101 protein-coding genes and 1 pseudogene (2 of these 102 only partly in view) are annotated in these 115,343 nt (G+C 64.9%); 51 read left to right on the top strand and 51 right to left on the bottom strand.

Going from position 1 to position 115,343, the window contains the following annotated elements:
* The 4 genes from A7X12_RS06480 to A7X12_RS06465 form a co-directional block, all read left to right on the top strand.
* Window positions 1-190, top strand: the final stretch of a protein-coding gene (locus A7X12_RS06480; RefSeq protein WP_064310831.1) for a head GIN domain-containing protein. The gene continues 536 nt to the left of window position 1, outside the view; 190 of the gene's 726 nt are visible here — the last part of the coding sequence; its start codon lies beyond the left edge, outside the window; it ends in the stop codon at window positions 188-190.
* 149 nt (window positions 191-339) lie between these two features.
* Complete coding sequence (locus A7X12_RS06475; RefSeq protein ID WP_157105513.1) at window positions 340-732, top strand: hypothetical protein; 393 nt, start codon at window positions 340-342, stop codon at window positions 730-732.
* A complete protein-coding gene (locus A7X12_RS06470; protein WP_064310899.1) occupies window positions 729-944 on the top strand; it encodes a helix-turn-helix transcriptional regulator in 216 nt (71 codons plus the stop codon). The genes A7X12_RS06475 and A7X12_RS06470 overlap by 4 nt, the downstream gene beginning before the upstream one ends.
* Before the next feature lie 4 nt (window positions 945-948).
* Window positions 949-1,257: a hypothetical protein gene (locus tag A7X12_RS06465; protein WP_064310829.1), complete on the top strand. Its 309-nt coding sequence runs from the start codon at window positions 949-951 to the stop codon at window positions 1,255-1,257.
* Between the two features lie 20 nt (window positions 1,258-1,277).
* On the opposite strand, the gene pdeM is transcribed toward A7X12_RS06465, so the two are convergent.
* Both pdeM and A7X12_RS06455 read right to left on the bottom strand, forming a co-directional pair.
* Complete coding sequence (pdeM, locus tag A7X12_RS06460; protein ID WP_064310828.1) at window positions 1,278-1,940, bottom strand: ligase-associated DNA damage response endonuclease PdeM; 663 nt, start codon at window positions 1,938-1,940, stop codon at window positions 1,278-1,280.
* 41 nt (window positions 1,941-1,981) lie between these two features.
* Window positions 1,982-3,388: a M20/M25/M40 family metallo-hydrolase gene (locus A7X12_RS06455; protein ID WP_064310827.1), complete on the bottom strand. Its 1,407-nt coding sequence runs from the start codon at window positions 3,386-3,388 to the stop codon at window positions 1,982-1,984.
* A gap of 124 nt (window positions 3,389-3,512) precedes the next feature.
* On the opposite strand from A7X12_RS06455, the gene A7X12_RS06450 reads away from it, so the two are divergent.
* From A7X12_RS06450 to A7X12_RS06440, 3 genes are read left to right on the top strand one after another with little or no spacing between them, the layout of a single operon-like run.
* On the top strand, window positions 3,513-5,099 hold the full coding sequence (locus A7X12_RS06450; RefSeq protein WP_064310826.1) for a toll/interleukin-1 receptor domain-containing protein: 1,587 nt from the start codon (window positions 3,513-3,515) through the stop codon (window positions 5,097-5,099).
* Entirely contained in the window at window positions 5,096-5,716 is a 621-nt protein-coding gene (locus A7X12_RS06445) for a nucleotide synthetase (protein ID WP_064310825.1), read from the top strand. The genes A7X12_RS06450 and A7X12_RS06445 overlap by 4 nt, the downstream gene beginning before the upstream one ends.
* Before the next feature lie 55 nt (window positions 5,717-5,771).
* On the top strand, window positions 5,772-7,346 hold the full coding sequence (locus tag A7X12_RS06440) for a tetratricopeptide repeat-containing protein (protein WP_157105512.1): 1,575 nt from the start codon (window positions 5,772-5,774) through the stop codon (window positions 7,344-7,346).
* Here the strand turns inward: A7X12_RS06440 and A7X12_RS06435 are convergent.
* Both A7X12_RS06435 and A7X12_RS06430 read right to left on the bottom strand, forming a co-directional pair.
* Complete coding sequence (locus tag A7X12_RS06435) at window positions 7,336-8,001, bottom strand: Crp/Fnr family transcriptional regulator (RefSeq protein ID WP_064310823.1); 666 nt, start codon at window positions 7,999-8,001, stop codon at window positions 7,336-7,338. The two genes, A7X12_RS06440 and A7X12_RS06435, sit on opposite strands and share 11 nt — an antisense overlap.
* A gap of 120 nt (window positions 8,002-8,121) precedes the next feature.
* Complete coding sequence (locus A7X12_RS06430) at window positions 8,122-10,740, bottom strand: sensor histidine kinase (RefSeq protein ID WP_064310822.1); 2,619 nt, start codon at window positions 10,738-10,740, stop codon at window positions 8,122-8,124.
* Window positions 10,741-10,992: 252 nt separating this feature from the next.
* On the opposite strand from A7X12_RS06430, the gene kdpF reads away from it, so the two are divergent.
* From kdpF to A7X12_RS06370, 12 genes are all read left to right on the top strand, one after another.
* Window positions 10,993-11,082, top strand: coding sequence for a K(+)-transporting ATPase subunit F (kdpF, locus tag A7X12_RS06425; protein ID WP_064310821.1), 90 nt, complete (start codon window positions 10,993-10,995; stop codon window positions 11,080-11,082).
* A gap of 10 nt (window positions 11,083-11,092) precedes the next feature.
* Window positions 11,093-12,796, top strand: a complete 1,704-nt coding sequence (gene kdpA, locus A7X12_RS06420; RefSeq protein ID WP_064310820.1) for a potassium-transporting ATPase subunit KdpA — start codon at window positions 11,093-11,095, stop codon at window positions 12,794-12,796.
* A 12-nt stretch (window positions 12,797-12,808) separates the two neighbouring features.
* Window positions 12,809-14,827 carry a potassium-transporting ATPase subunit KdpB gene (gene kdpB, locus A7X12_RS06415; RefSeq protein WP_064310819.1) on the top strand — a complete coding sequence of 673 codons (2,019 nt, stop codon included), beginning with the start codon at window positions 12,809-12,811 and terminating at the stop codon, window positions 14,825-14,827.
* A 14-nt stretch (window positions 14,828-14,841) separates the two neighbouring features.
* Window positions 14,842-15,666 (top strand): transporter, encoded by an 825-nt coding sequence (locus A7X12_RS06410; RefSeq protein ID WP_064310818.1) that lies wholly within the window; start codon window positions 14,842-14,844, stop codon window positions 15,664-15,666.
* 13 nt (window positions 15,667-15,679) lie between these two features.
* Complete coding sequence (gene kdpC / locus A7X12_RS06405) at window positions 15,680-16,252, top strand: potassium-transporting ATPase subunit KdpC (RefSeq protein WP_064310817.1); 573 nt, start codon at window positions 15,680-15,682, stop codon at window positions 16,250-16,252.
* 8 nt (window positions 16,253-16,260) lie between these two features.
* Window positions 16,261-16,947 (top strand): response regulator, encoded by a 687-nt coding sequence (locus A7X12_RS06400; protein WP_064310816.1) that lies wholly within the window; start codon window positions 16,261-16,263, stop codon window positions 16,945-16,947.
* A 394-nt stretch (window positions 16,948-17,341) separates the two neighbouring features.
* On the top strand, window positions 17,342-20,341 hold the full coding sequence (locus A7X12_RS06395; protein WP_232318384.1) for a TonB-dependent receptor: 3,000 nt from the start codon (window positions 17,342-17,344) through the stop codon (window positions 20,339-20,341).
* 74 nt (window positions 20,342-20,415) lie between these two features.
* Window positions 20,416-21,474 (top strand): glycoside hydrolase family 43 protein, encoded by a 1,059-nt coding sequence (locus tag A7X12_RS06390; protein WP_064310815.1) that lies wholly within the window; start codon window positions 20,416-20,418, stop codon window positions 21,472-21,474.
* Window positions 21,475-21,500: 26 nt separating this feature from the next.
* Window positions 21,501-23,837, top strand: a complete 2,337-nt coding sequence (locus A7X12_RS06385) for a GH92 family glycosyl hydrolase (protein WP_064310814.1) — start codon at window positions 21,501-21,503, stop codon at window positions 23,835-23,837.
* A gap of 17 nt (window positions 23,838-23,854) precedes the next feature.
* Window positions 23,855-25,291: a glycoside hydrolase family 125 protein gene (locus A7X12_RS06380; RefSeq protein ID WP_064310897.1), complete on the top strand. Its 1,437-nt coding sequence runs from the start codon at window positions 23,855-23,857 to the stop codon at window positions 25,289-25,291.
* Window positions 25,292-25,481: 190 nt separating this feature from the next.
* Window positions 25,482-27,803, top strand: a complete 2,322-nt coding sequence (locus A7X12_RS06375; RefSeq protein WP_064310896.1) for a GH92 family glycosyl hydrolase — start codon at window positions 25,482-25,484, stop codon at window positions 27,801-27,803.
* Between the two features lie 321 nt (window positions 27,804-28,124).
* Entirely contained in the window at window positions 28,125-31,139 is a 3,015-nt protein-coding gene (locus A7X12_RS06370; RefSeq protein WP_232318383.1) for a TonB-dependent receptor domain-containing protein, read from the top strand.
* A gap of 60 nt (window positions 31,140-31,199) precedes the next feature.
* On the opposite strand, the gene A7X12_RS06365 is transcribed toward A7X12_RS06370, so the two are convergent.
* Window positions 31,200-31,988 carry a DUF1826 domain-containing protein gene (locus tag A7X12_RS06365; protein WP_232318382.1) on the bottom strand — a complete coding sequence of 263 codons (789 nt, stop codon included), beginning with the start codon at window positions 31,986-31,988 and terminating at the stop codon, window positions 31,200-31,202.
* Window positions 31,989-32,037: 49 nt separating this feature from the next.
* Between A7X12_RS06365 and A7X12_RS06360 the strand changes: the two genes are divergently transcribed.
* A complete protein-coding gene (locus tag A7X12_RS06360) occupies window positions 32,038-32,535 on the top strand; it encodes a MerC domain-containing protein (protein WP_064310813.1) in 498 nt (165 codons plus the stop codon).
* Window positions 32,536-32,593: 58 nt separating this feature from the next.
* Window positions 32,594-34,243, top strand: a complete 1,650-nt coding sequence (acpA, locus tag A7X12_RS06355; protein WP_064310893.1) for an acid phosphatase — start codon at window positions 32,594-32,596, stop codon at window positions 34,241-34,243.
* A gap of 510 nt (window positions 34,244-34,753) precedes the next feature.
* Here acpA and A7X12_RS06350 read toward each other — a convergent pair.
* The 3 genes from A7X12_RS06350 to A7X12_RS25895 all read right to left on the bottom strand — a co-directional run bounded on the left by A7X12_RS06350 (window position 34,754) and on the right by A7X12_RS25895 (window position 36,841).
* Entirely contained in the window at window positions 34,754-36,058 is a 1,305-nt protein-coding gene (locus A7X12_RS06350) for a type II toxin-antitoxin system HipA family toxin (protein WP_064310812.1), read from the bottom strand.
* Window positions 36,058-36,303, bottom strand: coding sequence for a helix-turn-helix domain-containing protein (locus A7X12_RS06345; protein ID WP_064310811.1), 246 nt, complete (start codon window positions 36,301-36,303; stop codon window positions 36,058-36,060). The genes A7X12_RS06350 and A7X12_RS06345 overlap by 1 nt, the downstream gene beginning before the upstream one ends.
* 169 nt (window positions 36,304-36,472) lie before the next feature.
* Window positions 36,473-36,841 carry a transposase gene (locus A7X12_RS25895; RefSeq protein WP_198161938.1) on the bottom strand — a complete coding sequence of 123 codons (369 nt, stop codon included), beginning with the start codon at window positions 36,839-36,841 and terminating at the stop codon, window positions 36,473-36,475.
* A gap of 133 nt (window positions 36,842-36,974) precedes the next feature.
* Here A7X12_RS25895 and A7X12_RS06335 point away from each other — a divergent pair, with 133 nt between their 5' ends.
* From A7X12_RS06335 to A7X12_RS06315, 5 genes are all read left to right on the top strand, one after another.
* Window positions 36,975-37,361: a hypothetical protein gene (locus tag A7X12_RS06335; protein WP_157105510.1), complete on the top strand. Its 387-nt coding sequence runs from the start codon at window positions 36,975-36,977 to the stop codon at window positions 37,359-37,361.
* Window positions 37,362-37,935: 574 nt separating this feature from the next.
* Window positions 37,936-38,523 carry an RNA polymerase sigma factor gene (locus A7X12_RS06330; RefSeq protein WP_064310809.1) on the top strand — a complete coding sequence of 196 codons (588 nt, stop codon included), beginning with the start codon at window positions 37,936-37,938 and terminating at the stop codon, window positions 38,521-38,523.
* Window positions 38,523-39,518 carry a FecR family protein gene (locus A7X12_RS06325; RefSeq protein ID WP_064310808.1) on the top strand — a complete coding sequence of 332 codons (996 nt, stop codon included), beginning with the start codon at window positions 38,523-38,525 and terminating at the stop codon, window positions 39,516-39,518. The genes A7X12_RS06330 and A7X12_RS06325 overlap by 1 nt, the downstream gene beginning before the upstream one ends.
* Before the next feature lie 79 nt (window positions 39,519-39,597).
* Window positions 39,598-42,183, top strand: a complete 2,586-nt coding sequence (locus A7X12_RS06320; protein ID WP_157105509.1) for a TonB-dependent receptor domain-containing protein — start codon at window positions 39,598-39,600, stop codon at window positions 42,181-42,183.
* Window positions 42,177-44,318: an Atxe2 family lasso peptide isopeptidase gene (locus A7X12_RS06315; RefSeq protein ID WP_064310807.1), complete on the top strand. Its 2,142-nt coding sequence runs from the start codon at window positions 42,177-42,179 to the stop codon at window positions 44,316-44,318. The genes A7X12_RS06320 and A7X12_RS06315 overlap by 7 nt, the downstream gene beginning before the upstream one ends.
* On the opposite strand, the gene A7X12_RS06310 is transcribed toward A7X12_RS06315, so the two are convergent.
* Window positions 44,307-45,578: an asparagine synthase-related protein gene (locus A7X12_RS06310; protein WP_084445153.1), complete on the bottom strand. Its 1,272-nt coding sequence runs from the start codon at window positions 45,576-45,578 to the stop codon at window positions 44,307-44,309. The genes A7X12_RS06315 and A7X12_RS06310 overlap by 12 nt on opposite strands.
* A gap of 222 nt (window positions 45,579-45,800) precedes the next feature.
* Here A7X12_RS06310 and A7X12_RS06305 point away from each other — a divergent pair, with 222 nt between their 5' ends.
* From A7X12_RS06305 to A7X12_RS24965, 5 genes are all read left to right on the top strand, one after another.
* Window positions 45,801-46,235, top strand: coding sequence for a VirB8/TrbF family protein (locus A7X12_RS06305; RefSeq protein WP_084445168.1), 435 nt, complete (start codon window positions 45,801-45,803; stop codon window positions 46,233-46,235).
* On the top strand, window positions 46,232-47,092 hold the full coding sequence (trbG, locus tag A7X12_RS06300) for a P-type conjugative transfer protein TrbG (RefSeq protein ID WP_064310805.1): 861 nt from the start codon (window positions 46,232-46,234) through the stop codon (window positions 47,090-47,092). Before A7X12_RS06305 ends, trbG begins: the two co-directional genes overlap by 4 nt.
* Window positions 47,089-48,312, top strand: coding sequence for a TrbI/VirB10 family protein (locus A7X12_RS06295; protein ID WP_064310804.1), 1,224 nt, complete (start codon window positions 47,089-47,091; stop codon window positions 48,310-48,312). The genes trbG and A7X12_RS06295 overlap by 4 nt, the downstream gene beginning before the upstream one ends.
* Before the next feature lie 9 nt (window positions 48,313-48,321).
* Window positions 48,322-48,417 carry a DUF2274 domain-containing protein gene (locus A7X12_RS24970; protein WP_084445151.1) on the top strand — a complete coding sequence of 32 codons (96 nt, stop codon included), beginning with the start codon at window positions 48,322-48,324 and terminating at the stop codon, window positions 48,415-48,417.
* A gap of 71 nt (window positions 48,418-48,488) precedes the next feature.
* Window positions 48,489-48,707, top strand: a complete 219-nt coding sequence (locus A7X12_RS24965; protein WP_084445150.1) for a helix-turn-helix transcriptional regulator — start codon at window positions 48,489-48,491, stop codon at window positions 48,705-48,707.
* Between the two features lie 236 nt (window positions 48,708-48,943).
* On the opposite strand, the pseudogene A7X12_RS06290 reads toward A7X12_RS24965, so the two are convergent.
* Window positions 48,944-49,298 (bottom strand): annotated as a pseudogene (locus A7X12_RS06290) (transposase); the annotation flags it as partial.
* A 57-nt stretch (window positions 49,299-49,355) separates the two neighbouring features.
* Between A7X12_RS06290 and A7X12_RS25405 the strand changes: the two are divergent.
* From A7X12_RS25405 to A7X12_RS06250, 9 genes are all read left to right on the top strand, one after another.
* Window positions 49,356-49,595 carry a hypothetical protein gene (locus tag A7X12_RS25405; protein WP_157105508.1) on the top strand — a complete coding sequence of 80 codons (240 nt, stop codon included), beginning with the start codon at window positions 49,356-49,358 and terminating at the stop codon, window positions 49,593-49,595.
* 701 nt (window positions 49,596-50,296) lie between these two features.
* Window positions 50,297-52,540: a TonB-dependent receptor gene (locus tag A7X12_RS06285; protein WP_084445148.1), complete on the top strand. Its 2,244-nt coding sequence runs from the start codon at window positions 50,297-50,299 to the stop codon at window positions 52,538-52,540.
* Window positions 52,541-52,548: 8 nt separating this feature from the next.
* On the top strand, window positions 52,549-53,982 hold the full coding sequence (locus A7X12_RS06280; RefSeq protein WP_232318381.1) for a CaiB/BaiF CoA transferase family protein: 1,434 nt from the start codon (window positions 52,549-52,551) through the stop codon (window positions 53,980-53,982).
* 122 nt (window positions 53,983-54,104) lie between these two features.
* Entirely contained in the window at window positions 54,105-54,893 is a 789-nt protein-coding gene (locus tag A7X12_RS06275) for an SDR family oxidoreductase (protein ID WP_064310800.1), read from the top strand.
* A gap of 3 nt (window positions 54,894-54,896) precedes the next feature.
* Window positions 54,897-56,012, top strand: coding sequence for an acyl-CoA dehydrogenase family protein (locus tag A7X12_RS06270; protein ID WP_064310799.1), 1,116 nt, complete (start codon window positions 54,897-54,899; stop codon window positions 56,010-56,012).
* Entirely contained in the window at window positions 56,009-57,163 is a 1,155-nt protein-coding gene (locus A7X12_RS06265) for an acyl-CoA dehydrogenase family protein (protein ID WP_084445146.1), read from the top strand. The genes A7X12_RS06270 and A7X12_RS06265 overlap by 4 nt, the downstream gene beginning before the upstream one ends.
* A 91-nt stretch (window positions 57,164-57,254) precedes the next feature.
* Window positions 57,255-57,998 (top strand): enoyl-CoA hydratase/isomerase family protein, encoded by a 744-nt coding sequence (locus tag A7X12_RS06260; RefSeq protein ID WP_064310798.1) that lies wholly within the window; start codon window positions 57,255-57,257, stop codon window positions 57,996-57,998.
* Window positions 57,999-58,095: 97 nt separating this feature from the next.
* Window positions 58,096-59,082, top strand: coding sequence for an NAD(P)H-dependent flavin oxidoreductase (locus A7X12_RS06255; protein WP_064310797.1), 987 nt, complete (start codon window positions 58,096-58,098; stop codon window positions 59,080-59,082).
* Between the two features lie 91 nt (window positions 59,083-59,173).
* Window positions 59,174-60,223, top strand: coding sequence for an NAD(P)H-dependent amine dehydrogenase family protein (locus tag A7X12_RS06250; RefSeq protein WP_064310796.1), 1,050 nt, complete (start codon window positions 59,174-59,176; stop codon window positions 60,221-60,223).
* An 86-nt stretch (window positions 60,224-60,309) separates the two neighbouring features.
* Here the strand turns inward: A7X12_RS06250 and A7X12_RS06245 are convergent, their stop codons facing one another.
* Window positions 60,310-61,266: a phytanoyl-CoA dioxygenase family protein gene (locus A7X12_RS06245; protein WP_198161923.1), complete on the bottom strand. Its 957-nt coding sequence runs from the start codon at window positions 61,264-61,266 to the stop codon at window positions 60,310-60,312.
* Here A7X12_RS06245 and A7X12_RS06240 point away from each other — a divergent pair.
* A complete protein-coding gene (locus A7X12_RS06240) occupies window positions 61,265-61,738 on the top strand; it encodes a MarR family winged helix-turn-helix transcriptional regulator (RefSeq protein WP_064310794.1) in 474 nt (157 codons plus the stop codon). The genes A7X12_RS06245 and A7X12_RS06240 overlap by 2 nt on opposite strands.
* Window positions 61,739-61,876: 138 nt before the next feature.
* Here the strand turns inward: A7X12_RS06240 and A7X12_RS06235 are convergent, their stop codons facing one another.
* The 6 genes from A7X12_RS06235 to A7X12_RS06210 form a co-directional block, all read right to left on the bottom strand.
* The gene (locus A7X12_RS06235) at window positions 61,877-62,983 is read right to left on the bottom strand and encodes an amidohydrolase family protein (RefSeq protein WP_064310793.1); all 1,107 of its coding nucleotides are present in this window, start codon (window positions 62,981-62,983) and stop codon (window positions 61,877-61,879) included.
* A gap of 22 nt (window positions 62,984-63,005) precedes the next feature.
* Window positions 63,006-63,800, bottom strand: coding sequence for an enoyl-CoA hydratase/isomerase family protein (locus A7X12_RS06230; RefSeq protein WP_064310792.1), 795 nt, complete (start codon window positions 63,798-63,800; stop codon window positions 63,006-63,008).
* Between the two features lie 11 nt (window positions 63,801-63,811).
* Window positions 63,812-66,007: an acyl-CoA dehydrogenase gene (locus tag A7X12_RS06225; protein ID WP_064310791.1), complete on the bottom strand. Its 2,196-nt coding sequence runs from the start codon at window positions 66,005-66,007 to the stop codon at window positions 63,812-63,814.
* A gap of 129 nt (window positions 66,008-66,136) precedes the next feature.
* Window positions 66,137-67,150, bottom strand: a complete 1,014-nt coding sequence (locus A7X12_RS06220; RefSeq protein WP_064310790.1) for a DUF2889 domain-containing protein — start codon at window positions 67,148-67,150, stop codon at window positions 66,137-66,139.
* On the bottom strand, window positions 67,147-67,608 hold the full coding sequence (locus tag A7X12_RS06215) for an HIT family protein (RefSeq protein WP_064310789.1): 462 nt from the start codon (window positions 67,606-67,608) through the stop codon (window positions 67,147-67,149). The genes A7X12_RS06220 and A7X12_RS06215 overlap by 4 nt, the downstream gene beginning before the upstream one ends.
* 17 nt (window positions 67,609-67,625) lie before the next feature.
* Window positions 67,626-68,810: an acetyl-CoA C-acyltransferase gene (locus tag A7X12_RS06210; RefSeq protein WP_064310788.1), complete on the bottom strand. Its 1,185-nt coding sequence runs from the start codon at window positions 68,808-68,810 to the stop codon at window positions 67,626-67,628.
* Window positions 68,811-69,027: 217 nt separating this feature from the next.
* Between A7X12_RS06210 and A7X12_RS06205 the strand changes: the two genes are divergently transcribed.
* On the top strand, window positions 69,028-70,431 hold the full coding sequence (locus A7X12_RS06205) for an MFS transporter (RefSeq protein ID WP_198161921.1): 1,404 nt from the start codon (window positions 69,028-69,030) through the stop codon (window positions 70,429-70,431).
* Between the two features lie 35 nt (window positions 70,432-70,466).
* Here A7X12_RS06205 and A7X12_RS06200 read toward each other — a convergent pair whose 3' ends face one another.
* The 3 genes from A7X12_RS06200 to A7X12_RS06190 all read right to left on the bottom strand — a co-directional run bounded on the left by A7X12_RS06200 (window position 70,467) and on the right by A7X12_RS06190 (window position 72,990).
* A complete protein-coding gene (locus A7X12_RS06200; RefSeq protein ID WP_064310786.1) occupies window positions 70,467-70,919 on the bottom strand; it encodes a Zn-ribbon domain-containing OB-fold protein in 453 nt (150 codons plus the stop codon).
* A complete protein-coding gene (locus tag A7X12_RS06195) occupies window positions 70,919-72,136 on the bottom strand; it encodes a thiolase C-terminal domain-containing protein (RefSeq protein ID WP_064310785.1) in 1,218 nt (405 codons plus the stop codon). The genes A7X12_RS06200 and A7X12_RS06195 overlap by 1 nt, the downstream gene beginning before the upstream one ends.
* Before the next feature lie 170 nt (window positions 72,137-72,306).
* A complete protein-coding gene (locus tag A7X12_RS06190; RefSeq protein WP_064310784.1) occupies window positions 72,307-72,990 on the bottom strand; it encodes a TetR/AcrR family transcriptional regulator in 684 nt (227 codons plus the stop codon).
* Between the two features lie 197 nt (window positions 72,991-73,187).
* Here A7X12_RS06190 and A7X12_RS06185 point away from each other — a divergent pair, with 197 nt between their 5' ends.
* A complete protein-coding gene (locus tag A7X12_RS06185) occupies window positions 73,188-74,330 on the top strand; it encodes an epoxide hydrolase family protein (protein ID WP_064310783.1) in 1,143 nt (380 codons plus the stop codon).
* Between the two features lie 47 nt (window positions 74,331-74,377).
* On the top strand, window positions 74,378-75,259 hold the full coding sequence (locus tag A7X12_RS06180; protein ID WP_198161919.1) for a metal-dependent hydrolase: 882 nt from the start codon (window positions 74,378-74,380) through the stop codon (window positions 75,257-75,259).
* 55 nt (window positions 75,260-75,314) lie between these two features.
* Here A7X12_RS06180 and A7X12_RS06175 read toward each other — a convergent pair whose 3' ends face one another.
* The 7 genes from A7X12_RS06175 to A7X12_RS06145 all read right to left on the bottom strand — a co-directional run bounded on the left by A7X12_RS06175 (window position 75,315) and on the right by A7X12_RS06145 (window position 82,657).
* Window positions 75,315-75,914 carry a TetR/AcrR family transcriptional regulator gene (locus A7X12_RS06175; RefSeq protein ID WP_064310781.1) on the bottom strand — a complete coding sequence of 200 codons (600 nt, stop codon included), beginning with the start codon at window positions 75,912-75,914 and terminating at the stop codon, window positions 75,315-75,317.
* A 124-nt stretch (window positions 75,915-76,038) separates the two neighbouring features.
* Window positions 76,039-76,974, bottom strand: coding sequence for a flavin reductase (locus tag A7X12_RS06170; protein WP_064310890.1), 936 nt, complete (start codon window positions 76,972-76,974; stop codon window positions 76,039-76,041).
* A gap of 55 nt (window positions 76,975-77,029) precedes the next feature.
* Window positions 77,030-77,926 (bottom strand): crotonase/enoyl-CoA hydratase family protein, encoded by an 897-nt coding sequence (locus A7X12_RS06165; protein WP_064310780.1) that lies wholly within the window; start codon window positions 77,924-77,926, stop codon window positions 77,030-77,032.
* Between the two features lie 18 nt (window positions 77,927-77,944).
* Window positions 77,945-78,259 carry an NIPSNAP family protein gene (locus A7X12_RS06160; protein WP_064310779.1) on the bottom strand — a complete coding sequence of 105 codons (315 nt, stop codon included), beginning with the start codon at window positions 78,257-78,259 and terminating at the stop codon, window positions 77,945-77,947.
* Between the two features lies 1 nt (window position 78,260).
* Complete coding sequence (locus A7X12_RS06155) at window positions 78,261-79,088, bottom strand: enoyl-CoA hydratase (protein ID WP_064310778.1); 828 nt, start codon at window positions 79,086-79,088, stop codon at window positions 78,261-78,263.
* A gap of 166 nt (window positions 79,089-79,254) precedes the next feature.
* Complete coding sequence (locus A7X12_RS06150; RefSeq protein ID WP_064310777.1) at window positions 79,255-81,426, bottom strand: 3-hydroxyacyl-CoA dehydrogenase NAD-binding domain-containing protein; 2,172 nt, start codon at window positions 81,424-81,426, stop codon at window positions 79,255-79,257.
* A gap of 25 nt (window positions 81,427-81,451) precedes the next feature.
* Window positions 81,452-82,657, bottom strand: coding sequence for an acetyl-CoA C-acetyltransferase (locus A7X12_RS06145; protein WP_064310776.1), 1,206 nt, complete (start codon window positions 82,655-82,657; stop codon window positions 81,452-81,454).
* Between the two features lie 244 nt (window positions 82,658-82,901).
* Between A7X12_RS06145 and A7X12_RS06140 the strand changes: the two genes are divergently transcribed.
* Window positions 82,902-83,735: an SDR family oxidoreductase gene (locus tag A7X12_RS06140; RefSeq protein ID WP_084445137.1), complete on the top strand. Its 834-nt coding sequence runs from the start codon at window positions 82,902-82,904 to the stop codon at window positions 83,733-83,735.
* Window positions 83,736-83,807: 72 nt separating this feature from the next.
* Here A7X12_RS06140 and A7X12_RS06135 read toward each other — a convergent pair whose 3' ends face one another.
* The 3 genes from A7X12_RS06135 to A7X12_RS06130 all read right to left on the bottom strand — a co-directional run bounded on the left by A7X12_RS06135 (window position 83,808) and on the right by A7X12_RS06130 (window position 86,810).
* Window positions 83,808-85,277: an aldehyde dehydrogenase family protein gene (locus A7X12_RS06135; protein WP_064310775.1), complete on the bottom strand. Its 1,470-nt coding sequence runs from the start codon at window positions 85,275-85,277 to the stop codon at window positions 83,808-83,810.
* A 40-nt stretch (window positions 85,278-85,317) separates the two neighbouring features.
* A complete protein-coding gene (locus A7X12_RS26685; RefSeq protein ID WP_443029292.1) occupies window positions 85,318-85,485 on the bottom strand; it encodes a hypothetical protein in 168 nt (55 codons plus the stop codon).
* A 197-nt stretch (window positions 85,486-85,682) separates the two neighbouring features.
* Window positions 85,683-86,810, bottom strand: a complete 1,128-nt coding sequence (locus A7X12_RS06130; RefSeq protein WP_084445135.1) for a zinc-dependent alcohol dehydrogenase — start codon at window positions 86,808-86,810, stop codon at window positions 85,683-85,685.
* Between the two features lie 89 nt (window positions 86,811-86,899).
* Between A7X12_RS06130 and A7X12_RS06125 the strand changes: the two genes are divergently transcribed.
* Entirely contained in the window at window positions 86,900-88,000 is a 1,101-nt protein-coding gene (locus tag A7X12_RS06125; protein WP_064310773.1) for an NAD(P)H-dependent amine dehydrogenase family protein, read from the top strand.
* A 13-nt stretch (window positions 88,001-88,013) separates the two neighbouring features.
* Here the strand turns inward: A7X12_RS06125 and A7X12_RS06120 are convergent, their stop codons facing one another.
* Together A7X12_RS06120 and A7X12_RS06115 are read right to left on the bottom strand one after the other, a co-directional pair.
* The gene (locus A7X12_RS06120; RefSeq protein WP_064310772.1) at window positions 88,014-88,808 is read right to left on the bottom strand and encodes an SDR family NAD(P)-dependent oxidoreductase; all 795 of its coding nucleotides are present in this window, start codon (window positions 88,806-88,808) and stop codon (window positions 88,014-88,016) included.
* Window positions 88,809-88,857: 49 nt separating this feature from the next.
* Window positions 88,858-89,622, bottom strand: coding sequence for an SDR family NAD(P)-dependent oxidoreductase (locus A7X12_RS06115; RefSeq protein ID WP_064310771.1), 765 nt, complete (start codon window positions 89,620-89,622; stop codon window positions 88,858-88,860).
* Window positions 89,623-89,769: 147 nt separating this feature from the next.
* Here A7X12_RS06115 and A7X12_RS06110 point away from each other — a divergent pair, with 147 nt between their 5' ends.
* Window positions 89,770-91,410 (top strand): GMC family oxidoreductase, encoded by a 1,641-nt coding sequence (locus A7X12_RS06110; protein ID WP_332308519.1) that lies wholly within the window; start codon window positions 89,770-89,772, stop codon window positions 91,408-91,410.
* 74 nt (window positions 91,411-91,484) lie between these two features.
* Window positions 91,485-92,534: an NAD(P)H-dependent amine dehydrogenase family protein gene (locus A7X12_RS06105; protein WP_064310769.1), complete on the top strand. Its 1,050-nt coding sequence runs from the start codon at window positions 91,485-91,487 to the stop codon at window positions 92,532-92,534.
* 37 nt (window positions 92,535-92,571) lie between these two features.
* Here A7X12_RS06105 and A7X12_RS06100 read toward each other — a convergent pair whose 3' ends face one another.
* The 5 genes from A7X12_RS06100 to A7X12_RS06080 form a co-directional block, all read right to left on the bottom strand.
* A complete protein-coding gene (locus A7X12_RS06100) occupies window positions 92,572-93,387 on the bottom strand; it encodes an enoyl-CoA hydratase-related protein (protein ID WP_064310768.1) in 816 nt (271 codons plus the stop codon).
* Window positions 93,388-93,501: 114 nt separating this feature from the next.
* The gene (locus A7X12_RS06095) at window positions 93,502-94,809 is read right to left on the bottom strand and encodes a phenylacetate--CoA ligase family protein (RefSeq protein ID WP_064310767.1); all 1,308 of its coding nucleotides are present in this window, start codon (window positions 94,807-94,809) and stop codon (window positions 93,502-93,504) included.
* Window positions 94,810-94,849: 40 nt separating this feature from the next.
* Window positions 94,850-96,397 carry an AMP-binding protein gene (locus A7X12_RS06090; protein WP_064310766.1) on the bottom strand — a complete coding sequence of 516 codons (1,548 nt, stop codon included), beginning with the start codon at window positions 96,395-96,397 and terminating at the stop codon, window positions 94,850-94,852.
* 146 nt (window positions 96,398-96,543) lie between these two features.
* Window positions 96,544-97,212, bottom strand: a complete 669-nt coding sequence (locus tag A7X12_RS06085; protein ID WP_157105506.1) for a hypothetical protein — start codon at window positions 97,210-97,212, stop codon at window positions 96,544-96,546.
* A gap of 88 nt (window positions 97,213-97,300) precedes the next feature.
* Window positions 97,301-98,245: an amidohydrolase family protein gene (locus A7X12_RS06080; RefSeq protein ID WP_232318379.1), complete on the bottom strand. Its 945-nt coding sequence runs from the start codon at window positions 98,243-98,245 to the stop codon at window positions 97,301-97,303.
* A gap of 577 nt (window positions 98,246-98,822) precedes the next feature.
* Here A7X12_RS06080 and A7X12_RS06075 point away from each other — a divergent pair.
* Entirely contained in the window at window positions 98,823-100,370 is a 1,548-nt protein-coding gene (locus A7X12_RS06075) for a class I adenylate-forming enzyme family protein (RefSeq protein ID WP_198161915.1), read from the top strand.
* Window positions 100,371-100,465: 95 nt separating this feature from the next.
* On the opposite strand, the gene A7X12_RS06070 is transcribed toward A7X12_RS06075, so the two are convergent.
* The 3 genes from A7X12_RS06070 to A7X12_RS06060 all read right to left on the bottom strand — a co-directional run bounded on the left by A7X12_RS06070 (window position 100,466) and on the right by A7X12_RS06060 (window position 103,509).
* On the bottom strand, window positions 100,466-101,434 hold the full coding sequence (locus A7X12_RS06070; protein WP_064310762.1) for an acyl-CoA dehydrogenase family protein: 969 nt from the start codon (window positions 101,432-101,434) through the stop codon (window positions 100,466-100,468).
* Window positions 101,431-102,570, bottom strand: coding sequence for an acyl-CoA dehydrogenase family protein (locus tag A7X12_RS06065; protein WP_064310761.1), 1,140 nt, complete (start codon window positions 102,568-102,570; stop codon window positions 101,431-101,433). The genes A7X12_RS06070 and A7X12_RS06065 overlap by 4 nt, the downstream gene beginning before the upstream one ends.
* 132 nt (window positions 102,571-102,702) lie before the next feature.
* Window positions 102,703-103,509, bottom strand: coding sequence for an IclR family transcriptional regulator (locus A7X12_RS06060; RefSeq protein ID WP_084445133.1), 807 nt, complete (start codon window positions 103,507-103,509; stop codon window positions 102,703-102,705).
* Between the two features lie 102 nt (window positions 103,510-103,611).
* Here A7X12_RS06060 and ribB point away from each other — a divergent pair, with 102 nt between their 5' ends.
* Window positions 103,612-104,718: a 3,4-dihydroxy-2-butanone-4-phosphate synthase gene (ribB, locus tag A7X12_RS06055; RefSeq protein ID WP_157105505.1), complete on the top strand. Its 1,107-nt coding sequence runs from the start codon at window positions 103,612-103,614 to the stop codon at window positions 104,716-104,718.
* Window positions 104,719-104,820: 102 nt separating this feature from the next.
* Here ribB and A7X12_RS06050 read toward each other — a convergent pair whose 3' ends face one another.
* Window positions 104,821-105,627: a crotonase/enoyl-CoA hydratase family protein gene (locus A7X12_RS06050; RefSeq protein WP_064310888.1), complete on the bottom strand. Its 807-nt coding sequence runs from the start codon at window positions 105,625-105,627 to the stop codon at window positions 104,821-104,823.
* Between the two features lie 107 nt (window positions 105,628-105,734).
* Between A7X12_RS06050 and A7X12_RS06045 the strand changes: the two genes are divergently transcribed.
* Window positions 105,735-106,637, top strand: a complete 903-nt coding sequence (locus A7X12_RS06045) for an acyl-CoA thioesterase (RefSeq protein ID WP_064310758.1) — start codon at window positions 105,735-105,737, stop codon at window positions 106,635-106,637.
* A gap of 140 nt (window positions 106,638-106,777) precedes the next feature.
* Here the strand turns inward: A7X12_RS06045 and A7X12_RS06040 are convergent, their stop codons facing one another.
* From A7X12_RS06040 to A7X12_RS05995, 10 genes are all read right to left on the bottom strand, one after another.
* Window positions 106,778-108,016, bottom strand: a complete 1,239-nt coding sequence (locus A7X12_RS06040) for a cytochrome P450 (protein WP_064310757.1) — start codon at window positions 108,014-108,016, stop codon at window positions 106,778-106,780.
* 71 nt (window positions 108,017-108,087) lie between these two features.
* Entirely contained in the window at window positions 108,088-108,843 is a 756-nt protein-coding gene (locus A7X12_RS06035) for an SDR family NAD(P)-dependent oxidoreductase (RefSeq protein WP_064310756.1), read from the bottom strand.
* A 12-nt stretch (window positions 108,844-108,855) separates the two neighbouring features.
* Window positions 108,856-109,653 carry an enoyl-CoA hydratase/isomerase family protein gene (locus A7X12_RS06030; protein ID WP_064310755.1) on the bottom strand — a complete coding sequence of 266 codons (798 nt, stop codon included), beginning with the start codon at window positions 109,651-109,653 and terminating at the stop codon, window positions 108,856-108,858.
* 56 nt (window positions 109,654-109,709) lie between these two features.
* Window positions 109,710-110,480, bottom strand: a complete 771-nt coding sequence (locus A7X12_RS06025) for an enoyl-CoA hydratase/isomerase family protein (RefSeq protein WP_064310754.1) — start codon at window positions 110,478-110,480, stop codon at window positions 109,710-109,712.
* Window positions 110,481-110,491: 11 nt separating this feature from the next.
* Window positions 110,492-111,649 carry a thiolase gene (locus tag A7X12_RS06020; protein ID WP_064310753.1) on the bottom strand — a complete coding sequence of 386 codons (1,158 nt, stop codon included), beginning with the start codon at window positions 111,647-111,649 and terminating at the stop codon, window positions 110,492-110,494.
* Entirely contained in the window at window positions 111,646-112,023 is a 378-nt protein-coding gene (locus A7X12_RS06015) for a Zn-ribbon domain-containing OB-fold protein (RefSeq protein ID WP_064310752.1), read from the bottom strand. The genes A7X12_RS06020 and A7X12_RS06015 overlap by 4 nt, the downstream gene beginning before the upstream one ends.
* A 31-nt stretch (window positions 112,024-112,054) precedes the next feature.
* On the bottom strand, window positions 112,055-112,891 hold the full coding sequence (locus A7X12_RS06010; RefSeq protein WP_232318378.1) for a MaoC/PaaZ C-terminal domain-containing protein: 837 nt from the start codon (window positions 112,889-112,891) through the stop codon (window positions 112,055-112,057).
* Window positions 112,892-112,914: 23 nt separating this feature from the next.
* Window positions 112,915-114,174 carry a glycerol dehydrogenase gene (locus A7X12_RS06005; protein ID WP_084445131.1) on the bottom strand — a complete coding sequence of 420 codons (1,260 nt, stop codon included), beginning with the start codon at window positions 114,172-114,174 and terminating at the stop codon, window positions 112,915-112,917.
* The gene (locus A7X12_RS06000; RefSeq protein WP_064310750.1) at window positions 114,116-114,898 is read right to left on the bottom strand and encodes an enoyl-CoA hydratase/isomerase family protein; all 783 of its coding nucleotides are present in this window, start codon (window positions 114,896-114,898) and stop codon (window positions 114,116-114,118) included. Before A7X12_RS06000 ends, A7X12_RS06005 begins: the two co-directional genes overlap by 59 nt.
* Window positions 114,895-115,343 carry the 3' portion of an acetate--CoA ligase family protein gene (locus tag A7X12_RS05995; protein ID WP_064310749.1) on the bottom strand. Its footprint extends 1,699 nt past the window's final position, so the window shows 449 of its 2,148 coding nt (coding positions 1,700-2,148); its start codon lies beyond the right edge, outside the window; it ends in the stop codon at window positions 114,895-114,897. Before A7X12_RS05995 ends, A7X12_RS06000 begins: the two co-directional genes overlap by 4 nt.

Here is a 115,343-nt window from a genome sequence, read left to right as displayed (position 1 = left end):
GGGTGACCTGCGCGGGCAGCAGCTTACCGCCAAGCGCGCCGACGTGTCCGTCGCCGGTTCGGGCGATGTGCGTGCGAATGTCGCCGGACCTGCTTCGGTCTCGATGGTCGGCTCGGGCGACGTCGAACTGCGGGGCGGAGCGCAGTGCGAGGTGAGCAAGATTGGCTCCGGCGAGGCGAAGTGCTCGTGAGCGGTGGGGCGGCCTCGCCGGATCGACCATAGGCAGCGTTGGCCCGGTCCTGTCTGGCCCTTCGCCGCTCCGCCTGCCGTGCACGGCTGTAAAATACGTTTGACATTGCTGGGCCGGTGTACAACTCTTTTTACAGAAAGGAGGCGTCGATGGTGATTTCGGTACGACAGCGAAAAATCGGACGTGCGGCGCTTGGAATGGTGCTCGCCGGCATAGCGGGTGGCATCGTGATCGGGCTCGGCCCGCAATTTCTGGGCCTGGCCGTGTGCGCTATTCTGACGGTGACGGTTCTGACAGGTATATTCCTGGCGATGGTGCCGCGCTGGCGCATGCTGGATCACCTGCAGCAGGATAGCCGGTTGGCAAGCTGGTACTGGGGTGGCGGCTTTGGGGCTGCCTTGGGCCTGGTGCTGGCGATTCTTGCCGTCGGCGTGCGCAGTCCCCTGTTCCTGGGCGCAGCGCTCCTCTTCCTTCTCCAATTTGCCGGCTATTCGGTGGTGCGCCTTCGATGGTGGCTGGCGCATCGCGCGATCGCGGCATGAAGAACCGATTGCGCGAGGAGCGAACCGCGCGCGGATTGAGCCAGGGCGAGCTGGCGGAGCGCATGGACGTCTCCCGCCAGACCATCAATGCGGTCGAGGCGGCGAAATATGATCCCTCGCTTCCGCTTGCCTACAAGCTCGCGGCGTTCTTCGAGAGGAACGTGGAGTCCATCTTCCCCAATCCCTTTAAACCGGCAGGAGGCGAAGGGTAAAACCATGGCGCATCGCGGCTATATTCTCCTAGGCCTGTTGCTGGCGCTGGCCTTGTTCCTTGCCCTGCCTGCTCTGGTGGCGTGGTTTCGAAAACATCCCGAGCGCGGACTGATCTACAAGCTCGCGCCGCTGGCGGTGTTTTCGTTTCTTCTCTGGCTGGTCCTGGTCGCTTGGGCATGGACCGGCAAACGCAACGATGCAGTGCTCTCTCGCTATGTAGCGAAACTGCGGGAAAACAAGCGGTTGCCGCTGGTGATTGCGCTGCTGGTGGTGCTGGGCGTTGCAGGCAGCCTGCTGACCCTTTTGCGCTAGTTTCCGCGCGCGCCGCTGTCTCACGCCGCCAGCGGGAACCGCAGCAGCTTGTGTTCCGTCGCCACCAGCGCCTCCGCGCCCGGACCCACGGCGCGGACGATTTCCGGATGGCCTGCATCCAGCCCGCCGGTGAGCGCGCCGAAGGCCGGCAGGATCAGCTTGGTGCCGGTCGCCACGAAACAGCGTCGAGCAACGTGGCGGCCGCGCACCGTCAGGCGCAGCTTGGGGTGGAAATGGCCGGAAAGCTCCGGCCGTGCCTCGCCGGCCTCCGCCTCGTGGCGCAGCACCAGGCCGTCTACCGCGGCCTCCGCATGCACCATCCCGCCGCAGTGATCGACCAGTATGGAGTCGTGATTGCCGGTGATCCAGTGCCAGGCCAGCCCGCCGGTCAGCGCCGTCAGCATCGACCTGGCTTGCGTCGGCAGGCGCTCGCAGCCTTCGACGTCGTGGAAGCTGTCCCCCAGACACCACAGCTCCGCCGGGCATAGCCGCTCTACCAGCGCCGTCAGCGCGGACAGCGTCGCCAGCGTATCATAGGGCGGCAGCATCTGCCCACCGAGGGCGAACCAGCTCGCCTTTTCGAAATGCAAATCGGCGACGAGCAGCGCCCGCCGCGCCGGCCAGTAGAGCGCGCCCTCGGGCAGCGCGCGGAAATCATGGCCGGCGAACGAAAGGGGAACCATGGTCGTCCTATCCCGCTTCCGCTCGCCGGCGTCAACGGGTCTCAGGCGGCGACCGTCTCGGCGTTGGCGCGCACCGTCTCGCCCAGGGCCCCCAGGATGCGCACCCAGGAGCGGATGCCCTTGTGGAAGCTTTTCAGCTCGTACTTTTCGTTGGGCGAGTGGATATTGTCGTCGGGCAGCGCGAAGCCGACCATCACGCTGTCCATTCCCAGGATCGAGCGGATCGAGTTCACCACCGGGATCGAGCCGCCGCAGCCGAGCAGCGCCGACTTCCCCCATTCCGCATCGAGCGCGCCCTGCGTTGCCGCCAGCGGGCCGCTGTCGCTCGCCAGGCTGATAGCGAAGCTGCCGGGGCCGCGGGTGACGAACTCGGCCGAGCAATCCTCGGGCAGGCGGGTGCGGACATGGCTCTGGAACGCCTCCCACACCTGGTCCGGATCCTGGGTGCCGACCAGACGGAAGCTCACCTTGGCGTGCGCTTCGGCGGGGATCACCGTCTTGAACCCCTCGCCGGTATAGCCGCCCCACATGCCGTTGATCTCGGCGGTCGGGCGCGACCAGACCTGTTCGAGTACGGTCTTGCCCGTTTCCCCCGCCGGCACGCGCAGGCCGATCTCGCCGAGGAACTCGGTGGCGTCGAAGCCGAGCTTGTTCCAGCTTTCCAGTACCGTCGGATCGGTGTCCGGCACGCCGTCATAGAAGCCGTCCAGCGTAACCCGGCCGTCCGCGTCCTTCATCTCACCGAGGATATTGGCCAGCAGCTGAATCGGATTGCGCGCTGCGCCGCCATACAGGCCCGAATGCAGGTCGCGCGAGGGCCCGCGGACCGTCACCTGGCCGGCGGCCATCCCGCGCAGGCCGATGGTGATGCCGGGGGTATCGCGGTCCCACATCAGCGTGTCGCAGATCAGCGCGAAATCGGCCTTCAGTTCCTCGGCATGGGCGTGGAGGAAGGGCTCCAGGCTGGTCGAGCCCGATTCTTCCTCGCCCTCGAACAGGATGGTGACGCGGCAGGGCAGGCGGCCTTCCGCTTCCTTCCACGCGCGGCACGCCTCGACGAAGGTGCGCAGCTGGCCCTTGTCGTCCGAGGCGCCGCGGCCGACGATCGTCTTGGAGCCATCCGCGCGGGTGTCGATCCACGGATCGAACGGGTCTCGCGTCCACAAGTCGATCGGGTCGACCGGCTGGACGTCGTAATGGCCGTAGAACAGCACGTGGGGCCCGTCGCCGTCATGGTGCGCGACTACCATCGGGTGCCCCGGCGTATCGGCGACGCGTGCATCGAAGCCGAGCTCCGCCAGTTCGGCGGCGAGCTGCTCGGCGGCACGGCGGCACTCGGCGGCATAGGCCGGATCGGTGGAAATGGAGGGCACGCGCATCAGCGCGGCGAGGCGCTCGACGCTGGCGTCGAGCTGCGCATCGGCGATCGCAAGAACGGAGTCGGTCATGGACGCCCAGCTATGCCTCCGCAGCTGCTGTCGCAAGCCCGGCGATGGGACAGGATCAATGCGGATCGAGAGACTTGCCGCTCCTCCGGGGCTCTGAGATAGGTTGAGCGCGGGAAGGGAACACGTGATCGAAACAGGGCCGGAGGCGAGCGCGCGGTACGGCGCGTTCATCAGCTACAACCATGCCGATCGGGCCCGCGCGCGCTGGCTGCACCGCGCGCTGGAGCGCTATCGCATCCCTGCCAAGCTGGTCGGGCGGGAGGCCGCGTTCGGGCCGGTGCCGCGGCGGCTGGGGCGGATCTTCCGCGACCTCGACGAACTCTCCGCCGCCAGCGACCTCAGCGCCGAGGTGCGCGCGGCGCTGGCCGAGTCCGCCTGCCTGATCGTCGTCTGCACGCCTGCGGGTGCCGCCTCGCAATGGGTGGCGCGCGAGATCGCGCTGTTCCGCGAACTCCATCCCGATCGCCCGGTGCTCGCCGCGCTGTTCCAGGGCGAGCCCGCCGAGGCGCTGCCGCTGCCGCTGCGGCGCACCGCCGAGGGCGCGGAGACCGAGCCGCTCGCCGCCGATTTCCGCGAGGGCAAGGACGGCAAGCGGCTGGCGCTGCTCAAGCTGGTCGCCGGCGCGGTGGGGGTGCCGCTCGACGCGCTGGTGCAGCGCGACGCGCAGGCGCGGGTTCGGCGCGTGACGGCCGTCACGGCGCTGGCGATTCTTTTGCTGCTAGCCATGGCCGGATTGACGATCCTGGCCGTGCGGGCCCGCGGGGAGGCGGAGGCTCGGCGTGCCCAGGCGGAGGGGCTGGTGGAATTCATGCTGACCGATTTGCGGGGCCGGCTGAAAGAGGTCGGCCGGCTCGACGTGCTTCGGGAAGCCAATGCGCGCGCGCTGCGCTATTATGGCGAGCAGGATCTGGCGACGCTGCCCCCCGACGTCCTCGCTCGCCGTGCGCGCGCGATCATGACGATGGGCGAGGATGCGATGGAGGCCAAGGAAACCGCCCGCGCCCGCACCGCCTTCCTCCAGGCCAACCGCGTCACCCACGCGCTGATCGAGCGGGAGCCGAACCAGTACGACATCGTGTTCGCGCATGCGCAGAGCGAATTCTATCTGGGCTTGCTGCATTTCAAGGCAGGCGAACTGGGTGCCGCCGAGCCGCATTTAGAAACTTACGCTACGCTTGCGCACCGATTGATGGCAATAAATCCTGTCGATCCGCGCAGCTCGGAAGAAATTACCTACGCCAATGGCAATTTATGTGCACTTCGAATGAAGCAGCACATGGCGGACCGGGCGGTAACACTCTGCAGCGAGGCTCTCCACATCACCGAGGCGCTTGCGCGGCGGGAGCCAAATTCGGAGCAGCGGTGGAGGGATGTCGCCAACCGACAGGGATGGTTGGCAGATGCTCAGATAGACGCAGGCAAGCCCAATGCGGCGTTAGAGCTGCGTCGGCAGCAGGTCGCGTTACTTAAGCGATTGTTGGCGCAGGATCCACGCAATGCGCTCAATCGGCGCGTGTCGATCTGGGCAGAACGCGCTCTCGCCTCTGAAGAATACCGCCATGGCGACTCCGCGGCGGCAGTACGGCGGATGCGCACAGCAATTGCGGAACTCCGTACGATGACGGAGGCGGATACAGAAAATCAAGAACTCGCGGCTAGATTGGAGGAGATGAAGGCTGAGTTAAGCCAAATCGAGGGGAAACGTAAATGAATGGTCAATATCCGCTGTCGGTGCTTCCGCCATCGTACATAAGGCTGGTCAAGCGATATCAGATATTTGCTAGCAGCAAGGGTGGTTATCCGCTGAGCGATCTGAATTTTCATATCGAAGGATATGAGGATGTCGATCGGTTTGGCAACGGAAAGGAAGTGACCGCCGAAGACGACTTCACCAAGATCGTCCGCGACTTCGTTGTTGCGCCGCCGAACATCACGCCTATCCTTGTCGGCCCGACGACTCCCCCGCCAACGCCGCTCGACATTGTCGTCCGCGAGCCTTGCTGCGTCATCTTCAAGTTGATCGGGGACTTTTGGGAATATACGCCCAATAGTCTATACGTCAGCACGAAGCACGAATATCCGGATGGCAAGTACCGCCGTGCATTTCCGTTGCTCGACAACAATGGAAGGATTGCTGCTGTAGGGTTCTTCGTGGAGTACGTCACCGATCCCAGGGACCGTAAGACGTGCGAGGGACTCAATCTTTACGTAGACTTTTTGCAAGGGAATATGCGTATGCCGACGATCATCGACCCGGATATTGAGAACCAAGGTGGCAACCATCCGCCGAAGCCGCCCAAGCCGCCGGAGCCCGATGGCGACGAGTGATCGGCGTTTCACTGCAACGCTTTAGGGGAGTATGCCGGGTAGGATGACGTCGAGTGTGCTAGCGATAACGGCCCAGGCGCGTGCCGGTGCGCTCGATCTCGCCTGGCGGATGTTTCGCGACGCGGGCTATGACCGCGTCGCGGACGATCCCGCCGTGCTCAGCCTGCGCGGCAGGCTCCTCAAGGACGAGGCACTGCTGCTCGCCGGCGAGGCCCGGCGGCAGCATGCCCGCGAAGCCGCCGCCGCCTATAGCGCGGCGGCGCAGCTGGCCCCGGCCCCCTATCCCCTGATCAACGCGGCGACGCTCGCGCTGATCGCCGGGGACGTGGCGGGCAGCCGGGCGCTCGCCGCCGACGTGCAGGACCTGCTCCAGGCCGGCGTTCCCGACGAAACCCCCTATTGGCTCGGCGCGACCGAGGCCGAGGCGCTGCTGCTCGCCGGCGACCGCGACGCCGCCGAGACCGCGCTCGCCCGCGCGATCGGCGCGGCGCCGCTCGCCTGGGAGGACCATGCCTCGACGCTGCGCCAGTTCGGCGTGATCCTCGCCGAGCAGGGCGCACCGGCGGCATGGCTCGATGCCTATCGCCCGCCGCGCAGCCTCCATTTCGCCGGCCATATGCGGCTGCCCGAGGACGTCGCGGCGCTTTCCGAGTCGGTCGATGCGCTGCTGGCACAGGAGCGTGTGGGCTTCGGCTATGGCGCGCTCGCTGCGGGCGCCGACCTGCTGATCGCCGAGCGGCTGATCGCGCGCGGTGCCGAGCTCCATGTGGTGCTGCCCGGCGACGTCGCGGCGTTCGTCGATCGCTCGGTGCGCCCGCATGGCGAACATTGGGTCGAGCGGTTCGAAGCCGCGCTGGCCGAGGCTGCCAGCGTGCAGGAAATGGGCGAGGCGAGCCCCGCAGCATTCATGCCCTCGGTCCGGCTTGCCGATCTCGTCGCGATGGGCCGCGCGGCGATGCATGCCGGGCTCCTCCAGTCCGAGGCAGTGCAACTGCTGCTGGGCCCCGGCACGGTCGAGGACGCGGGGCAGAGCGCCCATGCCGGTTGCCTGTGGCGCAATGCCGGGCGGCGGCACCATCTGCTGCCGCTGCGCGTGCGGTCCACGCCGCATCCAATCGACCAGACTGCGCCGCAGATCGTCACGGTGCTGGCGGTCGATCTGATGGGTGGGGAGGGCGAGGATTTCGCCGCGCTCGATCGCGATGTCGTCGCCCGGTTACCGGCGCTGCGGGCGGCGCTGTCCGCCACCCCGCCGCTCGCCGCGCGCTGGACGGCGCATCGTCTGCTGCTCGCGTTCGACGATGCGCGACCGGCCTATGCCGCGGCGGTTCGGCTGTCGGCGGCGTTGGGCGGCACCGGCCCGCTGCGCCAGGCACTGCATATCGGCCTTGCCGCGTCGATCGACGATCCGGTGACCGGCGTACCGGTGCAGCTGGGCGGGGCGTTCGATCTCGCCGAACGTATTCTGGGCGTGACCAACGCCGGCGCGACCTTCGCCAGCGAAGCCTTCGCCGCCAGCCTGGCCGCCTGCACCGCCGATGCGGGCCGGGCCGAGCTGGTGGGGGAAATCGCGTTGATCGGCCATGCGCCGACCACGCTGTACGCGCTGAAGCCGCGCTTCAAACGATAAGCGCTTCCAGCCGCGCGGGCGCCACGATTTCGAAGCCGTCCTCGTGCCGCATGATAATGCCGCGCCGTTCCAGCGCGGAGACGGCGCGGGACACGGTTTCGCGCGCGGTCTGCACGCGCAGCGCGACGTCCGACAGGACCGGCAGCGGCCGGATCCAGCGGCCGTCCGCCTCGCGCGCCATGCGCAGCAGCTCGGCATGTACCCGCCCGGTCGAGGACAGGGTGAGACGGGCGGAAACAAGCTGGGTCAGCGCCCCGAACTGGCGGACCATCGCGCGTGCAAGCACGACCCCCACACCGGCATGGCGTTCGGCCAGCGCGTAGAAATCGGCGGTAGCGAAGCTCGCGATCTGTGACGGCGTCGCGGCGGTAAGCGCGGCGGCCTGCTCGCGACCCGGGTCCACCCCACCGAAAATGTCGCCCGGACGATGCTCGGCCAGTTGGAGCAACCGGCCGTCGAGCGTGACCATCGCCGCCCGGACATGGCCGTCGAGCAACACCATCAGCCGGTTGCAGGCTTCGCCCTGATGGACGATCGGCGCGCCAGGGGCATGCCGGCGCACCGATGCAGCCGCCGCCAGCTCCGCGGCGACGGCTTCGCTACATGCGAAAAGTTTGGCGAACCGCGTCGCCAGATCGAAATCGCTTGCCCCCACGCCCCGTTCGCTGCCTCAGCTGTAGCGCTACCATGTTGGCTGGTGCGCAGCGTGGCAAGTCCGATCCGGTTATAAGAATGCGGATATGGATGTTTTCGTCGCGGGCGTGGCGATGCCGCATCAGACCGGTTTGAGATCAATCGCAAAGATGGCGCCGCCACCGTCGGCGTCGGCGGCGCGGATCGGCGCATCCATCGCCCCGGCAAAGCCTTTGGCGATGGCCAGCCCGAGGCCGCTGCCGCCGGCGCGGTCGCTGCCGGTGCCGCGGGCGAAGGTCTCGAAGATGGCGGCTTCCTCGCCGGGGGGCAGGCCCGGCCCATGATCCCGCACGGCCAGCCGCACACCCTCCAGCCGGCGCTCCCCGACAATCTCGATGGGCCCCTCTCCGCCATGCACCGCGGCATTGGACAGGAGATTGAGCAGGATGTGATGCAGCAGCCGCGGATCGGCGCGGACCAGCGGCAGGTCCGGCGGTACGCGCAGCACGAGTTCGCGACCCGCCAGCACGTCGCGCAGATCATGAACGGCGGCGGCGGCGGCATCGGTGAGATCGATCGGCTCCAGGCTCAGCGCCACTGCGCCCGCGTCGATCCGCACCATGTCGATCAGATTGTCGAGGAAGCGCCGCAGCCGGGCGACTTCGGCGCGGGCGATGGCGGTGGCGGGTTCGCCGGGATGGGCGTGGGCGAGCGCATCCACCGCAGCCGCGACCGAAGTGAGCGGCGTCCGCAGGTCGTGTCCGATCGAGGAGAGCAGGGCAGCCCGCAGCCGGTCGCGCTCGCGCAGCACCGATACTTCGCGCACCTCCTGCTCGAGCTGCAGCCGCTCATGCGCCAGCGCCGCCTGGCCGAGCAGGGTGGAGAGCAGCAGCGCGCGATCGGCGGTGATCGGCTCGCGGCCGTCGGGCGCGGCGAGGCCGATCACCGCGAGCACGCCCAGGCTGGTGCGCAAGGGGTGGAACTGCCAGTCGGCGGCGATCAGCGTGCCGGTACCGACGCCGCCGGCCTCGCCGCTGCTCCACGCCCACTCGGCGGCGGCGTGGTCGACCGCGCCCATCGGCGGTGCGTCTTCGGGACAGCTCGTAACCCGCACCAATGCACCGTCGCGTCGCGCGAGGAGCACCACGGCCACGTCGAGCAGCTGCGCGATTTCCTCGCACACCACCCTGCTGGTGGAGCTGGTGTCGGACGCACGGGCGAGCGCCTGGCCGAAAGCCGCGACGGCGGCATTTTCCTGCGCGCTGCGGGTGCCCAAGGTGGCACGCGCGCGCAACCGGCCGGTGAGGTTGGCGGTGAACAGCGCGATCCCCGTCAGCACGAAGAAGGTGAGCACGCTCTGCGGCTCGCCGATGGTGAAGGTGTAGAGCGGCGGCAGGAAGAAGAAGTTATAGGCGAGGCCCGCGATCATCGCGGTCGACACGCCCGGCCCAAAGCCGGAGCGGAAGGCGATGAGGATCACCGGCAGCAGGAACAGGAGATCCGTGCCGCCCGCACCGATCAGCGGCAACGTTGCCCGGCCGAGGATCACCGTAAGCGCTACGGCGAGCACGCCGATCCCATGCTCCTGCCACCGGCCCAGGGCGGGAAGGGCAGGCGCACGCCGTTCGCGCACCCGGTCTTCCGCGGCGGGAAGGACATGGACCGCCACCCCCTGGCTGGCGCGCAGCATCGATTCCACGACCGAACCGTGGCGCAGCTCGAACCACCAGCTGCGGCGCGAACGGCCGATCACCAGCTGGGTGGCGCGCATGCCGGAGACATGGGTGCGCAACCCGTCGATCACGGTGGCGGCGGGCACCGTGGCGACGGTGGCGCCGAGGCTGCTCGCCAGCTGCAGGGTCTCCGCAACGCGGTGGCGCTGCTCGGGACGGAAGCGTTCGGCGCGGGGCGTCTCGATGAATACGACCTGCCAGGGTGCTTTCAAGGCGTCGGCCAGTCGCTTGCCCGCTCGGACCAGCCCGTCGCCGCCGGGAAGTTCGCTGACGGCCACCAATACGCGTTCGCCGGCAGCAAAGGTACCCGGCACTGCCAGCGCGTCGAGATGGTCGAGCATCGCCCGGTCGACGCTGAGCGCGGCGCGGCGCAGCGCCATCTCGCGCAGCGCGGAAAGGTTCGCCTTGGAAAAGAAATGGGCGAGCGCGCGGGATGCCTCGGCGGGCACATAGACCTTGCCCTCCTTCAGCCGGTCGATCAGCTCGTCCGGCGGCAGGTCGACCAGTTCGATCTCGGCATCGTCGAAGATCGCATCGGGCACCGTCTCGCGCACCCGCACACGCGTAACGCTCGCCACCACATCGTTGAGGCTCTCGACATGCTGGACGTTGAGCGTGGTGTAGACATGGATGCCCGCGTCCCGCAGCTCCTCCACGTCCTGCCAGCGCTTGGGGTGGCGGCAACCGGGGGCGTTGGTGTGGGCAAGCTCGTCGACCAGCACCAGTTTCGGGCGGCGGGCGAGGATCGCGTCGAGATCCATCTCCTCCAGCCGATGGCTCTGATGCTCCACGGCCTTGCGGGGAAGCACCTCGAACGGCGCGACCAGCGCTTCGGTCTCGGCGCGGCCATGCGTCTCGACCACGCCGATCACCACGTCCTTCCCGTCGCGGAGCCGCTCGGCGCCTTCGCGGAGCATCTCGAAGGTCTTGCCCACGCCCGGGGCCGCGCCGAGGAAGATCTTCAGCCGGCCGCGCGCCTCGCGCCGGGCTTCGCGCAGCAGCGCGTCGGGATTGGGGCGGTCGTTCATCGCAGCCCTTGGTAGTGCGCCCGCCCGCCCGGCGCCACGGCGGACCGTCCGGCTATATGGAATCTTAATGCCGCGGGCTGGCTTTCGCCGTCGAAGCTTAACGGCCAGCGGACCTAGATCGCGCCCAAGGCCGCCACCTGGCGGCGCAAACAAGGGCCAACCCCATGTCCGACATTCTCTGGCTCGCCGCGCTCGGCGGGCTTTTTCTGCTTACGCTGGCCTTTGTCCAGCTCTGTGTGAAGGCCTGAGCGCATGAGCCTGCACCTGATGCTCGCCGGCGCGACCGCGCTCGCACTTCTCATTTATCTGGTCGCGGTGCTCCTGCGGCCCGAGCGTTTCTGAGGAGGGCCGCATGACACTCCAAGGCTGGGGCTTCATCGCCCTGTTCGTCGCCATCCTGGCGGCCGCCGCAAAGCCGATGGGCCTGTGGCTCTTCGCGCTCTACGAAGGCCGTCGCACCCCCCTCCACCGCGTGCTCGGCCCCGTCGAGCGCGGCATCTACCGCATCACCGGTATCGATCCGAACGCCGAGCAGGGCTGGCGCACCTATGCGCTGCACCTGATCCTGTTCAACCTCGCGCTCGCGCTGCTCACCTATGCGGTGCTGCGCCTGCAGGCGGTGCTGCCGTGGAACCCGCGCGGCCTGGCCGGCATGGGCGCGGATGGCGCGTTCAACACCGCGATCAGCTTCGCCACCAACACCAACTGGCAGGGCTATGCGGGCGAATCGACGCTGTCCAACCTGTCACAGGCGCTGGGGCTGACGCTCCACAACTTCACGTCCGCTGCGACCGGCATCGCCATCGCCTTCGCGCTGTTCCGTGGTTTCGCCCGCAAGGAAGCGCGCGGCATCGGCAATTTCTGGGCCGATTTCACCCGCGTGACGCTGTACCTGCTGATACCGGCCTGCCTCGTCTATGCGCTGTTCCTCGTCGCGAGCGGCGTGCCGCAGACGCTGGCCAGCAGCGTCGACGCGACCACGCTGGAAGGCGCGCGCCAGACGATCGTGCTGGGCCCGGTGGCCAGCCAGGAAGCGATCAAGATGCTCGGCACCAATGGTGGCGGCTTCTTCAACGCCAACTCCGCGCATCCGTTCGAGAACCCGACCGCGCTGACCAACCTCGTGCAGATGCTGTCGATCTTCCTCGTCGGCGTCGGCCTCACCTGGACCTTCGGCAAGGCGGTGGGCGACACCCGCCAGGGCTGGGCGATCCTCGCCGCGATGGCGGTGCTGTTCCTCGGCGGCGTGGCGGTGACCTATGCGGCGGAGTCCGCCGGCAACCCGGCGCTCCACGCGCTCCATGTCGCCGGTGCGAACATGGAGGGCAAGGAAACCCGCTTCGGCATCGTCGCCAGTTCGCTGTTCGCGGTCGTCACCACGGCAGCCTCGTGTGGCGCGGTCAACGCGATGCATGACAGCTTCACCGCGCTCGGCGGCCTGATCCCGCTATTCAACATCCAGCTCGGCGAGATCGTCGTCGGCGGCGTGGGCGCAGGCATCTACGGCTTCCTGCTGTTCGCCATCCTCTCGGTGTTCGTCGCCGGGCTGATGGTGGGGCGCACGCCCGAATATGTCGGCAAGAAGATCGAGGCGCGCGAAGTGAAGCTGGCGGTGCTCGCCGTCGCGGTGCTGCCGCTGTGCATCCTGGGCGGCGCTGCGCTCGCCTCGGTGCTGCCGGCTGGCCTTGCAGGCATCGCCAATAACGGCCCGCACGGCTTCTCCGAGATTCTCTACGCCTTCACCTCCGCGACCGGCAACAACGGCTCGGCCTTTGCCGGCCTCTCCGCGAACACGCCTTTCTACAACGCCATGCTCGGCATCGCGATGTGGCTCGGCCGCTTCTTCGTGATCGTGCCGGTGCTGGCGATCGCCGGCAGCCTCGCCGCCAAGAAGCAGGTGGCCGGCGGCGTCGGCGCCTTCCCGACCACGGGCGTGCTGTGGGTGGGGCTGCTCGTCGGCATCATCCTGATCCTGGGCGGGCTCACCTTCCTGCCGAGCCTGGCGCTGGGGCCGATCGCCGATCACGTCACGCTGCTCCGCGGCCAGCTCTTCTGAGGACGACAAGCAATGTCTGCACCCAAGTCCATCTTCGCGGCCGAGCTGATCGGCCCGGCCATCGGGGACGCGTTCCGCAAGCTGAATCCGCGCGAGCTGATCCGCAACCCCATCCTGTTCACCACGGCTGTTGCGGCGCTGCTGCTCACGGTCCTGCTGGCGCTCGGCGGCGAGCCGCTGCCGGTGGGGTTCCAGGTCCAGCTGATCGTCTGGCTGTGGCTCACTGTGCTGTTCGGCACCTTCGCCGAGGCGCTGGCCGAGGGCCGCGGCCGCGCCCAGGCGGCGTCGCTGCGCGCCACCAAGTCCGAGCTGGAGGCCAAGAAGCTCACCGGCGTCGGCGAGACCTGGCGCAAGGTCGAGGCGCACCTCCTCCAGCGCGACGACCTCGTCCTGGTCGAGACCGGCGACCTGATCCCGGCCGACGGTGAAGTCGTCGAGGGCGTCGCCTCGGTCAACGAGGCCGCGATCACCGGCGAAAGCGCGCCGGTGATCCGCGAGGCGGGCGGCGACCGCTCGGCCGTCACCGCCGGCACGCGCGTCATCTCGGACAAGATCATCATTCGCGTCACCCAGGATCCCGGCAAGGGCTTCCTCGACCGCATGATCGCGCTGGTCGAAGGCGCCGAGCGCCAGAAGACGCCCAACGAGATCGCGCTGACCATCCTGCTCGTCGGCCTGACGATCATCTTCCTGATCGCGGTGGGCACGATCCCGGCCTTCGCCAACTATGCCGGCGGGGCGATCCCGGTGGCGGTGCTGGCGGCGCTGCTGATCACACTGATCCCGACGACCATCGCCGCGCTGCTTTCCGCGATCGGCATCGCGGGCATGGACCGGCTGGTGCGCTTCAACGTGCTCGCCAAGTCGGGCCGCGCGGTGGAGGCGGCGGGCGACGTCGACGTGCTGCTGCTCGACAAGACCGGCACGATCACCATCGGCGACCGCCAGGCGAGTGCCTTCCACCCGCTGACCGGCGTGGAAGAACGCGCGCTGGCCGAGGCTGCGCTCACCGCGAGCCTCGCCGACGAGACGCCCGAGGGCCGCTCGATCGTGACGCTGGGCCGCGAGAAGTTCGCGTTCGACGCGAAGCTCGATGCTGACGCCGAAGTCATCCCCTTCACCGCGCAGACCCGCAGCTCGGGCGTGCGCCAGGGCGACACGGTGATCCTGAAGGGCGCAGTGGACTCGATCCTCAAGATGGATCCGGACGCTGCCGGTGCCGCCGAGCTCAAGCGCATCACCGACGGCATCGCGCGCGGGGGCATGACCCCGCTGGCGGTGACCCGCAACGGCCGTCTGCTCGGCGCGGTGGCGCTGAAGGACGTGGTCAAGGCAGGGGTTCGCGAGCGCTTCGCCGAGCTGCGTCGGATGGGCATCCGCACGGTGATGATCACCGGCGACAACCCGCTCACCGCCGCCGCCATCGCTGCCGAGGCGGGCGTGGACGACTTCCTCGCGGAAGCCACGCCCGAGGACAAGCTCGCGCTGATCCGCCAGGAGCAGCAGGGCGGCAGGCTGGTCGCGATGTGCGGCGACGGCACCAATGACGCACCGGCACTCGCCCAGGCCGATGTCGGCGTGGCGATGAACACCGGGACCCAGGCCGCGCGCGAGGCGGGCAACATGGTCGATCTCGACAGCGATCCGACCAAGCTCATCGAGATCGTCGGCCTCGGCAAGCAGCTGCTGATGACCCGCGGCGCGCTGACCACCTTCTCGATCGCCAACGACGTCGCCAAATATTTCGCGATCATCCCGGCGATGTTCGTCGCGCTCTATCCCGGCCTCGGCGTGCTCAACGTGATGGGCCTGTCGAGCCCGACCAGCGCGATCCTGTCGGCGGTGATCTTCAATGCGATCATCATCCCGTTCCTGGTGCCGCTGGCGCTGAAGGGCGTCACCTACAAGCCGATGGGGGCCGGCCAGCTGCTTGCCCGCAACCTCGCCATCTACGGCCTGGGCGGCCTTATCGCGCCGTTCATCGGCATCAAGCTTATCGATCTGGCCGTCGCCGGCCTTCACCTCGCCTGAGGATCTGAACCACCATGTTCCGTACGTTTCTTTCGTTCGCGTCGCTCACCGTCGTTGCCGCTCCGGCCTTCGCGCAGGACAGCGTGCCTGCCGCCCCGGCGGCAGCGCTCTCGGCGCCGGCGCTGTGCACCGACCGCCCGACCAAGTCGAACTTCGCCTGCACCGTGCCGCAGGGCATGGTCCAGCTGGAGACCGACATCGGCAACTGGACCCGCACCGATGCCGGCGACACCCGTGTCGACACCATCCTCTACACCAACCCGACGCTGAAAGTCGGCCTGACCGGCTCGACCGACATCGAGGCCAGCATCGCGCCCTATGCAACGGTGCGCACCCGCACCGCCGAGGGCACGCAGACGCTGCACGGCGTCGGCGACCTCACGCTGCGGCTGAAGCAGCGGCTCACCAATCCGGCGGGGCAGGTGCAGATCGCGCTGCTGCCCTTCGTGAAGATCCCCACCGCCAAGACGGGGATCGGCAACGGCCAGACGGAGGGGGGCGTCGCCGTGCCGATCAACATCGCGCTGCCCAAGGGCTTCACGCTCACCTTCGGTCCCGAAGGCGACATCCTCGCCGACAGCGACGGGCATGGCCACCATGCGCAGCTGGTCGGCACCGCCAATCTGGGCAAGGCGGTCACCTCGAAGTTCACGCTGATCGGCGAGTTCTGGGTCGCGCGGAATTTCGACCCGGCGGCCTATGTCACCCAGACCTCCGCCGACATCGCCGCGACCTATCTGCTGCGCCCGACGCTGCAGCTCGATCTCGGCGCCAATTTCGGCCTGAACCAGGCCACCCCCGATGCCCAGGTCTATCTGGGCGTCTCCACGCGCTTCTGAGGAGGATATCGCCATGCGTTCCGATCTCGTTTCCGGCCTCCGCCCCACGCTTCTGTTCACGCTGATCTTCGCCGCGTTGCTGGGGATCGTCTATCCGCTGGTGGTGACCGGCGCGGGGCAGCTGCTGTTCCCGGCGCAGGCCAATGGCTCGCTGGTGCGCGACGATGCCGGCAAGCTGCGCGGCTCGATGCTGCTCGGCCAGGGCTTCGCCGGCGACCGCTATTTCCAGGGCCGTCCCTCCGCGGCGGGCAATGGCTATGACGCGCTCGCCTCGAGCGGCTCCAACCTCGGGCCGGCCTCGAAGAAGCTGGTCGACCGGGTGACCGCCGACCAGAAGCGGCTGGGTGCCGATGCGCCGGCCGACCTGCTCCAGGCGTCGGGCTCGGGCCTCGACCCCGAGATCAGCCCCGAAGCGGCGCGTTTCCAGATCGCACGCGTCGCCAAGGCGCGGGGCATCGCGCCCGACCGCGTCGCGCAGCTGGTCGAGGCGAACGTGCAGGGGCCCCTGCTCGGGCTGGTCGGCGAGCCGCGGGTCAACGTGCTCGCGCTCAATCTCGCGCTCGACCGGCAGGGCGGCGCTCGCTAAGCCAAGCCATGGCGAGCGCAACCAAGGTCCTGATCGTCGAGGACGACAGCCATATCCGGCGGCTGCTGCGCGGGGCGCTTACCCGCGCAGACCACCAGGTGATCGAGGCGGCGACGGCGCGCGAGGCCATCGCCGCCTTCGGCATCGACAAGCCCGACGCCGTGCTGCTCGACCTCGGCCTGCCCGACCGCGACGGCATCGAGCTGATCCAGCAGGCCAAGGCGGGCGGGGCGGCGGTGATCGTCGTCTCTGCCCGTACCGAAACCAGCGAGAAGGTGGCCGCGCTGGATCTCGGCGCCGACGATTACTGCACCAAGCCGTTCGATACCGAGGAACTGCTCGCCCGTCTCCGTACTGCGCTCCGCCACCGCCTTGCCGGCACGGCAGAGCGGGAGCAGCTGACGATCGGCAATATCGAGATCGACCTGGCCCATCGCCGCGTCCGCCGGGCGGGCGAGGTCGTACACCTCGCGCCCAAGGAATATGGCGTGCTGGCGCTGCTCGCTGCGCATCCGGATCGTGTCATCGCCCATGGCCAGCTGCTTCGCGACGTGTGGGGGCCGGCGCATGTCCAGCAGCTCGATTATCTCCGGATCGTGGTGCGCAACCTGCGACAGAAGCTGGAGGAGGACGCAAGCCGGCCACGGCTGATCCTAAACGAGCCTGGAGTCGGATACCGGCTGGTAATGGCATAAACCCCCCGAGCACGCCGAGCAGTGTTTCCTCTCGCGCCAGGGGAAGATGGCGCCGGAAGCGCCCCAGGGAGAAGTCAGCGAGCAACTGGCCGTCGTGTTGCCTCCCCGTCCGCGGCCAGGCCTGCCCCTTACGAGGAGGATAAGGCGAGCCTTACCTTCATTCTTGTCGTCTAATTCTTGCCCGACCGCACGATTGTGACAACGTTTGCACAGCAAAAGCTGTTTGTTGCGCCCCGTTGCTGAAAATCCACAATCGCGCGGCCTCATTTAATTGACAATTTGTTTTTCTATTGCGAAACCTCTCTCACAAGAGCTGCGAACGTCTTTGTGACAGCGCGGTCAGAAGAATCCGTGAGGTGCTTGGGGCCCCTAAGGTCAAGCAGGGAGAAGGATCGTGTCGCACGACAATCTAGTCCGTTCGTCGGCCTCCGCGCGCCAGCGTCTGCTGTGCCAGCTGATGCTGGGCACCAGCCTAGTTGCCGCGTTGCCGGGGCTCGCTTTCGCGCAGGCCGCGACGACCCAGCCGCAGGCCGGCAACAGCGCAGCGCCGCAGAACGCCGCGCCGGGCGACGCCGACGGCGACATCGTGGTCACCGGCTATCGCGCCTCGATCGAGGCGAGCCTGACGCAGAAGCGCGACGCCAATGCGTTCGTCGATGTGATCACTGCCGAGGACGTCGGCAAGTTTCCGGACAAGAATGTCGCCGATGCGCTGCAGCGCGTGCCGGGCGTGGTGATCGAGCGCGACGGCGGCGAAGGCAGCCGGGTAAGCATCCGTGGCCTCAGCTCCGACCTCACGCTGACCGAACTCAACGGCAACTTCATCGCTTCGGCGGACTCGGGCGATCCTTCGCGCAGCTTCAACTATCTGCTGCTCCCCGCGAACCTTATCGGCAGCGTCGAGGTGTTCAAGTCCTCCGAAGCGCGGCTCGATGAGGGCGGCGTTGGCGGCGTGATCATCAACCACACGCGCCGCCCGTTCGATCTGAAGCCCTGGTCGGGCAATGTGCAGGTGGAAGGTACTTATTCGGACGTCACCAAGAAGGTCGAGCCCAGCATCTCGGGTCTCTTGTCGTGGCACAACGAGGACAAGACCTTCGGCCTTTTGCTCGGCGCCACCTATCAGGTGCGCACCAACCGCACGCTGAGCGCCAGCACCGAAAGCTGGCATTGGTGGACGGACGAAAAGAACACCAAGCAGGCGACCGACGTCAACGGCAAGACCTATGCCAATGACGACGCGATCTCCTACTGGAACGATGGCGTGACGACTCAGGGCGGAACCCATTATAACGGCTATTGGGCGCCGCAGTCGGTCGACGAAACGGTGCTGATCGAGAAGCGAAAGCGGCTTGGCATTCAGGCGACGGCGCAGTGGCAGCCGTTCGAGGGCTTCAACCTGACCGCCAATTATTTCCGCTTCCAGCTCAACGGCGACAACGTCTCCAACCTCATCAAGATTCCGGAATGGGGCTATGGTGACTTCTTCACCGGCGCCAAGTTCGACAAGAGCGGGACGGTGCTGACTTCGGCTACCTTTCAGGTGCCGACGGACGGTACGGGATGCCGGACCGGCAAATCGCCCTGCACCATGGAAACGCCGGCGATGCAGAGCTATTACGCACGGGAGAAGACCGTCTCGAACACCTACGATCTGCACGGCGACTATACGCATGATCGGCTGACCGTGTCGTTCGCCGGCGGCAAGACCCGTGCGACCGGCGGTCCCTCGTTCCAGTTCTACGCCCAGGCGAAGCCGCGCCTGGTGGTTGGCGACGGTCTCGCCAACCGCGTGAACGGCAATCTTTTCAGCCAATGGAGCTTTACCGACCAGTCGGTAGCGATGCAGTTCTCCCCGGACGTGCAGCAGAACCTGATGAAGGGCATCTCGCAGGTCGATCTCGGTTCCACCGGCTCCGGCTATACCAACAGCGCGATCGAGCAGAAATATGCCCAGATCGACCTGACCCGACACTTCGACTCGTTCATCGATTCGATCCAGGTCGGCGCGAAGTGGCGCGAGGGCAAGGTGGAACGCCAGACCGGGCGCTTCGAATGGTATTCGGACGCCGCCAACACCATCCGCTACCAGGATACCGCCGGCGCCGCGGTGACGCAGCCGGCTTTCTTTCTGAGTCAGCCGATCGGCAACATCGCCGGCGGCTTCTCGACGAACGTCTTCCCGGCGTTCAACATGGACAACTACCTCGCCTATCTGAACAAGACCTATAACGGCCCGGTGCGCGTGCCGGAGCCAGAGAACCGCTACTACATCAAGGAGCGGATCTGGGCCGGCTATGCCCAGGCAAACTTCAAGGTGAACAACGTCCGCGGTAATCTCGGTCTGCGCGTCGTGAGCACCAAGCAGTCGGGTGTCTCGACCGACGTGATCTATTACGAGAATGATTACTGCCAGAACACCAACGGCAATCCGTTCACCCCCCCGCCCGTCGGTCCCGACGGCAACTGCCTGGTGCTTCCGCAGTCCCAGCGTGAAGTGAAAGTGTTCAGCCCGAACGACGAATCGAAGAGCTACACGGACTTCCTGCCGAGCTTCAATATCTCTTGGGAAGTGACACCGAACCTGCTGCTCCGTGGCGCGGCATCGAAGGTGATCGCGCGTCCCGGGTATGGCGATCTCGCCGGCTCGCGGTCGCTGACCTTCAATTCGGACGCCTATGTCTATGACCGTGCGCAGTTCGGCGCGCGGCCCGGCTGGTTCGGCAGCGGCGGCAATTTCAACCTGAAGCCGTTCAAGGCCTGGCAATATGACGTCGGTGTGGAATGGTATTTCCACCGTGGTTCGGTGCTTGGCGGCACGCTGTTCCGCAAGGACGTGTCCGACTTCATTGTACCGCTGGTTCTCGACGTCCAGAGCGTGGTCGCCGGCAACACCGTGACGGTGCAGCAATATTCGACCCAGGCGAACGGCTCCAACGCCGTTTCACAGGGCGTCGAACTGTACGCGCAGCACACCTTGCCCTTCGGTCTCGGCGCGCAGGTGAACTTCACCTATAACGACACCTCGGTCGCGGAGATCAGCCTCAACGGCAAGAAGGTGGGCGACTCGCCGCTGGTCGGCAGCTCGAAGACGCAGGTCAATGCTTCGGTCTTCTACGAGAACAAGAAGCTGTTGCTGCGTGCCTCGTACAACCGCCGCGGCCAGCAGGTCGGCGGCATCCAGTCGGGCCTGAACGTCTATTCGGACCCGTATGAGCAGGTCGACCTCAACGCCTCGTACAACTTCTTCGAGAATCTGCAGCTGACTGCCTCGGTGATCAACCTCACCAAGTCGGAGCAACGCCAGCATCTCGGCAACGACACTACGGCCCGTTTCGTCGGCAACCAATATTCCGGTCGCCGCGCCTATGTGGGTGTCGCCTACAAGTTCTGATCAAGCCCCCCTCGGGCAGGGCGGCTCCGGTCGCTCTGCCCGATTTTTCTTCGGGGTTCGCCAGGGAGACGAACATGCGATCGAAGCTCCGCCGGGCGCTTGCCCTGTTGGTGTTGATGGCGCCGCTTGCCGCCTCCGCGTCCAATCCGATCGTCCGCGGCTGGTATGCCGATCCCGAGATCCGGGTGTTTGGCGGGCAATATTGGATCTACCCCACCTATTCCGCCGATGACGGCATGCCCGATCGCACCCGGCGCTTCACCTCCGCACAGCAACAGGCCAGACAGCGTAAGACGGTGCGGCCGTCCTATGCCTATCAGACCTTCTTCAACGCCTTCTCCTCGCCCGATCTCGTCCACTGGACCAAGCACCCCCACGTCCTCGATGTGACGCGGATTTCCTGGGCGGCCTATGCGATCTGGGCGCCCTCGGTGATCGAGGCGCAGGGGCGCTACTACATGTTCTTCTCGGCCAACGACATCCAGAGCGACAAGGAACACGGCGGCATCGGCCTCGCGGTCAGCGACAAGCCCGGCGGCCCCTTCCGCGACGCGCTCGGCAAGCCGTTGATCGGCGGATTCCACAATGGCGCGCAGCCGATCGACCCCTTCGTGTTCCGCGATACCGACGGGCAGGTCTATCTCTATTATGGCGGCTGGCGGCACTGCAACGTGGTGCGGCTGAGCAAGGACCTGCGCCGCGTGCTGCCCTATCCCGATGGTTCGACCTGGAAGGAGATCACGCCGCCGGGCTATGTCGAGGGCTCCTTCGTCATCAAGCGCAAGGGGGTCTATTATCTGATGTGGTCCGAAGGCGAATGGACGGGATCCGACTATCGCGTCGCCTATGCGACCGGGCCCAGCCCGACGGGCCCGTTCACGCCGCGCGGCACGATCCTGCAGGAAGACCCTAGGATCGCGCGCGGGGCGGGGCACCATTCGGTGGTCAACGTGCCCGGCACCGATCGCTGGTACATCGCCTATCACCGCCGTCCGCTCGCCGACCAGCAGGGCGAGCATCGCGAACTCGCGATCGATCGCATGACCTTCAACCCGGACGGCACCATCCAGCCGGTCACGCTTACCAACGACGGCGTGGCGCCCGAGCCGCTCCACCGTACCCGCCACAATTGACGACGCGCCCAGCCAAAGGAACCCTCGTGCCCCTTTTCTCCGCCAAGCGGCTCCGCGCCGCCGCCTTCGCGCTCCTCGCCGGCGTCGCCACGCTGCCCGCCACCGCGCAGCAATCCGATCGCAACGAGGCGCTGGTCGATCTGGTGAACCCGCTGATGGGCACCGATTCCACCTACGAGCTGTCCTACGGCAACACCTATCCTGCGGTGGCCGTGCCCTGGGGCATGAACTTCTGGACCCCGGTGACCGGCAAGCCCGGCAGCGGCTGGGGCTATATGTACCATGACAACAAGATCAACGGCATCAAGCAGACCCACCAGCCCAGCCCGTGGATGAACGACTATGCCGCCTTCTCGCTGATGGCGGAGACCGGCCCGGTGCGAATCCGCGAGGCAGAGCGCGCCTCCTGGTACAGCCACAAGGCCGAGGAGAGTCACCCGTACAGCTACCGCGTCTACCTCGCCGACTACGACGTGACGGCGGAAGTGGCGCCCACCGCCCGCGCCGCGCAGTTCCGCTTCACCTTCCCCAAGGCCGATGACGCGCACATCGTGCTCGACGCGTTCGCCGGCGGGTCGAGCGTCACCATCGATCGCGCGCGGCGGCGGATCAGCGGCTGGGTGCGCAACAACCATGGCGGCGTGCCGGGCAATTTCCGCAACTATTTCGTCGCCGAGTTCGACCATGACTTTGCGGTCACGCGCAGCTGGGACGATAACTGGCAGCTGACCGCAGCCGCGCAGCGCGAGGGCAACCATGTCGGCGCGGTGGTGAGCTTCGCCACCCGCGCGGGCGAGCAGGTGCACGTCAAGGTCGCCTCGTCCTTCATCAGCCCCGAACAGGCCGAGCGGAACCTCGCCAGCGAGATCGGCGGCGACGGCTTCGAGCAGACCAAGGCCAAGGCCAAGGCGGCGTGGGAGAAGGAGCTCGGCCGCGTCCGCGTGACCGATCCCAATCTCGACAACCGCCGCACCTTCTATTCGGCGCTCTACCGCATGCTGCAATTCCCGCGCATGTTCTACGAGATCGATGCGCAAGGCCGCCAAGTCCATTACAGCCCCTATGACGGGCAGGTGCATCCGGGTCCCATGTACACCGACAACGGCTTCTGGGACACGTGGCGGGCGGTCTTCCCCTGGTTCGCGCTGATGTACCGCGAGCGCGATGCCGAGATCATGCAGGGGCTGGTCAACACCTACAAGGAAGGCGGCTGGCTGCCCGAATGGGCGAGCCCGGGCTATCGCGACGTGATGATCGGCTCCAACTCGGCGAACCTGATCGCCGATGCGTACCTCAACGGCGTGCGCGGCTTCGATATCGAACCCCTCTACGAGGCGATGGTCAAGAACGCGACGACCAGCCAGGGCCGCCCCAAGGACAAGAACGGCAATGTCGTCGGCGCGGTCGGGCGCGAGGGCGTCGAGTACTATAACCAGCTCGGCTATGTGCCCTATGATGTCGGTATCAACGAGAATGCCGCGCGCACGCTCGAATATGCCACCGCCGACTTCTCGCTGTCGCGCCTCGCCGCGGCGCTGGGCAAGAAGGACGATGCCCGCCTCTACGCCGAGCGCGCGCAGAATTTCCGTAAGCTCTACGATCCCGCGAGCGGCTGGATGCGCGGCCGCAACAAGGATGGGTCGTGGGAGACGCCGTTCAATCCGTACAAATGGGGCGATGCCTTCACCGAGGGCAATGCGCTGCATTACAGCTGGTCGGTGATGCAGGACGTGCAGGGCCTGATCGACCTGATGGGCGGCGACGCCAAGTTCGTCGACCGGCTGGACTCGGTGTTCGCCACCGCCCCGATCTTCGACGACAGCTATTACGGCCAGGTGATCCACGAGATCCGCGAGATGCAGATCGTCGACATGGGGCAGTACGCCCATGGCAACCAGCCGATCCAGCACATGATCTATCTCTACGACTGGGCCGGCGCGCCGTGGAAGACGCAGGCCCATGTCCGCGACGTGATGCGCAAGCTCTATGCCGCGACGCCGGACGGCTATCCGGGCGACGAGGATAACGGCCAGACCTCGGCCTGGTACGTCTTCTCGGCGCTCGGCTTCTATCCGGTGACGCCTACGGCGGGGCAATATGCGGTGGGCAGCCCGCTGTTCCGCAGCGTCCGGCTCACCATGCCGGGCGGCAAGGTGCTGACGATCGAGGCGGCGAACAACAGCGCCGAGAATGTCTACATCCAGTCCGCCACGCTGAACGGCCGCGCGTACAACAAGCCGTGGCTGTCGCGCGAGGCGCTGCAGGCGGGCGGCACGCTGCGCTTCGTGATGGGGCCGACGCCGAACAAGGCCTGGGGTGCGCGCAAGGCCGATGCGCCCTTCTCGATGAGCGCGCCCAAGTGAGCGCGGGGGAGAACAAGATGCAGTTCGATCGACGTTCGCTGATGGCCGGTGCCGCCGCGCTGGGTGCCGCCGCCGCATTGCCGGGTGCCGCCCGCGCCGCCCCCGGCTTTGTCAGCAAGCGCCCGCCGGCGGCCAAGCGCCGCTTCGTCAGCAAGGCGGTGGAGGCGGAAATCGCGCGGGTGAAGGCGCGCATCGCCGATCCCGAACTCGCCTGGCTGTTCGAGAATTGCTACCCGAACACGCTCGACACCACGGTGGAGATCGGCACGCTCGACGGCAAGCCGGACACGTTCATCATCACCGGCGACATCAATGCGATGTGGCTGCGCGACAGCTCGGCCCAGGCGCAGACCTATGTCCATCTCGCCGGACAGGATCCCGCGCTGCGCCGGCTGTTCGTCGGGCTGATCCAGCGCCAGGCGCGCTGCGTCCTGGTCGATCCCTATGCCAATGCGTTCGAGAAGGACCCCAAGGCCAAGTCGAGCCTCGAATGGTCGCAGGTCGACGTCACCGACATGAAGCCCGGCGTCGCCGAGCGGAAATGGGAGATCGATTCGCTCTGCTACACGATGCGGATCGCGCATGCCTATTGGACGCACACGCGCGACAAGACGCCGTTCGACGATCTCTGGTCGCAGGCTGCCAAGCTGGCGGTCGCCACCTTCCGGGTGCAGCAGCGCAAGCAGGGGCCGGGGCCGTACCACTTCCAGCGCCAGGCGGTCGCGCCGACCGACAGCGTGCCGATGGGCGGCTATGGCGCACCGACGCGCAAGATCGGGCTGATCCACTCGATGTTCCGCCCCTCGGACGATGCCTGCGTCTATCCGTTCCTGATCCCGTCTAACCTGTTCGCCGTGTCGGCGCTGCGCAAGGTCGCGCAGCTGCACCGCGAGACGCGCGGCGACGAGGCGGCGGCCAAGGACGCCGAGGCGCTCGCCGACGAGGTCGAGAAGGCGCTGCACGACCATGCGCTGGTGCCCGACGGCAAGGGCGGCAAGGTCTGGGCCTATGAGATCGACGGCTTCGGCAACTGGATCTTCATGGACGACGCCAACGTCCCCAGCCTCTCGGGCCTTGCACTGATCGACGCCGCGCGCCGCGAGGATCCGCTGTTCCGCCGCACCGCCGACCTCGCCTGGAGCGACCGCAATCCCTATTATTTCGAGGGCAAGGCCGCGAAGGGCATCGGCGGCCCGCATATCGGGCTCGACATGATCTGGCCGATGGCGATCATCACCCATGCGCTCAACAGCGACGACGATGCCGTGATCGCCCAGTGCCTCGCCTGGCTGAAGACCACCCATGGCGGCACCGGCTTCATGCACGAGAGCTTCAACAAGGATGACCCCGCCAAGTTCACCCGCGCCTGGTTCGCCTGGACCAACGGGCTGTTCGGCGACCTGATCCTCGATCTCGAGCGCCGCCGCCCCGCGCTGCTCGCCCGCACCTACTGATCGCGATGCCTGGCTCGGTTGTGCCCGCCCCTCAAAGCACGTCATCCCGGCGAAAGCCGGGATCCAGTCGCCTCTCCGCTGCGGCAGGAGCCGGAACGCTGAGGGCAATGGATCCCGACTTTCGTCGGGATGACGGCGCTAGGCACATTTAATCCCACACCACTACACTTCTCATTCGGAGCCGATGACGATGACCATCGCCACACGCCGCCAACTCCTGCTGGGCAGCGGCACCGCCGCCATTGCCGCCGCGCTGCCGCGCACCGCCTGGTCCGCCGCTTTCGAGGCCGCTCGGCCCGATCTGTTCATCGGCACCGGCGGGCATGGCCATACCTTCCCCGGACCAGCACTGCCCTTCGGCATGGTCCAGCTGGGGCCGGATACCGACAACAGCCGCTGGGATGCCTGTTCGGGCTACCACAAGGACGATGCCACGATCATGGGCTTCTCGCACACCCACCTGTCCGGCACCGGCATCGGCGACATGCTCGACGTGCTGGTGGTGCCTAGCCGCGGGCCGCTCAAGCTTACGCCGGGTACGCTGGAAAAGCCCGAGGGCAGCTATCGCCAGCGTTATTCGGACGAGCATGCCGAACCCGGCTATTACCGCGTCCGGCTGGAATCGGGCGTGCTCGCCGAGCTGACCGTTACCGAGCGCACCGGCCAGCATCGCTACACCTTCCCGGCGGGCGAGGGGCATATCCTGATCGATTTCGCCCATGCGATCATCGACAGCTGGGACAAGGGCACATTGGTCGAGGACGCGTCGCTCGCGCTCTCGCCGGACGGGTTGCTCACCGGCAGCCGCAAGGTCAATCGCTGGGCCAAGGGGCGGCACATCCACTTCGCGCTGCGCCTGTCGCGCAAGCCTAGCCGCGTGCAGTTCTTCGGCGATGACGACGCGCCCGCACCGGCGGGTGCGACCAGCGTCACTGGCAAGCGGCTGAAGGTCGCCTTCTTCTTCGACGATGCGGGCGCCAAGCCGATCGAGATCAAGACCGGCATCTCGGCGGTCGATGTCGCGGGCGCCAAGGCGGCGCTGGCGGCCGAGGCCCCAGGCTGGGCGTTCGACGCCACCCGCGCGGCGGCGGCGCGGACCTGGGCGCGCGAGCTGGGCAGCATCCGCGTCGAGGGCGGCACGCCCGAGCACCGCACGATCATGGCGAGCGCGCTCTATCATGCCTCGCTGTCACCGACGCTCTTCACCGATCGCGACGGCCGCTATGTCGGGCTCGACCGGCAGGTCCACCAGGCGCCGGCCGACGCGCCCGCCTACAGCACCTATTCGCTGTGGGACACGTATCGCGCGCTGCACCCGCTGCTCACGCTGATCCGCCCGGACATGGCGACGCGCTTCACCCAAGACCTCGTCCGCCAGACGCAGCAGAGCCCCTATGGCCCGCCGGTCTGGCCGCTCCAGGGCGTCGAGACCGCGTGCATGATCGGCTGGCACGCCGTGTCGGTGCTGGCGGAAGCGCGCAACAAGGGCATCCAGGCCGACTATGCCGCCGCCTGGCCGAAGATCCGCGCGCGCGCCTTCGACCGGACCTTCCCCGATATCGACAGCACGCTCGGCCGCGGCTTCTATTACGATCTCGGCTATGTGCCCGCCGACAAGATCTGGGAATCGGTCAGCCGCACCCAGGAATATGCCTATGACGACTGGGCGATGGCGGTGCTCGCCGAAGCGGCCGGCGCGCATGACGACGCGGCGGCGCTGCGCAAGCGTGCGCAGAACTATCGCAACGTGATCAGCACCGAGATCGGCTTTGCCCGGCCGCGCTTCGCCGATGGCAGCTGGTGGAAGGACTATGATCCGATCCAGCTCGGCCACAACCCCGACAAGCAGCGCGACTATACCGAGGCCAATGGCTGGCAGGCCACCTTCCTCAACCAACACGACGTCTACGGCCTGATCGCGCTGTTCGGTGGCGACCAGAAGTTCGAGGCCAAGCTCGATGCGCTGTTCACCGCGCCCTCGACGCTGCCCAAGAACGCGCCGCCGGACATCTCCGGCCTGGTCGGGCAATATGCGCATGGCAACGAGCCCAACCAGCACGTCGCCTATCTCTATGCCTATGCCGGGGCGCCGTGGAAGACCCAGGCGATGGTCCGCCGTCTGTGCAACGAGATGTACAAGGCCGATCCGGACGGCGTGATCGGCAACGACGACTGCGGCCAGACCAGTGCCTGGTTCATCCTCAGCGCGCTCGGCTTCTATCCGGTCGATCCGGTGAGCGGCGTCTATGTGTTCGGCTCGCCGCTGTTCGATCGCGCGGAGATGCAGCTGGGCGGCGGGCGGACCCTGCGGATCCGCGCGGTCGGCAATGCTGCGGATCGCCCATATGTCCAATCGGTTACCTGGAACGGCAAACCCTGGACCCGCAACTGGATCGGGCATGCCGATCTGGCACGCGGCGGCGAACTGGTCTTCACCATGGGCGCGAAACCGTCAAATTTCGGGACGGCGAAGGCGGATCGGCCGCCTTCCTTCGGACATGGGCCAGCCTGAATGCATCATGTGGGGAGTGCCAGCGCTTCCCACGAAACGATTGCATTAGGACCGGATTGTTACCTTTCGGCAACGCCCTGCAAAATATCGCAATCAAATTGCGTTTTTCTGCAACCTGTCTGTTGCCTGTATGAAACCAGAATGACACCTTCGGACAACCAAGTCCGGAAAGGTTCGTCGGGATTGATCACGGCCATCACGCGCCAGCCATGCTTCCCCGGAGCGCGGCAATCCTGCTGACGAACCGGATTCCCCGGATGCCGGTTAAAAAGAGGGGATTTGTTCATGATGCTAAGGGGAGTTTGGGCCAGCAGCTGTTGCGTGGCCGCGCTGATGGCGGTGCCCGCCGCCGCACAGACCAGCGAGAATCCGCCGGTCTCGATCGGGGATCCGGTCGCGTCGGCCAAGCTGGCCGATGAAACGCCGCAGGATGCTTCGGGCGGCGCCATCGTCGTCACTGGTACGCGTATCGTCCGGCTCAATAACCGTTCCGCCGCGCCGATCGTCACCACCACCGCCGCCGAGATCGCCGCGCAGGGCGCAACCACGATCGAGGAAGTGACCAACCGCCTCCCGCAGGTGCAGGTCAACTCCGAGCAGAATTTCAGCGACTCCGAAGGCCGCCAGCGCATCAAGCTGCGCAGTCTGGGCTATGAGCGCACGCTGATGCTGATCGACGGTCTGCGCATCGGCCTGCCCAACTCGGTCGATGTCGGCATCATCCCGAACGCACTGGTCGAGCGCATCGACGTGCTGACCGGCGGTGCCTCGTCGGTCTACGGTTCGGACGCGGTCGCGGGCGTGGTCAACTTCGTGCTGAAGAAGAACTTCACCGGCATCCGCATCGACGGCAATTACAGCTTCTTCAACCACAACAACCGCAGCAGCGCGGTTACCGATGCCGCCGCACGCGCCGGTTTCAACGCGCCACTGGGCCTGAAGAACGACGGCGGCCGCGCCGACGTCAGCATCGCCGCGGGCACCAACCTGTTCGACGGCAAGGTCAACATCTCGGCCTTTGCCGACTATCGCCAGTCGAGCCTGGTCCGCCTGCGCGACCGCTCGAATGCGGTTTGCGAAGTCGTGACCAGCAGCCGCACCTCGCCGCTTGGCTGTTCGCGCGCGAGCTTCACCCCCGCGGGCACGATCATCCCGCAGGCCGGCCCGAACAAGGGTACGGTGTTCGTCAATAATCCCAACGGCGACGGCACCTTCATCCCGATCAACAGCGGTCCCGCCGGCAGCTCGGCCAATCCCTATGACGATTGGGCGTTCCAGCGGCCGTTCCACCGCGTGAACGCCGGCGGCTTCCTGACCGCGCAGCTTAGCGATCATATCGAGCTGTACAGCAACGTGCTGTGGTACCGCGACAAGTCGTACAACACCCAGCTGAACCGCAACTTCAACTTCGCTTCCTATGGCACTGCGCCGTTCCAGGTGAACTGCGATAACCCGTTCCTTTCCTCCTCGCAGGCACAGACGCTGTGCGGTGCCAATGCCGGGGTGGCAGGACAGTTCGCCCCGATCGACGTGCGCTATCGCTTTGATTCGCAGCCGCTCGTCCGTCAGGAGTTCATCAACGCGGGCTATCGCGTCACCGCCGGTGTTCGCGGACGTGTGCTCGACAACAACTGGTCCTATGACGTGGCCGGCATGCTGTCGCGCGCGCAGCTCGACACGATCGACGTGCCGTTCGCACGCTTCGCCAATATCAACCGCTCGCTGGATGTGGTGAACGTCAACGGCCGCCCGACCTGTCGTTCGGTGGTCAACGGCACCGATCCTTCCTGCGTGCCGTTCAACGCTTTCCGGCCGTTCAACAATGATTCGGCGCTGAACAACTATCTGTTCGGGGGCGCGACCGGCGGCATCGCCAAGCGTATTCCGCGCCTGTTGCAGTTCATCGGCACGGTGAGCGGCGATCTCGGCAAGTATGGCATCACCTCGCCGCTCGCCGAGCAGGGCGTCGCGATCGCGCTGGGTGCCGAATATCGCGACGAGATGGATCGTACCGACTACAACGACATCTTCCGCGAGAACAACAGCAGCGGCGATAACGTTCGCGCCACCCAGAACATCCTGGAAGGCAACGTTGAAATCCAGGCGCCGCTGGTCGAGCACCAGTCCTGGACCAACCTGCTGCAGCTGAACGGCGGCTACCGCCTGTCCAAGTATAACCGCCTGGAAAGCAAGTTCGGCACCTGGAAGATCGAAGGCATCTGGTCGCCGGTCAAGGACATCACGTTCCGCGCCTCGTACAACAAGTCGCAGGCGGCACCGGGCGTGGGTGCGGCAGCTAATGCCTCCAACATCTTCTGGAACCAGGGTTTCTACGCGGATCCCTGCGCCCCGCAGATCAACGGGTCGAACCCGAACGGTCCGCGTGTCGCGCCGACCTGGACGCCGCAGCAGTGCGCACGCACCGGCCTGCCGACCAACCTGTACAACAGCCAGACGCTGATCTGCCCGAACGATGCCTGCACCGTTCGTGAAGGCGGCTTCGCGCTACGTCCGGAAACGGCCTATACCAAGACCTTCGGCGTCGTGCTGCAGCCGCGCTTCGTGCCGGGCCTGACCGTGTCGGTCGATCGCTGGCTGATCGACTTGGAGGACCAGCTCGAGTTCTTCAACCCGCTCGACTGGCTCAACGGCTGCCTCACCACGGGCAACGACTATTATTGCCGTGGCATCAAGCGTAACGCCGACGGCACGCTGTCCAGCTCGCCGGCAACGAGCCCGGCGACCGGCTGGGTTTCGCGTGGCTCGACCAACGGCTACAAGTCCAAGTCGCATGGCTGGGATTTCCAGGGTCAGTACAATGTCGGCCTGGGCAATGTCGGTTCGCTCGACATGAGCTTCAACGGCACGCTGATGACGCTGGTCGGCAGCCAGGGCGCACCGGACATCACGCCGCGCGACTGCACCGGCTATTTCGGCAGCGGTTGCGGCGAGAGCATGCCGACCTGGGCGCACCAGTTCCGCACCACCTGGATGGCGCCGGGTCGCGTCGCCAGCGTGTCGCTGAACTGGCGTCACCGCAGCGGCATGCCGATGACGGTCTATGCGCCGGCCAGCACCGGCATTCCGGCGCTGCCGGAGGGCGACAAGCGTGATGCCTATCCGGGCATCAAGGCGTATGACTGGTTCGACCTTGCGCTGACCTTCGACATCAACAAGCGCATGACGTTCCGCCTTGCGGCGAACAACCTGTTCGACCGCGACCCGCCGATCGTTCCGGACAGCCGCAGCCGCATCGGTCTGCTGCGCGGCAACACGATCATGGGCTATGACCTGCTGGGCCGCCAGCTGGTCGCAGGCGTTTCGCTGCGCCTGTAACGGCCAAGAACCTTCCCCGGGGGCGATACCCCCGGGGAAGATGGCCTGTTTTTCTTGTCCCTACTCGTTGCTGCTTCGTGCCGGCGCAGGGTCGATCGCGAGCAACAGCCGAGTTTCCCCGTTCGCGCCGATCGGCGGCGACCGATGGAGGATTGCCGGGGGATCGGCGGCAAGCCTCCCCTTGAAGATGCCGACATCGCCTGGCTGCATCTGTCGGATCGGCGTATCCGGCGCCTCGACGCCATGTATCCACTGCGTTCCGGAGCCGACCAACGTGGTAAGCAGCCGCGCGGTAACATAGTCGGCATGGAACTTCCGGCAGGCGTCCGTCTGGATCACCTCCAGCCGGATAGAAACCGTGTCCAGTTTCAAGATCGCCGCGACGCATCGGGCGTGCCCCGCGATCTCGTCGAGCAGCGCATCGCCGCGCGCGTCGGCAGGATAGCCGGCGTCCGCGAGCGCTTCCGTCACGTCCCGATCTACCGCTGCGATGGTCGTCTCGAGGTGGAGGTCGTCGATTTTTCCCCAGTCAAGCGACGCCAGCCAGGCAAGATCGCTCGGCAGCGCCCTGCGCCACACGGCCAGATGCACCTCCGGCCGGGCGATCGCATCCAGCACCCCATGGTGGCACCGCTCCAACGCGACGGCGGAGGCGAGCGTATGCTGGCGAGCAAAACCGATCAGGCCATCGGCTGCCGGTACCAGTTCATGCCCATGCGAGGCCCGCGCAGCGGCGGCGGGTGCGGAAGGGGTGGAGAAGCGTTGCTTTCCCCCCGCCAAACAGTGCGAAGGCATCCTGATGGGCAGTTTGGCCACGGCCTCGCGTCCCGGCGCATCGTCGAAAACCACGCACTGATCCTTGTATTAATGAGATGTTGTATCATCTCTATATCCGGTCATGCCGAAGCTCAAGGGCCGGCGCAGCGGGAAGGTACGGACGGTGCTTGAGGAACGACGTGTTGCGGGGCGGTGGGCATATCGGCTGGACAGTATCGGCATCTGCGCGTCGGTTCTCTGCATGCTGCACTGCCTCGCGCTGCCGCTGCTTCTAGCCGCGCTGCCGGCGCTGACGGCGCGGTTGGGGCAGCACCACGCCTTCCACTGGATCGTGCTGGCGCTCGCGCTTCCCACGGGGGCCTTGGCGCTGGTCGGCGGATGGCGTCGACATCGCGCGGCGGCGCCGATGATGGTCGGTGGCCTGGGCCTGGCGTTGCTTACGGCCGGTGTGGCGATCCCGCTGCAGGAACTGGTGGAAACTGGGCTCACCGTTGCGGGCAGCCTGTTTCTCGCCGGCGCCCATCTCGCCAATTGGCGGCATCGCGCGCTCCGCTGCACCGTTGGTGGCGGCTGCGCGCTGGAATGCAGACCGATGCGATCGATCGACAAACGAGCGTAACAAAATATTGTCACGAGCCAAGCGCGCCGCCGCCGCGTGGCGCGACTGGAGGCTGATCATGCGCGACGACCACAACGAAGACCCGACATCCGACGCCGGGCGCGGGCGCGTCGACAACCCGGAGCGTCGGGCGCTGCTCGGCGCCGTTGGCATGGCGGGCGTGCTGGCGGCGGCCCCTGCCTCTGCACATCCCGCCCGGCAGGGACGGGCAGGGCTGACGGAGATCGAAACCGTCGTCGTGATCTATGCCGAGAATCGCAGCTTCAACAATCTTTTCGCCGGCTTCCCCGGACTGGCCGAGCCGCTTTCTGCCGCGCCCCCCGACCGCACCGCCCAGCGGGATCGCGACGGATCGGTGCTGAAGACTTTGCCGAAGATCTGGGAGGGCATGGTTCCCGACGAGCAGGTCGTGGAACATCGCCGCTACAAGATCGGGCCGGACGATCTCCCGCCGATCGCCAACGCGCCCTTCGCGCTGGCGACGCCGGAAGGCGATCCGCTGCCCCACGGCGTGGTGACGCGCGACTTGGTCCATGCCTTCTATCATAACCAGTTGCAGATCAACGGCGGGCGTAACGACGGCTTCGTCGCCTGGGGAGACAGCGGTGCGCTGGTCATGGGCCGCTATGGCGAGACCGCTGCCAAGCTTCGCCTGTGGCAGATCGCCCGCGAGTTCACGCTGTGCGACCGCTTCTTCATGGGCGCGTTCGGCGGCTCCTACCTGAACCACCAATATCTCGTCGCCGCCCGTCCGCCTTTCTATCCCGATGCCGACAAGAGCCCCGCGCGCGGCCGCATCGCGCAGGTCGAGGGCGAGGATCCCAGGGGCATCCAGCTCAGGCTGAAGGCCGGTTCACCCAAGAGCGCCATGGACGGACCGCCCGACTTCGTGCCCAGTTCGCTGACGCCCGATTTCTGGTCGGTGAACACGATGCTGCCGCCCTATGCGCCGACCTATCAGCTCGATCCCGAGCGGCCGGGCTATGCCGACTGGAGCGATGCGAAGACGATGGTACCGCAGCGCCACGCGACGATCGGCGATCTGCTCTCTGCGAAGGGCGTGGCCTGGGCGTGGTATGCCGGAGGATGGAGCGCCGCGCTGGCCGGGCACGCCAATGACGGCAGCTTCCCCAGTCGTCCGAACTTCCAGCCGCATCACCAGCCGCTGAACTATTTCCAACAGTTCGCGCCCGGCACGGAGGCTCGGGCGCGGCATCTGCGCGACGCGGGCGAGGGTGAAACGCCGCGCACCAACCATTTCCTCGCCGATGCGGCGGCGGGCACCTTGCCCGCCGTCAGCTTCTACAAGCCGCAGGGCAACCTCAACATGCATGCCGGCTATTCGGACGTCGAGGCCGGCGACCAGCACATCGCCGTCGTCGTCGACGCGCTGCGCCGCAGCCCGCAATGGCACAAGATGCTGGTCGTCATCACCTTCGACGAGAATGGCGGGTGGTGGGATCATGTCGCGCCGCCCAAGGGGGATCGCTGGGGGCCGGGTACGCGCATCCCCGCCGTGATCGTGTCGCCCTTCGCTAAGCGCGGTCATGTTGACCACACGACCTACGATACCGGCTCGATCGCCCGCTTCCTGACCCGGCGGTTCGGCCTCGCCACCCTGCCGGGCCTGATCGAGCGCGAGCGCGCGATGGTCGCCGCGGGCGGGCCGCCGCCTGGCGACCTCACGGGTGCGCTCACCATAGGCTGAGATCACGTCTCGCGGCTGGGCCCGTGCTCAGCCGTGCCGCGTGGGTCAGCTGGCTTTATAGAATGCGAGAAGCACTGGAGAGGCTCACGGCTGAACCGACCAAGCGGCGCAGCCAGTCCGCAACGGCTGCCGACAACCCGAAATATCGAGCCGTTCTCCCCAGGGAGAAAATGGTGCCCAGAAGAGGAGACTTGATCGCTCCGCAAAGGCTTGGTTTCAAAGCGGGAATTCCAACGAACCCTCGCCAGAAGTCACACTAGCATACACAGCTTCGTTCGCAAACGCGTTTGAGCTCGGACGGCGACTTTTTGAACGTGTCCTAGGCCGTCACCGGCGCTTCGACGGCAACGGCGACGCGTGATCTCGCTGCTCTGGTCCGGCGTGGCGGTTTCATGTGGACCGGTGAGCAGAAAGGGGCACGCTATCGGCTCACCCCTCGCAGTCGGCCCAGTCACACCTATCGACGTCGCCGGTCTCGTCTGGCGAAGTAATCCACAGGATGACGCCCGCTTACAAAAGATCGATCTTTCGTAGGCGCGAGCGGAAGGCATCGCCGATCGGGCCAGTGACGGCGTCGGAAGTGCTGGTCGGCATCGCCGCCACTGCACGCTCCAATGCGGCTTCCCCTCCGCCGCGGAGTTCACCGAAGATCGCCATCATCTCGCGTACATCATACTCGGCGCGGATCGCGCTTTGCACGAAATGCCGGGGGGCGATCTCCGTGATCCGGTAGCGCCGCTTGTCTCCAATCGCCATTGCGAGCCGCATCTGCTTCTGATTGATCTGTTGCGCGGCCAAGCTAGGATCCACCGAGAGCACGTCGTAAAGCGGCGTTGTGGTGAAGCGACCGCCCGGCATCAGGAAGATGCTGAAATTTTTGGCGTGCCCATCGGTCGCGCCGATCAGCCAGAATGCGATCATCGCCTTCATGAAATTACGGCGATCACGGTCGGGCGTGTCACTTGCCGCGAGCAGTTTCATGATCTGTAGGACGCCCGGCCCGCCATGATCCTCATATTTCCGGGTAGGCGGAACGGAGAGGGCCTGACAGACATCTTCCTGAGGACGGCGTAGCAAGCGCCCGCCCCGCCCGTGTTGCCGGTCGAAGCGCTCGACGATCAGAACCTTGCGGTCGCCAAATGCGGCCATCCGGGTCGATGCGACCGGAAGACCGAGCTCGCCCAGCAGGGTAAGGCAGAAATGCTCGTTCTCGACACTGTTTGAAAGGTCGATGCCGTTGGGCAGTTGACCGATCTGCGGCTTGAAGATGTGGGTGGTCGGCGTCGTGCTGATCGGCTTTTGCCATCGCTCCTCCCACCAAAGCAGTGCGGTCTTCTCCTGCGCGCCGGCGATCGAGATTCGAAAGGGATCGTCGGGCTCCAGTCCCAGCGGAGCGGCGGCCAGATTGGCCAGAATATGTGCGATGTCGTCATCGCTTACCGGTTCGGCCTGGACGGCCTTGGGCAGGGCTTCTTCTTTGCCGGTTTCCAGGAACTGAAGCGCACCGACACAGTCTCGTCCGACGATTGACAGCAGGCTGTAGGCGTCGGTCCCGTCGGCGCCGATCCGCTCGGCGATCCGCCGGCGGATGCTGTCATTGTCCGGCAGCAGATTGTCGAACACAGCCGATACCGCCGCGCCCGTATAGCGCTTGTCACTGAGCGGCAGCGAGAGCGAGACGGGTATTGCAAATTCCCAGGCGAGCCAGTCTGGCGCATAGCGGAAGTCGATTGCGCCATTGGCGGCCCGGTTGAGCCAGCCGAGCAGACGGCCATTGAGCAGGATGGACAGCGTCGAGGATCGGCGCTTGGCCATCAGAAGATCTCGTCCAAATCAGCTGGGGACGTGGATCGCGTTTCCAAGCGCATTTCGAGCTTGAGCTCGGTCACGACCTTGAAGAGAGAGTCGAGCGTGCCGCCTTCGCCATTCTCAAGGCTCGAAATCGTGGCTTGTCGAAGGCTGGTTTTCTGGCCGAGCTCCAGCTGCGTCAGGCCTGCCGCGCGACGCGCTTCTCGGAGCGCGGAACCAAGGGTTTTGGCCGATCGAATGACAGTGCGCATATGCTCTCATACGATGTTTCGTATGCGACGCGTATATACGGTTTTTCGAATTTAACAAGGTGATACGAAAAAACGAATAAAATAGTCTTATGCGGAATACCGTATGTAACGGTGCAAGTTTTGTCAGCCGCCGAGCGGGATCATGTCAAAGGCCTATTTCAGCGATGCGCTACGCTGTGGCTGACGACGTTGAGGATTCGCGGTCACCCTGAAAGCTGATGGCGATGGTGAGGATGAGCGACCAGCTTTTGAAGTGCATGTCGCCATTGCCGACCAGCACGCTGAAGGTGAGGCGGCGGATGAACTGGTCGACATTCTGGTCGTCGGTCGCATCGGCGCCGGCCGCTTTTCGCCATCGCACGAAGCGGTTGTAGCAGGTGGTGCGTGGCCCATAGCGCTCGGGTAGGTCACACCAAGGCGCGCCAGATCGCAGCACCCGGAAGATGCCGTTTAGCACGCGGCGATCATCAATCCGCGGCAGGCCTAGCGGCTTGTTCGGCAGCAGCGGCTCGATCACGCGCCACTCGAAGTCAGTCAGGTCGTATCGGCGTCATGCCGACGCTGAATCAGCATTTGGGGCAGGATGGAAGCTCGCTAACAATGTGCCGATGATAGATGGACAACTCAGAGCGGTTTGCTTCTGGATCGCGGCCTTCGCGGGGCTCGCGTCGGTGGCCAGCATTCTGTTCGCTCCCATGCGCTTCATTCTGCTGCCGAGCACGATCTTCGTCGGCGCGACAGCTGTCCTCCTTTTCTTAAGGATGCTGTTCAGCCGGACTTACCGGCGGGGTGTCGATGCCGCAAATCGAGAGATGCAGGGCAATGACCCTTGGCCCGGCCGGCCGAAGAAGTTTCGTGATTCAGATTGGGGGCTCTTTGGTAGCCGGGCCGGGTCATCGGCGCTGCTTTGGCTCCGAGCCGTGCTTGTCCTGGGGCTTTTGCCCTTGGGATTGCTTCAAAATTGGATCGGGATGGAGGTCGTTTGGCTTTGGTTCGCCGGTGCCTTCGTAGCAGTGGAACTCAGCTTAATGCACTTAGCGTTGTCGCAACCGCGCTGAGGGCGTCCTGCATGTCAGCCGTTTATGAGTTTACGACCTAAGCGGGCACGTTCGCCTTTTGGAGTCAATTTATTCAGTTGGCTTTGAAATCGAATATGTGAGAGGTCGTAGTTTTTAATGATTCGGAAAAGAAGATGGTTGCTGTACAACTTTATCGAAATCGTGTGATAACAAGTTTAGGCAGCGGTGCTGCACGCTGAAATACGAAAGTCTAGGTGCGGCATCGTCGTTTGAGTGCCTGCGCGTCCGGTGTTTCATTTCATTGGAGAAGGGCGAGAATTCTGTAATAGGGTATTGCGTCTGCGGTTCGTCGCATTAGTCTGGGGCCGCGCCGCGAGGGCGGCGCCGAGGCTTGAGAACCTCGCTTGGGAAAGTTTGACCCGCCATCGAGACTGCCGGGTGGCCGACGCGCATGTCCAAGCCGCTTGCGGCTAAAGGCGTCGGCGCATGTCTCAAGCATGTTCTCTACACCCGGCTTCCACCGGCTTTGCCTCGAATGACTGGGCGAGCCGGGCATGGGTAATGAGCCACGACTGTTTTTTCGTGCCAGCGATCGCCGGGGGGCGAGGCTTCCTTGCGACTGATCCCGGACGCCTTGAAGGCCCTGTCCAGGTCGCGGCTCGCCGAAGGTGACCCTCTGCCACCGGAAGACCGCGTCGTAACCGGCTCCGTCCTGACGCTCGAAGATCTCTACCATACCGAGGCCCCCAGGCTGCACCGCTTCTTTGCGCGGCGGGCGGATTGTCAGGACGCGAATGACCTTGTGCAGGAGAGCTTCGCGCGCCTCGCAGGCGCGGACGCAGCGCCCGGCAGGTCGATCGAACAGCCGGAAGCCTATTTGAGCCGAACGGCAGCGAACCTGCTCCGCAATCGCGCCAAGTCGGCCTTGCAGCGATCGCTCGCCCGGCAGGTTCCGGTGGAGGAGACATCGCTCGCTGGGCCGGACATGATCGCGATGCTCGAGGCTCGCGACCTGCTTAATCGGATCCAGAACGCCTTGATGCGCCTGAGCCCAAAGACCCGGGACATCTTTCTGGCGCACCGCGTCGACGGTCTCAGCTACAACGACATCGCCAAACGGACGGGACTGAGTCTAAAAGGCGTCGAGTGGCACATGACAAAGGCGATCGCCCATCTCGACCGCGTGCTGAGGTCCCGTTGATGTCCGATGCCGGTAAGGAAGCCCGGACGGATGATGTCGTGCGCGATGAGGCTATTGCCTGGCTCACCCAACTTCAATCATCTTCGGAAGACGACGATCATTCGGCGTTCGAGGCTTGGTACGCGGCTGACGCACGGCACGCGGACATCTATGACGATGTTCTCGACAATTGGGATCGCATGGCCATCGCGGCGCATACGCCCGCTGGCGAGGCACGGGGGCGGTTATCGACGCCACGGCAGACCCGCCCCACGTCGAAACTTGCGCTTGCTACCGTCGCGACACTCGTTCTCGTGATTTTCTCAGGGATGGGCCTGCACCAGCTTGGCCTGTTCGGGTCCACCCGGCTCGACCCAGCGCAGATCGTCAGCCAGCTCGGCGAAATCCGCACCATTACCCTGTCGGACGGCTCCCGCGTAACGCTCGACACCGACAGTAAGCTCGGGATCGCCTATTCCGCCGGTGAACGGAGATTGACGCTTGCACGCGGGCGCGCCCGCTTCGACGTCGCGCACGACGCAACGCGTCCGTTCGTCGTCATGGCTGGGAATGGCATGGTCATCGCGCATGGTACGATCTTCGACGTCGATGTGCAGGGACAGCGCATGACGGTCTCGCTGCTGCGAGGTTCCGTGGAAGTAAGAGAGGCTGCATCTGGGAAGGGACGGCTGCTTGCGCCAGGCCAGCGGCTGGTGTTGGAACAGCGCACACCGGCGGGTGCGCCGATCGCGCTCCCCGCCAGCGAAACGCGCTGGCCCACCGGCATGTTGTCGTTCGAGGACGCGCAGCTTAGCGAGGTCGTCGCTGCCGCGAACCGCTATAATTCTACAAAGATCGTTCTCGCCGACCCTGCCATCGGTGCACTGCGGTTTACAGGCGCCTTCGCCGCAACAGATGCGCCCGGCTTCGCCCGGATGCTAGCGGCGACGTTCAATCTCGACCTTTCCCGCGATGACCATGGCAACCTCATTCTCGCCGCGCGTCGATCCTCCTGAAATAGTCCTAGGGTAGATCGCGCCTCGATTGTCGAGGCCCCCAAGCGATGCCGTGTCAGTGCATCGCCAAGGGGAGCCCATGATGGGAATATGGCGTTCTGCGGTCATTGCCGCTTCGATTTCAACAAGCACGACGGCGCTCGTCCTGGCGTCGACGGTCGCGTCGGCGACAGAGGCCGGGCGACAAACCTACCATCTTCCGTCGCAATCACTGGCGGCGTCGCTCCGCGCGGTAGCGATTGCCTCCGGTCGCAGCATCGCCGCGCCTGCCGACCTTGTGAGAGGCAAGCGCGCGCCATCCCTGGATGGCGATTTCGCGCCCGAGGATGCCATTGCGGCCCTGCTCGACGGCTCGGGCCTGCGCCTGCGCGTCGTCGGCACCGGCCTCGTCATCGAGCGGGATACTGCCGTGCAAGAAGCCGCCTCGGCCGACGAAAGCGGTTCGGAGATCGTCGTGACGGGGAGCCGGATTCGTGGCGCACCGGTGGCGTCGCCGGTCATTCGCCTCGACCAGCAGGACATGCGCAATGCCGGGCAGACCAGTGTCGCCGAGGCGGCGCGCAGCATCCCGCAGAACTTCGGCGGCGGGCAGAATCCAGGCGTCGGCGCGAACGTACCCGCCGCTAGCGGCGTCAATGTCGGAAGCGCCTCCACCATCAACCTGCGCGGCCTGGGCAGCGATGCCACGCTGACTCTGCTTAACGGCCATCGGCTCGCCTATAACGGATCGCGCCAGGGCATCGATGTCTCGGCGATACCGCTGGGCATCGTGGATCGGATCGAAATCGTCGCCGATGGCGCCTCCGCGCTGTACGGTTCCGATGCGGTTGCCGGCGTCGCCAACATCATTCTCAAGCGCGACTATGACGGCCTCGAGACGCGCGCGAACCTCGGTGGATCGACCGACGGCGGCAACTTCCAGCAGCAATATGGCGCGGTCGCGGGCAAAAGATGGGGTTCTGGCGGTTTGGTGGCCGCCTATGAATTCGCACGCAACACCGACATCCTGTCGGATGATCGCTCCTATGCGGCGTCGCGACCCGGCGTCACGCTCTACCCTGCCCTGCGGCGGCACGCGGTGGCCTTGGCGGGACATCAGGCACTGACCGACACCCTCTCTTTCGAGATGGATGCCTTGTTCAACAAGCGCTGGAGCCTGTCGGGTTTTCCGCTCAACGCCGCCGGCAATCTCGCCATCAGCCGCACCGAGCAGCGCTCGACCAGCCGTTCCTTCGCCGTTGCACCGTCGCTCAAGCTCGACCTGGGCAAGGCATGGCGATTGTCGCTCTCCGGCGTCTATGGCGAGGAAAAGGTTGATCTGCACAGCGACAGCTATGCCGGCGCCAGCCAGACCAGTGCCAATTTCATCTGCTATTGCAACAGCGGCCGTTCGGTCGAACTCGCCGCGGATGGCAGTCTCTTCCGTCTGCCGGGCGGCCCGGTCAAGCTGGCGATCGGCGCCGGTTATCGTGACAATCGCCTCAATGCCTTTCGCGGCACCGGCAATCTCAACAATGTGAACCGGTCGCAGGACAGCTATTATACCTATGGCGAACTCAACCTGCCGCTTGTTTCCGCTCGGCAGGGCATCGCCGGGATCGATCGCCTCAACCTGAGCGGCGCTGTCCGCTACGAGCGTTACCCCGGCGTTGATGCAGTCGCGACCCCCAAGCTCGGCATCATCTATGCGCCAGTGGCCGACATCGCGATCAAGGGGAGCTGGGGTCGGTCGTTCCGCGCACCGACGCTTTTCCAGCAATATCAGGCACGCAGTGCGCTCCTCTACCCGGCGGCGAGCCTGGGTGGCACCGGCTATCCGGCAAGCGCAACCGTGCTGCTGGTCCAGGGTGGGAACCCAGCGTTGAAACCCGAGCGCGCCGGGACCTGGACCGCCACGATCGAGTTCACGCCGCACATGGTGCCGGGGCTGCGCCTGCAGCTCGGCTATTTCTCGACCCGCTATACCGACCGGATCGTGACGCCGATCAGCTTCCAGGCCCAGGCGCTCAGCAACCCGCTTTATGCCGGCCAGGTCACCCGGGCGCCGGGCGCGACCACCGTGGCTGCCGCGATCGCCAATGCGGCGCAGTTCTTCAACGTCTCGGGGCAAGTCTACAACCCCGGTGCTGTTGTCGCGATCGTCGACAACAGCAACCTCAACGCCGGTCGCCAATCGATCCGCGGCATCGATCTCCTCGCCGGCTATCGGACCGATCTTGGAAGCAATCGCGGCACGCTGGGCGTCTCGCTCAATGCCAGCTATCTCGAAAGCAACCAGCAGCTCACGCCCGGGGCGCCGATCCTCGAAAAGGCCGGCACTCTTTTCAACCCGCCACACTGGCGAGGTCGAGGCAGCGTTACCTGGAGCAAGGGGGCCCTGACCCTCAATGCAACGGCAAGCCATATCGGCGGCGTCGAGGACGTCCGCTCGACCCCGGCGCTATCGATCGACGGGATGAACACGGTCGATTTCACCGCCCGCTATACATTCGGCGCGGTGCGTGGCCCGCTGCACGGCCTCGAACTCAGTCTTACCCTGCAGAATGCCTTTGACGCCCATCCGACGACGATTGCGACATCGGTCTATTCCGACACCGCCTATGATTCGACCAATTACTCGCCGGTCGGCCGCTATATCGGGTTCGGGATCGCCAAGTCATGGTAACGTCGCCGCATCTGAGGCGTGCCTTCCCGCGCCTCGCTACGCTCGTGGCCCTGCTTTGCCTTGTCGCCATGTCGCACCCTGCCGTGGCGGCATGCGAGGATCTGCTGCCGACCGCGCAGGCGTCGCGCCACGTTGCTCGGGCGGTCACCGCCGATGACCTGCTCAAGCTGCGCGATATCGGTCAGCCGGACGGGTCGATGTTCGGACAGCCAAGCCCGCTTGGTATCTCACCGGATGGGCGCCAGGCTGCCTTCATCCTGAGCCGTGCCGATCCCGACGCCAACCGCTATTGCCGCGCGCTCGTCGTGGTCAACCTGTCTGGCGAACCCCTGCCGCGTATCGTCGATCGCGGCGGCGAGATGATGACCAACAGCACCGTCGCGCGGGGCCTCGTTGTCGACAATGGGTTTCCTACCCTGGTGACGCCGTTCTGGTCGCCCGATGGCCGCTGGATCGCCTATCTTCGGCGCGATCGGGGCATCACCCAGGCCTGGCGTGCGCGATCCGATGGCAGCGGGGCGCAACCGGTCACCCGGTCGGAAGTCGACGTCGAGGCCGTCGCCTGGTCGGGCGACGGGCGCGGCATCGTCTATGTCGCGTTGCCCGGACGCATTGCCGCCCAGCGCCGCATCGCGCAGGAAGGCCGAGACGGCTGGCTGTATGATGCGCGGTTCGCCCCCAATATCGCACCCCGGCCGCTGATCTCGGGCTCGGTGCCGCGTGAAGCCTTCAGGGTCGACCCGGAGACCGGGCAGGTCTCACCCGCAAGCGACGCCGAACGGTCGCTTGTTCCGATGGAGGACCTGTCGGGCAGCGCGATCCCGCCATCGGCGGTCTCGGTCGATGGACGGCGGGCGTGGACCGAACACAGCGACGTATCGCCGCTCAGTCCGTTGCGGCTCCTCGCCATCGATTCAACCGGGCATCGCGTAGCGTGCAGGTCGCCGCGCTGCGACGGCGGATTTACCGGTCTGTGGTGGGCCCGTGAGGGCAAGGAGCTTCGCTTCCTGCGGCGCGAGGGCTGGGCCAAGGGGCAGATGGGCCTTTATCGCTGGACCCCAGGCCCTGCCGAGCCGCAGCGCGTGCTGCTGACCGACGATGTCCTGCTGGGCTGCACGCCGGCGGGCGTGTCGCTGCTATGCACGTCCGAGAATGCCGTCATGCCGCGCCGGCTGGTGTCGATCGACCCCCGCAGCGGTCGCGTGCAGCCGGTATACGACCCGAATCCGGAATTCGCATCGATCCGGCTGGGCAAGGTGGAGCGACTGCGGTGGCGCAACGATCTCGGGCTGGAGGCCTGGGGGGATCTCGTTCTGCCGCCCGGCTACCAGCCGGGCACGAAGCTGCCGATGATCGTCGTGCAATATCATAGTGACGGCTTCCTGCGCGGCGGCACCGGCGACGAATATCCGATCCATGCCTTTGCGGCGCGCGGGTTCGCAGTGCTGAGCATCGAACGTCCCGCCTTCTTTGCGGAAGCGAAGCCCGGCATCCGATCCTATGCCGACGTCAATGCCGTCAACGGCAAGGGATGGGCCGAGCGCCGAAGCCTGTTGTCATCCCTCGTCACCGGCGTGAACATGGTCATCGCCCGCGCCATCGTCGATCCCGCGCGGATCGGCATAACGGGCCTGAGCGACGGCGCCTCGACGGCCCGCTTCGCGCTCATCAACACGCGGCTGTTTGCTGCGGCGTCGATCAGTACCTGCTGCATCGAGCCGCGATCGGTCATGACCTATGGCGGTATCGGCTATGCCGACGCGATGCGGGCGATGGGCTATCCCCCCGCGACCCGCGACGATCCCGCCTTTTGGCGACCCTATTCGATGGCCCTCAATGCGCCCGCGATGGATCGGCCGCTGCTCATGCAACTCGCCGACGAGGAATATCTGCTCGGCCTGGAAACCTTCACCGCGCTGCGCGATGCGGGCCAGCCAGTGGAAATGTACATCTTCCCCGGCGAGCACCACATCAAGTGGCAGCCCGCGCATCGCTGTGCGATCTACGAGCGCAACCTAGACTGGTTTCAGTTCTGGCTGCAATCTCGTGTCGATCCCGATCCCGCCAAGGCCGCGCAATATCAGCGATGGGCGGCGATGCGCGCGCAGATGCGCCCGGCCGCGTCATCGCCCTGATCGCGTCCAGCCGCGTGCCCAGGCTTCGACATCGGCGAACTGCAGGATGCGCCGGAACGCATCGCCATGCACCGGGCGCGGATCGTCAAGCGCACGCAGCACGGCCGGCAGATCGAGCATGTCGTGCGCGGCCAGCTCGCCCTCGGCAAGCATCCGGCGAATCGCGCTGCGATGCGCTTCGAAGATCTGCGCCACGAAACTGTCGGGGGTGCCCTTCGAGCGCCGCCCGATAATGTCGGCAGGAAGGTCCCCGGTAAAGGCGCGGCGCGCGACGGCGCGGTTGCGCCCGCCCTCGAACCATCCCCAGCTCGGAACGCCCAGGCAGGTCTCGACCAGCGGCTGGGCGAGCAACGGCGAAACGGTCGGCAGCGGATCCTGTGGATCATGGCCTTCCACATAGCTTTGCGCGAAGGCGATCAATCGGATGTGCATCGCCTTGCCGGGAAGGGCGTCCGGCGGAAGGATAAGCCAGGGGTGGAGGGTGCTCGCTCCGGCCATGCTTGTTGCCCGCGGAGACAGGAAGCTCAAGTCCTGCACATGCCGCATCGCCGGCTTGCCGAACCAGGCGCGCTTGGCCGCGTCGCTGATAACCGCCCACAGGCTCGCCGAGGCGAGCTGGCTGATCTCCCGCGCCGTACGCAGGAAGGCCATGCCCGGCCCCGCGCTCAGCAGGCGATCTGCCGCGGGCCCGGCGGACTGCAGCGAACAGAACACATTGTCGCCCCCACCACCGTTGAAGATCGCGTCGGCCCCAGCCGCCCGCGCCGTCTCGATGGCCAGGCGGTTCGATTCCTGGACGAACGCCCGGACCGTCGGACGTGGAAGGCGGCGCGCGCCGGATCGTGCGATGTCGATGCGGGATACGTCCCGATACGCCTCCGTCAGACCGACATCCAGGGATTCGCTCACAAGGCGCGCATAGGTGCGCTCATCACCAATCGCGTCCTCGGTAACCAGGGTCAGGCAATGGAATGGCAAGCCCTGCCGGGCGAGGCATGCCGCGACGATTGAGGAATCCAGCCCGCCCGACAGCATCAGGACGACTTGCTTGTACTCGGACGCCCTTGCCGCCACGCATTCCAGCGCGGCATCGCGCAGCCGGTGGGCGGCTTCATCCGCGTCATCGATCTGCCGGCTGCGATCGGCAAAGGTCCAGGGCGACCATAATGGCGTGACCACCGCCTTGCCGCCAGCGAGGGTGAGCCGCTGGCCGCCGGGCAGTTCACGCAAGTCCCTCAGGCAGGTAGCCGGGCTGCGCATGTCGCGCCTGGCGAGGTGTCGCGCGACTTCGTCCCACGCGATGGCAGGGGTGAACAGGCCGAACGCGGCCAGCAAGGCGACGTCCGAGGCAATGGCCCACGCGCCGTCGGTTTCGACGACATAGCATGGAAGATCTCCAAGCGGCGCCCGGACGATATCGACGCGCTGTCCGTCCGGTTCGCGGAGGATGGCGACGTAACGCCCCCAGTAGCGCTCGATCAGATGACTGCCGCGTGTAGCGCCGATCCGCGCCTGCTCGGCCGCGTCCAGAGCCTCTATGTGCGGGCGGCAGACCCGTTTGCCAGGATCGGCCAGCGGACCGTGTCGGTCCAGGTGACGAGCGTAGTCCGGGCATCGGATCGCTCCTTTCAAGTGAAGTGGACCGAGACCGCCTATGAGCGTGGAAATGCTGCAGGCACTTCCCACTGGACCGGCATCCTGACGATCCTGACCAAGCCGCCGGTATCGGCCGACACGCTCCGGAAGAACCCGCTCGGCATCTACATCGACGCGATCGACTGGAGCCGTGAACTTGAACCCGCAGCGCCGGCGGCTTCGACGCGTACTGCGCAGCCGCCCAGCAACGTGCCGCTTGGCTCGCCGCTCGACCCGAACCTTGGTGCGCAACCCACCGTCAATACGGAGACACAGCCATGACGAGACTCTTCGCAACTGCCGCGCCGCTGGTGCCTTGCCTGATCCTTGCAGACGCCAGCGCGGGGGCAACCTCGCCTCGCGATAATGCCGGGCGCGTTCCCTTGCCGATCGTCGGCGCCGAGGAGGGGTCTACGCACGGTCTCGTCGTGCAGGGCTCCGTCAACGCCATGCAGACATATCCATTCGCCGATGGCGCCATCTACTCCGTCGCCACGGCACCAGAGCGGGTAACCGACATTGCCTTGCAGCCGGGCGAAACGCTGGTCGCGGTCGCGAGCGGCGACACGGCCCGCTGGGTGATCGGCGATACCACCAGCGGTTCGGCCGCGGAGCGGCGGACGCATGTGCTCGTCAAGCCGTTCAGCGCGGGCCTCTCGACCAACCTTGTCATCACCACGGACCGGCGCACCTATCATCTCAACCTGACCAGCAGGACTAAGGCGGCAATGGTTGCGCTCGCCTGGACCTATCCGCAGGATGCGCTGATCGCGTTGAAGCGCGCCACCGCAGAAGCCGAGGCGGTTGCACCCGTGGCGACCGGTATCGAGGTCGAGCAGTTGCACTTCAACTACGTCGTGTCGGGCGATCGACCAGCCTGGCGGCCATTTCGTGCTTTCGACGACGGGCGGCAGACCTTCATCGAGTTCCCGGCAACGCTGGCCGTCGGGGAGGCGCCCCCCATCTTCCTGGTGGACGGGAAGGGCGAGGCCCAACTCGTAAACTACCGCGTGAAGGGCCGCTTCTATGTCGTCGATCGGATCTTCGACGTCGCCGAGCTTCGCCTCGGCACGAAGCACCAGCAGATTGTCCGCATCCGCCGGGTGGCGGAAGGTTCGCCTGACCGGAGGGAATCATGACCGCCGAGGCAGCATCACCATCTGCACCCGAAGCGCCTGCCATCCCGGCCAAGGTGGATCCGGAAACGCTGGCGCTTCGCGCACAGCCCGCGCGTGCGATCCGCTTCAAGCGAGGCGCCATTGTCGGCATCGCGGCGCTCGGCTCGGTCAGTCTGGCCGCGACGGCCTGGGTGGCGCTTCGGTCGACGGACCTGCACCTGGCTGCACCAACACAAGACACGCCCGTAGCGGTGAAGGCACCCGCCGATACCCTTAACCGCCTGCCGGGCAGCTATGGCGACGTGCCGAAGCTCGGCCCGCCCTTGCCGGGCGACCTCGGTCGGCCGATCCTCGAGCATCAGCGCGCCATGGCTATCGCGCCGCCAGCGGAGAGCGGGACGCCGCGTGCCGATCAGGCCGCCGTAACCGAACGGGAGCGAATGGCTGCAGAACTGAAGGCAGCGCGCGAGTCGGGGGTGCTGGTGCAATCGGGCAATCGCAACGATCCGGCCCGCACCGCCGATGCGACCCCATCCTCGCCATTCGTCCAAGCCACCGATGCGTCGCGGCTCGCGATCGATCCCGATCGTGATCCCAATGCGCAGCAGCGCAAGGCTGACTTCGTGGCTGCGCGCGACAGCGGCGGCGATGTCAATGCGCACCGGCTGAGCCCGCCAGTGTCACCGAACATGCTGTCCGCCGGCAGCGTCATCGCGGCGAGCCTGATCACCGGACTCAGGTCCGATCTCCCCGGGCTCGTCATCGCTCAGGTGACGGAGCGGGTCTTCGACAGCGCGACGGGCAGTATCCTTCTCATCCCCCAGGGTGCGCGGCTGATCGGCAGCTACGACAGTGTCGTCGCTTTCGGGCAGAAGCGCGCGCTGGTGGTGTGGCAGCGGATCATCCTGCCGGACGGCAGCTCGGTCCGGCTCGACAATGTGCCAGCAACTGACCCGTCGGGCTATGCCGGGCTTGCGGATCGGGTCGATTTCCACACCTGGGCGCTGCTCAAGGGCGTTGCGATTTCGACCCTGCTCGGCGTCGGTGCAAACATGACCTTCTCCGGCGAGAGCGATCTCGTACAGGCGATCCGCCAATCGACCCAGCAAAACGTCTCGCGTGCCGGTGACCAGATCACCTCCCGCAACCTCCAAATCCAGCCGACCATCACGATCCGACCGGGCGCGCCGGTTCGGCTGGTCGTCCACCACGATCTCATTCTCGCGCCGTGGCGCGGTTAGGAGAACACCATGGTAGATCTCAAACTTGCGCGCATTCCTGATCGGACCCCGGTCAAGCTCACCATCACGGTGCTGCCACAGCTGCATCTTGCGCTCGGCGACTAGGCGCGCGTTTATGCGGAGACCTATGGCCGCGAAGAGCCGGCGCGCGAGGCGCTGGCACGCGAGAGGGTGAAATGACCCCGCCCGAGGAAGTCGACCGGTTGTTGCGGATCGACGAGGTGAAGCGGCGCGTGAGGCTGGGTAAGACGATGATCTATCGCCTCATTCGGCAGCAGCGATTTCCTGCACCCTACAATTTATCGCCTTCACGGCCCGCTGGAGCCAGCGTGAGGTGGTCGAATGGATCGACCGGGTCAAGGATGGCTTCGAGGGGCAAGAAACGCGGCTGGTAGCGTAGCGGTGCTGGGAAAAAATTTGGTATCACAGCGACTTGGTGTCACCAAAAATTTTCGGGGCACGCGACGGGGCATTTCTCCGGAAACCTTCGTCTCCTCGGCGGGATTTACGAAGGGAAGCGCCTGTGGGTTCGAAGTCGTGTGCGGAGCGGCGGCGATTGACGTTGGAGGAAATCGCTGTGATCATCGCGTAGGAGCCGATCAGGAGGTAGCTGGGGCGGCTTTTTCGGCGGCGTGCTCATCCCCTGTGCGTACATCGACACAATCTTGTCGTCGAAGCCGGGAAACCGCCGCTGATATTTGGCGATCAGCTGCGGATCGAAGTTCGCCTGGCGGTCGCGGCACCGCAATCGCCAGGCTCCCGGTGTCGGTCATCGCCGTCTTCCGGCCATAGCCGTTCCGCGTGTTGCCGCCGCCGTCCTCACCGGCGAGGCGATGGTTCATCTCCGCGTTCAACGCGCGCTCCGCCAGCGCCTTTTTCAGCGCATCCAGCAAGTCGGCTTGCTGCGGTGCTGTTGCCGCATCCCCGCCGGCCAGAAGCTGGTCCAGCAACTCATTTGGTATCGCGGGCTCTTTGCGTCGGGATATCTCGGGTCTCTTTCTTACCCTCTATGCCCGCCCGCACACGAAATTCCTGAAATTGCCATGTTCTACGATGGCGGCGTCCTCGACCCGCGCTTCGTGAAGGTCCGGATTTTAGAAGAGCAAGCCGCAAAGCCAAAAGGCTGCAGCGAGGCAAGCGAGCGGTATGATCCCCATCATGGCGCAACGGATGTCTGCCATATCGATCCAACGCGCGGCACCGACTCTTTTCAGCATATCGCCTCTCCTGGCCACGGATCGTGTGATCTCTTTGGCACCACACGCATGCGGATGGTGCCGTGATGGAGCGGGCACTGCCGTATACGCAGCCACATATATTCCATATTAGCCAGGCAGTGGGGAGGCTGGCGCTCAAAAATCACATTTGCGATACAGGATGCCAAGTGTCCGGAATCAGGACCGGTACTCCCGCGGGCGCAGACCGAGCCAAATGATGCACCATGGTCGCTCGGCGAGCAGTGGTCGACGCGCTTCTCGCAACAGTCGAAGACCGGTTCGGCCGCGGACGCCGAACAAGAACGCGCAGGCCTTCTCTTGCGGATCGAACTCGGAGTCTTTGACGGATATAGCATTTGCGCCGGATCAGCGATCTACACGACTACCCACCATCGGTCGCGGAGATCGGCCCGCGTGCGCTCGCTTCGATCAGCAGCGCGCACGGGGCGCACTGAGATGCGCCTGATTGCCGCGGCGGCGCCTCGGATCGATCATTCCGTCCGGGCAGGCGCGCTGCGATCCCACTGCTTCGGATCTCCGAAGGAAGTGTCGGTTCGATGCCAGAGCGATGCGCCTTTGGCGAGCTTGTGTCCCAAATATCGTATGCGTGATGTCACCTTGGGATGCGCATGATTGACGGAACAATCGTCCCGCGATACCAATTTCGAACTTCCGCTTGATAAAAAATTGCCCCGGGCAAAGCGATGACGCTTGGACAGGGACTAGCATGATAGAGGGGCGGGAGGCGCTTTTGGGAGAGGAAAAGAATGCGCCATACTCGTACCTGGTGCCCATTGCTGGGCGCTACAGCTGCCTCGTTCGTGATGCTTGCTGTTCCCGCGATCGCTCAGGATGCGGCGCCAGTGCCGGGCTCCTCGCCGGCCCAGCCGGCGCAAGCGTCGCCGACTAATCAGGAGCAGCTCGAAAACATTATCGTTACCGCGCGACGAACATCGGAGAATCTCCAGAATGTTCCCGTTGCGGCATCCGTGCTGAGCTCGGATTCGCTGGAGCGCCAGCAGATCCGTCGTGCGACGGATCTCCAGTTCAGTGCACCAAGCCTGGTGATCACGCCGGACCCCCTGGGAGGGTCGGGCGCGCCGGTCTTCCAGTTGCGTGGCCAGACTTCGCCGCTGGGTGCCGATAACACCGTCGTAAACTATTTTGGAGACGTGCCCGTCGACTCGCGCGTGATTGCGGCCGGTATCTTCGATCTGGCCTCGGTGCAGATCGTCCGCGGTCCGCAGGGGACTCTTTTCGGTAAGAACAGCACGGGCGGCGCGGTTCTGTTTACCCCGCAAAGAGCAAATACGCGCGACGTGAGCGGCTATGTCACCGGGAACATCGGTAACTATGACCTTCTGCAGTTCACCGGCGCCATCAACCTGCCGATCGTCAAGGACATTCTGGGCGTACGCCTTTCCGGGCAGGTCGCTCGCCAGGACGGCATGGTCAAGAATTTGAGCGGGCCTGACGGAAACGACAAGGATTATACCGCACTTCGAGCAGCGGTTACGCTGACCCCTGTGGACGGGCTCGAGAACGATCTGCTTGTCACCTATTTCAATGGCAAGCAGCATTTGAACCCCCCGATCACGAAGACACTCGGTGGCTTCGGCCTGTTTTTCCCTCCCGCGCTGGCCGGACTTGCACGCCAGCAGCAGTTGGGTAACCGGACGATCGATCAGTCATATTCTCCGGATTACGATAATAACAAGAGCTACCTTATTGCTAACACCACCTCCTATGAGTTTGGCGGTGTTACATTGAAAAATATCTTTGGATATTACGATATAAAGAACGCTTTTGACCTTAATTCGACGAGCCTTAATTTTCCGATGGTCGATGTTGCACAGGCTCGTCATCAGACCCAAATCAGTGACGAACTGCAGGTATTTGGTAAATCCTTTGAAAATAGCCTGACGTGGTTGATGGGTGGTTTCATATCCAGGCAAAAGACCAGAGTGGATCAGACGACAACTCTATTCAGTACGAGCCCTACGCTATTCGATACATCATTCGATCGATATACGTCCAAGGCGTTGTTCGGTCAGGTCACCTATGATTTCAGTAATCTTGGGCTGACCGGCGTCAAAATCACCGGTGGCCTGCGGCATACCTGGGATACCCGCGTAGGATCGAACAGGGGAGTTCCTGATCCCCTACGGATAAGCGACAAGGAACTGAGCTCGACCTTGGGTGTCGACTATCAGGTCACCAGTCATGTGTTGATCTATGTAGCCAACCGGCACAGCTACAAGGCAGGCGGATTCAACCTGATTTCTCCGGCGATCCCACCGGCGCTGCGAACCTACGCACCTGAGAAGCTCACGGACTATGAAATTGGCGTCAAAGCCGATGCGCATATCGGCCGAGTGCCCGTTCGTGCCAATCTGGCGCTATACCAGGGCAAGTATTCGAATATCCAGACTCAGGTCACAGGCTCGTGTGGTGTTAGCCAGAACTCCAACTCATTGATCGTTAATGCGGGCAAGGGTACCCCGAAGGGGATCGAACTCGAACTGGAGGCGCGACCGCTGAAGGGCCTGCAGCTGAATGGTTTCTATAACTTGACTCTCGGCAAGTACGACCAGTTTGCCATACCGGATGTCAATGGATGCACGCTGGCAGTGGCTTCGCGCAATCTTACCGGGCAGAACTTCGGCAACATTTCCAGGGATACGGCTGGTCTTACGGCAATCTATACCATTCCTCTGATTGGAAATGGCGAAGAGCTGGCGTTCAACGGTAACGTATACTACCGAAGCTCACGCCTGGGCAATGACCTCCAGGGGTTCAATAGCGCGCAGGCAGGCTATACGCTGCTCAATGCGCGCATCGATTACAACAATATCGGTGGGAGCCGCCTTAGCGCGGGCATCTACGCGCGCAACATCACGAATGAACTCTACGGCCTCACGCGCAATTTCCAATTGACGGGGGCGGGTTACGAAACCTTCACCTATGGTGACCCGCGCACCTATGGGGTGGAGGCGACGTTCCGCTTCTGAGTGTCCCCATGCGGGGCGCATCGGGCGTCCCGCATGGCAAGCTGCCAGGTCGCTTTGGCCACACGCTTTCAAGCCGCCGTGCGCCTTGCCCGGTCCTTGCTGCGGAACCTTCGGTGGATGTTGACCGGGAAGTGATCGTTGCCGCCGTCCTGTGGCGCCGGTGCATGGCTTCTGGTGGCACTATCGTCGAAATATGGAGATACCGAATGACCTCAGGATCGCCACCCGGCGCTCTTTCCGGCTTGACCGTGCTGGATATGACCCGGGTCATCGCCGGTCCGCTTGGCGGGCAGATTTTGGGGGATCTCGGTGCCGAGGTGATCAAGATCGAGCGCCGGGGAGAGGGCGATGACTCGCGGCGGGTCGGTCCTCCCTGGTTACGGCAGCCGACCGAAACCAGCTCCGGGGAGTCGACCTACTTTCTATCGGTCAACCGCAATAAACGCTCGATCGCCGTCGATTTCGCGACCGCGGCAGGGCAGGCGATTATCCGGCGGCTGGCGAGCGCGGCTGATATCCTTATCGAGAATTACCGCACCGGTACATTGGAGCGCTACGGTCTCGGCTATGCGGCGCTGCGCGAGATCAATCCCAGGCTGATCTATTGCTCGATCACGGGCTTCGGCCAAACGGGCCCGTATGCGGAGCGTTCGGGCTATGATTTCCTCGTTCAGGGAATGGGCGGGGTGATGAGCGTCACCGGTCACGCCGATACGGAGGAAGGGGCGGGGCCGTTGCGGGTCGGCATACCCGTCGTCGACGCCTTCGCCGGAATGAATGCCGTCATCGGGATTCTCGCAGCGCTCGAGCATCGGCGCAAGACCGGGGAGGGGCAGCAGGTCGATATCTCCCTGTTCGAGTCGCTAGCAGCGGCATTGCTCAACACGTCGTCTTCGTGGCTCAATGCCGGGGTAAAGTTGGGCCGGACCGGCAACGATCATCCCAGTGCCGCGCCGTACGGCGTCTTCCGTGCCTCCGACGGCCATATCATCATCGCGACGTTCAACGATCGGGAGTTCGTCCGGCTCGCAAACGTTCTGGGGCACCCCGAATGGCTTAGCGATACTCGCTTCATGCGCAATGGCGATCGGGTCCGCAATCGCCCGGCGCTGAAGGCGCTTATCGCCGACATCATCCGTACAAAGACACGCGCCGAATGGGTGTCGATCCTGAACGATGCCACGGTGTCCGCCGGCCCGATCAACGACATTGAGGATATGGAGCGGGACGCGCAGGCGATTGCCCGCAACATGTTCCTGACGCTCTCCTCCGGCGCGTTCGGGGATGTCCGTACCGTTGCCTCGCCCTATCGACTTTCCGCTACTCCCCCCGCCTATCGTTACCCGCCGCCTGCCGTCGGGGAGCATAATGACGAGATCCTGGCAGAGGCAGGATATTCGGAAACCGAGCGCGCTGCGCTTCGGGCCGCCGGCGTGCTCTGAGCGCCGGCGGTGTGCTGGACGATGACGGCATCGCGATACCTGGTCCCGGATCGAGGGAATGGAATTGCGAGCGTTTCGGAGCAGGCCATGAGAATTCGCTGAGATGAAGAAGGATGCCCGCAATGGATAGTCAGCCGACCGCCAACCCCATGTCCCTTGTCGATAGGACGGTCATCGTTACCGGGGCCGCCCAGGGCATCGGCCGGGCAGTCGCCGATCTGGTGGTTGCGCTGGGCGGCAATGTCGTGATCGCGGACATGAATGGCGATGCCCTCGAAGCGGCCAAGGCCGAGTACCCCGAAGGACGCTATCTGGGCGTGAAGGCCAATATCGCCAACGCCGCCGAGGTGGATGCGCTGGTGCAATACGCCGTCGACACGTTCGGCGCCGTGCATGGCCTGGTGAACAATGCCGGCATCACCCGTCCCGCGATGTTGTCGAAAATGACGCTTCAAGAATGGGATCAGGTGATCAGCGTTCACCTGACCGGCGCGTTTCTGTGTTCGCAGGCCGTCGGCAACCATATGATCGAACGTGCGAAGGCGGGGGACCCCAACCCCGGATCGATCGTCAACATCTCCTCGGATGCCGGGGTCCAGGGAACGATAGGCCAGGTAAACTACGCAACGGCCAAGGCGGGCATCATCGGCATGACGATGTCTACGGCGCGCGAATGGGCGAAGTACAATATTCGCGCCAACTGCGTCGCCTTTGGCGTGGTGGTCACGCCGATGACGGAGACGGTGCGCAGCGAGAAGTTCGCCGAGACCTATCTGTCGCGGATCCCACTGGGCCGGTGGAGTTCCGCGGAAGAGGCGGCGAAGCCCGTCTGCTTCCTGCTCTCCGATGCGGCTTCTTTCATCACGGGCCAGCGGTTGTCCGCCAATGGCGGCATGCAGATGGCCGGGTGATCCATGGGCTGGCGCACCGATGACGAACTGCAGCAGATGCTGCGCGACAGCGCTATCGCATTCCTCGGCGATGCGGGCGGCCCGGGCCATTTCCGGGCGGTGCGTGCGTCCGAAACCGGTTTCGATGCCGACACGTGGCGGCGCATGGCCGAACTCGGCTGGACCGGCATGCTCCTTCCGGAAAGCCTGGGCGGCGCCGAACTCGGACTGAGTGCGGCCCTACCGTTGGCGGAGGAACTCGGCCGCGCGCTTTCGCCCGAACCCTTTGTCGCGTCGGCGATCCTGGCGGGGACGCTCCTGGCGCGCGGCGCCGGGCCGGTGGCCGCGGCGCTCGCCACGGGGTTGGCGCAAGGCCATCAATCGGTCACGCTCGCTTGGCAAGAGCGGCGCGGCGGCGTCGGCATTCCGGCGTTCGGGACGCGCCTGGCCGCCGGCCGGCTGCAGGGAGCAAAGGTGCACGTGCCCGCCTGGCACCCTGGCTCCGCGCTCTTGGTTGCCGCACAAGGCGATGACGGCCCTGTCGTGGTAGCGGTCGATCCATCGGCGTCGGGAGTCACCTTCGTCGTTGCGCGCGCGACCGATGGTACCCTGACTGCGGACATCGTGTTCGACGATGTTCACGTATCTGCCGATGCCGTGATTGTGGAGGGCGATGCTGCGCGGGTCGCGCTCGAGCACGCAATCGCACGCGGCACCGTCGCGCTGAGCGCGCAACTCGAGGGCCTGGCAAAGGCGCTGTGGCACGAAACGCTGGCCTATATGCAGCAGCGCGCGCAGTTCGACAGCGCGTTGTCGGAGTTCCAGGCGCTGCGGCATCGCATGGTGGACCTCTATAGCCAGATCGAACTCGCCGCCGCCAGTTGGCGCAAGGCGGCGCGCTGCGCCGAAGAGGGCGGGCTTCGAGGGCCGGCCGTGCACGCAGCCAAAGCCCGTTGCAGCCGGGTAGCCCAGGAAATGGGGCGCTGGGCGATCCAGTATCACGGAGCCTTCGGCTATACCGACGAAGCGGATGTAGGCCTCTACGTCCATTGCGCGCTGCGCTGGTCCAGCTGGCTCGGCAGTGCCTCCGCGCATCGCCGGGCAGCGCTGATGGCACATCGCGACGGAAAGGGCGCATGATGACGCAAGACCTCAACCTGCTGTCCAACGACGCGTTTCGCGCCCGGTGGCGCGGCTGGCTGGAGCAGAATTATCCGGCGGAATGGCGCATCCCGATCATCCGCCGCCTTGCCGGTGACGAGGAACGGCGGTGGCACCGGATGACCTATGAAGCCGGCTGGCGCGCGCCTGCCTGGCCAAAGCAATATGGCGGCCTGGGCCTGAGCCTGGAAAAACAGCTCATCCTGAACGAGGAGATGGAACGCCATCGCTGCGCCCGCGTGCTCGACAGCGGCGGGGTGCTGCTGGCACCGGTGCTGATGAAATATGGCACCGATGCGCAGCGATCGCGCTACCTGCCGGCGATCCTGCGCGGGGAAGATCTGTGGTGCCAGGGCTATTCCGAGCCCAATGCGGGTTCCGATCTGGCCAGCCTGCGGACCTCGGCGGTGCGGGATGGAGAGGCGTTCCTCGTCAACGGCCAGAAAATCTGGACGACGCTGGCCGGCTGTGCGGACCGCATCTTCGTGCTGGTGCGGACCAACAAGGAGGTGAAGAAGCAGGCAGGTATCAGCTTCCTGTTGGCGGACATGGACACGCCCGGCTTGACCGTGCGCCCCATTCTCAACCTCGCCGACGAAGACGAACTCTGCGAGGTTTTCTTCGAGAATGTGCGCATCCCTGCGGAAAATCTGGTCGGCGCGCTCGACCAGGGCTGGACGGTGGCCAAGGCCCTGCTCGGGGATGAGCGCATATCCAACGGCGCCCCCACCTTGCCCAGGCAGGCGTTCGAAGTGCTTGAGCAACTGATCGAAACGCGCGGGCTCGCCGAAGATGCCGGGGTGACGGATAGGGCTGCTTCCTTGTTCTGTGACGTGCACGATCTCGCCGCGCTCCATTCGCAAGTTGCGGACGCGGCAATTCGCGGCGAGGTCGACAATGCCGTTCTGGGCATGATGAAGGTCCTTGCGACGGAGGCGTTCCAGGATATCTCGGAAGAGATACTGAATGTCATCGACGAGGATGCCGGGCTGCAGTCGCCGACGATCGGCGCGGAAAGTCCGTTGGATCTCCGTAAAATATACATGATCGCGCGACCGTCGACCATCTATGCCGGCGCAAGCGAAGTTCAGCGCAACATCGTTTCCAACGCGCTGATGGGCAAAAGCTGAACGCGGCAATTTCTCCGGCGCCTCGCCTTTATACGTGGGGCGAACCCTGGGGCGTAGGGGCGATCGCTGCTGAGCAAGGAGGTGAGACAGCGTGACTTCTTTGGTAGATCGAAGCGACGCGGACGGCGTTGCTACCCTGACGCTAAATCGTCCGGAGGTTCTGAATGCGCTCTCAGCGGGCAGCTTCCGGGAACTGCGCACTCATATCGACGCCATCGCTACCCAGACGGAGGCCATCGGTTGCGTCGTCCTGCGCGGTGCCGGGCGGTCCTTCTGCGCCGGAGCCGATCTCAAGGCGTTCAAGGAGCGGAAGCCGACCGATCCCGACCCCACCGCCTTCAATCGCGCCACCCTGTCAGCCCTGGCCGCGCTTCCGCAACCCGTGATCGCGGCCGTGCAGGGCCATTGCCTGACAGGCGGCCTGGAACTGGCGCTGACCGCCGACATCCTTTTCGCGGCGGAGGATGTACGGTTCGGGGATACCCATCAGAAATGGGGATTGCACGCAGGCTGGGGGCTGACTCAACGGCTTCCGCGCCGGATCGGCCGTGCCAGGGCGAAGGAAATGATGTTCTCCGGTCGCGAAGTCCTGGCCGAAGAGGCGGTGCGCATCGGGCTGGCGAACAGGTCGTTTCCAACGGACCGCTTGCACGAAGAGGTCCAGGCGTTCGCTGCGCTGATCGCCAGTCACCCGCGCGGCGTGACCCGTTGGCTAAAGACGATGATCGATGGCGGCGCCGAGATGCCGCTCGCCGACGGGCTGGCGATGGAGATCGAGACCAATCCGGGCCGCAACGCCGATCTGGCGTCGCGTCTGGAAAGCGGCGGCTTCTAGGGGATGCGGCGCGGGCGGGAAGTGGCAGGAGGTCGTGCTGCGGCGCTGCTGCACACCCGCAGCCCCGAGGATGAACGAGGTAGTCACAGGGAGGCTAATGATGGAACTCTTGGACACGCCGCTATTCTCGGGAATGCGTCTGCCGCTGGTGGCGGCGCCCATGTTCCTCGTCACCGGCCCCGATATCGTCATCGCGGCATGTTCCGCCGGTATCATGGCCGGCGTTGCCTCGGCTTCGGCGCGTTCTGCGGAGGAATATGACGAATGGCTCGATCGGATTGCCGGGGAACTCGCCGCCTTTGAAGCGCGCACCGGCCAGCGGGCGGGGCCTTATGCCGCCAATCTCAGCGCAGGCGCGGGCAGGGACGCGCACCGTGCCGGCTTGTTCGAGAGGCAATTGGAGGTCTGCAGGCGGCGGCGGGTACCGATCGTCATCAGCGTGGGCGGTGCACCGGCTGATCTTGTCAAGGAAGTGCACGGATGGGGGGGCGTCGTTTTCCATGACGCAACGAGCGTTCGCCACGCCGAAAAGGCGGCGGAGGCAGGAGTCGACGGCATCAATCTGATCGCAAGTGGTGGTGGTGGCCATGCTGGCGCTGTCAGCGCCTTCGCCTTGGTCCCGCAGGTTCGCGCCTTTTTCGACGGCGTGATCGTCCTTGGCGGCGCGATCGGCACGGGCGGCGGCATTCTGGCGGCGCAGGCGCTGGGTGCGGATCTCTGTTACATGGGCACCCGCTTCATCGCCACGAAGGAATCGATGGCGCCGGATGCCTATAAGGCGATGTTGGTGGCAGCGGATACCAGCGACATCCTTTACACGCCTGCCTTCACGCGCGGGGTGCCTTGCAATTTCATGCGATCGTCCATCCGCGCGAACGGGTTCGACCCAGACCACCTGTCCGTCGAAACCGTCGCGCAGGATCCCCGTTCCTCCGAGCGCAAGCCCTGGCGGGATATCTGGGCTGCCGGCCAAGGCGTCGGGCTGATCGACGACATTCCCGCCGTGCAGGATCTCGTTGACCGCATTGCCGCGGAATATGGCGAAGCAGCGAAGCGCCTGCGCGAGCGCACGCGACGCTCGTAGGATCTTCATATATTCTATTGAACATTAGATTTAAATTGATACCCTTGTTTCGAGCGGTTTCCCGCAAGAAGAACCCGAGCAGGAGAGAGAAATGGCGAAAAAGCGTGTTGCCGTCTGGGGTACGGGCCCCATCGGAATGCCCGGCCTGCGCGGCCTGATCGGTCATCCAGAATATGAGCTGGTCGGCCTTCTGGCCTGGTCGCCCGACAAGATCGGTCGCGATGCCGGCGATATCGCGGGGCGTCGGAAGACAGGCGTCATTGCGACCGCCGATCCGGCCGAGCTGTTGGCGCTCAAGCCCGATTGCCTGGTTTACCAGGGAAACTATTCGCATCGCGAAGCGGAATGTGTGGCGGATGTGGTTCCGTTTCTCGAGGCCGGCATCAATGTCGTGGGGCCTGCGCTGATGGATCTCATTGCCCCCGAATTCGGCCGCAGCGCGTTTGTCGAGCCGATCGCGCAAGCCTGTGAAAAGGGCGGAGCCTCGATCTTCTGTGGCGGCACGGATCCCGGCTATATGACGATCGGCCATCTGTTCAGCCTGTTGTCGGGTGCCGGTGAAGTCGACACCGTCGATGTCTGCGAGATATCCAACCTGAACGGCTATGGCAGCTTCCTGTCCATCATGAACTGGGGGTTCAACCAGCCGCTCGATTATCGCGCACCGATGTTTTACGATGATATCGGCAAGGGCTGGCATGAAAGCACCATCTGGGGGATCGCCGATTATCTGGGTGTCGAGCTGGACGAGATCGTTCAAACCTATGAGACGGCGGCGCTCGATCATGATTATGATGCAGCCTGGGGCAAAGGGCTTGCCAACACGATCGCCGCGGTCCGCTGGACGATGCGCGGCATGTACAAAGGCAAGCCGCTGATCATCTACCGCAAGGTGGAGCGGTGCCATGTCGACGCCGGGCCCGAATTCGAGCAGCCGCTGAACGGCGCCGAGTGTGGTTATCAGGTGATCATCAAGGGTGAGCCCAATATCCACACCGAAATGGCGCTCAGCCTTTACGATGGGTGTGCGATCACCGCTCTGCACCCGATCAACGCCATCAACGAGGTCTGCGCGGCGAAGCCGGGCATCCTCGGTCAGCTGGATATGCCGCACTTCTACTCCAGGAACATCCGCCGCTGAGGGGGGCGTGCGGGCCGCAGCACCTCCCTGGCATTCGGCGGACGCGCGGCGTTGTGTGCGTCCGCCCCATCAGGCAGCGGTGCCGGTCAGCAGACGGGGAATGCATCCGGATACGCACCGATCTTCGCGGCATCCGGGATATCGTCCTTTGCGCGCAACCCCCGCATCCGGCCGGGTGAGGGGAAGGCCTTGCCCCGGGGAGCGTGATAGTGGACGTCCGGCCCGCCGAGCAGCACCGCATAGGCGCGCCGGGGAGTGGGGTGATTGGGATGCCCCCCGGCACCGTGCACGACGTTCCCCTGGAAGGCGAGCACGTCGCCGGGCGCCACGTCGAAGGTCAAGATGTCGAAGCTTTCCGGGAAACGTGCGACGTCTGGCACCATCGGCATCCCGGGATCGCCAATTCCCGTCGCGCCTTCCTTGGCGGACGGGTCGCCCGATCGAACCTGGGTGCTGAAGATCATGTCCCACCGGTGCGAGCCTCGGAGGACCTGCACCGTCAAGTGTCGCGGCGAGAAATCGCAGGGAAACCATAAGCGAACGATGGACTCCCCGCGCACGCGCAGAAAAGGTGTGTCCTGATGCCATGGCGTCGCCACTACCGGCCCGCCAGCCTTATAGAAAACCTGGTCCAGGATGAGCTGCGCCGATGGGGCTTGCATCAGGGCCGATCCGATCGCTCCGATTCGTCCCGACCCCAGGAGATCCGCTAGAACCGGGCTCTCCATCGAGGCATAGTCGCGAACGACCGTGGCGCCGCCGGTTGCGCCGCCTTCGACCACGGTCGCGGGACCCCGCTCCTCTCGATAGCATTGCTCGATGCCGCGCTCGAGCTGGGCGACGTCTGCGCTCGACAAAGCGCCTTTGATGAGCACGGCGCCGTCACGGCGATATTGTTCGATATGGGCGGGTGTAACGACCGACATGAACCCTCTCCTATTTGACACAAAGTTCCACTTTGGAACTTCAGAGTCAATCTGGAAAACGGCGTTGCAATGTGCGAGGCTTCGCGCTTGCCCGTCATTCTGCCGGAAAGAGTTCATGAAGCCCCTCTCGACTGCCTCGCATCCGCTGGTTCCCCTTGTCGACGAAGTCATCCGGCTGAAGGGGCGGCTGGACGGTCTGTTCGCGGATGTGGCGCCGTCGGTGAACCTCTCGCAAATGGAACTCACCATCCTCACCGCGGTCGTTGAGGCCACGCGCCCCCCGACGGTGCCGCAGATCGGCCGAAGCCTCGGTCTGCATCGCCAGGTCGTTCAGCGCACGGCCAACCGCTTGGTGACGGCAACACTGCTACGGACGGAGCCCAATCCCGATCACAAGCTCGCCCATTTCCTGCAGGTCACCGAGGCGGGAGCGGCCGTCTATCAGGCCGCAACCGAACGTGCGACGCGGACGGCCGAGGCGGTGCTGGAGGCGCTTTCCGTGGAGGCATGCCAGCGCGTGGCCGCAGAGCTACGCGCGGTGCGGACGACGATCGAGGCATATCTGCGGAAACCGGACGGGAAGCGGTAGCGGCGCACAAGGCAGGCATCGCCTGCAGTTGGGTCGGTGCCTGTTGCCTTGCGCGCGATGCGGGGCAGAAGGGTTTGTCGGGGCGGGGAGAAGGCGCCCGGCTACGCCTCCTCCCTGATTACGGCAAACCGCGCAGGCTCAAATGCCCCAGAGCTGGGCGGCGTTGCCGCCAACGATCTTCTTGAATCGCGCTTCCCCGGCCTTGTCGTAGATCTGCTTGGCGATCTGCATGGATTCGCCGAAGACGCCTTCGGGGTGCGGATAGTCGATCGACCACATCAGCTTGTCCTCGCCGATCCAGTCGATCAGATCGAGCGCGACCGGATCGTCCATGAACGTCGTCCAGCAATTCTGATACCAATAGTGGCTGGGCTTGTGTTCGATGCGCGGGCGAATGGCCGAGATATAGTCGCGGTAGATCTTGTCCGCGCCGGTGATCGTCGGCGGAACCCAGCTGGCGCCGCCTTCGGTGAAGACGATCCGCAGATCGGGAAACCGATCGAAGAGACCCGCGAAAACGAGTTGGCCGAACAGCGCGTTGAACGGTTGGAGATTGCGGTTGATGTTCGCCGCCAGCGCCCCCGTGCCCGTATATTCGAGCGCCACGCCGATATGAATCGAAAGCGGCAGACCGGCTTCGGCGATGGCTTCCCACATGGGGAGCATTTCCGATCCGTTATAGCGGACGCCGCGCGGTGCCGACGGGATTTCGACGGCCTTGAAGCCAAGCGCCTTGATCTTCTGCATATAGTCCCGGGTCATCTCGGGTTTGTAGAAGGTCGGGAGATAGGCGACCGGGAACAGTCGGTCGGGCGCGATCATTCGCCATTCGGCCAACCACTCGTTGAAAACGTCGATGCACTTGAACCAAAGATCCTTGTCCTTCATGCGGATCAGTGCGGCAGCGCGCGAGTGGAACGTGATCGACGCATCGATGCCTTCGGCATCCATGTCTTCGAGCCGCTTCTGGGTGTCCCAGAAGCCGGGCCGTCCCTCCGGAAACGAGAGATCGAAGCCCGGCGTGTTGTAGGATTCACCATCCACGACCAGATGGAAGATGCCGTGTTCGTCTTGCCAGAATTTGGGCGCGCGATCCTTGTCGGGGCCGGTCAGCCGCTCTTCCCAAAGATTTTGGGCCTCCATCAGATGATCGTCGGCGGAAATGAACCGCGTGCCGGCCGGCGGTGTCCAATCGCCCTTCGACAATTTCCTGTTCTTCGGCCAGAATTCGGTCAGGTCATTCATAGCGCTAGCTCCTAAGACAACGTCATTTTTTCTTCGAAAGCTTTTCGATCATGGCAGCGATCAGGCTGCGGTGCTCGTCACCGAGGAAGAGGATGCTGTTGGCGAGGCGTTCCACGTTACGGGCCTGTTGCCGCTCGAGATCCGCCGTCAGCTCGATCGTCAGCTTGGAGATGGCGACCGCTTCGGGGGGGAGGGAGGCCAGTTTTTCGCAGAACGCCTCGACGCGGGCGCCGAAATCCTCATCGGAAAACACGTCATGCAGCAGGCCCATGCTCAGCGCTTGCTGCGCGCTCGCCGTTGCGCCGGCCAGCACGAACCAGCGCGCCCAATGGGGGCCGATCAGGCGCGTCAGCCGGCTCGTCCCGCCCGAGCCCGGGATGCAGCCGATATCGATTTCCGGCATCCTGTAGGTTGCCGAGGAAGCGGCGAGGCGGAAGTCGCACGAGAGCGACATTTCGAACGCGCCGCCAAAGCAGGGCCCCTGATGCGCGACGACGATCGGCTTCTCGATGGCCTCCATTTCGTCGAACATGCTGTGGAAGCTACCACGCCCGCGGCGATACCATGTCCGTTCGTTCGACGAGCTTCCCGCCGTGTCGCCCTTCTGGATGTCGGTCAGGTCGGCCCCGGCGGAAAAATACTTCCCGTTCGCGCGGATCAGCAGCACCCGCAGGTCGCGTCGATCCCGGAAGACATCCAAGGCATCTGCGATGCCGTCGGCGATCGCCATGTTGATCGCGTTGTACTTCGCCGGCCGGTTGAGCACGAGTTCGAGGATCGCGCCGCGCTCTTTCCGGAGCAGATCGGGTTCGGACATTGGTTGCACTCCTAGCTTCGGGTTCGCGGAAGCCCGAGCGCGGATTCCGCCACGATGCTGCGCTGCACTTCGCTGGTGCCGCCATAGATCGTCGCCTGAATCGCCTTGCGGCTTTCGAGCTCTACGGTGCCAAGGTCGGTATGCGCCTGGATCAGCGACCATGGCGCGGCGAGTTCGACCAGTTCGCTCGAGCAGCTGACCAGCGCTTCGGAGGCGAACAGCTTCGCCATGGGGCCGTAATATTTCTTGCCCTGGCCGCTCACGAATCCCCAGAGGCATCGCCTGTCGAGGACATCCGCGACGAGCAGGCGGGCATGACATTGGGCAAGGCGCGCGCGGACTCGCTGCCGGTCGATCGGCCGCTCGCCCTGGGTGTTGGCGGTGTGCGCCCAGGCGAGTGCATGGCGGAGCATGATACGCAGGGCACTTACGAAGAAGTCGCCGCCGCCCTGTTCCAGCGCCAGCGCGAGGCCGAGAACCTTGGTTCCTCCATTGACGTCGCCGATCCGATAGCGATCCGGGACGCGCATGTCGGAATAATAGGTGATGTTGGTCCGCTCGCCACCCAGCGTCTTGATCTCGTGTACTTCGAAGCCGGGGATGGAAACGGGCACGAGGAAAAGCGTGAGACCGGCATGCTTGGGCAGCGCCGGGTCCGTTCGGGCGATCAGCAGGACATAGTCGGCCAGATGGCCCTGGCTGGTGAACATCTTCTGTCCGTCGATGATCCAGTCGTCGCCATCGCGGGTGGCGCGCGTCTTCGCGGCGAAGATGTCCGACCCGGCCGAAGGCTCGGAATAGCCGAGAGCGACGTTCCGCTCCCCGGACGCGAGTCCGGGAAGGACTTCTTCTTTCACCTCTTCCGAGGCGAAGTGCATGAGAATCTTGCCGACCATGTGCGTCACCGTGCCGGGCACGCGGGGCCACTCGAACTCGCAATAGACTTCGTTCAGTGCTGCCATCTCATAGGGAGTCCTGTCGCCCCCGCCGAGGGCGGCAGGCCAATCCGCGTAGAGAAAGCCCGCCTTGGCCAGCTGGGTGTTGAAGGGGTGGTCGCCGTCGTCGGTCTCGTGGATGAATCGGCGCATTTCGGGAGTCATGTGCGCGGCGAAGAAGGCGCGGGCCTCGGCCGCATAGGCTTCCGCGGCATCGCCGAGCCCGAAGCTGATCTCGCCGCTGCCGATGTGGGGCACGGGATCCGTCCGCCCACCCCAGAGGCGGTCGCCGAGCAGGTTGAGCTCGGCCTCGGGATCGCCGAGCAGCATCGACCAGGCGCGGGCCCGCCGGAAATAGATCTGCGCGTCATACTCCATCGACACGCCGTAGCCGCCGAAGGTCCGCATAGCCCGGATCGTCGCCGCGGAGGCAGCGCGGGTCGACCACCAAAGCGCTGCCGAGATCTGCGCGGCGCGAGCGGAAGGTTCGGCTTCCGAGGCCGCCCGCCAGCAGAGCAATTGCGCACCCTCGACATCGGTAACGGCGTCGGCGAGCGGATGTGCGAGGCCCTGGAAGCTGCCGATCGGCCGGCCGAATGCCTCGCGCTCCGACGCGTAGGCTGCGGCATGCTCGAGCGCCTTGCGGCCCATGGCGGCGATATTGGCGGCCGCGAGCAACTTCCATTCCTCGATGCCGGCCTGCCAGGCGGCGCATGCGTCCGGACCGGAGGCGAGTGCCAGCGCATTTTCGAGATCGATCGTTATCATAGCCAGCGGCAGCGTGCCGAGGTTGGCCGGAACCGTCCGATCTGCGGGCACGGCGGCGAGATAGACGGTTGCCCCGTCCGAACAGAGGACCCGATCGGCGATGGCGCCGGCGGGAACCAGTTGCGGCATACCGGCTTCCACAGGGTGGAGCGCGACGGTGAGGATCGAACCGCCTGCAATGTCCTCCAGGACGGCATGCCCGGCGGGTGCGATGTCCGCGAGAATTCGGCTCGCCACGGCGCATTCGATCAGTGGCACCGATGCCAGATAGCTGCCGAGCGTTTCGGCAACGACCACCGCATCGATAAGGGCCAGGCCGCCGCCCCCCCGCCCCTCCGGCACCCGCATCAGGGGAAGGCCGAATCCGACCAGTTCCGTCCAGAGTGCCGGATCATATCCCAGCGGTTCTGCGGCCCGGATGCGTGCCGAAGTCGATTCGTTCTGAAACAGTCGCTCAAGGCTGTCCCGCAACAAGGCCTGTTGTTCGCTGAGTTGCAGGTTCAAATGCCATCTCCTTGGGTTTGGACACGCTCTTGCGGCGGTCCTTTAGACCGAGACTAATTTACAATCTAACGATTGGAAGGTAAAATGACAAGGGCGTGATCGCGCCTCCAACGGGGTGCGGGCGACCCCTTAGGCCAGGTTGGCGGCGAGCACGGGCACGTCGGCCAGTCCTCGCAGCACATCGTTGAGATGCGTGCAGCCGAGCGTCGAGGGAAGCGTGTCGAGAACGGTGTTGCGGAAATCGCCGATCTGGTGTCCCACCATTCGCGCAGCCTTGACGGCAGCGCCCGGGCACTCCGGGAAAGGAAGGATCAGCGGCAGCGCCTGGAGCGATTCGAGAATGCCGCTCTCGGCATCGATCTCCGCATAGACGCGATATTCGTGCACCGCCCTGCGCCCGCCATCGGGCGCAGTGCCGCTGTCCTGAAACGCCGCGTCCACCAGGATCAACCGGTCCTCGCGCCAGATGTCCAGTCGGCGGGCGCGACGCATCGCAGGGCCGTGCTGGTCCGGCATGGCATGCCAGCTCCAGCTGTCCGAAGGATCGGCCAGTGGACCCACGCGTGCAGTGTCTTCCGTCGCGGCGTCCTGCAACCGGTCCGGCAGGAGCGCGGAGGAGCCTTCCGCAAAACCGGTACAGATGTTGAGCATGTTGCCTTTCCGGCCATGCGTCTGCGGTTGCGTCTTATCCTTGGAAAACGCCGCCCAGTCCGGCATCCACTGCGACCAGATCCAGCGGGCAACCAGGCTGGCACCGGCGAAATCATCAAGGATCTGATATAGCGGGGTGCCGACCAGATCGCCGAGTGCCGAGGCGATCATCCGCCTGCTGTCGCCGCCCGCCCGCACGCCGACCAGCTCGCCGGTGCGCTCCTGGTGCGCGTTCGTCTTCAACGCTAGTATTTCCCTGGCCGGGGAAATGCGCATTTCATACCCTGCCTCGCTCAGGATATGCGGATCGCCGCCGTCTTCGGGGGTGCACAAGTCGCGGGCGCGCGCCGCCATGGTCCAGGCTGCGGACGCCCCATCCGGCCAGTGGGAGTCGATGGAGGTGGTGCGTCGGATCGAGCCCGGACGACGCAGTGGCGCGACGCCGGCCGACTGCCGCGCCAATGGGAATTGCTGCGGTCTATGTGTCATCATGCCTCCGATGCTCCTCCCTCACCCTGTGCGATCCTCGCCCGGAGGCGCTGCGCCATCGCGTCGAGTTCGCCCGGGTCCCCTCGTTGCTGTGCGTGGATGCCCAGCGCTTGTCCGGCAAAGCGAGGCACCAGATGGACGTGCACATGGAATACGGATTGTCCCCCATCGCCCCCGTTGAACTGCAGCAACTGAACGCCAACGGGATCCAGTTCCGCGACCAGGACCCGCATGAGCATCTGCGCGCGGCGGAAGAGCGGGGCGATGCTCGCTTCGTCGAGGTCGAGCAGGTTCCGCGCCTGTCCCCGCTTCGGAATGATCAGGCTATGCCCGGGCGATTGCGGGAAAAGGTCGAGAAAGGCGAGCGTGTCCTCGTCTTCCCAAATGCGATGGCAAGGCAGTTCTCCCCGCAGGATTTTCGCGAAGACATTGTCTGGATCATAGGTGCCGACCAGCGACATGGCTGCCTCCTGTGCGATCAGACCAGCTCGTACAGGGAGGCCGCGCCCATCCCGCCGGCGATACACATGGTGACCACGACATATTTCACCTTGCGGCGCCTGCCTTCGATCAGGACGTGGCCCAGCTGGCGCGCGCCCGTCATGCCGAAGGGATGGCCGATCGACACGGCGCCGCCATCGACGTTGAGTCGGTCGTCCGGTATCCCGAGCCGGTCGCGGCAATAGACGACCTGGCAGGCATAGGCCTCGTTCAATTCCCACAGGCCGATATCCTCCAGCCGCAGTCCGTGCTGTTTCAGGAGCTTCGGAATGGCATAGACCGGCCCAATGCCCATTTCGTCCGGCGCAAGACCGGCGATGGCGAAGCCGCGATACAGGCCCAGCACGGGCAGGCCACGTTGTGCCGCGAGCGTTCCGTTCATGAGGACGCTCGCGGAGGCGCCGTCGGCGAGCTGGCTGGCATTGCCCGCCGTGACCGTGCCGTCTTCACGCACCACGGGCTTCAGCTTTGCGAGCGTCTCCAGCGTGGTGTCCGGGCGGTTGCACTCGTCCTGCTCGAGCAGCACGTCTAGCTCCGAAACCTCGCCGGTGGCCCTGTCCGTCACCAGCTTGCGCGTCGGCAGGGGTACGATCTCGTCATCGAAGCGCCCGTCACGCTGCGCCTGCGCGGTCCGCATCTGGCTCGAATAGGCATAGGCGTCTTGCACCTCGCGGCTGATGACGTAGCGTTCCGCCACGACCTCGGCGGTTTCGTTCATGCTCAACAGCATGCCGGGCTGATGCGCGCGAATCCAGGGCGCGCGACCGGCCCGCGGTATGTGCGGCGTGGGGCTGACCATGCTGACCGACTCGACGCCGCCGGCGACCACCACGGGTACGCGATCGACGATGATGCGCTGCGCGGCGAAACTCGCGGCCTGGATGCCGGAACTGCATGCGCGTGCAATCGTCACGGCGCCGGCGGTTTGCGGGATTCCGCCGACGAGACCGGCATGGCGCGCGATGTTGTTGCCGCTGTCTCCTTCCGGAACCGCGCAACCGAAGATGACGTCGTCCACTTCCGCCGGATCGATTCCCGCGCGCGCTACTGCGTGACGGATGGCATGGCCGCCCAGCGTGCCGCTGTGCGTATTGTTGAAGGCGCCCCGAAACGCTTTGGCGAGCGGTGTGCGGGCAGTCGAGACAACGACCGCATCGGTCATGGATTCACCTCGAATTTTTCAGGAGTGCCGCTCTAGCACGGGAAAAATATCAATCGATAGGTAAAAATTGAAGGGAGGGGAATGGGGTCGTCCACCGCGGCGGATGGGCAGAAGGGCTTCCGGCCGCCACGCTAGAAATCACAAGCGTGTTGCCGAACGCACGGACAGGTGCGGTGCCGGCGGCTAGCCTGCACCGCAAATGGTGAGGAGGGCGAGCATGGCAGCGACGCAGCAAGGCGGTTTTCGGTTGGCCATGATCACCCTGATCCTGATCGAGGCGTTGAGCTCGTTCGAACATGTCATGATCATTGCGGCACTGCCGTTCATCTCCCGTGCGTTCGGCCTCGCATCGGCAGGGTGGGTCGTCACCAGCTTCCTGCTCGTACAGGCCAGTTCGGCGGCGATCGGTGCTCGGCTGGGCGACATGTACGGGCGTGAGCGCGTGCTCGCCGTGATCCTGGTGCTGACCACAACCGGATCCCTGATCAGCGCATTCGGCGGGAGCATTCACTTCGTGATTGTCGGCCGCTGCCTCCAGGGGCTGTCGGGTGCGAACCTCGCGCTCTGTTATGGTATCGCCCGGCAGATGGTGCCTGCAAAGCGATTGCCCTTCTGGGTTGGCGCCTTGACGGGCGGCGTAACGCTGGCGGCGGCATTCGGCTATATCCTGGGGGGCTATCTGGCCGATCTGGGGAGTTGGCGGCTGATTTTCTGGTTTGCTGCGGGCTATGGCGCCATTGTGCTCCCCCTGCTGCTGGTTACCGTGCCCCGCCTCGGCAACGCGCCGCCGATGGGGGGTGTCGACTGGCTGGGCGGCGTGCTGCTGCCGCTGGGGGTTGCGGGCATATTGTACGCCGTCACCTCCTCCGTCACCCAGGGCGGCCGTGGTCCTTGGATCGCGGGCGCGGGTGTGGCGGGGGTTGTCCTGTTGCTGTGGTGGTGGGGCCACGAATGGCGCCGTCCGGATCCCCTGATACAGGTCCGCTTGTTGACGCAGCGGCCCGTGCTGATCGCCAATCTCTGTTTTGCCATCGCGGCGCTGGGCATCATGCAGTTCCCGCTGGTGCTGATCCAATATCTGCAGCAGCCTGCCAGCAGCGGCGCCGGGCTCGGACTGTCCGCTACGGCAGCGGGATGGATCAAGCTGCCTTCGAACGTGGGTTCGCTCCTGGCGGCGATGCTGGCCGGCTGGCTTTGCGGGCGCCACGGCGGCCGGCCGGTGATCCAATATGGCGGGCTGCTTGCGGCCCTCTCGCTAGGATCCTTTCCGTTCTTCCACAGCAATCCGTGGCAGATCATGGCTATCACGATCGGCGGAGCGGCCGGGATGACCACCTTGCTGGCGGCTGTGCCCAACGTCGTGCTCGCCCATGTGCAGCCCGAGCGTGCCGGAGAGGCCACCGGGCTGACCATGACGGTGTTGCGCGTCTTCACCGCCGCTGGCGCGCAGCTGGTAACGCTCTCGCTGGCGGCCAGCGCGACGCCTGCCCTGGCTGGCGGCCGCGCCTATCCCACCGAGTTCGGCTACACGGTCATTCTGGCAGGGATTGCGCTCAGCGGCGTTCTTATCGTGCTGGTCGCCCAATTGGGGACGGGCGCCGCCCGCCCGCGTCGTACCTGACGAACGCGGGTCTTCTCGCGGGGAAGGCGAAGGTATCAGCGGTCGCTTAGGGCTCGGAAATTGGGCAGAACCCAGCCGTCACAGATATCGGTCCATTCGACGACGACCCGCGTCCCGATCCGTACGTCTTCGGCATTGCAGCCCGTCAGGTTGCCGACCAGGCGCGCGCCGCGCGCGCCATCGATTTCCACCACGACAGGTACATACACATAGTCTTCACCGGTGGCGGGATTCTTGCTGCATATCGCATAGCTAAACACCGTGCCCGTGCCGGGCAGGGTCGGCCATATCCGTTCCTTGCTCGCGCAAATCGGGCAATAGGGCGTCGGCGGCAGACGAAATGCGCCGCAGGATGCGCATTGGCAGGCCGTCAGCCGATGTTCCTTTGCTGCCAGCCAGAAGGGCTCGGTATCGGGATTGGTCGTGATGTGGATCTGGTCTCCGGGCAGCAGCCGCGCGGGACCATAGGCGATCGAATGGGCGGACATCAGGCGCTCCTCAGGACCAGGCTGGATACGGGAATCGGGGCGGGGCCGCCGGTCGCGAGCGCGAATTCGCAATCTGCAACCTGGTTGATGGCGGTTCCGCGGACCTGCTCCACCGCTTCCACGACGTGGGTCATGCCAATGATATAGGCTTCGCTGAGATTGCCGCCGTGGGTATTGACGGGAGTGCCGCCGTTGACGCCGCCGCGGCTCGCCGGATCATAGCGGGTCTTTCCCGCGAGGACATAGTCGTTGCCCTCGCCGCGCTCGCAAAAGCCATAGTCTTCGAGCTGCGCCAATACCATCGAGCTGAAATGATCGTAGATCAGGGCGACATCCATGTCCTTGGCGGCAAGCCCGGTCTGTGCCCAAACCCGCTCCGCCAGAAACTGGTGGCCCGAGCTGGAGAATTCCGGGTCCGGCATGTTCATCCACCCGAATGCGCGACCCCATTTTCGCGACGCGCCATGCACGCAGCCATGGATATAGGCGGGCTTCTGGCGGCAATCGCGCGCTCTGTCCGCGGTGGTGGTGATGACGGCGATCGCACCGTCGGTCTCAAGGCAGAAATCGAGGCGGCGGAGTGGATCCGCCAACATGACGGAGGCGAGATAGTCCTCCTTCGACAGCGGTGTTCTGCGGATCGCCTTCGGTCGATTGAGCGCATGCGTGCGCGAGGCCATCACGATTTCGGCCAGCGCGTCTTCGGTGGACCCGTACAGGTGCATGTGGCGTCTTGCGAGGACGCTCATGAGATGGCCGGGGCCGATCAGGCCTGAAGGCTGCAAAAAGCTGTTTTCCGGATCCGGCTTCATCCTGCCGAAGATATCGCCGAGCCGAGCGGAAGGCGTCTGCTGGACCGCCATGACGGTGACCGCATAGGTACAATCCTCGTTCATCAACCCTGCGGTGGCGAGGCCGACTGCCCCGGCGACGCCACCCCCGCCGGAGGTCAGCGTCGCGGTAAAGGAAATGTGCGGCATGCCGAGCGTTTCCATCAGCGAGCCGCTGTCGAACTTGTCGACATAGCCCGCACTCGCGCCGCCATAATACGCGAAGCCGTCGATATCCTTGACACTGATGCCGGCATCCTCGCACGCCTTGAGGATCGCCTCGCCGGCCATGTCGTTGATCGTTCGGGGCCAGCTCTTTCCGCGGACATAATAGTCCGTCGCGCCTACCCCGACGATCGCACATTTGTCCTGATGCGCCCAAGTCACGGCGTTCCTCCCCTGATGGCGCAAGCGCTGCTATCGCACCCGCTGTTCCCGCGTCCGCGACACCACCCGAGGTGGCGCTAAAAATCGAACGGTCGATTGGTTGATAACAGCGGCGGGCGCGACAATCAATCCGTCTCGCAGGTCGGCGGTAGATGGTGGGGGCTTGGAGGTCAGTCGGGGGATTTGCTCGGCGGAAATGCGGCCATCAGGTGATGGTAGAGGACGTCGATCTTTTCCTCGATGGAGGGGCGGGTGGGGGCGAGCGCGAGTACCGGCAGGACATAGGTGCGGACGATCCTGTGCGCTTCCTCGTCCGTATCGTACCGACGATGGCTGAGCTCGAAGATCTGCACCAGCAGCCACCGCTGGAGTTCATCGAATGGGGCCGGGCATCGGCACAGGCCTTCGGCGCGCGCACGGGCCAGGAGCGGCACCAGTGTCTGGCTGGAAGCGTTCTGCATGGCGCTCGCCAGCAGCTCGATGGTCGCCGTGGAGAGCCCGCGATCCAGCTCGCGTTGCAACCAGCCATGGCGATGCGCGGCCATGATCGAATAGACGATCAGGTTCTCCATCCGCTCGGCGAACGGTGCAGGACTGGTCGCCAACTGTCCGCATGCGGCGATGTCGTCGGCAAAGCGATATCGCAGGAACTTCGCGAGCAGGGCGTCTCGGCCGCCGTAGCGCCGATACAAGGTTGTCCGCGGCACACCCGAATGCCGGATGATGTCGTCCTGCGTGACGTCCTGCAGGCCCTTCTCGTCGATCGCTGCCTGAACCGCTGCGAAGAATCGTACCGACTCCGCGTGCGAAAACTCGATCGCGTCGTCGGTGTCCTGGCGTTGCATCGCTTCCATCGGCTGGTTTCCTTCCCGGTAGCTACCCCGTCGTTGCGAGCGTGATCACCCTTGCCTTCGATAAAAATGGAACTAACATTAGAAATAATCCCAAGGATAGGGACATCGAATCGAAACCATCCTGGCCGGGTCGGACAAGGGCGGCGGGATGACATGGAGAGCGGCCAGATGAGCAAGCAGGCGAACGAGCGTTCAGCATGAGCGGAAAGGTCGAGCCCTTTCAGATCGATGTTGCACAGGCGACGCTGGACGATCTTCGTGAGCGGCTTGCGCGAACGCGCTGGCCCGAAGGGGAGACGACCGGGGGATGGGACCAAGGCGTCCCGCTCGAGCGAATGCGCACCCTGTGCGGCTACTGGCACGATCGCTATGACTGGCGGCGGTGCGAGCGAATGCTCAACGGTCTCGGCCAGCACCGAACGGTGATCGACGGGCTCGGTATCCATTTCCTCCATATACGCTCTCCGGCGCCGAATGCGCTGCCGATGGTGATGACCCATGGTTGGCCGGGATCGGTGCTGGAGTTCGTCAAGGCGATCGGTCCGCTCACCGACCCGGCACGGTACGGAGGGGATCCCAAGGACGCCTTCCACCTCGTCCTGCCTTCGCTGCCCGGATACGGCTTCTCCGACAAGCCGGCCGAGCCGGGCTGGAACGCGGCACGAACCGCGGGTGCTTGGGCCGTGTTGATGCAGCGGCTGGGATATGATCGGTGGGTCGCGCAAGGCGGGGACTGGGGCAGTATCGTCACGCGGGCGCTGGGCGCAGGCCGCGCGCCCGGGTGCGCGGGCATCCACCTCAATTTTGCGTTCGTTCCGCCCACAGCCGAGGATCTGGCGTCGCTGACGCCTGCCGAGCAGGCGATGCTCGGCAAGGCCCAGCGCTATCAGGAAGACGGAAGCGGTTATGCGAAGCAGCAGTCCACCCGCCCGCAAACCCTTGGCTATGGCCTGAACGACAGCCCTGCGGGCCTGGCGGCCTGGATCTATGAGAAACTGCAAGCATGGACCGACCATGACGGGGCGGTCGAGACCGTCCTCACGGTCGACGAGATGCTGGACAACATCATGCTCTACTGGCTGCCGGGCACCGCCACCTCATCGGCGCGGTTCTACTGGGAAAACCGGGCGCTGGACCCTTCCTCACCCAAGGTGGAGCTGCCGACCGGCATCACCCAGTTCCCCGGAGACATCTTTAACGCTTCGCGGACGTGGGTGGAGCGCGCCTTTCCGAACATCATCCATTGGCGGGAAGCGCCGAGCGGAGGCCACTTTGCAGCCTGGGAGCGCCCCGATCTCTTCGTAGCGGAGCTTCGGGACTGTTTCCGCCAACTGCGGTAATGAACGGCGCGGTGAATCATAACGAGAAAAGTAAAGGGAGGTCGAACATGCGAGTGCGGCAACCGGAATTCGATTTTTCCAATTCCCATGCCCATTGGGCGCCGAACTTGGAGTTCGCGCAGAGTCAGAACGGCGCATCGGTCGGGATACCGCCGCTCGAGCGGTTCCTGAACCGGGTAATGGCGAAGGCGCGCAAGGAGATAAAGGGCGACGATCCCGAATCGGTTGCGCTGCGTGCCGACGTTACAACCTTCATCCGGCAGGAATCCTGCCATTACGCCATGCACGACCGCATGAACGAAATGCTTGTGCGTGATGGCTATGATCGGGTGCCGGAGCTCGAGCGCGAAATCGAGGCGCATTATGCGCGCCTGTTCGAGACCAAGTCGCTTGCGTTCCTCACCGCCTATTGCGAAGGGTTCGAGACCCTTGGTCCTGCTTCGGCAATGGCATGGTGCGGCGACAGCCTCGACGCGTATCTCAAGGATTCCGATCCGAATATCGAGACGATGTGGCGTTGGCACCTATTGGAGGAATATGAGCACCGCCATGTCTGTTACGATGTTTTTAAACGCATCCACGGCGGGTACTTCCTGAGAATATACGCTTTCTTCTATCAGTTATATTTCTTCAGTAAATATGCGGGCAAAGTGAAGAATTATCTGCTGGAAGTCGATCGCGCAAAAATGGATGCGGCCGAGCGCAAGGAGTCCAAGAAGCGGGAGAAGATGGTCGCGAAGATGATGATGAAAAACATCCTGTACAACCTTCTGCAGGTGCTTTCGCCTTCCTATCGCCCGCATGTGCTGCCGATCCCGAAGATATGGCAGCAGCTGGAAAGCGACATTGATGCGCATTGGATCAAGCCGCAGCAGAAGGCCGCGCCGAACCAGGACCTTACCGCATCGCCCGCAGGACACCCCGCCTGAGCAAGGGCGCGATCGAGCGACCGATTCCGCTCGACGGAAGCGACTTGCTTTTGCCTTATCGTTTCCGGTGCAAACCGTCGAAGAACAGGTGGGCAAAGATCTCGCCGATGGCGTCGGTCGACGATCGCCCCGGCTCGAACCATTCACCGACGAACGTGATGGCACCGATGATCGCCATGCAGGTCATCGCTTCGGGAATGGCAGAGTCGATCTCGCCGGCGGCCTTGCCTTCCTGGATCAGGTCGCGCCAAAACTTGTTGTAGGCTTGGCGTCGGCGAACCTGCTCGGAATATTCCGGTTCCTGAAGGTAGGAAAGTGTTTTCGCCGAGGCGACGGCCATGTCGCCGGCATCGGCCACGGTCTTCACGGCCGCCCGAACGGCAGCGTGGAATTTTTCCCGGACGGAGGTGCCGGGGGGCAGCGAGTCCACCGCTTCGCGCAGGCACTTGATGGTCGCATCGATATTGTCGTTGAGAATAGCCGCGAGAAGCGCTTCCTTGGACTCGTAATAATAATAGAGGCTGCCGGATTTCATCCCTACCGCGGCGGCGATGTCGCGCATCGACGTAGTCTTGTAGCCATTGGTGCGGAACAGCTCTGACGTCACCGACAACACACGTTCGCGTGTCAACTCGCTCTTCTTCGGCTTTGCCATATCAGTAGCTTTTCATCTCCGTCTTGGCCGTGCGCAGGCACATTCGTGTTGCCATACAGGACGGGCCGAACCAAGGAAAGAGACGTTCGCTCCCAAGGACGACACATGGTCCCGGCGATCGCAGCTAGGCGACCGACGGGGTGTCCTTCACGAGACGATGCAAAAGGCTCTTCAGCGCCTGTACTTCGGTGGGCTCGATGCGCTCGAGCAACGTTTCCTCCGCGTCCTTGCCGATCGACAGCAGCTCGAGCATCAGCGCATGTCCGTTCGCCGTCAGTTGCATGCGCATCGCCGCGCCATCGCCTTCGGCTGGCTCGACAAGACCTCGATTCTTCAACTTCAGCGCTTCCGCGGGGGTGAACGACCGGTCGTAGAACCGGCCGAGTTCCGCGATTTCTAGCATCGAGAGGTCCTTCGCAGCCAGTGCCGAAAGTGCGAAATACTCGTCCAGTCCGATCGCCCGTTGCTGCATCGCCTTCTTGATCGGTTCGAACAGCGCATATTGCACGCGCGGCAGCAGGAAGCCGAGAAACGATCGCGAAAAGGCAGCGGATTCCGCCTCATCCGCAGCGCGATGCGGGGCCAGTGCCGAGTATTTGCCGCTATGGAAGACGAGGGGCGCGGCATCCAGATGATCGAATTCGATCACTTCGCCCACGATGATGTCGTGATCACCGCCTTCGTATCGATAGGCCGTGCGGCACTTGAAGCGCGCAGCGCAGTCTTTCAGGAGCGGGACGTTGCCCGGCCCGCGCTCCACGGTGAGACCGGCAAACTTGTCGGTACCGCGTTTGGCGAAGCGATCGGAAAGCGCCTTTTGCTGGGTAGCGAGGATGTGGACGGCGAAATGCTCGGCCGCAGCGAAGGCAGGGCGGCTCATTGCGTTCTTACCGACACTCCACAGGATCATCGGCGGGTCCAGCGAGACCGAGTTGAAGCTGTTCGCAGTCATACCGACGTCTTCGCCCTCCAGGCCGACGGTCGTCACGATCGTAACGCCCGTCGCGAAGGAGCCGAGGGCGTTCCGGAAATGCGATGGGTCGAAAGTCTGTCCGGTCATCAATGCCTCCCCGATATTCTGGCTGCTTGCGTCGCCCGCCATCGCCCCGAGCGCGCTATTCCTGGCTATAGTCGACCATGCCGTCGCCGAATGCGGCGTCGCGTTGGCGAACCGCTTCCTTCAGCCCCAGGGCCTCGATGGAGCGACGGAACTGCATACGGCCTTCCGACAGATGCCCGCGTGCGTCGATTTCGCTGGCCAGGCGCTGCAGCGTCTTGGCGCCCATCAGTTCCAGCCCGAGATTGACCACACGCTTGTTGCACGCGAGCAGATCCGGTGCGGTCGCGGCGATCCGCGCGGCCAGGGCTTCGACATGCGCGTCGAGCTTGGCGGGGGCAACGGATTCCAGCGCCAGGCCCAGCCGGGCGGCGTCCCTTCCGCGGAGCAGGTCGCCGGTCAGCAGCATGCGCTTCGCCCATTGCGGACCCATATGGTACAACCACATGTGCGAAGGCGGCGAGCCCTGCGCCCTCACCGGCGGATAGCCGATCCTCGCGTCGCTCGCCACGATCACCAGATCCGCCAGCAGGGCGATGTCGGTGCCGTTCGCGATGCAGTTTCCCTGTACCTTGGCGATGACCGGCTTGTGCATGTCGAACAGGACGAGCCGCAGTTCGTTCATCCTGCCCAACTGCCACATATCGTCATCGATCGTGGCGGTTTGACTGCGATATTCGCCGGTCACGCCGTGGGCGGCGTCCTGCTGTTCCTTCACCGGACTGGGTTGCCCACCGGTCAGGTCCCAGCCCGCGCAGAAGTCACGGCCGGCACCCCCGAGGACAATGCAATGCACGCTGGTGAGATCGTCCGCCTCGAGAAGGGCGTCGCGCAGTTCCTGCAAGCTCTGCCAGTTCAGCGCATTCCGCTTTTCCGGTCGGTTCAGGGTGATCCAGGCGACATGGTCGCGAACCTCGAAACGCAGCTGCTCGGTCGATTTGAGCCATTTGCCCATGGCACATCCTTTCAGGGTTCAGCGGATCGGCGACCAGGCGGTCGGCATCAGCAAGCGGTTGCGCTGGCGCACCGGGGAGGGGCAGCGCGCGGCGAATGCACGCCATTCCGGATCGGCCCACAGCGCCTGTCGTCGAACCGCGCGGTCGTTAAGGTCCTCGAAGCCCCAGAGATGGACGATTTCGTTGAGGTCCGGCCCAATCTCGGTACGGAAATAGCCCAGCAGATTGCCCAGCACGCGCTTGGCGATATGCACGCCTTCCTTCTCGTAGATCGCCAGAAACGGCCCGATATCGGCAGGCGCGAAGCTGTAATTGCGTTCCTCGACGATCATCTCACATTCCTTTGAACGTGGCGGGGCGCTTTTCCTGAAACGCCTTGATCGCTTCCTTCGAATCCTCGGTCTGGAAGCAGCGCACCATGCTCGCTGCCTCCTGCTCGAAGTAGCGATCCATATCGATGTCTTCTGCAGCGATCAGGTTTTTCTTGATGTAGCGCATCGCGATCGGCGGTCCGCTGGCGAGTCTGCGCGCGAAGGCCATGGTCTCCTCCAGCAGGCGGTCGTCGCCGAAGACCTTGCTGACCAGACCGATGCGCAGCGCTTCGTCCGCATACACCTTGTCCGACAGCATCAGGATCTCGCGCGCCTTGGTCGGGCCGACGAGCTGATGCAGATAATAGGCGCAGCCAAGGTCGCCCGACGCGCCGATCTTGCTGAAGGCGCTGGTGAAGAAGGCGGATTCCGACGCGAAGCGGAAGTCGCAGGCGATCGCCATCGACAGGCCTGCGCCGGCCGCCGGGCCTCGCACCATGGCGATGGTCGGCTTGCCCATCATGTGCAGCAGCGTCGCGATCTCGCTGTTGGCCTTGATCCGCAGGTGCCGCTGTTCGGTTCCCTGCATGATGGGATCGCCTGCCCATTTGGCCGATACCTTGTCGCGCGGATCGAGGATTCCGAGTTTGCTGACGTCGGCGCCGGCGCAAAATGCGTCCCCAACCCCCGTGAGTATCACTACCCGGACCCCGGGGTCGTTTGCTGCGTCGCGCAGTTCCGCCATCAGTTCCGCGCCCATCGGCTGGCTCAGGGCGTTGCGCATGGCCGGGTTGTTGAGCCGGATCGTCAGAATGCCGTCTTCCAGATCGGTCAGGACAGGGGTCGTCATGTGCATCGTCCCATGGGCGTCGCGAGCGTACGCACGATCCGTGCGGTTCCTACCGACGACGATTCAGCTTCTCGCATCGCCCAGCGGCTGCAGCAGGCCCGCTGCGCACGGTGCGAAACCACCGCGGCTCGATATGGCGCGGCACCAGACCCGATGGGCCGGGCGGTCAATAGAAGCGCTCCCCGCTGGCTGCCATCTCGCGGAGCTTCCGTCCGGGGCGGAACCGCTCTCCGTACAGATCCGCCAGCCGGTCGCATTGTGCGACGAAGGCGGCAACGCCGACCTGATCGATAAGGGAGAGGGGACCGCCCGTCCAAAGCGGAAAGCTGAATCCCAAGGTCGCGCCGACATCCGCTTCGCGCGGATCGGCAAGCACACCTTCTTCGAGGCACTTGGCCGCCTCGAGCGCCATTCGGTAGAGAATGCGGTTCTTGAGGTCGGTCTTGACGCGGTCGTCGAATGCGTCGGTCAGCGTGGGTTTGGCGATGTCGGCGAGCCCCGGCCAGAGCGACTTGGTCTTGCCGTCCTCCGCATAATCGAAAAAGCCCTTGCCATTACGGCGACCGTGGCGTCCGTGCTCGACGACCAGCTTGTGCAAGATGGCATCCGCCGCGCTCGGCACATAGGCGTCGCCAAGATCGCGTCTGGTCTGCTGGAGTACATGATAGGGCAGTTCCAGGCCGATCGCATCCGGGAGGGACAGCGGCCCCACCGGCATTCCCGTCATCTGCCCGATATTCTCCACGATCGCAGGCGCGATGCCTTCGGCGAGCATCTCGCAGGGCTCTTCGAGATACATGGAGATCGTTCTGGAGGTGTAGAAGCCGCGCGAATCCTTGACGACGATCGGCGTTTTGCGGATCGCCGCGACATAGTCGAACGCAGCGGCGAGGGTCGCGTCGTTCGTCCGCTCGCCCCGAATGATTTCGACCAGTTCCATCCGCTCCACGGGGGAAAAGAAGTGCAGGCCGATGAAGCTCTCCGGCCGCGCGGACGCTGCGGCAAGGCCGGTGATCGGCAGGGTCGAGGTGTTCGACGCCAGGACGGCACCTGGCGCCAGCTTCGCTTCGGCGCGCCGCGTCACCTCCGCTTTCACCGCGCGGTCTTCGAACACCGCTTCGATGACGATGTCCGCGTCGGCGATGCGGTCGTAGTCGGTGGTAGCGGTGATCCTGGCGAGGATCGCGTCAGCCGCGTCCGGGGAGGACCGGCCGCGGGCAATGGCCTTTTCGAGTGCGGCGCGAACATGGGCCTTGCCCTTGTCCGCGGCCTCCTGGGTGACGTCGATCAACACGGTCTCGATGCCGGCGGCAGCCTGGGCATGGGCGATACCGCTTCCCATCAGGCCTGCGCCGATCACGACGGCTTTGTGGAACCTGCGAACCGGGATGCCGAGCGGGCGGTTGGCGCCGTTCCTGATCTCGCGCGGCGACACGACCTTGGTACGCAGGATGGCGCGCGCCTGGGGCGACCGTGCCGCCTTGATGAACTCCCGCATCTCGATCCGCAGGCCGGCGTCGAACGGAAGTTGCGTCCCTTCGTAGACCGCCGTCAGGATATGCCCCTGCGCGGGATAGTTGCCGTGATATCGCTGGCGCGACAGCGCCGCCGCAACGGCGATGGCTTCGCTGTTGGCCTGCACATAAGGTCCGCCGCCGGGGACGGCATAGCCCTTCTTGTCCCAGGGCTGCACCGGATCGCCATGCTCGCGCACCCAGTTCCGGGCGGCCTCGACGGTCTCGCCGAGCGGGACCAGGGCGTGGACAAGGCCGATCTTCAACGCTTCGGCCGCGCCGATGATCTTGCTTTCGAGAAGTAGCGGCAGCGCCGCCCGGATGCCGACGATGCGCGGCAGCCGCTGGGTTCCGCCACCGGCTGGCAGCAGGCCCAGGCTCGCTTCGATCAGCCCAATCTTCGCCTCGGGTCCATCGCTGGCTACCCGGTAATGGCAGGCGGTCACGAGTTCCGCCCCACCGCCCAGCGCCGTCCCCTCGATGGCGCACGCAACCGGCTTGCCGCAGGTCTCGAGGGTACGGAACAGCGCCTGCGCTTCGGTCAGCCGCGCCACGTCGCGGGCGAGGCTTTCGGCTTCGGTACCGGCCTCGGGCGGTCCGGCGAAGGTTTCGAGGTGCGTGAAGTCGCCGCCCGCGCAAAACGTCCCAGCTTTGGCGGACGCCAGCACCACGCCTCTGATGGCCGCATCGGCCTTGATGCGCGCGACAAGGGCCGCGAACTCTTCGAGCGTCTCGGCGTCCAGCGTATTGATCCGGCGATCCGCCATGTCGAACGTGATCAGCGCGATGCCGTCGGAATCGATCTCGATCTTCCAGTGTTTCATGCGGTGTTCCAGTTCTGGATAGCGATCAGACGCGCTGGATGAGGGCGGCAGTGCCCATGCCACCGCCGACACAAAGTGCGACCACGGCGAGCTCCTTGTCGGCGCGTTCGAGTTCATCGAGCGCGGTGCCCACCAGCATCGCGCCCGTCGCGCCGAGGGGGTGGCCCATCGCGATCGCACCGCCGTTCACGTTCATCCGGTCGTGGGGGACGGCGAGCGCCGTCATCATGCGGAGGACGACGGCGGCAAACGCCTCGTTCAGTTCGAAGATGTCGATGTCGTTCACCGTCATCCCCTGGGCCTTGAGCAGCTTCTCCACGACCGGCACGGGCCCGCTCAACATGATGGACGGATCCGATCCTATCGAAGCTGCCGCGCGCACCACGCCGCGCGCTTTCAGTCCGGCGCGGGCACCCGCCTCGTGCGTGCCCATCAATACCGCCGCTGCGCCATCGACGATGCCCGCCGAATTGCCGGCATGATGCACATGCGCAATCTTTTCGACTTGCGGGTACCGCTGGCGCGCGGTTGCATCGAACAGCATTTCGCCCATTTGTGCGAAGGACGGCTGCAGTGCCGACAGGGACTCGGTCGTCGTCTCGGCGCGAATATGTTCGTCGCGATCGAGGCGTAGCATCCCCAGCTGGTCCTTGACGGGCACGATCGACCTGGCGAAGCGTCCTTCTGACCAGGCACGGGCCGCGCGCCGCTGGCTCTCTGCAGCATAAGCGTCGACATCGTGGCGGCCATATCCGTCCAGCGTGGCGAGAAGGTCGGCTGCGACTCCTTGGGGCAGCACATAGTTCTCGAGCAGCGAGATAGGGTCGGTCCCGATCGCGCTGCCTTCGGAGCCCATCGGAACCCGGCTCATGCTCGCAACGCCGCCGGCGATCACCATGTCCGCTTCGCCGGACATCAGCTTGCCTGCACCTACATTGCAGGCTTCCAGGCCCGAGGCGCAAAAGCGGTTGAGCTGCATCCCCGGTACGCGATGATCATATCGAGCCCGAAGGAGCGCGGTTCGCGTGATCACGCCGCCTTGCTCGCCCACCGCATCGACGCAGCCAAAGACCGCGTCGTCGACCACGCTGGTGTCGAGTGCGTTGCGGTCCCGGATCGCTTCCAGCACCTGCGCGGCGAGGGACACGGATGTGATTTCGTGCAGGGACCCTTCTTTGCGGCCCCGACCACGCGGCGTGCGCACCGTGTCGTAGATATAGGCTTGTCTCATCCGCCGTCGCCTCATCGCTCTCCTGCTTCGCGACCGATGCCCTATGGCCGACGCGAAGGTGCGGGAGGAGTAACGGAACCCGTTGGCGGGCCCTGCGCCGGTTGCCGGTCGCTTCTCCTCTGATGTTTCAACCTAGCGACCGTTTGATTGATATGGCAAGGCCTATTTGGGCTGCACGTTGGCGGGACCATGCAGGGCACGGCATGGGCAAATTGCGCGTGCGCGGAAGGAGCGGGAGAGGCCTTTGACCAAACAATCGCTGGCCGTGGTGATCGGTGCGGGCGGGATGGGAGCGGCGATCGCGGCGACCTTGTCGCGTGACCATGCCGTGCTCCTGGCCGATATCGACGCGGCGCGTGCGGAGCAGCGGGCCGCAGCGCTGCGCAGCGAAGGCCGGACCGCCACCGCAGCCTGTTGCGATGTGACCAGTGCCGAGTCGGTATATGCCCTGGCTGCCATGGTTGGGGAGCGCGGGGGCTTTCGCGTTCTCGCCCATGTCGCCGGTATGTCGCCGTCCATGGCCGCGTTCGACGCGATCATGCGCGTCAACCTTCTGGGCCCGGCAAGAGTGGCGCAGGCACTGCTGCCGTTCGCGCAGCCCGGGGCTGCGGCAATCGTGATCGCGTCTTTGGGGGCGCATCTGGTCGCGGTTCCGCCACCGGTCGCAGCGGTGCTTCGCGAACATGCGACACAGGACATCAGCGAGCGGTTGCGGGCGGAACTCGGCGAGGACGCAGCGACGTCGGACCTGGCGTATCAATTGTCCAAGTTCGGCGTGCTGATGCTCTGCCGCCGCGAGGCAGCGCGTTGGGCCGAGCGCCAGGCGCGGATCCTGTCCGTTTCACCTGGCCTGATCGCAACTCCGATGGGTGCGCGCGAATGGGAGACGAATGCGGCGAAGCGCCGTCTCGCCGCGATGGCGCCCTTGAAGCGGGAGGGGAGATTGGACGAAATATCCGAGGTCGTGGCGTTCCTCGCTTCCGATCGTGCGTCCTTCATTACCGGCACCGACGTGCTGATCGATGGCGGCTTGGCGGGCGCGATATCCGACGTACCGTTCGGCGGCGGATCGATCTGACGCAGCATGGCCTTTGCGGACGGCCCATCCCCGCCTCCCCACGGAGGGAGGGACGGGGACATCGCACAACCGTCAGCGGACCAGCACGGTCTTGAGATGAAGGAACTCGTCGATGCCTGCCCGGCCGCCTTCCTTGCCATATCCACTAAGGCCTATCCCGCCAAAGGGTGCGTTGTAGGTCAGCGGATCGCCGCCGTTGACGCCGACAGTGCCGCACCGCAACTGGCGAACCAGTCGTCGGATCCGCCGCTCGTCCGTCGTCTGGACATAGGCCGACAATCCGTAGCGGGTGCTATTGGCAAGCGCGACCGCCTCGCTTTCGTCGTCGAAACACATGACCGAGATGACCGGGCCGAAGATTTCCTTCTGCGCGACGGCGCTGTTGGGATCGACATCGGCCAGCACCGTTGGCGCGACGAACCAGCCGTCGCCCAGTTCGCCGCCCAGGCGCTCGCCGCCCGTCGTCACGCGGCCGCTGCCGGATGCCGCGGCTTCCGACACGATGTTCAGGATGCGCTGGCTCGACGCCTCGCTGATCACAGGGCCAACCACGGTGTCTTCCAGCAACGGATCGCCCACCGGCATGGCCGATACCGTGGCTGTCAGCCGCTCGAGAAAGTCCTTGTAGATCGATCGTTCGATCAGCACGCGGGTGGGAAGCGCACAGCCTTGGCCGGCATTCGCCAGCCCTGCCAGGCTGGTATGGCGGCACGCCGCGTCGAGATCGGCATCGGCGAAGATGAGGTTCGCGGACTTGCCGCCGAGTTCGAGTACCGACGGCGTAAGGTTGCGGGCTGCGCCTTCGAGGATGCGTTGCGCCGTCGCGGCGCCTCCCGTGAAGGTGATCTTGGCGACATCTGGATGGCCGGTCAGCGCCGTTCCCGCGGCCGCACCGCCATGGACAAGATTGATCACGCCGGCAGGGACACCCGCCCTTGTCGCCAGCGCCAGGAACTTCTGCGCGGTGAAGGGGGCGATTTCGGCTGGTTTGAGAACGACCGTGTTGCCGGCTGCCAGCGCCGGGATCACCTTCATTCCCAACGAGATGATAGGGCCGTTCCAGGTCACGATGACTGCGATCACGCCAAGCGGCTCGGGAATGCTGTAGACGAAGCCGGCCTCGTCCAGTGACGCGATCTGTCCTTCCAGCTTGTCGGCCCACCCGGCATAATAGCTGGTGAACTTCTGGGAAATCAAACTGATGTGGCGGGTGAAGGAAACCGCACCGCCGAACTCGAGGCTGGAAAGCACGGCCAACTCGTCGGCATGGTCGCCGAGGAGTGTCGCGAGGCGTTCCAGTATCTGGCGCCGCTCAAGCGGCGGCTTCGCGCGCCAGCCTGCAAATGCCCGCTTCGCGGCGGCAACGGCGGCATCCACTTCGTCGGCGCCTGCCAGCGGAATATCGGCTTGCACCTCCCCCGTCGATGGATTGATGTGTCGGTGAACGCCCTGGGATCGACCCCATAGGGCAGCACCATCGACGATATGGTGCAGCGCAGGAATATGGACCGCTGCCGCATGGTGTCGATCTGGCAGGCTCACGCGTTTCTCCTTGAGGCTGTGTGGTCGCACGTTCGCGTCATCACCCGGCGAGGTTCAGCGCTTCCACCGAGAGCATATTCCCCACCCAGCACGGCAAACCGGCGCTCGGATCGCCCCTCTGGTGGAACGAAGGAACGAGGTCGAACCAGCTGTGCATCGCTATCCGCAATTCGCGCCGGGCAAGCGGCGCGCCGAGGCAGTGGTGCAGGCCGTAGCCGAATGCAAGGTGCCGATTGGGCGATCTCTATGTCCTCAAGCGCCGTTCGAGAGCTCGATACAACCGAGAAGGCACGCAGCATCTCCTCCACCGTGGCGGGAATCTCGGCACGGTTCGCGCGCAGCCGCGCCTGCAACGGCTGGAGGCTCTCACCCATGATCTGCGCTCCAGCGAGCAGGGAAAACGCTTCAGGCGAAGGTCAGCATTACCTTGGCGCTCGTCACTTGCTTCGCGACGGCGAACGCCGTGTCGAAATCGTCAAAAGGAAAGGTGCTGGTGACATAGGCATCGAGAACGGCGGGATCGAACGCCGGCAGCTCGTTCAGGGCGTCGCGCAGCTCCTGCTGGTAAACGCCCGCGGTGGTGATCTCCATTTCACGCATGATCAGCCCGCGAAAATTCACTTCCACCGGCTGGATGTAGATGGCGCCGATCACCAGCCGCGAACGGAACTTCGCCATGGCGGTGATCTGATCGATCAGTCCCTTGCCGGCAGCGAGATCATAGAAGATATCGGTGCCGACGGTGGGTTGGCCCATCACCGGTGCGCCTGCGCCATGCTCTTCGCGGAGCCGCTGTGCCAAGTCCTCTTTCGATGGATTGACGGTGGCATGCACGCCCATGCGGCGCGCGTGTTCGAGCCGTTCCTCCGCAACGTCGATCGCCACGATGTGGCGCACGCCCCGACGCACCAGCCAGATGATCGCGGCGAGACCGATCGGCCCACAGCCGAACACGGCAACCTTGCTGTCGGGCGTCGGATTGCCGCGGTTCACGGTGTGAAGACCGACTGCGAGCGGCTCTGCAAGGGCTGCGCGTTCCATGCTGAGATCGGCAGGAACCGCGAGGATGCTCTCGCCCATGACCGCGTTGCGGATCAGGATGTGGCTGGCGAAGGCGCCTTCGTCGGCTCCGGTGCCGATAATCGCGCCGTTGGTCGCCATCGGATTGATGAACACCCGGGATCCCACCGGGATATTCGTGACCGCGCTGCCCACGCTTTCGACGACTCCGGTCGCTTCATGGCCCAGTGGCATCGGACTGCCATCGGGGCGCAAAGAGCCCCGTTGCACGAAATGGATGTCGCTGCCGCAAATACCGCACGCCCGCATTTTGACGACAACGTCCTTGGGGCCAGCGACGGGCATCGGCACCTCGTCGATGGAATATTGGCCTGGCTGATGGACGCGGACCGCCTTCATGCACACTCTCCTAACGGCGCCCTTCGGGCTTGGGCCTAACAGCACCCTTTGGGCTTTGGCTGGTCCTTTGCGGGCCGCCATCGCCGCATCGTAATCCGCACCCAACAGCTCCACAAGATATTTTCAGTCTACCGACCGGTTGATTTTTTGAATAGCTACCGTCCGGCCGACGCGACGCGTGCGGCAGGAGAGGGGAGTGGGCGATGAAGACCTACAAAGTCATACAGTTCGGTGCCGGTGCGACCGGAAAATTCGCGCTGCGCGCGATCCTTACGCATCCTCGCCTCCACCTTGTCGGTCTCGGCGTCCACAGCCCCCAAAATGAAGGGCGGGATGCCGGTGCATTCTGTCGCCTCCCCGAAACCGGCGTCTTGGCGACACGCGATCGCGACTCGCTTCTTTCGACGGAAGCGGATTGCGTGGCATTCCTGCCCTGGGATTCGCCAGCAGGGGATGTGCTGGAGGCGGATAGCCATTCCGGTGCGCTGTTTGCGCTTGTGTGCGCCCTTCTGGCGAGCGGCAAGAACGTCGTGGCGTCGGCCCCCAATTCGCTTGTCTACCCTCCGTACCTCGGACCGGAGACCATGGCGCGGCTGGAGGGGGCGTGTGCTGCGGGGAATGCAAGCTTTCTCTACACCGGCGTCTCGCCCGGTTTCATGCCGGATCGGCTGGTGCTCGCGCTGACGCAGATCTCCGCCCGGATCGACCAGATTTCGGTGCGCGAGATCATGAACTACGCAAATTACGGCGACCGCGACATGATCATGGGCCTGCTCGGGTTCGGACAGCGGCCGGAGAGGTTCGATCCGTCCGCCTTGTCGGGCAGTTTTGCGCGCGCATTGGGCGGATCGGTCGCGATGGTCGCCGATGCCATCCAGACGAACCTCGACAGGATCGACATCGACGTCGAATTCGCCATGGCCTCGACCGGGTTCGACATCGCGACGGGCCGCATCGAGGCAGGAACGATCGCGGCCGAGCGGATCCGCGCCTCGGGCATCCGAGACGGGCGGACCCGCATCGTCGCGGAGCACATCACCCGCGTCGATGACCAGGTTGCGCCGGATTGGCCCCGCTTCGGATCCGGTCAGCGGGAGGGTTATCAGGTCGAAATCCATGGCGCACCGTCGATGAAGATGGAACTCGAACTCGGTGCGTTCGGCCGGAATCCGATGGCCGACGCCGGCTGGGCCGTCGGCGGCCATCTGGCCAACTCGATCATCGGCGTATGCGAGGCGCCCGCGGGCGTTCGCAGCTTCATGGATTTGCCGCTGGCGATCGGGGTCCACCGCATGACGGCGTGAACCGCCCCCAGCGTCAGAAGATCGTCGGAATGCCGCCGCCTTCTACCCGCAGCGCCGCGCCGGTGGTTGCCGAAGCCTGTTGGGAAGCGGTGTAGACCACCATGTTGGCGACTTCTTCCGAGCTCGCCAGCCGCCCGAGCAATTGCGAGGGGCGATATTGGGTGGCGATCTGGCGGTGAACTTCCGCGGTCGTCACCCCCTGCGTTGCCGCTGCTTCGGCGATCGAGCGCTCCACATGCTCGGTCATCGTGATGCCGACCAGAATGGAGTTCGACGTCACGCCGGAATTGCGCGCGATTTCGGCAAGGCCCCGGGCGACGGCCAACATCGCCGCCTTGGTCACGCCGTAATGGATGCGGTTATCCGGGACGGTGACGCCCGATTCGCTGGAAATGAAGATGAGGCGCCCCCAGTCGCGCTGCAGCATGCCGGGCATATAGTGGCGTGCCAGCCGAACGCCCGACATGACGTTCGTCTCGAAATAGCGCATCCACTGTTCGTCGGGCACGGTGAAGAAATCTGCCATCTCGTAGATGCCGAGATTGTTGACCAGGATATCGATCGAGTCGACGGACGCGATCAACTGGTCGACCCCTTCCCGCGTTCCGAGGTCCGCGGAAATGCCGCGTACCGAAGCGCCGGGAAATTGTGCGCCCAACTCGCGCACCGCCCCGTCGGTGACGTCGGAACGCCTGCCGTTGACGATGACGGCGGCACCCGCGCCGGCCAGGCCGCGGGCGATGGCGAGGCCGATCCCGCTGGTCGATGCGGTAACAAGTGCGGTCTTGCCGGTCAGGTCTATGTTCATCTTGGTGTCCCTCTTGATCGGGTAGGTCGACGGCCAGCCGCGTTCGCGGTCAGGCCATATGCTCGTGCATGCGATCGACGATGTCGCGCGCGCCCATGAGGAGCGCGCCGGCATCGATCACATAAGCGCTGCCGGTGATCATCGAAGCATCGTCCGATGCCAGGAAGGACACCAGTTTCGCGACTTCGCGCGTCTCCATCACCGCGCGCAGCGGTTGCAGGCTGGCCACCCAGTCGAGCGGGGCTGCCTCCGTCTGGGGCGTCCGCATCCAGCCGGGATGGACCGAATTGATCCGGATCCGCTCCGGCCCCAGCATGTGCGCACCCGTCTTGGTGAGACCGGTGATGGCGAACTTCGAACCGGTATAGGCAAGCCCGCCCGAGGAATGGATCCCCGCCGTGGACGAGATGTTGACGATCGATCCCGCACCCGCGCGACGCATCGCCGGGACCACCGCCTTCATGCCCAGGAACGTCCCCAGCGCATTGACCTCGAAGATCGCGCGAAACAGTTCCTCGGTCACGTCGTCATACGGGACCTGCTCGATCATCGCCGCATTGTTGACGAGGATGTCGACCGTGCCGAAGCGCGCCTCGGCTGCCGCCACCGCCTCCGCCCATTGATCGGCTTTCGTCACGTCGAGCGCGCGAAAGACCGCGCCTTCGCCGATCTCCCGGGCAACCGCCTGGCCCTGCTCGACCAGAATGTCGCAGAGCATGACCCGGGCGCCTTCCCGGACGAGATCCGCCGCGATGCTGGCGCCGAGGCCGCGTGCGGCACCGGTCACGATCGCGGCCTTGCCTTCCAGACGCACGTCCCTCTCCTCGGTTTTGTTCGATCGGAGCCTTGCCGACGGGGCGTGCAGCCCCGTCCTCGGTCTCCGTCGGTTGTCGATTCAATGGGTAAAAATCTGCCGGTCGTCAATTAGAAAACTTGACTCAAATCGTAGCTTGCCTCCACCATGCCGCACGCAAAAAAGAGCATGCGCTGGAGAGGCCGCTTGATATACGATTACGTCATCGTAGGCGCAGGATCTGCGGGCTGCGTGCTTGCCCATAGGCTGTCTGAAAATCCTGCCGCGCAGGTGGCTCTCCTCGAAGCCGGTCCGAAGGATTCGCACCCGGCAATTCACATGCCCCGCGCCTTCCTCAAGATCTATGCGCAGCCGGACCTGCTCTGGCGATACGAGGCGAACGTCGGCGGCGGCAGCAACCGGGTGGAAACCTGGATTCGGGGGCGTACGCTCGGGGGCTCCAGCTCCGTCAACGGCATGGTCTATGTGCGCGGGCAGCCGCAGGACTATGATGGCTGGAACGCCATGGGCCTGAGGGCGTGGAGCTGGGCCGACATGCTCGCGGCGTACAGGGCGATGGAGAACCACGCGCTGGGCGCCGATGACATGCGGGGCGCGGGCGGCCCGCTCGACATCTCCGCCTATCGCGGCAAGGCGCCGCTCGCCGAGGCGTTCATCGCCGCCGCCGGTGAACTGGGACTGCGTCGGCGCAAGGATCTGAATCGAGACGATCACGAAGGCGCCGGCTATTATTTCCGCACGATCCACAAGGGGCGGCGGAACAGCGCGGCCAGCGCTTTTCTCGATCCGGTCCGCACGCGCCGCAACCTGAGCATCTTCACCGACAGTCCGGTCGACCGGTTGCACCTCGAGGGAAATCGGGTGACCGGCGTGGTCGTACGGCGGGACGGGCGCGAGACCATAGTACAGGCGCGCGAGGTGATCCTGAGCGGCGGCGTGCTCAATTCGCCGCTGCTGCTCCAGCGTTCGGGCATCGGGCCCGGCGAGGTGTTGCGACGGGCCGGGGTGGAGGTAGCCGTCGAACACCGCGAGGTCGGGCGCAACCTGCGCGATCATCGCGGGACGACGGGAATCCAGCTGCGCGTCAACCGTGACAGCCTCAATCGGCAATTTTCCGGCTGGCGTCTGGCCGCCAATGTCGTGCGTCAGCAATTGTTCGGCACCGGCCCGCTGGCGGATTGTGCTTTCGAGGCGGGCGCCTTCTTCCGCACCCGGCCAGAGCTCGATCGGCCGGACGGGCAGCTCTTCATGGGGGCTTTTTCCGTGGACGGCAGCAAGTCGTTCACCGAAACTGCGCTGGAACGCGAGCATGGCATGATGATCGGCGGCTATTTCATGCGCCCGCACAGCGCGGGCACGATCGAAATCGTCTCGCCCGATCCGGACGCTGCACCTGTGATCGATGCCAATGTGCTGGGCGATCCCCGCGACCACCAGCCGGCCATCGACGTGATGAAGTTCGCGCGGCGCTTTGCATCGACCCGTGCCTTGCAACGCTACCAGGCCGTCGAAACGGTTCCGGGGATCGACTTTGCGAGCGACAGCGAGATGCTGGAGTATATCCGCCGCGCGTCCGAGCCTGGCATTCACGCCACCGGCACCTGCCGGATGGGCACGGACGACCATGCGGTTCTGGACGACCGGCTTCGGGTCCGTCGGGTGGAGGGCCTGCGCGTGATCGATTGTTCTGCCATGCCGACACAGGTTTCCGGCAACACCAACGGCCCGGCCATGGCCTTTGCGTGGCACGCGGCCGATCTCATTCTGGAAGACCGTAAGCATCGCTGATGCGCGACGGCCGAACGCCCCCGCTTCGGGGATCAGGATCATCCGACCGCAGAGTCGCTTAGGAGAGAGAAACAGTGGGTAAGAAGCGTGTCATCGTCTGGGGCACCGGACCGATCGGAATGCCGGGGCTTCGCGGCCTCATCGGCCATCCGGAATATGAACTGGTCGGGCTGCACGCCTGGCATCCGGAAAAGATCGGCCGCGACGCCGGCGACATCGCCGGGCGCGAGAAGACCGGCGTGATTGCCACCGGCGATGTCGCCGAGCTCCTCGCCCTCAAAGCGGATTGCCTTGTCTACCAGGGCAATTCGGCGAAACGGGAACAGGAATGCATGGCGGACGTGATTCCGTTCCTGGAAGCGGGAACCAACGTGGTGACCCCCTCGCTGATGGATCTCCACGCCCCCCAGTTCGGCCGGAGCCGGTTCGTCGACCCCATTCGCCGGGCTTGCGAGAAGGGGCGGTCGGCCATCTTCTGCGGCGGCACCGATCCCGGCTATATGTCGATCGGGCATCTTTTCTCGCTGCTGTCCGGGGCTGGGAAGATCGAGTGCATCACCTTCGTCGAACTGGCTGACATCACCGAGTATGGCGGTGTCGATTCCTTGCGCGAATATGGCTTCAACCAGCCGCTCGACTATCTGCCACCGATGTACACCGACGATGCGGGGCGTGGCTGGCACGAAAGCACCTTGCGGGCGATCGCCGACTATCTCGGTGTCGAGCTGGACGAAATCACCTCCGAATGGGAGACTGCCGCGCTGGAGGAGGATGCGCGGGCGGCGTTCGGCACGATCAAGGCCGGGCTCACCGCGGCCGTCCGCTGGACGATGAAAGGCATCTACAAGGGCAGGCCGCTGATCATCTACAAGAAGGTGGAGCGGTTGAACCCCAAGGCAGGCCCGGACTGGGAACAGCCATTGCCGGGCGGCGAAGGCGGATATCAAATCACCATCGCCGGCGATCCGACGTTCCATACCGAGATGTCGCTTAACCTCTATGATGGCTGTTCGGTCACGGCCCTGCACCCGATCAACGCGATCGGGGCGGTTTGCGCGGCCGAGCCCGGCATCTATGGCCAACTCGACCTCGGGCATTTCTATTCGAAGAACATCGTGCGCTGACGAGGCGCACGTTGATCGCGCTTGCGCCCGGCGCCCCTCAGGCGTCGGGCGATTTCTTGCGGTTGAGCGACAGCGTCTGTCCCGACCAATTGGGCTTGCGCTTCTCGCGCGTCGCTGCGGCAGCCTCCTGCGCGTCGGGCAGGTTCGACGCCAGCGTGGTGTAGAGCTGTTCGATGCGATAGCCCTCGGACAGCGGCAGTTCCTCGGTGAGGTTGATCGATTCCTTCATCAGCTGAACCCCGTACGGACTGAGAGTGGCGATCTGGGCTCCGATCTCCTGTGCGCGCGGCATCAATGCATCCGGCGACGTGACGGCCAGAATGCCGCCCACGCGCTCGAGGGTTTGTGCGGAAACCCGCTGCCCGGTGAGCGCCATGAAGCGGACCAGTTTGCTGGGAACCAGGCGCGCGGTGTGGCGCGTTCCGCCCAGCGCCCCAATCAGCACTTCGGTAAGCGAGAAATGGGCGGTTTCCGACGCAAGCACGATATCGCAGCTCGCGGCCAGCACCACGCCGGCACCGACGGCGCCGCCATTGACCGCGCCGATGACGGGGAGCGCGCACCGCCGGATGGCATCGAAACAGGCGCGCGACACTTCCGAACGCGCCAATTGCATCTCGGTGGTGCGCGCGGCGAGTTCGCGTGTGTCCGCACCCGCACAGAAGATCCTGCCGCGCCCTGTCAGGATCACGCATCGCGCCGCCGGGAAGTCGTCGCGTACGCTCGCGAAAAGGTCCCGCAGCGCGCGGAACATGTCGAGCGTGAGCGGATTTGCCGGCGGATTGTCGATCGTGACGATCAAGATGCCCGCAACGGCCTCGTCCATGCGCACGTCGATCAAAGCGTCGGCCATCCTCTCATCTCCTGACCTGGCTGTTCGGCGCGGGGGACGGCGCCGCCTGCAACACGGCCGACGACGTGTGCAGGTGCCGTCGGCCGTCTCTTTCGATGTCCCGTTGCCGCCGGACTAGACCTGGAGCTTGATGATGCGCGGGATCTTGTGCGGGGGGCCGAGCTTGAGCAGATCGTCGTTCGGCACGAGTTCGAGCTTGGAATCGACGCCGAGCTGGTTTCGGATTTCCGCCTTCAGCCGCCGTTCGAGCGATTCCAGGTCGGGTTTGCCGGCATAGCCTACGCGCAGGCGTAGGAAATCTTCCGGCTGCGGCGGGCGAACGATCTGGAACAGCCCTGCCTTGGTTTCGAGCTGCGATTCGATCGTCGGCCAGATGCTGATCGGGAGCAGGGTGTTGCCGCTGACGACGATCTGGTCGCCGGCACGGCCCTTGATCTGGAACCGCGCGTGCGTTCGGCCCGAAGGGCAAGGCGCGCGGGTGAGCGTCACCAGATCTTCGCTCTTGAAGCGGATCAGCGGGTCGACCCGGTTCTGCAGCGGCGTTGCGACCAGCTCGCCCAGGCTTCCATCGGGAACCGGCTCGCCCGTGACGGGGTCGACATGCTCGACGAACACTTCGTCTTCCCAGGCATAGGCGCCGGACTGATTGGCCGACTGGAGCGTGATGGTGGCATCGCCGAGCGACAGCACTTCGTAGATTTTCAGGTTCCAGCGCTCGGTCAACATCCGGCCGCGTGGCCCGAGCGGCTCGCCGCCCCAGATCACCGCCTTGTAGGAGGAAAAGGCTTCGGCGAGATCGACACCGGTATCGATTTCGAACTGCTCCAGGCCCATCAGGAGCACGGTCGACAGCGCCGACAGCAGCGTCGGCCGGTATTTGCGGCTGATCTCGACCAGCCTGCCGATCTCGGAGGGATTATGGTCGAGGCAGATCGGCGTGATGCCGAAATGCAGGAACGGCGCGACCGTGGAACCGCGGATGGTGGGGTTCATCGTCACCCCCCAGTCGCCCGGGCGGATTCCCAGATCCCAGAAGCCGCGATCGAAGCGCGAGTCCATCTGCGTGCCGTGCAGGTCCATCCGGGCCAGGATGGTGGGATCGCCGGTGGTGCCGGAACTGCCGGTGATCGAGCGCAGGGCCGATCGATCGACGCACAGCACGCCGCCGAAAGGATCGCCCGTCGCCTCGCGATATGCGCGGATATCGTCCTTGGTGATGAAGGGCACGAGGCGCGAGAAATCGGCCAGCGATTGGATGTCGGCAGGCGTGATACCTGCCGCATCCCATTTCTGGCGCACCAGACCCGCCTTTTCATAGGCGATCTCGATGATTTCCTTGAGTGCCGGAAACTGCCGCGCCTCGATTTCAGCGCGCGGCATCGTTTCAATCTCGGGGTCGAAGTACAGGCGATCCTCATCCATGGCTTTGCGCGCTTTCTGTCTGTTGCCTTGAACTGTCATTCTACGACGTGCGGGTACCGCCGCCGGGGTAGTTGCCCCCGCCGTACCGCGCGTCGAGCTGCTTGTAGTCGGCGCCGCCGGTGGCCAGCCGCGGGATGGAGTCGCTGAATTCCACCGAAGATGGCTTCTTGTAGGAGGCGATATTCTGGCGGCAGTGTTCGATGATCTCGCTCGGGCTTGCCGCGGCACCGGGCTTCAGCACGACGATCGCCTTGACTGCCTGGATCCAGCGCTCGTCCGGGATGCCGATGATCGCGCAGTCGGCGACCGCCGGGTGCCGGCGAATGCACGCCTCGACTTCGGCGGGATAGATGTTCTCCACACCCGATTTGATCATCTGCGTCTTCGGGCCGATGAAGGTCAGGCTGCCATCGGCCTCGCGCTTGCCGAGGTCGTTGGTGTGGTGCCAGCCGGAGCGATGACGACGCGCATTGATCTCCGGGCGCCGCCAATAGCCGTTCATCACCGTGGGCCCGCGGAAGACGATCTCGCCGACGTCGCCGGGGGCGACGTCGTTATCGTCCGCATCGACGATGCGCATCTGGCAGAAGGGCGCGGGGCGACCGAAGATGCCGATCGCATGGCGGCCATATTGCGGCAGCACCGCCAGCCCCATGACTTCGGTCTGGCCATAGCCCGGCACATGCGTCTCCGCCGGTTCGACGGTGACCATGCGGTTCCACTCTTCGGTGTACGGGATGGAGCGCAGGCTGCTGAGATCGAGCGTGCGATCGCGATTGAGGGCGACGATCTCGTCCATCGTCTTGCTGACCAGCCAGGTGCGGGTGCAGCGGTCCGCGTGGATCGCCTCCGCGATCGAGCGCGCATCCGTGCGCCGGACGAAGACGTTGGTGCCGCCCATGTGGAACACGGTGAGGCAGAACATCAGCGTGCCCAGATGGAACAGCGGTCCCACCGCCAGGAAGACGGTCTCGTTCGACAGTTTCTGGGTGGGTGCCAAGACGAGATTCTCGAGGAGGATCGTGTTCTGGCTGAGCATCGCGCCGTTCGGGCGCCCTTCGAACGCCGCCGTGTAGATGATGAGTGCGGTGTCGCGCGTATCGACTTCGCGCTCGCCCTGTCCGCCCTCGGAACCGGAGGCGACGAAATGCTCGTAGGAGTCTTCGCCCTGCCCATCATGCTGCAGCCATAACCCGCCGGCGTAGCGCGCCAGCGCACGGGCGGCGCGGATCTCGTCACCGACTTCCTCTTCCTGCCAGAGCACGATGGAGGGCTCGAGGTCGTCGATCAGATCGGCCAGTTCGCTCTTGCTCTGCCGCCAGTTGGCCGGACACAGCATCGCCCCGAGCTGCGAGGCGGCGATGAGGGTCTCCAGAATGCGGTGCGAATTCTGCCCCAGCCACAGGACGCGATCGCCGCGTCCGACGCCAGCGCGCGCGAGCGCGTCGATATACCGATCGACCCGGCCGAGTGTCTCGGCAAAGGTGTAGCGCTGATCGCCGCAGGACAGGGCGACCTTTCCGGGATAGGAGCGGACATGCTCTTCCAGGACGGTGTAGAGCGACAGGCTGTGAATTGCATCAGACATGCGTATCTCCGAGGAGTCCGACGGACGATCGTGCGCGAAACTCATTGGTCTGCCGGCGCGGTGCGGTTCCTCCGACAACGCGGCCCGATTGCCGCATCCAGAAGGACCATCTTGGCTCCCGCCGCGCCGCCATTTGCGCCGACGCCTTAGTGGAGCGTGAAATCGTGGCTGGCGCTTACCGATCCCTTCACCCCCGTGCGAAGGCGCACGACCGGGCTGGCCCGGTTCTTCAAGGCAGTGATCAGCAACTCGCCATTGGCTTCCTCGATCAGCCATTCGTCGCGATCGTAGAAGGTCTCGCCTTCGGGAGAAACGAACCCGAACGCGATCCCCAGGCTGACCATCCGCCACGGTGCGAAGCCGAGCGCCGCCAAGCGATCCGCGGCGCCGTCGCGCGCGCAGATCACCTCGGCCGGCGCGAACGCCTTGCGCGTGTCGAGGTTGAGCGCGGCCATGCCGTCCAAGATCGCATCGGAGATGCCGAAGGCGACCTTGATGGGGAAGCGGCGCATGAACATCTCCGCACGCCCGGCGTCGAAGATGAAGTTCTCGCCGATCGCCACGCACGCTTCGAGCGATTCGACGGCAAGCTGGTAGGGCCAGAAATGGGCATATTCGGACGAGCCGGAGGTGCACATCACCATCGAGCCGGGCACCACCCCCATCTTGCCGAACATGGCCGCGCCGAAGCGCGCGTCCGCGTCGACGTCGCGGTAGCTGACGGGATATTCCGTCACCAGGTGCGGCGTGCGCAGGCACCCCACGATCATGATATCCGTATTGCCCGGAATCCCGGCCAGTGATCTCGCTGCCATCAGCGCTGCTCCTCTCGCAACCGTATCAATTTATTGGACGTGGCGTCCGCACGGGAGATCCCCTCCCATGCGCACGTCGCGCCGAGCCTCATGCGTCCGTCAGAACCTTCGGGTTGGCAATCCCGAACAGTTTGGCCGCCGTCAGGCCGAGAATGTCGGCCTTTTCCTGCTCGCTGATGGCGATGCCTCGGAAGTTTTCCGCAATGACTTCGCGAGAATAGGGGAAGGAACCTTCCAGATGCGGATAGTCCGTGGCGAACATCAGCGTCTGGTGGCCCAGCACGTGACGGTTCTCGACGGCTGACCGATCGTGCGAGAATGCCGCCTTGACCTGCTGGGCAATGATTTCGCTCGGCTTCCGGCTGAGCTTGGGGCGCACGTAATGAATGTGCGCCGGATAGATCTCGTCGAGTATTTCCGCGAGATAATTGAGATAGGACGAACCACATTCCATGGTCGCCACCGTGAGATCCGGGAAGCGATCCAGCGCGCCGCTCGCGACGAGATAGGCGACGGAGTCGATGGGGCCGCGCCCCGAAAGCATATAGTTGATGAGGGCGGCACCGAAACCGCGCTCCATCGTGGTTTCGCCGCCGGTTCCCGAATGCAGGATCAGCGGGAGTTTCGCCGAAGCCGCCACCTCCCACAGCGCGTCCCATGCATCCGAATTGTATTTCGGCACCTCTGTGGGCAGTCGACCGGGGATCATCGCGGTCCGATAGCCTAGGGAGACGCAGCGCTTGAGTTCGGCAACCGCGTCTTCGATCGAGCAAACCGGCAGGATCGCCGCCGGAACGAAGATATCGGGATGTGCCTCGAAATGCTTCAGCACCCAATCATTGTACACCTCGCAGGATGCCAGCTCCAGGTCGCGATCGTTGAGCCGGGGCGTAAGCAAACCGGTGGTGGGATAGATGACTTCGGCATCGACGCCATCGCGGATCATGTCCTTGATGCGGAGGTCGATTTCGTACCTGCCGATCTTCTCGTTGCCGGAAACCCCGTCGGCAACCTGCATCTTCAGCAGCGTCATGCCGTTCGCTTCGACGAAGAAGTTCTTCTCGTCCTTGCGCGAACGGAACGCCCTGTCGCGCAGGCTCGCAGGGAGCCGTTCGGCCCAAAGGTCCTTCGGCTCGACCACATGCGAGTCGCAACTCAATACGAACGGCTTCATCACACTCTCCCGCTAGCCGTAAAATCTATCTATCGTCCGATATGAAGAATGGCAATTTTCGAGTCAAGGGCGCCGCTGGCGGCGCGCGCCGCGCCTGCATGGCTGCCAAATAATCTAATTGACGACCGATAGAATTATTGTCAGCTTCGGCGGACGGATCGCGCGGAACCCGCGACGTGTCCGTCACGAAAGCAGCGGCTCAGGCGCGCTGATTGCCACGGCTTTGGCTGCATTGGGTGAGGGCTGAACGTGAGGATCTGTGCGGGCGGGAGCTCGGACCATCGATCGATCCGGCTCGGCCCGCCGCTGCCTAGCGCCCGGCGGCCGGGCCGCTGCTCCTCGTCCAGTTCGAACCGTGCGCCTGCCTGCGGATGTTCCCTGCGCGGAGTCCCGGCGAAGCGGTGTGCAACCTTCCCGTGCCCTGATGGAGGCAAACTTGAATAACGTAGAGACATTCACGCTTTCGAGCATCTTGCAGGCAAACGCCCGGCATTATGGGGATCGGGTCGCCTGGAATTTTGAAGGGCACACGCTGACTCATGCGGAATATCACGCCCGCGCGCGGCGCCTTGCTTCTGCCTGGGCGGCGCGCGGTCTGCTGCCGCACGAGCGAGTCGCCGTCATGAGCCGCAACCGGCTGGAGATCTGCGAAGTCTATGCGGCGGGCGAGGTGGGGGGGTACATCACCGCTACGGTCAGCTTTCGCTTCGCGGCGCCGGAGGTCGAGTATATCGTCCGCGACAGCGCGCCGAAGATCCTGGTGTTCGAAGAAGAATTCACATCCATGATCGATGGGCTGCGGCCCGCGCTCACCAGTGTCGAGCATTTCGTGTGCATCGGCACCGCGCCGGAATGGGCGGAAAGCTATGACGATGTGATGGAATCGGGGAATGCCGCGGTTTCCTATCAACCGCGCGCCAGCGATGTCTGCTATATCATCTACACCAGCGGTACGACCGGTCGCCCCAAGGGCGTGATGCTGACGCACGGTACCAAAGTGAGTGTCGCCAACACCAACAACACGCTCATGGCTGCCGGTCCGGAGGACCGGATGCTGTTGATGATGCCGATGTTCCATGTGGGGGCGAAAGACGTCTCGCTCGGCCAGAGCTGGCGCGCGGGAACCGTCTTCCTGCACCGCGACTTCAACCCGGAGCGGATCCTGCAGACCATCCAGGACGAAAAGATCACCATCACCCACATGGCGCCGACGATGATCCAGATGCTGCTCGATCATCCGAAGATCGAGGCGTTCGATCTCAGCAGCCTGCGCATGATCCTCTATTCGGCGGCGGCGATGCCGGTTGCGCTGTTGCGGCGCGGCCTCGCCTTGCTCGGGCCGGTGTTCCTCCAGATGTATGGGCAGACCGAGGGATCGGGGACGGTGTTGCCCATCGAGGCGCATCGCCCCGACGGCGACGAGCGCGACCTGCGCAGGCTCCAGTCGATCGGCATTCCGTTCCCGGGCGTCGAGATCCGCACGGTGGACGAGGCGGGCGTCGATTGCCCCGTGGGTGCACCGGGCGAAATCCTGCTGCGGGGGCCGATCATGATGCGCGGCTATTGGAACAATTCGAGCGCGACGATCGAAGCGCTACGCGACGGATGGCTGCACACCGGCGACGTGGGAAAGTTCGACGAAGACGGCTATCTCTATCTCGTCGACCGCAAGAAAGACATGATCTCGTCCGGCGGAGAGAACATCTATTCGCGCGAGGTGGAAGAGGCGCTCTACCAGCATTCGGCGGTGGCGAACGCCGCCGTCATCGGGGTGCCGCACGAAAAATGGGGTGAAGCGGTGCGTGCGGTGATCGAATTGCGCGAAGGGGCAAGCGTGACCGAGGCCGAACTGATCGCGCATTGCCGGACCCTGATCGCCGGCTACAAATGCCCCAAGTCGATCGTCTTCGTTGCTGACCTTCCCAAGCTGGCAAGCGGCAAGATCAACAAGGTGGAAATCCGCAAGGAACACGGCCTGGCATAAAGTCGGGCAGGGCCTGCCATTCGGCGTCCGGCGGAACGTTCCGGCCGGACGCCGGTGCCGCTCATTGCGCTGCGGCGCATTTCCAAAACGGGTTCTCAGTCGGTACGCGCCGCGAGATCGGCCCAGAAATGGTCCGCGCCGCGCGCCAGGATGCCTGCCCCCAGCAGATTTGCCCAATAGGCGTCGCCGCCGAATTCCGAACGCCACGACCACAAGCGGCGGGTAAGCGGGTGCAGGCCAAATTCGTGCGTGAAGCCGATGGCGCCATGCGCCTGGTGCGCAATCGCGGTGCCGATGCCCGCCGCCTGGTTTGCGCGGAGCTTCGCGGCGGCAACTTCGAACGCGCCGTCGCCGCGATCGAGCGCCTGTGCCGCACCCATCGCCGCACAATTTGCGGCCGCCGCCTCGCATGCGAACGTCGCCAGATTTTGCTGGACGGCCTGAAACTTCGCCAGCGTCTTGCCGAATTGCCAGCGTTCGTTGACATAGTGCACCGTCATCACGAGCGCTGCATCGAGCGCACCGGCAATCTGCGCGGAGCGCGCGAATGCACCGAGGGCGAAGATGCGTAGCTCGCTCGCCGCGGCGCGTGCTCCGTCGATGCCGATCACCGTGCGGCTGGCACCCGAGAAGTGCGTCTCCTCCACGAATCGTGCCTGGGAGAGGTCGACGACCACCGACCGGTCTCCCAGCGGGGCGACGACGAAGTCCGCGCCCGGCCCTGCCACGACACCTGCCAGCGTGCCGGTAAATCGCCCGTTCTCCAAGCGTCCTTCGCTGCGCGACGCGATCGTTCCCCGGCCGACAAAGCCGAGATGCGTTCCCGCACCGGCAGCCAGAATGGCTTCGACAAGCGGCGTAGACAGCGTGTGGTGGCCGGCGAGACGAAAGACGACGAGCGCATCCTGCCAGCTTCCACCGAACCCGCCATCGGCCTCGCGGATCAGCAACGATGGCAGGCCGAGCGCCTCGATCCTGGCCCATGCTTCGGCTGCGGGCGTGTCGCGAAGCTCGGCGAACACGCCATTGGCCATGTCGCTCAACATGTTCTGCTGTTCGTTCATCTCAATCCCAGTCCCCGCGCGATGATGCCTTTCAGAATCTCGCGCGTGCCGCCGCGCAGCGAGAAGGAGGGGGCGACCTGCAGCAGATGCTCCAGCACCCGGGTGAGGGCCGTGGTGCTCGCCGGATCGATATCGATCGTCGCCTGGACCAGGCCCGGCATGGCCTGCTCGAAGCTGTTGCCGAGATCCTTGACGATGGTGGCTTCCAGCGCCGGATCCTCGCCATCGGCGAGCTTCGCGGCCACCGTTGCCGACATCATGCGCAGCGTCCACATGTCTGCGGCGAGGCGCCCGACAAGTTGCCGGACGGCGGGGTCCGGGCTCTCGCCCACATGCCGCAGCAGTTCGAGGAACAGGGCGGTGGAGGAGAGATAGCGTTCGGGCCCCGATCGCTCCAGCGACAGTTCCGCCGTCGCCTGCTTCCAGCCTTCGCCCTCGATCCCGGCCAATGCCGTCTCGGGCAGCTCGACGCCGTCGAAAAACACCTCGTTGAAATCATGGCCGCCGGTGAGATCGATGATCGGCTTGATGCTCACGCCCGGCGCATCCATCGGGATGACGAATTGGCTCAGCCCTTCGTTGCGCTGCGAGCCTTCCGCGGTACGCACGAGCGCGATCATCAGGTGCGAGAAATGCGCGCCGGTCGTCCAGACCTTCTGCCCGTCGATGATCCATCGGTCGCCGCGCTTGCGCGCCTGGGTCCGGACCGAGGCGAGGTCGGAGCCGGCGTTCGGCTCCGAAAGGCCGATACAGGCGAAGATTTCGCCGCGCGCCATGCCGGGGAGCCAGCGCCGCTTTTCCGTTTCATGGCCGTAGCGCAGCAGCATTCCACCGGTCTGCCGGTCGGCAATCCAATGCGCGCCGACCGGTGCGCCTGCGGCCAGCAGTTCCTCCAAAACCACGTAGCGCTCGAGGTTGGACCGCGCATGGCCGCCATATTCCTTCGGCCACGTCATGCCGATCAGACCTTCGGCGCCCAGCCTTGCGCTGAACGCCGGATCGGCCACGGCCCAGCTGTTCGCGCGTTTGGCGGGATCCGGGTGCCGCGGATGGGCGGCGATGATCGATCGAACCTGCGCACGGATCGACGCGGCATTGTCCGGCCAGGCGATGGGTTGGGGATGAAACGTCTGCAAATGGCGTCTCCGTTGCGTTCGACTTTTTCTGCGGGGTGGGAGACTGGTGACGAGACAAGGATGGGTGCCAGCGGCTGCGAACCACGCGGTGTCACGATCGTGACGGGATGGGGAGGCGAAAAGGACGGCCGTTCAGGCGAGCTTGCGTGCGATTTCCTCGCGCATCACCGTGAGATACTCCTCGAGATTGTCCTTGAGCTGCTGGGTCCGCCCCGCCAGGCCGAGGACCAGTTCTTCGTTATTTTCGAGCATCGGCAGGCGCATCGCGATCATCCCGCCGCCTTTCGTGATCGTGTCGAAGGTGAAGGCCCAGCCGTTCTGTCGCGTCTGCACAACCTGTTCCATCAGCGTCGAGATGCCGACCTGCTGACCGTTGCGACCCGCCTCGTCGTTGGTGCGGATGACGATCCGCTTGATCTCGGGGTCCGAGAGGCCGGCCAGCAGGGCCAGACCCGTCCCGGAGCGGACCAGCGGACGCCTGGAACCCTTGACCATGAACAGGCGTACCGGGTTGGGCGACTGGACCACATGGATATATTCCGACCACACCCGGTTCCGTGCAGCGAGCACCACCGACATGCTGGTGCGTGCATTGATCCGCTCCATCAGTTGCATGAGGCGGCCGTCGCTGATCATCGGACCGTTGATCCAGCTCCCCAGCAGTGCGACTCGCGTCGTCGGCTTGAACATCCGGCTTTCCGGATTGAACTGGAGATAGCCGAGGACCACCATGCTGCGCAGCAAGATGGAGGTGCTCGATTGCGGCATGTGCAACAGGCTGGAGACTTCCGAAACGGGCGCCTCGCGCCGAAGGATGTCGAACAGTTCCAGTATTTTGAGCACGCGTCCCGCCGATTTGACGACGGGATCGCTCTCATGCTCGTCGCTGGAAATGACGTTCGTTTCACCCAACGACCGTGAAAGCTGGCTGACGCGCATATTTCTCTCTCCTGTTTTCAACCTATCAGTTGTTTGATAAATATCAAGGCTCGAGGGGAGGCTGCAGGCGCTGCCATGTCGACCCGCAGGCCAGGAGGCAGGATGTCGGAAAGCGAAGTCCACGCGGCGAAGTCGTCCGCGGAAGCGATCATCAACGAAGCGCGCAACGGCCGCATGTTCATCCTCATGGACGATGAGGATCGCGAGAATGAAGGTGATCTGGTGATTCCGGCGCAGATGGCGACGCCGGATGCCATCAATTTCATGGCGACCCACGGGCGGGGCCTCATCTGCCTTGCGCTTTCGCGCGAGAGGGTATCGCAACTCCAGCTGCCGATGATGACCAAGGAGAACAAGTCGCCCCATGAGACGGCGTTCACCGTCTCGATCGAAGCGCGCGAAGGGGTGACGACCGGCATTTCCGCCGCGGACCGTGCCAGGACCATCGCCGTTGCGATCAACGCGGCGGGCGGCCCCGAAACCCTTGTCACGCCCGGGCACGTGTTTCCGCTCGTCGCGCGTGATGGCGGCGTGCTGGTGCGCGCCGGCCATACCGAGGCGGCCGTCGACGTGGCGCGCCTGGCGGGCCTCAATCCGTCCGGCGTGATCTGCGAGATCATGAAAGAGGATGGGACGATGGCGCGCGGGCCGGACCTCGTCGCTTTCGCCCGCGAGCACAATCTCAAGATCGGCACGATCCGCGATTTGATTGCGCACAGAATGCGGTTCGATCGCCTCATCGAACGCGTCGCGCAGTCCGAGTTCGTTTCCGAGTTCGGTGACCGCTGGACGATGGCGGTGTACGAGAGCAAGATCGACGGGACGCGCGCCTATGTCATGCAAAAAGGCGCAGTGCTGTCCGAGGGAGCAACCCTGGTGCGCGTCCATGTCGCGTCCGCCTTCTACGATCTGCTCGGGGTGCCCGGCCCCCGCCAGGGGCTAATCCCGAAGGCGATCAGGCGGATCACCGAACATGGCGCCGGCGTCATCCTGGTGCTCTTGCCGCCGGCCAAGACCCACGTTTCGGCGGGCCCGGATGTCAACCCGATGGATCGCCGCAGTTACGGCCTCGGTGCGCAGGTGCTGGCAGACCTGGGCATTCACGACATGATCCTGCTGCGCAATCCTTCGGGCCGATCCATTGGCAGCCTGGGCGGCTATGGCCTCAACATCGTCGGCGAGATGCTGTTTTCGCCCCCGGAGCAGTGATGCAGGGGCGCCGCTTGCGGGGATGTGGCTTGGGGGAGGCGGTGCCGCCGTCTCGTCTCCCCGATCCCGAAATCTCCAGGCCTGCCTGTGGAGCGCGGCCCTTCAACGCCCCGTGAACTGTGGCTTCCGCTTGTCGATAAAGGCGTCCAGCGCCTCGCGATGGTCCGCCGTCGCGTGCGCGAGTGGCTGCATCGCCGCGGAAATGTCCAGCACCCGTTCGAGCGTGCTGTCCTGGGCGAAGGTCATCAGACGTTTCGTCAGGCGGACCGCCTGGGGCGGGTTCACGGCAATCCGCTTTGCCAATGCCATTGCCGCGTCGAGCAGGTCGGCATCCTCCACCACCTCGGACACCAGTCCCCAGGCAAGCGCCTTCTCCGCGGAAATCATGTCGCCGGTAAATGCCATTTCGCGCGCGCGCGATTGGCCGATCGCGCGCGGCAACAGCCATGCGCCCCCGTCTCCCGGGACCAGGCCTACCTTGACGAAGCTTTCGGCAAAGGCTGCACTGCGTCCGGCAATGCGAATGTCGCACATGCAGGCAAGGTCGCAGCCGGCGCCAATCGCCGGCCCGTTCACCGCGGCGATGATCGGAACCTCGAGCCGTTCCAGGGCCAGCGGGACGCGCTGGATGCCATCGACATACCATTTGCGGTTGTCGATCGGGGCCGCGTTCGCGTTGCCGTCGGGCGCTGCCATCGCTTTCAAATTGCCGCCGGACGAGAAGGCTGATCCCGCGCCCGTCAGGATGGCGACGCGGACGCTGCCGTCGCCGTTGATCCGGTCGACCGCCGATACCAGTCCAGCCACGATTGCCGGCTCCGACACCGGATTGCGCAGGTCCGGCATGTTCAGCGTCAGCGTCACGATGGGACCGCTTTGTTCATACAGAAACTCCGGTGCGCCGCTCATGCGCATCTCTCCCCTTGCCCTCGACGAATCAATAAACTATCTAATGACCGATCGATAACCCGAGCGGCGGTTGCTGTCTACGCCGCGTCTCAGCTTGAGATCTGGCGATGAAGCATCAGACGGGGGAGGCGTCGGCCGACCTGACCGAACTGCTCCAGCTCCGCCCGGCCGGTGCCGATGCGTGGCACTCCGTCTCCAACGACTCGAACGCGGGTGGTGAGGTTTTCGGTGGCCAGTATCTGGCCTTGGCCGTGAAGGCGGCGATGCTGAGTGCGCCTGGCCGCATGCCGCATATGCTCTCCGCCTTCTTTCTTCGCGGCGCCCGCGCGTCGGCGCCGGTTCTGTATCGTGTCGAGCGGACCCGGGACGGCCGCGGCTTTGCCCATCGGCGGGTGAGCGCATGGCAGGCCGGCCAGGAAGCCTTTCGTGCGGAGGTCAGTTTTCATGAATGGGAAGCGGGCCAGCCGGCGCACGCAACCCCCGCGCCGTCGATGCCGCCCCTCGCGGCGCTGCGATCGCATCGCCAATGTGTGCTCGATCGGGCGGACGAGCTCGACCCGTTGATCGTGCGGCGCGTGGCCAACAGGGTCGCGGCGGAGATCTATTTTGCCGACCCCGAGGAGGGACTTGGCAAGCCCGGCGGCAGCCCGAAAAGTACCGCCTGGCTGCGCCCTGTGCCGCCGCCGGGCGACGGAGACGCGATCGGCTATTATGCCACCCTGGCCTATGTGACGGACGCCTGCGCCAATTTCGCCGGCCGGATCATGCACGCCCCCCAGCTACACGACGGCAGCTTGGCCTCGGTGTCGCTCAACCACGCGATCTGGTTTCACCGTCCGCCGCAGCGAATCGATCGGCTGCTCTACGCCGTTGAAAGTCCGTTTGCCGGTGGAGGGCTGGGGTTCAATCGCGGAACGCTGTTCGACGAGGGGGGCGCCGTTCTCGCGTCGGTGACCCAGGAAGCACTGATCCGGCGGCGGCCGGCGGATGACCATCCGTCCCAGTCCTGATGGTTGCAGCCACGCCCCCGGTGTTCCTCGGTCCGCCGCGGCATGGCGATGCGCCCCTCGCCGGCGCCAATGCACTTCCGGCGACCGCGCACGCCGGGGCCGCCGCATGAAAGCGAGCGGTGCCGCGGCTGCCGGATGGTCTACGTCGTATCGGCATGCGCGACATGCGGCGCGCTGAGGCGCGGGGCGGCGACGCCGTCAAACTCCATCTCCACTTCACGCCAGGTACGAAAGGTGATGCTTGGCACTTGCTCGGGCGTGAAACCGGGGCGCAGGCGCAGGTTCGGCAGCCTTTCGTAGAGTGTACGGACGGCCAGTTTCGTCTCGGCGCGTGCCAGTTCCGCGCCCAGGCAGAAATGGATGCCATAGCCGAACGCGAAATGGCGCGCTTCCTTGCTCCAGTCGCGATCGATCACGAATTCGTCGGGACGATCATACCGGGCCGGGTCGTGATTGGCGGAAGCGTAGAAGGCGTATACCCGGTCCCCCGCAATAACCCGGTGGCCGCCGATCTCGGTATCGTGCGTGACGCCCCGCAAATTGCCCTGCACCGGACAATCGAAGCGCAGCCCTTCCTCGACGGCCGAGTCGAGCAGTATCTCCATGTTGTCGAGCAGGCGCTTCTTGGCGTCGGGATTGGTCTCCAGAAGGAAGATCAGGTTCGAAATGGCGATCGACGTGGTGCCGTTGCCCGCCGCCAGCAGCAGCCGGACCATCGCAGCGCCCTGCGTCAGCGTAAGGCGTGCGCCGTCGATGTCCGCGTGTACGATCGAACTCAAAAGATCATCGCGCGGCCGCGCCAGCCGTTGCGACAATTGCGTTCGAGCATAGTCTAGAAAGGCCGTATTGGCGGCGATCGATTCCGGGGACGGCTCGATTTCGTTCGACGCTGCCTCCATGATTTCGGACCAGGCAATGAATTGCGCCTGGTCGTGGATCGGAACACCCAGGATCTCGGCAATTACCTGCGCCGGGAGGAGACGACCGAAATCATAGCGGAGGCGGAAGCGGTTCCCGCGCCGGGCGATTGCGTCCACCAGGTCGTCCGCGATCTGCTGAATGCGATCCAGCTTCTCGTTCACCCGCGCGACGGAGAAGGCTTTTCCGATCAACTGGCGGTGCAGCGTATGCTCCGGCGGATCGGCGAACTCCAGCACCTGCTCTTCTTCCGGATAGGCCCCCAAGGGCTGAACCCCGAGTTTGTTCGAGAATGCGTCGAACCGCCGGCTTACCTCGCGGACGAGGTCGTAGGTGTTGACTCGGTGATAGTCGAAATTCTGCGGGCCTTGCGCTGCGTGAACCGGGCACATCGCACGATCCTGCTCGACCAGCTTCCATGGGAAGAGCGATTGATCGGTGAAGGGATCATAGCGCGTCATCGGACGATCTCCTGCGTTGCTTCCACGACGATTGCGAAATCAATCAGTGCACCAAGCCCCTTTCCTGCCGGTCAATTCATCCAGCGCCCGCCATTCACGATCAGCGTCTGCCCGGTGACATAGCGTGCTGCATCGCTTGCGAAGAAGGCGACGGCGTGGGCGATGTCACTCGGCTCGCCCAGCATCCCGAGCGGCGTTTCTTCGATTGCCTTGTGCACGAACGCTGCGGGAAGCAGCTCCATTGCCCGCGTGCGAATATAGCCGGGCGCAATAGCGTTCACGGTAATCCGGTTCCCCGCCAATTCGCGCGACAAGGAGCGGGTGAATCCGATCAGGCCGGCCTTTGCCGCCGCATATGCGGCCGATGATTTGCTGCCGACAAAGGCCGAGTCGGAGGAGATGTTGATGATCCTCCCGGCATTTCTACTGCGCATCGCCGGAACGGCCTCGCGCGATGCGTCCATCGCCGTGTGGAGGCAGATGCGCAGTAGAAAATCTGCGGTCTCTGCACGCGCCTCCCAGAAGGGGGCGGCGCGTTCCCGCGCACTTTGGCCGACATTGTTGACCAGGATATCCGCTGGTCCGAGCGTCGACGCGATGGTCGCGAACGCGCCAGCGATGGCGGCCCGATCGAGCATGTCGGTCTCCAGTGGAAGCGCGCGTCGTCCGAGCGTCTCGATTTCTTGGGCGACCGATCGCACTGCCGGCCCATCCAGATCGAGCAAGGCGATGTCGGCGCCGTCCGCGGCGAGCCGCAGGGCGATCGCACGACCGATCCCCTGCGCCGCGCCGGTCACCACGGCAATCTTGCCCGCGCTCGCCGACATGTCTGCCACGCCTCACTTCCGGCTGAAATCGGGCTTCCGCTTTTCGACAAAGGCGTGGACCGCTTCCCGATGGTCCGGGAGCTGGCTCGAAATGCTTTCCAGCGCGAAGCCCGCGTCGACCGAGCTGGCGAGCGCCTGGCGCAGCGGGATGTTGAGGATCGATTTGGAGAAGCGGACGGCAACCGAGGAGTTGCTTTTCAGCCTGCCGATGATCCGCGCGACCTCGGCGTCCAGCCCGTCCTGCGGCACGACCTTGGCGATCAGCCCGATTTCCTTCGCCTCGGTGGCGGAAATGAGATCGCCCGTCATCAGGAAATATTTCGCGTTCGCCGAACCCGAATTATGCGGCCAGAACACGGCCCCGCCGTCGCCGGCGGCGAGGCCGACGCGCACATGCGGATCGCCGAAGCGCGCGCCATCGCTGGCGACGACGATGTCGGCGCAAAGGGCGAGGGTGCAACCCATGCCGACGGCGTCCCCGTTCACCTTGGCGATGATCGGCTTTTCGGTGTCGAGCATCAGCTGCATGAAGCGCTTGCCGTTGCGATAGCCGGCAAGGAAGTTGTCGATCCCGTCGAGATTCTTCTTCATGCCCTCAAGGTCGCCGCCGGCGGAGAACGCACGGCCCTCGCCGGTCAGGACGATGATCTCGACGCGCTTGTCGCGATCGGCCTCGAAGAAGATCCGCGGCAGTTCGTCGTCCATCACGGTGGAAATCGCATTCATCTGCGCCGGGTTATTGAGCGTTACCGTGAGCACGCCATCTGCGAGTTCGAACTTGAACAAGTCGGGGTAGGTCGAAAAATCCATGGTCTGAGCCTTTCAGTCTCGAACTTTTACGGAAGGAAGCCTTGGTTTCGGCTATCCTAGGCACCGATGAACTTGGGCTTGCGCTTCTCCTTGAAAGCGGCAGTCCCTTCTCGGAAATCCTCCGATCGCACGAGGAGCGGCTGCATCAGTACCTCTGCCGCCAGCGCCTCCTCGTACGTCTGGTTTTCGGCTGCGGTGAACTGGCGTTTCGACATGCGAAGCGAGAGGGTGGGCGCGCTTGCCAGTTCCGCTGCTAGCTGCTGCGCGCGCGCGACGACGTCCTCTGCAGGCGCGAGTTCGCTGACCAGGCCCAGCGTGGCAGCTTGCTCGCCGGTGACCATCTGGCCCGAATAGACCAGAGCCTTGGCGCGGATCGGTCCAAGATTTTGCGACAGGAGATGAACCGCGCCGCCATCGGGAGCGAGTCCGATTTGGCGGAAGGCGAACTGAAAGCGCGCGTCCGGCGCGGCGATCACATAATCGCATGCGAGTGCCAGCGACCAGCCGACGCCGACGCAAACGCCCCGTATCGCTGCGATCACGGGAATGTCGGTGCGGACGACACTCCGAACCATGCGGTGCAATATCTCGACCCGCGCCATCGACTCGGCAATGTTGGCGCCGCCCATTTCGCGCACATCCGCGCCTGCGCAGAAGTCGCTGCCGGCGCCGGCGAGAACGACGGCGCGGAGGGAGGAGTCCGCCTTGATCTGTTCGAACGCGCGGGCCAGGTCGATCCGCATGCCGAGATCGAGTGCATTCTTCTTCGCCGGGCGATCGATGGTCACCGTGACTACCGAGCCGTCGTTCTGCGAGCGGATGGACATCGGCGGCTTCCTCAGATCGTTTCGGGCAGGCCGAGGATGCACGTTGCCTGGCTGGACAGCGTGCCTCCGTTGCCGTGTGCGAGGGCGAGGCGGGCATTTCGGACCTGGCGTTCGCCGGCTTCTCCGCGCAGCTGGCGAACGGACTCCACCAGCGTGAAGAGGCCGTACATGCCGGGATGGCAGAACGACAGGCCGCCGCCATTGGTGTTGACCGGCAACGATCCGCCGGGACGGATCGCCCCGCTCTCCACGAACCGGCCGCCTTCGCCTTTCGGACAGAAGCCGAGATCTTCGAGGAACAGGATCGTGTTGATCGCGAAGGCGTCATAGAGATTGGCGACGTCGATGTCCGCAGGCGTCACGCCCGCTTGCGCGAAAGCGCGGGCACCGGATTCGCTGGCGGCGGTGACGGTCAGATCGGCCAGCTGGGCGATTTCGCTGTGCCAGGTCGCCGATGCCGTGCCGAGCAGGGCGATCGGCGTCTTTGCGAGGTCCTTCGCCCGGTCCGCGCGGGTCATCACCACGGCTGCACCGCCATCGGTGACGAGGCAGCATTCCGCGACGTGGAGCGGATCGGCGACCATCCGTGTCGCCAGCACGTCCTCGATCGAAAGGGGACCGCGTCGAAATGCTTCCGGATTCAGGTTGGCCCATTGCCGGGCGGCGACCGCGACCGATGCGAGTTGCTCCGGGGTGGTGCCATATTCAAACATGTGGCGCGATGCTGCGAGGGCATAGGAGGCGGCCGGGTTGTTCGGGCGATAGGGATGCTCGAAGGGCGAGGGGGCCTGGGCGCTGACCAGCTTCCCAGCGCCGGTCCTCTGATTGGACCCGTAACAGATCAGCGCATAATCGATCAGCCCAGCATCGAGCGCGAGCATCGCCCATTCGGCATGGCCCAGAAAGGCCGAGCCGCCCGTCCGGCTGTTGTTCGTCATCTTCGGGCGGATGCCGTAATATTCGGCGATGGTCAGCCCGGAGAGGAAATCGTTCGGCAGGCAGATGAACAGCCCGTCGATATCGGCAAGCTGCAAACCGGCATCCGCGACGGCGAGCCGCCCCGCTTCCGCAGCGATTTCGAGCGCGGAATAGCCAGGTGCTTCGCCGCAGCCGAAGGTCGCGGTCCCGACAAAGGCGGTCTTGCCGCGCAGGTTCCTCGCCGCGTTCATGTCCGGCTCTCCGGCTCGAACACCAGGATGGGCGCGTCGTCCGGGCCGTTCGCGATTTTGGCGCGCACGCGCATGCCGATCGCGACATCCTCTGGGGCAATCCCCTCGACATGCGTCATCATCCGCGGCCCTTCGTCTAGTTCGACGATCGCGATGTTGATGTTCGGGATCGGGGGCTTCATGCGCTTTACGGTCGTGGCGTAGACCGTGCCCATGCCGCTGGGCACAACCCATTCCAGATCGGTGGCGCCTGTGCGCGGCGCGATCGTCCGGGGGTAGAACACCCATTCGCCGGTGCTCGGCGACCGCTGGATCTTGAAGTGTCCTTCGGCGAGGTAGCGGAAATAGGTTGCGGCCGGTGGTGACGGGGTCACGTTGGCTCTCCATTGTTGCGAAGGGCGGCGATCACGCGAAAACGGCCCTGCCGCGATCCAGCACTAGCTTGTCGCGTTCGACGGCCGTGCACCGGAAGACGAACGCGTCGTCCAGATTCCAGATATCGGTGCGCACGGTTTCGCCGGGAAAAAGCGGCGCGGAGAAGCGACAGCGCAGATCGCGCAGTGCCGCCGCATCACCTGCGCGGCACCCGGCAATCAGCGCGTAGGCGGCAATGCCCATGGTCGCCAGACCGTGCAGAATCGGGCGCTCGAAACCGGCCGCTCTGGCGACATCCGGATCGGCATGCAGCGGATTGAGGTCCGACGACAGGCGATAGATCAGCGCCGACTGCGGAAGGGTCGGCCGGAGGATCGACAGATCTGGCGGGCGATCTGGGATCACGCTTTCCGGCTGCGGCTTGCCCATCGACGGGCCGCCGAACCCGCCATCGGCACGACAGAAGATCGACATGACTTGCGTCGATTGCAGCGCGCCGCTGGCTTGATCGATGAGATCTCGGCGCACGCGCAAAATGGCGCCGCGGCCCTCGCCCTTGTCGATGACTTCATCGACCGAGTTGCGCGCAATCACGACTCCTTCCGGCGGAAGGGGGGTGTGAATTGTCAACGACTGCTCGCCGTGCAGGACGCTGCGCAGATCGATGCCTATTTCGGGTCGATCGTACCAGAAGCCGGGGTGCCCCAGCACGACGGCCATGGTCGGCATCGCCTGAAGCCGCTGCTCGAAGACGAACGCGAGTTCCGCGGGATCGAGCGGGTCGGTGCCGATGCCCAGTCCCAGCGCATACAGGATCGTATCGCGCCAGCTATAGCTGCGGACAAGGTCAGGAAACGCCTGCCGCATCAGGGCATCATAATTGATTGCCATCATCCACTCCTGGCACCAGGCGTAGGGCAGACGCGAGGAGGCGTCCAACCGGCACCGTGCGAAATTACGTATGTGACGCCGGATTCCGGGGCGCGCGGCGCGCGTGCCGGCAGGGTCTCGACGAAGCGAATGGCCGCCGCAATGTCTCCTTGCGTGAGGTGGCGGTCCGTCGCCCGGACATGGGGGCTGGACAGAATGACCGCCGCCGTCGTTTCGATCAGTTCCGGCGTCACGGCACGCACGCCGAGGTCCGCGAGCGAAATAGGCAAGCCGATACGGGTGAGGAATGCCGCCATCTCGACAAGCGTGGCGTTCGGGCGGCGTTCCACAACAAGCTGCACCAGAACGCCGTACGCGACATGTTCGCCGTGCAGCCGTTCCTTGGCGCCGTCCAGGCGCAGGAGCCCCCGGGTTACCGAATGCGCGATGGACAGGCCGCCATTTTCAAAACCCAGCGCGCTCAAAAGGATGCAAGCCTCGATCGTGGCCTCCAATGCCTCGCTGTGCTCCCCTCGATTCACCGACGCCAACGCAGCCTCGGCATGCGTTCGAAGCAGGCGGTAGGCGGCATCGGCGATGGCAAGAGCGGCGTGCGTCGCGGTCGTGCCCTGCTTGGTACGCGTCGCTGTTCGCGCGCATGCCTGCGCCTCGAAGGTCTTGGCGATGGCGTCGCCGATGCCTGCCCTGAGAAAATGCGGGGGCGCACGCGCAATGATCGCGCTGTCGACGATCACGGCGACGGGGTTGCTCGGCAGCTGGTCCACGCGCACGAGCTGATGCGTGTCGTCGTATATCGCGATGCCGCGACTGGCGGGTCCGTCGTTGGAGGCGATCGTCGGCACCGAGAGGAAAGGCGAGCCGATCCGCAGGGCAACGCCCTTTGCTGCATCGAGCGCCTTGCCACCGCCGACGCCGATGATGACTTCGCATCCCGCCATTTCCTGCGACAGCAACGCGATGTTGCCATCGGTAACTTCCCCCGCGAACGCCACTTCGCGTGGCGGGACCGCGAAGCTGGCTCGGATCGCGTCCCCGACAAGCGGTCGCACCCGTGCATCGATGATGAGGCCGGGTTTGCGACCATGACGGGCCGCGACTGCCCCGACATGCGCCAATGCGCCCACTCCCTGCAGATAGAAGGGCGTTGCGGCGAAGATCCGTATCACGGGCGCGGACCGGATTGGGGTTGCCGGCAAGGCATCAACGCCCTGTGAACCCTGCCGCGCGCTTCTCGGTGAAGGCGGCCAGGCCTTCGGCATGATCCTGCGTCATGCTCAACATCGGCTGTTGCTGCCGTTCGAGCGCAAGGGCGTCGCTCAGCGGTCCCGGGCCCTGCACAAAGGCCGACTTCATCGCTGCGATCGCCAGCGGGGCGACGCCGCGATAGGCGGCGGCCTTCGCCAACGCTGCGTCGAGCGTGGTGCCGGGGGGAACAAGTTGGTCGATCAGGCTGATCGCGAGCGCCTCCGGACCCTTGACCGGCCGCCCGGTGAACATGAGGTCGCGGGCAAGGGTTCGGCCGATGCGCTGCGGGAGCGACCAGATCAGGCCGCAGTCCGCCGTGAGCCCTATCTTGCCGAAAGCGGCCCCGAACCGAACATCTTCGCCGGCGATGACGAAGTCGCTCGCGGCGGCGATGGACAAGCCCGCCCCGAAGGCGGCACCTTCGACGGCGGCGATGACGGGCTTCGGTCCACCAGCAATCAGCTCGATGAGGCGATGCAGCGGCGTCAACCGTCGTCGCGAGCGGGCCGGGTCCGGACCGCCGGGGACGAGGAGCTGTCGAATGTCTGCGCCCGCGGTGAAATTGCCGCCCGCCCCGGCGAGCACGATCGTGCGGACGGCGTCGTCGAACGCTGCGGTTTCGAACGCCTCCAGCAATGCCGCGCGCATCGCGTCCGACAGCGGATTCAGCCGGGTCGGGTCGTTCATCGTGAGGACGGCGACATCCTCGCGGGTCTCGCGTAGCACTAGATCAGTCATGCTCGTTGCTCTCCCTGCGAGGATATGTCCTGGGGCGGTTGCGTGGGATGGCGGGGGCGGGTCTCGATCACGGCATCGAGCGCGATTGCCCCCTTACCCTCGTCCAGTACGCGAAGCGGGTTTATCTCGATCGTCCGCACGCTATCGGCATTGACGGCAGCAAGGTGCGAGACGGCGCTGATCGCTCGGGCCAGCGCCGGAATGTCGGCGCGCCGCCGTCCCCGGAATCCGTCGAGAAGCGGGAAGCTCCTGGTTCCCCGGATCATTTCCGTGGCTTCTGCCGCGCTTACCGGTGCGAGCCGGGTCGTCACGTCCTTCAGGAGCTCGACCGCCACACCCCCCAGCCCGAACGTCACCGTCGGGCCAAACAGCGGATCATTGTGCGTGCCGACGAAACATTCGACCCCCTCGGTGATCATCGGCGAGACGAGATAGCCTCCGATCC

This window comes from Sphingomonas sp. TDK1 (assembly GCF_001650735.1).
Taxonomy (GTDB): Bacteria; Pseudomonadota; Alphaproteobacteria; order Sphingomonadales; family Sphingomonadaceae; genus Sphingomonas.
This window is presented reverse-complemented; position numbering and strand designations above follow the sequence as displayed.

Bases quoted from the DNA above. Each gene is read 5' to 3' on its own strand.
- A7X12_RS06320 (WP_157105509.1), top strand. From the start codon at position 39,598: ATGATGGGAATATGGCGTTCTGCGGTCATTGCCGCTTCGATTTCAACA.
- kdpF (WP_064310821.1), top strand. From the start codon at position 10,993: ATGAGCCTGCACCTGATGCTCGCCGGCGCGACCGCGCTCGCACTTCTC.
- A7X12_RS06245 (WP_198161923.1), bottom strand. From the start codon at position 61,266: ATGAACTCTTTCCGGCAGAATGACGGGCAAGCGCGAAGCCTCGCACAT.
- A7X12_RS06025 (WP_064310754.1), bottom strand. From the start codon at position 110,480: ATGTCCATCCGCTCGCAGAACGACGGCTCGGTAGTCACGGTGACCATC.
- A7X12_RS06090 (WP_064310766.1), bottom strand. From the start codon at position 96,397: ATGTCTGATGCAATTCACAGCCTGTCGCTCTACACCGTCCTGGAAGAG.
- A7X12_RS06080 (WP_232318379.1), bottom strand. From the start codon at position 98,245: ATGACGCTGCTGAAGATGCAGGTTGCCGACGGGGTTTCCGGCAACGAG.
- A7X12_RS24970 (WP_084445151.1), top strand. From the start codon at position 48,322: ATGGTAGATCTCAAACTTGCGCGCATTCCTGATCGGACCCCGGTCAAG.
- A7X12_RS06470 (WP_064310899.1), top strand. From the start codon at position 729: ATGAAGAACCGATTGCGCGAGGAGCGAACCGCGCGCGGATTGAGCCAG.
- A7X12_RS06150 (WP_064310777.1), bottom strand. From the start codon at position 81,426: ATGAAACACTGGAAGATCGAGATCGATTCCGACGGCATCGCGCTGATC.
- A7X12_RS06155 (WP_064310778.1), bottom strand. From the start codon at position 79,088: ATGACGACCCCTGTCCTGACCGATCTGGAAGACGGCATTCTGACGATC.
- acpA (WP_064310893.1), top strand. From the start codon at position 32,594: ATGCGCGACGACCACAACGAAGACCCGACATCCGACGCCGGGCGCGGG.
- A7X12_RS06375 (WP_064310896.1), top strand. From the start codon at position 25,482: ATGACCATCGCCACACGCCGCCAACTCCTGCTGGGCAGCGGCACCGCC.
- A7X12_RS06285 (WP_084445148.1), top strand. From the start codon at position 50,297: ATGCGCCATACTCGTACCTGGTGCCCATTGCTGGGCGCTACAGCTGCC.
- A7X12_RS06035 (WP_064310756.1), bottom strand. From the start codon at position 108,843: ATGTCGGCGAGCGCGGGCAAGATTGCCGTGGTGACCGGCGCGGCGCAG.
- A7X12_RS06070 (WP_064310762.1), bottom strand. From the start codon at position 101,434: ATGAACGAACAGCAGAACATGTTGAGCGACATGGCCAATGGCGTGTTC.
- A7X12_RS06125 (WP_064310773.1), top strand. From the start codon at position 86,900: ATGAAGACCTACAAAGTCATACAGTTCGGTGCCGGTGCGACCGGAAAA.
- A7X12_RS06095 (WP_064310767.1), bottom strand. From the start codon at position 94,809: ATGGATGAGGATCGCCTGTACTTCGACCCCGAGATTGAAACGATGCCG.
- A7X12_RS06295 (WP_064310804.1), top strand. From the start codon at position 47,089: ATGACCGCCGAGGCAGCATCACCATCTGCACCCGAAGCGCCTGCCATC.
- A7X12_RS06000 (WP_064310750.1), bottom strand. From the start codon at position 114,898: ATGACTGATCTAGTGCTACGCGAGACCCGCGAGGATGTCGCCGTCCTC.
- A7X12_RS06255 (WP_064310797.1), top strand. From the start codon at position 58,096: ATGATGGAACTCTTGGACACGCCGCTATTCTCGGGAATGCGTCTGCCG.
- trbG (WP_064310805.1), top strand. From the start codon at position 46,232: ATGACGAGACTCTTCGCAACTGCCGCGCCGCTGGTGCCTTGCCTGATC.
- A7X12_RS06270 (WP_064310799.1), top strand. From the start codon at position 54,897: ATGGGCTGGCGCACCGATGACGAACTGCAGCAGATGCTGCGCGACAGC.
- A7X12_RS06210 (WP_064310788.1), bottom strand. From the start codon at position 68,810: ATGACCGATGCGGTCGTTGTCTCGACTGCCCGCACACCGCTCGCCAAA.
- A7X12_RS06410 (WP_064310818.1), top strand. From the start codon at position 14,842: ATGTTCCGTACGTTTCTTTCGTTCGCGTCGCTCACCGTCGTTGCCGCT.
- A7X12_RS06040 (WP_064310757.1), bottom strand. From the start codon at position 108,016: ATGACGCGCTATGATCCCTTCACCGATCAATCGCTCTTCCCATGGAAG.
- A7X12_RS06275 (WP_064310800.1), top strand. From the start codon at position 54,105: ATGGATAGTCAGCCGACCGCCAACCCCATGTCCCTTGTCGATAGGACG.
- A7X12_RS06110 (WP_332308519.1), top strand. From the start codon at position 89,770: ATGCCGCACGCAAAAAAGAGCATGCGCTGGAGAGGCCGCTTGATATAC.
- A7X12_RS06305 (WP_084445168.1), top strand. From the start codon at position 45,801: ATGACTGCCGCGTGTAGCGCCGATCCGCGCCTGCTCGGCCGCGTCCAG.
- ribB (WP_157105505.1), top strand. From the start codon at position 103,612: ATGTCGGAAAGCGAAGTCCACGCGGCGAAGTCGTCCGCGGAAGCGATC.
- A7X12_RS06045 (WP_064310758.1), top strand. From the start codon at position 105,735: ATGAAGCATCAGACGGGGGAGGCGTCGGCCGACCTGACCGAACTGCTC.
- A7X12_RS06230 (WP_064310792.1), bottom strand. From the start codon at position 63,800: ATGTCCGAACCCGATCTGCTCCGGAAAGAGCGCGGCGCGATCCTCGAA.
- A7X12_RS06325 (WP_064310808.1), top strand. From the start codon at position 38,523: ATGTCCGATGCCGGTAAGGAAGCCCGGACGGATGATGTCGTGCGCGAT.
- A7X12_RS06060 (WP_084445133.1), bottom strand. From the start codon at position 103,509: ATGCGCGTCAGCCAGCTTTCACGGTCGTTGGGTGAAACGAACGTCATT.
- A7X12_RS06160 (WP_064310779.1), bottom strand. From the start codon at position 78,259: ATGATCGTCGAGGAACGCAATTACAGCTTCGCGCCTGCCGATATCGGG.
- A7X12_RS06235 (WP_064310793.1), bottom strand. From the start codon at position 62,983: ATGAATGACCTGACCGAATTCTGGCCGAAGAACAGGAAATTGTCGAAG.
- A7X12_RS06360 (WP_064310813.1), top strand. From the start codon at position 32,038: ATGCCGAAGCTCAAGGGCCGGCGCAGCGGGAAGGTACGGACGGTGCTT.
- A7X12_RS06100 (WP_064310768.1), bottom strand. From the start codon at position 93,387: ATGGCCGACGCTTTGATCGACGTGCGCATGGACGAGGCCGTTGCGGGC.
- A7X12_RS06205 (WP_198161921.1), top strand. From the start codon at position 69,028: ATGGCAGCGACGCAGCAAGGCGGTTTTCGGTTGGCCATGATCACCCTG.
- kdpA (WP_064310820.1), top strand. From the start codon at position 11,093: ATGACACTCCAAGGCTGGGGCTTCATCGCCCTGTTCGTCGCCATCCTG.
- A7X12_RS06315 (WP_064310807.1), top strand. From the start codon at position 42,177: ATGGTAACGTCGCCGCATCTGAGGCGTGCCTTCCCGCGCCTCGCTACG.
- A7X12_RS25405 (WP_157105508.1), top strand. From the start codon at position 49,356: ATGTTCTACGATGGCGGCGTCCTCGACCCGCGCTTCGTGAAGGTCCGG.
- kdpC (WP_064310817.1), top strand. From the start codon at position 15,680: ATGCGTTCCGATCTCGTTTCCGGCCTCCGCCCCACGCTTCTGTTCACG.
- A7X12_RS06145 (WP_064310776.1), bottom strand. From the start codon at position 82,657: ATGAGACAAGCCTATATCTACGACACGGTGCGCACGCCGCGTGGTCGG.
- A7X12_RS06240 (WP_064310794.1), top strand. From the start codon at position 61,265: ATGAAGCCCCTCTCGACTGCCTCGCATCCGCTGGTTCCCCTTGTCGAC.
- A7X12_RS06430 (WP_064310822.1), bottom strand. From the start codon at position 10,740: ATGAACGACCGCCCCAATCCCGACGCGCTGCTGCGCGAAGCCCGGCGC.
- A7X12_RS06345 (WP_064310811.1), bottom strand. From the start codon at position 36,303: ATGCGCACTGTCATTCGATCGGCCAAAACCCTTGGTTCCGCGCTCCGA.
- A7X12_RS06190 (WP_064310784.1), bottom strand. From the start codon at position 72,990: ATGGAAGCGATGCAACGCCAGGACACCGACGACGCGATCGAGTTTTCG.
- A7X12_RS06170 (WP_064310890.1), bottom strand. From the start codon at position 76,974: ATGACCGGACAGACTTTCGACCCATCGCATTTCCGGAACGCCCTCGGC.
- kdpB (WP_064310819.1), top strand. From the start codon at position 12,809: ATGTCTGCACCCAAGTCCATCTTCGCGGCCGAGCTGATCGGCCCGGCC.
- A7X12_RS06265 (WP_084445146.1), top strand. From the start codon at position 56,009: ATGATGACGCAAGACCTCAACCTGCTGTCCAACGACGCGTTTCGCGCC.
- A7X12_RS06445 (WP_064310825.1), top strand. From the start codon at position 5,096: ATGAATGGTCAATATCCGCTGTCGGTGCTTCCGCCATCGTACATAAGG.
- A7X12_RS06020 (WP_064310753.1), bottom strand. From the start codon at position 111,649: ATGAACGCGGCGAGGAACCTGCGCGGCAAGACCGCCTTTGTCGGGACC.
- A7X12_RS06175 (WP_064310781.1), bottom strand. From the start codon at position 75,914: ATGGCAAAGCCGAAGAAGAGCGAGTTGACACGCGAACGTGTGTTGTCG.
- A7X12_RS06390 (WP_064310815.1), top strand. From the start codon at position 20,416: ATGCGATCGAAGCTCCGCCGGGCGCTTGCCCTGTTGGTGTTGATGGCG.
- A7X12_RS06215 (WP_064310789.1), bottom strand. From the start codon at position 67,608: ATGTCGCTGGTCGGCACCTATGATCCAGACAATGTCTTCGCGAAAATC.
- A7X12_RS06050 (WP_064310888.1), bottom strand. From the start codon at position 105,627: ATGAGCGGCGCACCGGAGTTTCTGTATGAACAAAGCGGTCCCATCGTG.
- A7X12_RS06030 (WP_064310755.1), bottom strand. From the start codon at position 109,653: ATGGATTTTTCGACCTACCCCGACTTGTTCAAGTTCGAACTCGCAGAT.
- A7X12_RS06085 (WP_157105506.1), bottom strand. From the start codon at position 97,212: ATGGCAGCGAGATCACTGGCCGGGATTCCGGGCAATACGGATATCATG.
- A7X12_RS24965 (WP_084445150.1), top strand. From the start codon at position 48,489: ATGACCCCGCCCGAGGAAGTCGACCGGTTGTTGCGGATCGACGAGGTG.
- A7X12_RS06350 (WP_064310812.1), bottom strand. From the start codon at position 36,058: ATGGCCAAGCGCCGATCCTCGACGCTGTCCATCCTGCTCAATGGCCGT.
- A7X12_RS06250 (WP_064310796.1), top strand. From the start codon at position 59,174: ATGGCGAAAAAGCGTGTTGCCGTCTGGGGTACGGGCCCCATCGGAATG.
- A7X12_RS06380 (WP_064310897.1), top strand. From the start codon at position 23,855: ATGCAGTTCGATCGACGTTCGCTGATGGCCGGTGCCGCCGCGCTGGGT.
- A7X12_RS06455 (WP_064310827.1), bottom strand. From the start codon at position 3,388: ATGACCGACTCCGTTCTTGCGATCGCCGATGCGCAGCTCGACGCCAGC.
- A7X12_RS06400 (WP_064310816.1), top strand. From the start codon at position 16,261: ATGGCGAGCGCAACCAAGGTCCTGATCGTCGAGGACGACAGCCATATC.
- A7X12_RS06475 (WP_157105513.1), top strand. From the start codon at position 340: ATGGTGATTTCGGTACGACAGCGAAAAATCGGACGTGCGGCGCTTGGA.
- A7X12_RS06310 (WP_084445153.1), bottom strand. From the start codon at position 45,578: ATGCGCAGCCCGGCTACCTGCCTGAGGGACTTGCGTGAACTGCCCGGC.
- A7X12_RS06280 (WP_232318381.1), top strand. From the start codon at position 52,549: ATGCGGGGCGCATCGGGCGTCCCGCATGGCAAGCTGCCAGGTCGCTTT.
- pdeM (WP_064310828.1), bottom strand. From the start codon at position 1,940: ATGGTTCCCCTTTCGTTCGCCGGCCATGATTTCCGCGCGCTGCCCGAG.
- A7X12_RS06185 (WP_064310783.1), top strand. From the start codon at position 73,188: ATGAGCGGAAAGGTCGAGCCCTTTCAGATCGATGTTGCACAGGCGACG.
- A7X12_RS06165 (WP_064310780.1), bottom strand. From the start codon at position 77,926: ATGGGCAAATGGCTCAAATCGACCGAGCAGCTGCGTTTCGAGGTTCGC.
- A7X12_RS06180 (WP_198161919.1), top strand. From the start codon at position 74,378: ATGCGAGTGCGGCAACCGGAATTCGATTTTTCCAATTCCCATGCCCAT.
- A7X12_RS06220 (WP_064310790.1), bottom strand. From the start codon at position 67,150: ATGATGACACATAGACCGCAGCAATTCCCATTGGCGCGGCAGTCGGCC.
- A7X12_RS06465 (WP_064310829.1), top strand. From the start codon at position 949: ATGGCGCATCGCGGCTATATTCTCCTAGGCCTGTTGCTGGCGCTGGCC.
- A7X12_RS06120 (WP_064310772.1), bottom strand. From the start codon at position 88,808: ATGAACATAGACCTGACCGGCAAGACCGCACTTGTTACCGCATCGACC.
- A7X12_RS06005 (WP_084445131.1), bottom strand. From the start codon at position 114,174: ATGCCGAAGGCCTGGCCGCCTTCACCGAGAAGCGCGCGGCAGGGTTCA.
- A7X12_RS06010 (WP_232318378.1), bottom strand. From the start codon at position 112,891: ATGCGGCAGGCGTTTCCTGACCTTGTCCGCAGCTATAGCTGGCGCGAT.
- A7X12_RS06200 (WP_064310786.1), bottom strand. From the start codon at position 70,919: ATGTCCGCCCATTCGATCGCCTATGGTCCCGCGCGGCTGCTGCCCGGA.